At 71.5% G+C, this 113,658-nt stretch carries 108 protein-coding genes, 1 tRNA gene and 1 riboswitch (1 of these 110 only partly in view); of the genes, 54 read left to right on the top strand and 55 right to left on the bottom strand.

Annotated elements, in window-relative coordinates; all coding sequences use genetic code 11:
- Both ACQRWP_RS29050 and ACQRWP_RS29045 read left to right on the top strand, forming a co-directional pair.
- Positions 1-132: the 3' portion of a S1 family peptidase gene (locus ACQRWP_RS29050; protein ID WP_430499290.1), read on the top strand. It extends 549 nt beyond the left edge of the window; the window shows 132 of its 681 coding nt (coding positions 550-681); the start codon falls outside the window, past its left edge; its stop codon occupies positions 130-132.
- Positions 133-156: 24 nt separating this feature from the next.
- Entirely contained in the window at positions 157-720 is a 564-nt protein-coding gene (locus ACQRWP_RS29045) for a YbjQ family protein (protein ID WP_091396061.1), read from the top strand.
- Positions 721-747: 27 nt separating this feature from the next.
- Here the strand turns inward: ACQRWP_RS29045 and purB are convergent, their stop codons facing one another.
- From purB to ACQRWP_RS29025, 4 genes are all read right to left on the bottom strand, one after another.
- Positions 748-2,172: an adenylosuccinate lyase gene (purB, locus tag ACQRWP_RS29040; protein WP_430499288.1), complete on the bottom strand. Its 1,425-nt coding sequence runs from the start codon at positions 2,170-2,172 to the stop codon at positions 748-750.
- A gap of 84 nt (positions 2,173-2,256) precedes the next feature.
- On the bottom strand, positions 2,257-4,665 hold the full coding sequence (locus tag ACQRWP_RS29035) for a hypothetical protein (RefSeq protein WP_430499287.1): 2,409 nt from the start codon (positions 4,663-4,665) through the stop codon (positions 2,257-2,259).
- Positions 4,658-5,689: a glycosyltransferase family 2 protein gene (locus ACQRWP_RS29030; RefSeq protein WP_430499285.1), complete on the bottom strand. Its 1,032-nt coding sequence runs from the start codon at positions 5,687-5,689 to the stop codon at positions 4,658-4,660. Before ACQRWP_RS29030 ends, ACQRWP_RS29035 begins: the two co-directional genes overlap by 8 nt.
- A 192-nt stretch (positions 5,690-5,881) precedes the next feature.
- Complete coding sequence (locus tag ACQRWP_RS29025; protein WP_430499283.1) at positions 5,882-7,174, bottom strand: acetyl-CoA C-acetyltransferase; 1,293 nt, start codon at positions 7,172-7,174, stop codon at positions 5,882-5,884.
- 55 nt (positions 7,175-7,229) lie between these two features.
- Between ACQRWP_RS29025 and ACQRWP_RS29020 the strand changes: the two genes are divergently transcribed.
- From ACQRWP_RS29020 to ACQRWP_RS28990, 7 genes are all read left to right on the top strand, one after another.
- Positions 7,230-8,600: a 3-oxoacyl-ACP reductase gene (locus tag ACQRWP_RS29020; protein WP_430499281.1), complete on the top strand. Its 1,371-nt coding sequence runs from the start codon at positions 7,230-7,232 to the stop codon at positions 8,598-8,600.
- Entirely contained in the window at positions 8,600-9,466 is an 867-nt protein-coding gene (locus ACQRWP_RS29015; RefSeq protein WP_430499280.1) for a MaoC/PaaZ C-terminal domain-containing protein, read from the top strand. Before ACQRWP_RS29020 ends, ACQRWP_RS29015 begins: the two co-directional genes overlap by 1 nt.
- Before the next feature lie 135 nt (positions 9,467-9,601).
- Positions 9,602-10,354: an NUDIX hydrolase gene (locus tag ACQRWP_RS29010; protein WP_430499279.1), complete on the top strand. Its 753-nt coding sequence runs from the start codon at positions 9,602-9,604 to the stop codon at positions 10,352-10,354.
- A complete protein-coding gene (locus tag ACQRWP_RS29005) occupies positions 10,351-11,319 on the top strand; it encodes a serine/threonine protein kinase (protein WP_430499277.1) in 969 nt (322 codons plus the stop codon). Before ACQRWP_RS29010 ends, ACQRWP_RS29005 begins: the two co-directional genes overlap by 4 nt.
- 9 nt (positions 11,320-11,328) lie before the next feature.
- Positions 11,329-12,288: a hypothetical protein gene (locus ACQRWP_RS29000; RefSeq protein ID WP_430499275.1), complete on the top strand. Its 960-nt coding sequence runs from the start codon at positions 11,329-11,331 to the stop codon at positions 12,286-12,288.
- Positions 12,285-13,547 carry an adenylosuccinate synthetase gene (locus ACQRWP_RS28995; protein WP_430499273.1) on the top strand — a complete coding sequence of 421 codons (1,263 nt, stop codon included), beginning with the start codon at positions 12,285-12,287 and terminating at the stop codon, positions 13,545-13,547. The genes ACQRWP_RS29000 and ACQRWP_RS28995 overlap by 4 nt, the downstream gene beginning before the upstream one ends.
- A 163-nt stretch (positions 13,548-13,710) precedes the next feature.
- Positions 13,711-14,346 carry a DedA family protein gene (locus ACQRWP_RS28990; protein WP_430499271.1) on the top strand — a complete coding sequence of 212 codons (636 nt, stop codon included), beginning with the start codon at positions 13,711-13,713 and terminating at the stop codon, positions 14,344-14,346.
- A 6-nt stretch (positions 14,347-14,352) separates the two neighbouring features.
- On the opposite strand, the gene ACQRWP_RS28985 is transcribed toward ACQRWP_RS28990, so the two are convergent.
- Both ACQRWP_RS28985 and ACQRWP_RS28980 read right to left on the bottom strand, forming a co-directional pair.
- The gene (locus ACQRWP_RS28985; RefSeq protein WP_357006249.1) at positions 14,353-14,994 is read right to left on the bottom strand and encodes a response regulator transcription factor; all 642 of its coding nucleotides are present in this window, start codon (positions 14,992-14,994) and stop codon (positions 14,353-14,355) included.
- Positions 14,991-16,142 carry a sensor histidine kinase gene (locus ACQRWP_RS28980; protein ID WP_430499268.1) on the bottom strand — a complete coding sequence of 384 codons (1,152 nt, stop codon included), beginning with the start codon at positions 16,140-16,142 and terminating at the stop codon, positions 14,991-14,993. Before ACQRWP_RS28980 ends, ACQRWP_RS28985 begins: the two co-directional genes overlap by 4 nt.
- Before the next feature lie 134 nt (positions 16,143-16,276).
- Between ACQRWP_RS28980 and ACQRWP_RS28975 the strand changes: the two genes are divergently transcribed.
- Positions 16,277-16,978: a DedA family protein gene (locus ACQRWP_RS28975; RefSeq protein WP_430499267.1), complete on the top strand. Its 702-nt coding sequence runs from the start codon at positions 16,277-16,279 to the stop codon at positions 16,976-16,978.
- Here the strand turns inward: ACQRWP_RS28975 and ACQRWP_RS28970 are convergent.
- Positions 16,953-17,591, bottom strand: a complete 639-nt coding sequence (locus ACQRWP_RS28970) for a TetR/AcrR family transcriptional regulator (RefSeq protein WP_358139426.1) — start codon at positions 17,589-17,591, stop codon at positions 16,953-16,955. The two genes, ACQRWP_RS28975 and ACQRWP_RS28970, sit on opposite strands and share 26 nt — an antisense overlap.
- A 67-nt stretch (positions 17,592-17,658) precedes the next feature.
- Between ACQRWP_RS28970 and ACQRWP_RS28965 the strand changes: the two genes are divergently transcribed.
- The 3 genes from ACQRWP_RS28965 (at position 17,659) to ACQRWP_RS28955 (ending at position 21,085) form a co-directional block, all read left to right on the top strand.
- A complete protein-coding gene (locus tag ACQRWP_RS28965; protein ID WP_030332160.1) occupies positions 17,659-18,111 on the top strand; it encodes an SCP2 sterol-binding domain-containing protein in 453 nt (150 codons plus the stop codon).
- Position 18,112: 1 nt separating this feature from the next.
- Entirely contained in the window at positions 18,113-19,327 is a 1,215-nt protein-coding gene (locus ACQRWP_RS28960; protein ID WP_210787407.1) for an acyl-CoA dehydrogenase family protein, read from the top strand.
- Positions 19,328-19,522: 195 nt separating this feature from the next.
- Positions 19,523-21,085, top strand: coding sequence for an AMP-binding protein (locus ACQRWP_RS28955; RefSeq protein WP_430503322.1), 1,563 nt, complete (start codon positions 19,523-19,525; stop codon positions 21,083-21,085).
- 7 nt (positions 21,086-21,092) lie between these two features.
- Here the strand turns inward: ACQRWP_RS28955 and ACQRWP_RS28950 are convergent, their stop codons facing one another.
- The 5 genes from ACQRWP_RS28950 to ACQRWP_RS28930 all read right to left on the bottom strand — a co-directional run bounded on the left by ACQRWP_RS28950 (position 21,093) and on the right by ACQRWP_RS28930 (position 26,172).
- Complete coding sequence (locus ACQRWP_RS28950) at positions 21,093-21,878, bottom strand: hypothetical protein (protein WP_430499263.1); 786 nt, start codon at positions 21,876-21,878, stop codon at positions 21,093-21,095.
- Positions 21,871-22,392, bottom strand: coding sequence for a SigE family RNA polymerase sigma factor (locus ACQRWP_RS28945; protein ID WP_430499261.1), 522 nt, complete (start codon positions 22,390-22,392; stop codon positions 21,871-21,873). Before ACQRWP_RS28945 ends, ACQRWP_RS28950 begins: the two co-directional genes overlap by 8 nt.
- A gap of 61 nt (positions 22,393-22,453) precedes the next feature.
- Entirely contained in the window at positions 22,454-23,704 is a 1,251-nt protein-coding gene (purD, locus tag ACQRWP_RS28940) for a phosphoribosylamine--glycine ligase (RefSeq protein WP_430499259.1), read from the bottom strand.
- 83 nt (positions 23,705-23,787) lie between these two features.
- Positions 23,788-24,732 (bottom strand): hypothetical protein, encoded by a 945-nt coding sequence (locus tag ACQRWP_RS28935; RefSeq protein ID WP_430499257.1) that lies wholly within the window; start codon positions 24,730-24,732, stop codon positions 23,788-23,790.
- A gap of 150 nt (positions 24,733-24,882) precedes the next feature.
- Positions 24,883-26,172, bottom strand: a complete 1,290-nt coding sequence (locus ACQRWP_RS28930) for an adenylosuccinate synthase (RefSeq protein WP_430499255.1) — start codon at positions 26,170-26,172, stop codon at positions 24,883-24,885.
- Positions 26,173-26,296: 124 nt separating this feature from the next.
- On the opposite strand from ACQRWP_RS28930, the gene ACQRWP_RS28925 reads away from it, so the two are divergent.
- Together ACQRWP_RS28925 and ACQRWP_RS28920 are read left to right on the top strand one after the other, a co-directional pair.
- A complete protein-coding gene (locus ACQRWP_RS28925) occupies positions 26,297-27,355 on the top strand; it encodes a diacylglycerol kinase family protein (RefSeq protein WP_430499254.1) in 1,059 nt (352 codons plus the stop codon).
- A 718-nt stretch (positions 27,356-28,073) separates the two neighbouring features.
- Positions 28,074-29,972, top strand: coding sequence for a chromosome partitioning protein (locus ACQRWP_RS28920; RefSeq protein WP_430503321.1), 1,899 nt, complete (start codon positions 28,074-28,076; stop codon positions 29,970-29,972).
- A 46-nt stretch (positions 29,973-30,018) separates the two neighbouring features.
- On the opposite strand, the gene ACQRWP_RS28915 is transcribed toward ACQRWP_RS28920, so the two are convergent.
- Complete coding sequence (locus ACQRWP_RS28915) at positions 30,019-30,447, bottom strand: DUF3151 domain-containing protein (protein WP_238672738.1); 429 nt, start codon at positions 30,445-30,447, stop codon at positions 30,019-30,021.
- A 248-nt stretch (positions 30,448-30,695) separates the two neighbouring features.
- On the opposite strand from ACQRWP_RS28915, the gene ACQRWP_RS28910 reads away from it, so the two are divergent.
- A complete protein-coding gene (locus ACQRWP_RS28910; protein ID WP_430499252.1) occupies positions 30,696-31,889 on the top strand; it encodes an LOG family protein in 1,194 nt (397 codons plus the stop codon).
- A gap of 51 nt (positions 31,890-31,940) precedes the next feature.
- On the opposite strand, the gene fbaA is transcribed toward ACQRWP_RS28910, so the two are convergent.
- Positions 31,941-32,966 (bottom strand): class II fructose-bisphosphate aldolase, encoded by a 1,026-nt coding sequence (gene fbaA, locus ACQRWP_RS28905; RefSeq protein WP_124853722.1) that lies wholly within the window; start codon positions 32,964-32,966, stop codon positions 31,941-31,943.
- Between the two features lie 136 nt (positions 32,967-33,102).
- Complete coding sequence (locus ACQRWP_RS28900; RefSeq protein ID WP_430499250.1) at positions 33,103-33,486, bottom strand: phage holin family protein; 384 nt, start codon at positions 33,484-33,486, stop codon at positions 33,103-33,105.
- Between the two features lie 124 nt (positions 33,487-33,610).
- On the opposite strand from ACQRWP_RS28900, the gene ACQRWP_RS28895 reads away from it, so the two are divergent.
- On the top strand, positions 33,611-33,823 hold the full coding sequence (locus ACQRWP_RS28895; protein WP_091397476.1) for a hypothetical protein: 213 nt from the start codon (positions 33,611-33,613) through the stop codon (positions 33,821-33,823).
- Between the two features lie 148 nt (positions 33,824-33,971).
- Positions 33,972-35,540, top strand: coding sequence for an LPXTG cell wall anchor domain-containing protein (locus tag ACQRWP_RS28890; RefSeq protein ID WP_430499248.1), 1,569 nt, complete (start codon positions 33,972-33,974; stop codon positions 35,538-35,540).
- Positions 35,541-35,613: 73 nt separating this feature from the next.
- On the opposite strand, the gene ACQRWP_RS28885 is transcribed toward ACQRWP_RS28890, so the two are convergent.
- Together ACQRWP_RS28885 and ACQRWP_RS28880 are read right to left on the bottom strand one after the other, a co-directional pair.
- On the bottom strand, positions 35,614-36,675 hold the full coding sequence (locus ACQRWP_RS28885) for an LCP family protein (RefSeq protein WP_430499246.1): 1,062 nt from the start codon (positions 36,673-36,675) through the stop codon (positions 35,614-35,616).
- 2 nt (positions 36,676-36,677) lie between these two features.
- The gene (locus tag ACQRWP_RS28880) at positions 36,678-37,157 is read right to left on the bottom strand and encodes a SigE family RNA polymerase sigma factor (RefSeq protein ID WP_357260141.1); all 480 of its coding nucleotides are present in this window, start codon (positions 37,155-37,157) and stop codon (positions 36,678-36,680) included.
- A gap of 179 nt (positions 37,158-37,336) precedes the next feature.
- On the opposite strand from ACQRWP_RS28880, the gene ACQRWP_RS28875 reads away from it, so the two are divergent.
- Together ACQRWP_RS28875 and ACQRWP_RS28870 are read left to right on the top strand one after the other, a co-directional pair.
- Positions 37,337-38,917, top strand: coding sequence for an LPXTG cell wall anchor domain-containing protein (locus ACQRWP_RS28875; protein ID WP_430499244.1), 1,581 nt, complete (start codon positions 37,337-37,339; stop codon positions 38,915-38,917).
- Positions 38,918-39,077: 160 nt separating this feature from the next.
- Entirely contained in the window at positions 39,078-39,899 is an 822-nt protein-coding gene (locus tag ACQRWP_RS28870; protein WP_430499242.1) for a DedA family protein, read from the top strand.
- Positions 39,900-40,065: 166 nt separating this feature from the next.
- Here ACQRWP_RS28870 and ACQRWP_RS28865 read toward each other — a convergent pair whose 3' ends face one another.
- The 9 genes from ACQRWP_RS28865 to ACQRWP_RS28825 form a co-directional block, all read right to left on the bottom strand.
- A complete protein-coding gene (locus tag ACQRWP_RS28865; RefSeq protein WP_030332125.1) occupies positions 40,066-40,443 on the bottom strand; it encodes an ArsR/SmtB family transcription factor in 378 nt (125 codons plus the stop codon).
- A gap of 57 nt (positions 40,444-40,500) precedes the next feature.
- Positions 40,501-41,040, bottom strand: a complete 540-nt coding sequence (pyrE, locus tag ACQRWP_RS28860; protein ID WP_430499239.1) for an orotate phosphoribosyltransferase — start codon at positions 41,038-41,040, stop codon at positions 40,501-40,503.
- Positions 41,041-41,209: 169 nt separating this feature from the next.
- Positions 41,210-42,019 carry an SDR family NAD(P)-dependent oxidoreductase gene (locus ACQRWP_RS28855; RefSeq protein WP_430499237.1) on the bottom strand — a complete coding sequence of 270 codons (810 nt, stop codon included), beginning with the start codon at positions 42,017-42,019 and terminating at the stop codon, positions 41,210-41,212.
- A 10-nt stretch (positions 42,020-42,029) separates the two neighbouring features.
- The gene (locus ACQRWP_RS28850) at positions 42,030-42,686 is read right to left on the bottom strand and encodes a hypothetical protein (protein ID WP_430499235.1); all 657 of its coding nucleotides are present in this window, start codon (positions 42,684-42,686) and stop codon (positions 42,030-42,032) included.
- Between the two features lie 72 nt (positions 42,687-42,758).
- The gene (locus ACQRWP_RS28845; RefSeq protein ID WP_430499234.1) at positions 42,759-43,526 is read right to left on the bottom strand and encodes a hypothetical protein; all 768 of its coding nucleotides are present in this window, start codon (positions 43,524-43,526) and stop codon (positions 42,759-42,761) included.
- Between the two features lie 103 nt (positions 43,527-43,629).
- On the bottom strand, positions 43,630-44,208 hold the full coding sequence (locus tag ACQRWP_RS28840) for a DUF4178 domain-containing protein (protein WP_430499232.1): 579 nt from the start codon (positions 44,206-44,208) through the stop codon (positions 43,630-43,632).
- 232 nt (positions 44,209-44,440) lie between these two features.
- Entirely contained in the window at positions 44,441-44,821 is a 381-nt protein-coding gene (locus tag ACQRWP_RS28835; RefSeq protein ID WP_430499230.1) for a hypothetical protein, read from the bottom strand.
- Positions 44,822-44,932: 111 nt separating this feature from the next.
- Positions 44,933-47,524 carry an ATP-dependent chaperone ClpB gene (clpB, locus tag ACQRWP_RS28830; protein ID WP_430499229.1) on the bottom strand — a complete coding sequence of 864 codons (2,592 nt, stop codon included), beginning with the start codon at positions 47,522-47,524 and terminating at the stop codon, positions 44,933-44,935.
- 85 nt (positions 47,525-47,609) lie between these two features.
- Positions 47,610-48,254: a TetR/AcrR family transcriptional regulator gene (locus tag ACQRWP_RS28825; RefSeq protein WP_430499227.1), complete on the bottom strand. Its 645-nt coding sequence runs from the start codon at positions 48,252-48,254 to the stop codon at positions 47,610-47,612.
- 85 nt (positions 48,255-48,339) lie between these two features.
- On the opposite strand from ACQRWP_RS28825, the gene ACQRWP_RS28820 reads away from it, so the two are divergent.
- The 3 genes from ACQRWP_RS28820 to ACQRWP_RS28810 all read left to right on the top strand — a co-directional run bounded on the left by ACQRWP_RS28820 (position 48,340) and on the right by ACQRWP_RS28810 (position 51,442).
- Positions 48,340-49,476 (top strand): epoxide hydrolase family protein, encoded by a 1,137-nt coding sequence (locus ACQRWP_RS28820; RefSeq protein WP_430499226.1) that lies wholly within the window; start codon positions 48,340-48,342, stop codon positions 49,474-49,476.
- A 245-nt stretch (positions 49,477-49,721) separates the two neighbouring features.
- Complete coding sequence (locus ACQRWP_RS28815; protein ID WP_124815967.1) at positions 49,722-50,222, top strand: cation:proton antiporter regulatory subunit; 501 nt, start codon at positions 49,722-49,724, stop codon at positions 50,220-50,222.
- Positions 50,223-50,227: 5 nt separating this feature from the next.
- Entirely contained in the window at positions 50,228-51,442 is a 1,215-nt protein-coding gene (locus ACQRWP_RS28810) for a cation:proton antiporter (protein WP_430499223.1), read from the top strand.
- Here the strand turns inward: ACQRWP_RS28810 and ACQRWP_RS28805 are convergent.
- Complete coding sequence (locus ACQRWP_RS28805) at positions 51,431-51,889, bottom strand: GNAT family N-acetyltransferase (RefSeq protein ID WP_430499221.1); 459 nt, start codon at positions 51,887-51,889, stop codon at positions 51,431-51,433. The genes ACQRWP_RS28810 and ACQRWP_RS28805 overlap by 12 nt on opposite strands.
- 172 nt (positions 51,890-52,061) lie before the next feature.
- Here ACQRWP_RS28805 and ACQRWP_RS28800 point away from each other — a divergent pair, with 172 nt between their 5' ends.
- On the top strand, positions 52,062-52,493 hold the full coding sequence (locus ACQRWP_RS28800) for a hypothetical protein (protein WP_030332093.1): 432 nt from the start codon (positions 52,062-52,064) through the stop codon (positions 52,491-52,493).
- 94 nt (positions 52,494-52,587) lie between these two features.
- On the opposite strand, the gene ACQRWP_RS28795 is transcribed toward ACQRWP_RS28800, so the two are convergent.
- The 5 genes from ACQRWP_RS28795 to dnaK all read right to left on the bottom strand — a co-directional run bounded on the left by ACQRWP_RS28795 (position 52,588) and on the right by dnaK (position 57,342).
- Positions 52,588-52,782: a hypothetical protein gene (locus ACQRWP_RS28795; RefSeq protein WP_430499219.1), complete on the bottom strand. Its 195-nt coding sequence runs from the start codon at positions 52,780-52,782 to the stop codon at positions 52,588-52,590.
- A gap of 137 nt (positions 52,783-52,919) precedes the next feature.
- Entirely contained in the window at positions 52,920-53,360 is a 441-nt protein-coding gene (locus tag ACQRWP_RS28790) for a heat shock protein transcriptional repressor HspR (protein WP_030332087.1), read from the bottom strand.
- Between the two features lie 30 nt (positions 53,361-53,390).
- Complete coding sequence (gene dnaJ, locus ACQRWP_RS28785; protein ID WP_355576063.1) at positions 53,391-54,572, bottom strand: molecular chaperone DnaJ; 1,182 nt, start codon at positions 54,570-54,572, stop codon at positions 53,391-53,393.
- A gap of 85 nt (positions 54,573-54,657) precedes the next feature.
- Positions 54,658-55,416, bottom strand: a complete 759-nt coding sequence (gene grpE, locus ACQRWP_RS28780) for a nucleotide exchange factor GrpE (RefSeq protein WP_430499216.1) — start codon at positions 55,414-55,416, stop codon at positions 54,658-54,660.
- Between the two features lie 48 nt (positions 55,417-55,464).
- Positions 55,465-57,342, bottom strand: coding sequence for a molecular chaperone DnaK (gene dnaK / locus ACQRWP_RS28775; protein ID WP_430499214.1), 1,878 nt, complete (start codon positions 57,340-57,342; stop codon positions 55,465-55,467).
- A gap of 220 nt (positions 57,343-57,562) precedes the next feature.
- On the opposite strand from dnaK, the gene ACQRWP_RS28770 reads away from it, so the two are divergent.
- The 3 genes from ACQRWP_RS28770 to ACQRWP_RS28760 are packed head-to-tail and all read left to right on the top strand — an operon-like array spanning position 57,563 to position 62,346.
- The gene (locus tag ACQRWP_RS28770; RefSeq protein WP_430499212.1) at positions 57,563-59,383 is read left to right on the top strand and encodes an ABC transporter; all 1,821 of its coding nucleotides are present in this window, start codon (positions 57,563-57,565) and stop codon (positions 59,381-59,383) included.
- Positions 59,380-61,065 (top strand): GTPase, encoded by a 1,686-nt coding sequence (locus tag ACQRWP_RS28765; protein WP_430499210.1) that lies wholly within the window; start codon positions 59,380-59,382, stop codon positions 61,063-61,065. Before ACQRWP_RS28770 ends, ACQRWP_RS28765 begins: the two co-directional genes overlap by 4 nt.
- Before the next feature lie 57 nt (positions 61,066-61,122).
- Positions 61,123-62,346: a hypothetical protein gene (locus ACQRWP_RS28760; RefSeq protein WP_430499208.1), complete on the top strand. Its 1,224-nt coding sequence runs from the start codon at positions 61,123-61,125 to the stop codon at positions 62,344-62,346.
- Positions 62,347-62,416: 70 nt separating this feature from the next.
- Here ACQRWP_RS28760 and ACQRWP_RS28755 read toward each other — a convergent pair whose 3' ends face one another.
- Together ACQRWP_RS28755 and ACQRWP_RS28750 are read right to left on the bottom strand one after the other, a co-directional pair.
- A complete protein-coding gene (locus tag ACQRWP_RS28755; RefSeq protein ID WP_430499206.1) occupies positions 62,417-63,040 on the bottom strand; it encodes a phosphatase PAP2 family protein in 624 nt (207 codons plus the stop codon).
- 21 nt (positions 63,041-63,061) lie between these two features.
- The gene (locus tag ACQRWP_RS28750) at positions 63,062-63,955 is read right to left on the bottom strand and encodes a hypothetical protein (RefSeq protein ID WP_430499204.1); all 894 of its coding nucleotides are present in this window, start codon (positions 63,953-63,955) and stop codon (positions 63,062-63,064) included.
- A gap of 526 nt (positions 63,956-64,481) precedes the next feature.
- Between ACQRWP_RS28750 and pdhA the strand changes: the two genes are divergently transcribed.
- From pdhA to ACQRWP_RS28720, 6 genes are all read left to right on the top strand, one after another.
- A complete protein-coding gene (gene pdhA / locus ACQRWP_RS28745; protein ID WP_430499203.1) occupies positions 64,482-65,657 on the top strand; it encodes a pyruvate dehydrogenase (acetyl-transferring) E1 component subunit alpha in 1,176 nt (391 codons plus the stop codon).
- Positions 65,657-66,646 (top strand): alpha-ketoacid dehydrogenase subunit beta, encoded by a 990-nt coding sequence (locus ACQRWP_RS28740; protein WP_410819723.1) that lies wholly within the window; start codon positions 65,657-65,659, stop codon positions 66,644-66,646. The genes pdhA and ACQRWP_RS28740 overlap by 1 nt, the downstream gene beginning before the upstream one ends.
- A 5-nt stretch (positions 66,647-66,651) precedes the next feature.
- Positions 66,652-68,109 (top strand): dihydrolipoamide acetyltransferase family protein, encoded by a 1,458-nt coding sequence (locus ACQRWP_RS28735; RefSeq protein ID WP_430503320.1) that lies wholly within the window; start codon positions 66,652-66,654, stop codon positions 68,107-68,109.
- Positions 68,110-68,327: 218 nt separating this feature from the next.
- A complete protein-coding gene (locus ACQRWP_RS28730; RefSeq protein ID WP_165435866.1) occupies positions 68,328-68,465 on the top strand; it encodes a hypothetical protein in 138 nt (45 codons plus the stop codon).
- A 342-nt stretch (positions 68,466-68,807) separates the two neighbouring features.
- Complete coding sequence (locus ACQRWP_RS28725) at positions 68,808-71,579, top strand: LppU/SCO3897 family protein (protein ID WP_430499201.1); 2,772 nt, start codon at positions 68,808-68,810, stop codon at positions 71,577-71,579.
- A 127-nt stretch (positions 71,580-71,706) separates the two neighbouring features.
- Entirely contained in the window at positions 71,707-73,539 is a 1,833-nt protein-coding gene (locus ACQRWP_RS28720; RefSeq protein WP_430499199.1) for an NHL domain-containing thioredoxin family protein, read from the top strand.
- A gap of 32 nt (positions 73,540-73,571) precedes the next feature.
- Here ACQRWP_RS28720 and ACQRWP_RS28715 read toward each other — a convergent pair whose 3' ends face one another.
- The 3 genes from ACQRWP_RS28715 to ACQRWP_RS28705 are packed head-to-tail and all read right to left on the bottom strand — an operon-like array spanning position 73,572 to position 75,905.
- On the bottom strand, positions 73,572-74,321 hold the full coding sequence (locus ACQRWP_RS28715) for a LamB/YcsF family protein (RefSeq protein WP_238677582.1): 750 nt from the start codon (positions 74,319-74,321) through the stop codon (positions 73,572-73,574).
- On the bottom strand, positions 74,305-75,168 hold the full coding sequence (locus tag ACQRWP_RS28710) for a biotin-dependent carboxyltransferase family protein (RefSeq protein ID WP_430499196.1): 864 nt from the start codon (positions 75,166-75,168) through the stop codon (positions 74,305-74,307). Before ACQRWP_RS28710 ends, ACQRWP_RS28715 begins: the two co-directional genes overlap by 17 nt.
- Positions 75,165-75,905 (bottom strand): 5-oxoprolinase subunit B family protein, encoded by a 741-nt coding sequence (locus ACQRWP_RS28705; protein WP_430499195.1) that lies wholly within the window; start codon positions 75,903-75,905, stop codon positions 75,165-75,167. Before ACQRWP_RS28705 ends, ACQRWP_RS28710 begins: the two co-directional genes overlap by 4 nt.
- A gap of 107 nt (positions 75,906-76,012) precedes the next feature.
- Between ACQRWP_RS28705 and trhA the strand changes: the two genes are divergently transcribed.
- Positions 76,013-76,690, top strand: a complete 678-nt coding sequence (trhA, locus tag ACQRWP_RS28700; protein WP_396723072.1) for a PAQR family membrane homeostasis protein TrhA — start codon at positions 76,013-76,015, stop codon at positions 76,688-76,690.
- Positions 76,691-76,968: 278 nt separating this feature from the next.
- Here the strand turns inward: trhA and ACQRWP_RS28695 are convergent, their stop codons facing one another.
- Positions 76,969-77,256: a DUF6458 family protein gene (locus ACQRWP_RS28695; protein ID WP_430499192.1), complete on the bottom strand. Its 288-nt coding sequence runs from the start codon at positions 77,254-77,256 to the stop codon at positions 76,969-76,971.
- A gap of 112 nt (positions 77,257-77,368) precedes the next feature.
- Here ACQRWP_RS28695 and ACQRWP_RS28690 point away from each other — a divergent pair, with 112 nt between their 5' ends.
- On the top strand, positions 77,369-77,908 hold the full coding sequence (locus tag ACQRWP_RS28690) for a SixA phosphatase family protein (RefSeq protein ID WP_430499190.1): 540 nt from the start codon (positions 77,369-77,371) through the stop codon (positions 77,906-77,908).
- A 49-nt stretch (positions 77,909-77,957) separates the two neighbouring features.
- On the opposite strand, the gene ACQRWP_RS28685 is transcribed toward ACQRWP_RS28690, so the two are convergent.
- The 4 genes from ACQRWP_RS28685 to ACQRWP_RS28670 form a co-directional block, all read right to left on the bottom strand.
- The gene (locus ACQRWP_RS28685; RefSeq protein WP_030487564.1) at positions 77,958-78,227 is read right to left on the bottom strand and encodes a DUF6458 family protein; all 270 of its coding nucleotides are present in this window, start codon (positions 78,225-78,227) and stop codon (positions 77,958-77,960) included.
- Positions 78,228-78,421: 194 nt separating this feature from the next.
- Complete coding sequence (locus ACQRWP_RS28680; protein ID WP_430499188.1) at positions 78,422-80,278, bottom strand: acyl-CoA dehydrogenase; 1,857 nt, start codon at positions 80,276-80,278, stop codon at positions 78,422-78,424.
- A 129-nt stretch (positions 80,279-80,407) separates the two neighbouring features.
- A complete protein-coding gene (locus ACQRWP_RS28675; RefSeq protein WP_430503319.1) occupies positions 80,408-81,532 on the bottom strand; it encodes a PP2C family protein-serine/threonine phosphatase in 1,125 nt (374 codons plus the stop codon).
- 104 nt (positions 81,533-81,636) lie between these two features.
- Positions 81,637-82,275 (bottom strand): septal ring lytic transglycosylase RlpA family protein, encoded by a 639-nt coding sequence (locus tag ACQRWP_RS28670; RefSeq protein ID WP_430499186.1) that lies wholly within the window; start codon positions 82,273-82,275, stop codon positions 81,637-81,639.
- A gap of 187 nt (positions 82,276-82,462) precedes the next feature.
- Between ACQRWP_RS28670 and ACQRWP_RS28665 the strand changes: the two genes are divergently transcribed.
- Genes ACQRWP_RS28665 through ACQRWP_RS28655 form a run of 3 tightly spaced genes read left to right on the top strand, consistent with a single transcriptional unit; the run spans position 82,463 to position 84,583 of the window.
- On the top strand, positions 82,463-83,014 hold the full coding sequence (locus tag ACQRWP_RS28665; protein WP_430499185.1) for a phosphoribosyltransferase family protein: 552 nt from the start codon (positions 82,463-82,465) through the stop codon (positions 83,012-83,014).
- A gap of 33 nt (positions 83,015-83,047) precedes the next feature.
- Positions 83,048-84,094: a questin oxidase family protein gene (locus tag ACQRWP_RS28660; RefSeq protein ID WP_430499184.1), complete on the top strand. Its 1,047-nt coding sequence runs from the start codon at positions 83,048-83,050 to the stop codon at positions 84,092-84,094.
- A gap of 57 nt (positions 84,095-84,151) precedes the next feature.
- Complete coding sequence (locus ACQRWP_RS28655; protein WP_112700111.1) at positions 84,152-84,583, top strand: ASCH domain-containing protein; 432 nt, start codon at positions 84,152-84,154, stop codon at positions 84,581-84,583.
- 32 nt (positions 84,584-84,615) lie between these two features.
- Here the strand turns inward: ACQRWP_RS28655 and ACQRWP_RS28650 are convergent, their stop codons facing one another.
- On the bottom strand, positions 84,616-85,497 hold the full coding sequence (locus ACQRWP_RS28650) for an LLM class flavin-dependent oxidoreductase (RefSeq protein WP_430499182.1): 882 nt from the start codon (positions 85,495-85,497) through the stop codon (positions 84,616-84,618).
- A 48-nt stretch (positions 85,498-85,545) separates the two neighbouring features.
- On the opposite strand from ACQRWP_RS28650, the gene ACQRWP_RS28645 reads away from it, so the two are divergent.
- From ACQRWP_RS28645 to ACQRWP_RS28635, 3 genes are all read left to right on the top strand, one after another.
- Positions 85,546-85,872, top strand: a complete 327-nt coding sequence (locus ACQRWP_RS28645; RefSeq protein ID WP_430499180.1) for a GNAT family N-acetyltransferase — start codon at positions 85,546-85,548, stop codon at positions 85,870-85,872.
- A 368-nt stretch (positions 85,873-86,240) separates the two neighbouring features.
- Positions 86,241-86,945 carry a dihydrofolate reductase family protein gene (locus ACQRWP_RS28640; protein WP_430499178.1) on the top strand — a complete coding sequence of 235 codons (705 nt, stop codon included), beginning with the start codon at positions 86,241-86,243 and terminating at the stop codon, positions 86,943-86,945.
- Positions 86,946-86,977: 32 nt separating this feature from the next.
- Positions 86,978-87,622, top strand: a complete 645-nt coding sequence (locus ACQRWP_RS28635) for a dihydrofolate reductase family protein (RefSeq protein WP_430499177.1) — start codon at positions 86,978-86,980, stop codon at positions 87,620-87,622.
- A 24-nt stretch (positions 87,623-87,646) separates the two neighbouring features.
- Here the strand turns inward: ACQRWP_RS28635 and ACQRWP_RS28630 are convergent, their stop codons facing one another.
- Positions 87,647-87,988, bottom strand: a complete 342-nt coding sequence (locus tag ACQRWP_RS28630) for a VOC family protein (RefSeq protein ID WP_430499175.1) — start codon at positions 87,986-87,988, stop codon at positions 87,647-87,649.
- 177 nt (positions 87,989-88,165) lie between these two features.
- On the opposite strand from ACQRWP_RS28630, the gene ACQRWP_RS28625 reads away from it, so the two are divergent.
- From ACQRWP_RS28625 to ACQRWP_RS28605, 5 genes are all read left to right on the top strand, one after another.
- Entirely contained in the window at positions 88,166-88,921 is a 756-nt protein-coding gene (locus ACQRWP_RS28625; RefSeq protein WP_430499173.1) for a hypothetical protein, read from the top strand.
- Complete coding sequence (locus ACQRWP_RS28620) at positions 88,918-89,271, top strand: transcriptional regulator (protein WP_430499171.1); 354 nt, start codon at positions 88,918-88,920, stop codon at positions 89,269-89,271. Before ACQRWP_RS28625 ends, ACQRWP_RS28620 begins: the two co-directional genes overlap by 4 nt.
- Positions 89,272-89,279: 8 nt before the next feature.
- Positions 89,280-89,912, top strand: coding sequence for a hypothetical protein (locus ACQRWP_RS28615; protein WP_430499169.1), 633 nt, complete (start codon positions 89,280-89,282; stop codon positions 89,910-89,912).
- 142 nt (positions 89,913-90,054) lie between these two features.
- Positions 90,055-90,999 (top strand): ATP-binding cassette domain-containing protein, encoded by a 945-nt coding sequence (locus tag ACQRWP_RS28610; RefSeq protein WP_430499167.1) that lies wholly within the window; start codon positions 90,055-90,057, stop codon positions 90,997-90,999.
- Complete coding sequence (locus ACQRWP_RS28605) at positions 90,996-91,745, top strand: ABC transporter permease (protein WP_430499165.1); 750 nt, start codon at positions 90,996-90,998, stop codon at positions 91,743-91,745. The genes ACQRWP_RS28610 and ACQRWP_RS28605 overlap by 4 nt, the downstream gene beginning before the upstream one ends.
- On the opposite strand, the gene ACQRWP_RS28600 is transcribed toward ACQRWP_RS28605, so the two are convergent.
- On the bottom strand, positions 91,729-94,866 hold the full coding sequence (locus tag ACQRWP_RS28600) for a BTAD domain-containing putative transcriptional regulator (protein ID WP_430499163.1): 3,138 nt from the start codon (positions 94,864-94,866) through the stop codon (positions 91,729-91,731). The two genes, ACQRWP_RS28605 and ACQRWP_RS28600, sit on opposite strands and share 17 nt — an antisense overlap.
- Before the next feature lie 129 nt (positions 94,867-94,995).
- Between ACQRWP_RS28600 and ACQRWP_RS28595 the strand changes: the two genes are divergently transcribed.
- Complete coding sequence (locus ACQRWP_RS28595; RefSeq protein WP_430499161.1) at positions 94,996-96,045, top strand: LD-carboxypeptidase; 1,050 nt, start codon at positions 94,996-94,998, stop codon at positions 96,043-96,045.
- A gap of 13 nt (positions 96,046-96,058) precedes the next feature.
- Positions 96,059-96,589, top strand: a complete 531-nt coding sequence (locus ACQRWP_RS28590; protein WP_430499159.1) for a 2'-5' RNA ligase family protein — start codon at positions 96,059-96,061, stop codon at positions 96,587-96,589.
- An 89-nt stretch (positions 96,590-96,678) separates the two neighbouring features.
- Here the strand turns inward: ACQRWP_RS28590 and ACQRWP_RS28585 are convergent, their stop codons facing one another.
- The 4 genes from ACQRWP_RS28585 to ACQRWP_RS28570 all read right to left on the bottom strand — a co-directional run bounded on the left by ACQRWP_RS28585 (position 96,679) and on the right by ACQRWP_RS28570 (position 99,343).
- The gene (locus tag ACQRWP_RS28585; protein ID WP_430499157.1) at positions 96,679-97,725 is read right to left on the bottom strand and encodes a hypothetical protein; all 1,047 of its coding nucleotides are present in this window, start codon (positions 97,723-97,725) and stop codon (positions 96,679-96,681) included.
- 22 nt (positions 97,726-97,747) lie between these two features.
- Positions 97,748-98,281, bottom strand: a complete 534-nt coding sequence (locus ACQRWP_RS28580; protein WP_430499155.1) for a SigE family RNA polymerase sigma factor — start codon at positions 98,279-98,281, stop codon at positions 97,748-97,750.
- A gap of 166 nt (positions 98,282-98,447) precedes the next feature.
- A tRNA-Gly gene (locus ACQRWP_RS28575) sits at positions 98,448-98,521 on the bottom strand.
- 264 nt (positions 98,522-98,785) lie between these two features.
- On the bottom strand, positions 98,786-99,343 hold the full coding sequence (locus ACQRWP_RS28570) for a pyridoxamine 5'-phosphate oxidase family protein (protein WP_430499154.1): 558 nt from the start codon (positions 99,341-99,343) through the stop codon (positions 98,786-98,788).
- A gap of 99 nt (positions 99,344-99,442) precedes the next feature.
- Between ACQRWP_RS28570 and dcd the strand changes: the two genes are divergently transcribed.
- Positions 99,443-100,021, top strand: coding sequence for a dCTP deaminase (gene dcd / locus ACQRWP_RS28565; protein ID WP_089018323.1), 579 nt, complete (start codon positions 99,443-99,445; stop codon positions 100,019-100,021).
- Between the two features lie 73 nt (positions 100,022-100,094).
- Here the strand turns inward: dcd and ACQRWP_RS28560 are convergent, their stop codons facing one another.
- A complete protein-coding gene (locus ACQRWP_RS28560) occupies positions 100,095-101,135 on the bottom strand; it encodes an NlpC/P60 family protein (RefSeq protein WP_430499152.1) in 1,041 nt (346 codons plus the stop codon).
- A gap of 13 nt (positions 101,136-101,148) precedes the next feature.
- A riboswitch (cyclic di-AMP (ydaO/yuaA leader) is annotated at positions 101,149-101,284 on the bottom strand.
- A gap of 235 nt (positions 101,285-101,519) precedes the next feature.
- Here ACQRWP_RS28560 and ACQRWP_RS28555 point away from each other — a divergent pair.
- A complete protein-coding gene (locus tag ACQRWP_RS28555; RefSeq protein ID WP_430499150.1) occupies positions 101,520-103,502 on the top strand; it encodes an N-acetylmuramoyl-L-alanine amidase in 1,983 nt (660 codons plus the stop codon).
- Between the two features lie 55 nt (positions 103,503-103,557).
- Here ACQRWP_RS28555 and ACQRWP_RS28550 read toward each other — a convergent pair whose 3' ends face one another.
- The 5 genes from ACQRWP_RS28550 to ACQRWP_RS28530 form a co-directional block, all read right to left on the bottom strand.
- Positions 103,558-104,571 (bottom strand): NlpC/P60 family protein, encoded by a 1,014-nt coding sequence (locus ACQRWP_RS28550; RefSeq protein WP_430499148.1) that lies wholly within the window; start codon positions 104,569-104,571, stop codon positions 103,558-103,560.
- A gap of 167 nt (positions 104,572-104,738) precedes the next feature.
- Positions 104,739-105,740 carry a hemolysin family protein gene (locus ACQRWP_RS28545; protein ID WP_410819692.1) on the bottom strand — a complete coding sequence of 334 codons (1,002 nt, stop codon included), beginning with the start codon at positions 105,738-105,740 and terminating at the stop codon, positions 104,739-104,741.
- Entirely contained in the window at positions 105,733-107,058 is a 1,326-nt protein-coding gene (locus tag ACQRWP_RS28540; RefSeq protein ID WP_430499147.1) for a hemolysin family protein, read from the bottom strand. The genes ACQRWP_RS28545 and ACQRWP_RS28540 overlap by 8 nt, the downstream gene beginning before the upstream one ends.
- Before the next feature lie 103 nt (positions 107,059-107,161).
- Entirely contained in the window at positions 107,162-109,360 is a 2,199-nt protein-coding gene (locus ACQRWP_RS28535) for a (Fe-S)-binding protein (RefSeq protein WP_430503318.1), read from the bottom strand.
- Positions 109,361-109,566: 206 nt separating this feature from the next.
- Positions 109,567-109,830 carry a cell division protein CrgA gene (locus tag ACQRWP_RS28530; protein ID WP_350854895.1) on the bottom strand — a complete coding sequence of 88 codons (264 nt, stop codon included), beginning with the start codon at positions 109,828-109,830 and terminating at the stop codon, positions 109,567-109,569.
- A 218-nt stretch (positions 109,831-110,048) separates the two neighbouring features.
- On the opposite strand from ACQRWP_RS28530, the gene ACQRWP_RS28525 reads away from it, so the two are divergent.
- From ACQRWP_RS28525 to ACQRWP_RS28510, 4 genes are read left to right on the top strand one after another with little or no spacing between them, the layout of a single operon-like run.
- Positions 110,049-110,849 carry a DUF881 domain-containing protein gene (locus ACQRWP_RS28525; RefSeq protein WP_430499144.1) on the top strand — a complete coding sequence of 267 codons (801 nt, stop codon included), beginning with the start codon at positions 110,049-110,051 and terminating at the stop codon, positions 110,847-110,849.
- Positions 110,846-112,522 carry a class E sortase gene (locus ACQRWP_RS28520; RefSeq protein ID WP_430499143.1) on the top strand — a complete coding sequence of 559 codons (1,677 nt, stop codon included), beginning with the start codon at positions 110,846-110,848 and terminating at the stop codon, positions 112,520-112,522. The genes ACQRWP_RS28525 and ACQRWP_RS28520 overlap by 4 nt, the downstream gene beginning before the upstream one ends.
- A gap of 4 nt (positions 112,523-112,526) precedes the next feature.
- A complete protein-coding gene (locus ACQRWP_RS28515; RefSeq protein ID WP_430499141.1) occupies positions 112,527-112,805 on the top strand; it encodes a hypothetical protein in 279 nt (92 codons plus the stop codon).
- A gap of 2 nt (positions 112,806-112,807) precedes the next feature.
- Positions 112,808-113,458, top strand: coding sequence for an aminodeoxychorismate/anthranilate synthase component II (locus ACQRWP_RS28510; RefSeq protein ID WP_430499139.1), 651 nt, complete (start codon positions 112,808-112,810; stop codon positions 113,456-113,458).
- Positions 113,459-113,658 lie beyond the last annotated feature (200 nt).

Below are 113,658 nucleotides of genomic sequence, written 5' to 3'. Positions count from 1 at the left end.
GACTCCGGCGGCCCGCAGTTCTACAACGGTCAGCAGGTCGGCGTCGCCTCCACCGCCGACGGGTCGAGCATCCAGAACTACGGCAGCGTTGCGTACAACCGGGCCTGGATCACCTCGGTGGCCGGTGTCTGACGGTTAGCGCCCCGCTCGGCGCGGATGGTCGGCCACGTGCCGGCCGTCCGCGCCGCGTCGTTTTGCAGCATCCGATCAGGTGAACAATGCACACGATCGGGTCGCGCCACTCCTGACAGCATCGGAACCGTGCTGGTCGTGACGACAGAGCAACTGCCCGGCTACGAGATCCGCCAGATTCTCGGTGAGGTGGTGTCATCGATGGCCAGGACGCGCAACCCGTACCGCGAGGGTGTGAAGAACCTGCGCGGTGGCGCGTACGACCCGATGGCCCCGGACAACCTCACCCGGTGGCGCACCGACTCGGTGGCCCGCCTCGGCGAGGAGGCCCTACGGCTCGGCGCGAACGCGGTGATCGGCATGCGGTTCGACAGCCGGGACTGTGGCGAGATGTGGATGGAGATCTGCGCGTACGGGACGGCCGTGGTCGCCGTACCCAAGATGCCCGAGGTCATGCCGGCCGACCAGCCGGCAGTCGCCGCGGAGACCGCGGAGATCGCTGGCTTCACCGAGTCTCCCGGCGGCATCGCCGAACCGGCCAGCGCCCCCAACCTGAGAACCGCCGCCGAAACCCCAACCGGCGAATAGCCCACCCATCCCGGGCCCCGCCCCTACCTAGAGGATGGGGGGTGGGCTGTAGGTGGCGGCGTGGGGGTGGGCTGTTACCACCTTGGTGATGCGACTCGTTACCGCTGCCACCTGGGCCTGGGCGGCGCCTACGAAGGCGTTGCGGTCGGCGACCAGAGTGTCGATGTCGGCGCGGGACAGGCCGAGTCGGCCGTCCGCCGCCAGGCGGTCGAAGAGGTCGTTCTCCGGTGAGCCCTTCTCGCGCATCGCCAGGGCCACCGCCACCGCGTGCTCCTTGATCACCTCGTGGGCGACCTCCCGGCCGACGCCCCGGCGGACCGCCGCTACCAGGATCTTCGTGGTGGCCAGGAACGGCAGGAAGCGCTCCAGCTCCCGGTTGATCACTGCCGGGTACGAGCCGAACTCGTCCAGCACGGTGAGGAACGTCTGGAACAGCCCGTCGGCGGCGAAGAACGCGTCCGGCAGTGCCACCCGGCGGACCACCGAGCAGGACACGTCCCCCTCGTTCCACTGGTCACCGGCCAGCTCGCCGACCATCGACAGGTAACCCCGGATGATCACGGCGAAGCCGTTCACCCGCTCCGAGGAGCGGGTGTTCATCTTGTGCGGCATCGCGCTGGAGCCGACCTGACCCGGCTTGAAGCCCTCGGTGGCCAACTCCTGGCCGACCATCAACCGGATCGTGGTGGCCAGCGACGACGGCGCGGCGGCGGTCTGAGCCAGCCCGGCCAGCACGTCGAAGTCGAGCGAGCGCGGGTAGACCTGCCCGACGCTGTCCAGAACCCGGGAGAAGCCCAGGTGCTCGGCGACCCGTCGCTCCAGCTCGGCCACCTTGTCGGCGTCGCCGTCGAAGAGGTCGAGCTGGTCGGCGGCCGTGCCGACCGGTCCCTTGATTCCCCGCAGCGGGTAGCGGGCGATCAACTCCTCCAGCCGCTCGTACGCGATCAGCAACTCCTCGGCCGCCGACGCGAAGCGCTTGCCCAGCGTGGTGGCCTGCGCCGCCACGTTGTGCGAACGGCCGGTCATGACCAGCTCGGAGTGCTCGTGGGCCAGCCAGGCCAACCGGGCGAGGGTGGCCACCACCCGGTCGCGGATCAGCTCCAGCGAGGCGCGCACCTGGAGCTGCTCGACGTTCTCGGTGAGGTCCCGGGAAGTCATCCCCTTGTGCACGTGCTCGTGCCCGGCGAGCGCGCTGAACTCCTCGATCCGGGCCTTCACGTCGTGCCGGGTGACCCGCTCCCGCTCGGCGATCGAGGCGAGGTCGACCTGGTCGAGCACTCGCTCGTACGCCTCGACCACGCCGTCCGGCACCGGCACGCCCAGGTCGCGCTGAGCGCGGAGAACGGCGAGCCAGAGCCGCCGCTCCATCCGGACCTTCTCCTCGGGAGACCAGAGGGCGACCAGTTCGGGCGAGGCGTACCGGTTGGCCAGCACGTTGGGGATCGTCGTCACGTACCTCATTGTCCCGCACCCGCTGGTCGACACCGGGACCGGGCCGGGGTCGACCAGCGGGACCCGGGCGGGTTGGTCAGGCCGTCAGGGGCGGTTCAGCTCGTAGACGGTGACCGAGCCGGCGACCAGCCGGACCTGGGCCAGCGCGGCCAGCTCCGCCGACACCGCACCCGCCCTGGTGTCGGCGAACAGCCACCTGACCCCGTGCTCGGTGCGGAGCCGGTCCAGGTCGGCCTGGGTCGGTGCGCTGAACACCCCGTCGTTGAGCGCCAACAGCGCCTGGTCGGGGAAGCTCTGTCGGGCGTACCCGAGGTTCTCGACGCCGTGCGCGGCCACGACCGCGTCGGTGTAGCCCCAGCTCTCCACCACCGTGCGGTGCCCACCCAGGCCGGTCACCCAGAACGCACGGGCGTCGCAGTGCGGGGTGGTGCGCACCGGCCGGCAGTGCACGTTGGTGGCGACCACGTCGTCGTCGGCGGCGTTGTCGTCCAGCCACAGCGCCGCGCGCATCTCGTCGGCGGTCAATGCGTACGGCTGCGGCCCGGTCGCCGGCACCGGCTCGGTCAGCACCGAGCGGACGGTCCCGCCCACGACGACGGCGGCACTGGCACCGAGCATCGCCGCGGTGACCCCGGCCAGGGCGATCGTCGCCGCCCGCCGACGACCTCCCGAGCCCGCCGCCGAAGCCGCCGGCACCGGGACCGGCGCCTGGACGCGGCGCCGCCACAGGGCGGCCACCCCGACGGCGAGCGCGGCGGCCACCGCCACGAACAACACGTACCGGGCGGCCGAGAGACCCAGCACCCGCAGCCACCCCTCGATCGTCGAGGTGGTGGGGGTGCCGGGACGGCTGATCCTCGGCACGGCGAAGCCCACCACCGTGCCGGCCGTGGCGAGCCCCGCCAGCGCGCCGGCCACGGCGGGCACCACCAGCGCCGGCCAGGGCGCTCGGGCCTGGGCGAGGGACCAGGTGGTCAGCACGACGCCGACCGGGATGACGCCCATCCAGAAGTAGATCTGACTGATCGACGGGTGCTGGAACACCCAGGTGGTGGCCGCACCGGCCAGGACCGTGCCGGCGAGCAGCCAGACGGCCGGGTCGGCCCGGTGCCCACCGTCGACGAGCAGGCTCATGCCCACCCACCGGGGCGCCTGACCCAGCACCCACCAGGCGACCACGGCGAATGCCAGCAGCCACCCGACAAAGCCACCGTCGTTGATGCCCGGCGGCAGCGGCGCGCTCGGCCAGATTCCGTCACCCGTTCCGAGGGTCTCGGAGTACGGGGCGATGAAGTGCAGCAACGCCAACGCCTGCACGCGCAGCGTGGAGGCCCCACCACCGGCAAACAGCCGGAAGCCGATCGCCATCGCCGCCACGAGGCAGGCCAGCGCCAACAGGGCCGGTCGCGGGGCCTGCCGCTTCCGCCACCAGAACACGACGGCGGTGAGGCCCAGGCCGGCGATCAACGGCGGCAACGCGCTGGACTTCGCCCCCGCACAGATCAGCCCGAGCGCCGGAACCAGCGGCCAGGCCCGACCGAGGGAACGCCCCCGGGCCACGTCGACGATGAGCCCGGCGAGCAGCAGCAACGGCACCAGCACGTACGTCTGGGAGGGGCTGCCGTACGACAGCGGCATCTCGCCGGTCGCGCCCACCGGCGAACCGAGCGTGACCCCCGCTCCGATGAAGGCGGCGAGGGCGGCCACCGGGCCGGCCCAGACGGCCCCACTCAGGTCGCGGGCGAGCCCGGCCGCGAGCAGCACCGCGGTACCGATCACGGGCACCAGCCAGAGCCGCAGCAGCACCACTGCCGGCGGAACTCCGGTGATCATGCTGCCGCTGGCGATGTGCGCGTCGGACAGGTAGTGATAGCGCAGGGCCTCCCCGGCGACGTGCGGCAACTCGAACGGCATCGCCCGGGTCAGCTCCTGCACCAGACCCAGGTGGTAGAGCACGTCCTGGTAGTAGCCGCCGTACACGGGAGGCAGCGGGACCATCCGCCACTGGGTGTATCCCCAGGCGAGCACCACCAGCAGCGCCGCGCCCATCCCCCAGTGCCAGGCCAGTGGCAGCGGACGGCGCTCGCCGACCCGCCAGTGCCGTCGCAGCCCCGGGACGGCGGCGAACGCGACGAGGACGGGCAGCGGCCACCACCGCAGCAGGGACTGCTGACCGGTCGCCGCGGCCAACGCCCAGGCGATGATCTCCAGCAGCAGACCGGTGGCCGCGCCGTAGCCGAGATCCTCCGGGAGGTTGCCCCGGCTGCCGCGCAGCGCGCGGTGCACCAGGGTCCCGGGGAGCACCAGCGCGAGGACCCAGTACGCGGAGAATCGCGCGAGATCCGGGGTGGGCACGCTGCCGCGGGACCAGACCACGAGCAGCGCGGCGATCACGAGCACCCACGGGAGCGTGCTGAGAACCGGCACGAGAGCGTTCCGACGCGACGCCGGGGCCGGGGCGTCGATCCGCTCGGCCAGTAGCAGGTCAGCCACGGACGCCGACCACCGAATCGAAGCTCGGCGTACGAGAGACGTCATCGCTGCGGGCGACCGGCTCCGCGCCCGGGGCCTCGTCGCGGGAGTCGGACCCGATGTGGAACGCCGGCCGGTTCTGCACTGTGGCGTAGATCCGGCCGACGTACTCGCCCAGCAGGCCCAGGCAGACCAACTGCACCCCACTGAGCAGCAGTACCGCGACGAACATCGAGGTCCAGCCGGGGATGGTGGTGCCGGAGACGTGGGCGATCATGCCGAACACGATCAGCGCGAGGCAGAGCAGGAAGCTCGACATCCCCAGCCAGGTGGCCAGGCGCAGTGGCGCGGCGGAGAAGTTCGCCGTGCTCTCCCAGGCCAGTGCCACCATCCGGCGCAGCGGGTACTTCGTCTCGCCGGCGGCGCGGGCCTCGCGGTCGTAGTGCACCTCGGCGCTGGGGAAGCCGAGCGACGGCACCAGCAGCCGGTAGACCGGGGAACGTTCGGGCAACCGGCGCAGGACCTCGATCACGTCCCGGCTGAGCAACCGGAAGTCGCCGGCCTGCGCGGGCAGGTCGACGCCGACGAGCCGGCGCATCGCCCAGTAGTAGCCACGGGCGCTGTTGCGCTTGAAGACCGTGTCGGTGCTGCGGTCGGCGCGGACGCCGTAGACGACATCGACCCCGTCCTCGCGGGCCACGCGGAGCATCTCGGCGATGGTCTCCGGCGGATCCTGGAGATCGGCGTCCAGGCTGACCACCCACTGGCCGACGGCCCGGTGCAGGCCGGCGGTCAACGCCGCCTGGTGGCCGCTGTTGCGCCGCAGCCGGAGCACCCGCAGCTGTGGCCAGTCCCGGCCGTGGTCGAAGAGCACCGACACGGTGTCGTCCCGGCTGCCGTCGTCGACGGCGACGACCTCGTAGTCGACGCCGAGCGCGTCGAGCACCGGCCGCAGCCGGGCGACCAGTGCCGGAATGACCGCTGTCTCATTGAACATCGGGATGACCACCGAGAGGGTGGTCGTCCGTGGAACGACGGACTCCATGGTGATACGGCCCCGTTCCGCACGCAGGAGTGATCGGTTCGCGCCAGCGGCGCGGCAACGATCACCATCGCGTGGTAAACCCTCTACGAGCGGGCGAGCGCCTGAACGGTCCGTTAACGCCCGCTGGCGAGCAGCCCCGGAAGGGATGTTCAGCGCCCCAGGAGGCGGTCACGCCCTCTCGGCCCGGCGCGTTCAGCGCTCCAGGATGGCGGTCACACCCTGGCCGCCCGCCGCGCAGATGGAGATCAGCCCGCGCCCGCTGCCCCGCTCGGCGAGCAGCTTGGCCAGGGTCGCCACGATCCGCCCACCGGTGGCGGCGAACGGATGCCCGGCGGCCAGCGACGAGCCGTTGACGTTGAGTCGGTCGAGGTCGATCGCGCCCAGCGGCGCGTCCAGGCCGAGCCGGTCCTTGGCGAACTCCGGTGACTCCCAGGCGGCGAGGGTGGCCAGCACCTGCGACGCGAACGCCTCGTGGATCTCGTAGTAGTCGAAGTCCTGCAACGTCAGCCCGGCGCGGGCCAGCATCCGGGGCACCGCGTACGCGGGTGCCATCAGCAGCCCCTCGTCGCCGTGCACGAAGTCCACCGCCGCCGTCTCCGACCAGCTGAACCAGGCCAGCACGGGCAGGTGGTGCGCGGCCGCCCACTCCTCGCTGGCCAGCAGCACTGTGGACGCGCCGTCGGTGAGGGGTGACGAGTTGCCGGCCGTCATGGTGGCCTGCTCGGCGTCCGGGCCGCGGGTGCCGAAGACCGGCTTCAGCGAGGCGAGCTTCTCCAGGCTGCTGTCCGGGCGGAGGTTCTGATCCCGGGTGAGCCCCAGGTACGGCGTCATCAGGTCGTCGAAGAAACCCCTGTCGTACGCGGCGGCGAGTCGCTGGTGTGAGCGCAGCGCCAGCTCGTCCTGGGAACGCCGGTCGATCTGCCAGCGCACTGCGGTGCGGGCCGCGTGGTCGCCCATGGACAGGCCGGTGCGCGGCTCGGCGTTGCGCGGGATCTCCGGCTTGAACGGCTGGAGTGGGCGCAGCTTCGCCGCGATCTTGAGCCGTTCGCCCAGTGTGCGGGCCGAGTTGAGCTTGAGCAGCGTGCGGCGCATCTCCTCGTTGACGGCGAGCGGGGCATCGGAAGTGGTGTCGACACCACCGGCGATGCCCACGTCGAGCTGACCGAGGGCGATCTTGTTGGCGACCAGGATGGCCGCCTCCAGGCCGGTGCCGCAGGCCTGCTGGATGTCGTACGCCGGGGTGTGTGGGTCGAGCCGGGAGCCGAGGACCACCTCGCGGGTGAGGTTGAAGTCGCGGGAGTGCTTGAGCACCGCCCCGGTCACCACTTCGCCGATGCGCTGCTCGGCCAGCCCGTAGCGGGCGATCAGGCCGTCGAGCGCCGCGCCGAGCAGGTCGGCGTTCGACGCGTCCGCGTAGCGGGAGTTGGAACGGGCGAAGGGGATGCGGTTGCCCCCGATGACCGCGACCCGCCGGGTGCTCTGCACGATCCGCCTCCTCGACATGTGTTGCTCGAACCCTACTCGCCAGTAGGCTACGCCCATGACCGACAGGTACGCGAGCTTCGTCCAATCGGCCGCCGGCCGCGCGCTGGTCAAGCGCCTCGGGCTGCCCGACCCGCCCCGACTGCGCCGGCACCACCCCGGCGACCCGCTGCTGCCCGGGCCGGCCCTGCTCGGCGCGGCCACCGGCGGCCGGCTCTCCGCGCCGATCGCCAAGATCCTGACCGCCGCCGGGGTCGAGCTGGCCGACCCGGCCGCCGCCACCCCGCAGCGGTACGGGGCACTGCTCTTCGACGCCACCGGGATCGTCGACTCGACCGACCTGCGCCAGCTCTACGACTTCTTCCACCCGCAGGCCCGGGCCGTGCTGCCCAGCGGCCGGGTGATCGTGCTGGGCACAGCGCCGCAGGAGTGCCCGACACCGCGCGAGGCGACCGCCCAGCGCGCCCTCGAAGGGCTGGTCCGCAGCATCGGTAAGGAGTTCGGCCGGGGCAGCACCGCGCAGCTCGTCTACGTGAGCGGTGACGCGGCGGACGACCCGGCCCACTCCGCTGGCACGATCACGAGCCTCGAATCGACACTCCGGTTCCTGCTGTCCGGCCGGTCCGCGTACGTGTCGGGTCAGGTCATCCGGGTCGGCGGCGGCGCGGCGAGCGTCCCGGCCAACTGGGACCGCCCGTTGGACGGGCAGGTCGTGCTGGTCACCGGCGCCGCTCGCGGGATCGGCGCGGCGCTGGCGAAGGTGCTGGCCCGCGACGGCGCGAACGTGGTGGCTCTGGACATCCCGGCCGCCGGTGACGCGCTCGCCGCGGTGGCCAACGACATCGGCGGTACCGCCGTCCAACTCGACCTGACCGCGCCGGACGCGCCGACCCGACTCGCCGAGCACCTGGCCAGCCGGCACGGCCGGGTCGACGCGGTGGTGCACAACGCCGGCATCACCCGGGACAAGACGCTCGGCCGGATGGACGCCGACCGGTGGGATCAGGTGATCGACGTCAACCTCTCCAGCCAGGAGCGGATTAACGACGTACTGCTGGCACGGGAGCTGATCCCAGCCGGCGGGCGGATCATCTCGGTCTCCTCGATCGCCGGGATCGCCGGCAACCGGGGGCAGACCAACTACGCCACCAGCAAGGCCGGCGTGATCGGGCTTGTCGACTCACTCGCACCGGCCCTGCTGAAGCATGGGATCAGCGTCAACGCGGTGGCCCCCGGCTTCATCGAGACCCGGCTGACCGCGCGCATCCCGCTGGTGGTCCGGGAGGCGGGCCGGCGGATGAACAGCCTTGCCCAGGGCGGGCTGCCGGTGGACGTGGCCGAGACGATCGCCTGGCTGGCCTGGCCGGCCAGCGGCGCGGTCAGCGGAAACGTGGTCCGGGTCTGCGGCCAGAGCCTGCTGGGGGCGTGATGGGCGCGCGGCCGGAGTCGGGCAGCCGTACCCGAATCGAACTGGCCCGGATGCCGGCGGCCGGGGCGCTGCACCGACGGGCGTTGCTCGGCGCGCTGCCGGGCCTCGGCGGTGGGCGGCGCGGGCCCGACCTGCCGGCGGTCGAGTTGACGGTGAGCGGGGTGCGCGTCGACCGGGCACAGTTGGCCGACTACGACCGCGTCTGCGGGTTCCGGCTCAGCGATCGGCTGCCCGCGACGTTCCCGCACGTCATGGGCTTTCCGCTGGCCCTGCGTCTGATGACCGCGCCGGACTTCCCCCTCCCGCTGATCGGCCTGGTGCACGTCGGCAACAGGATCACCACGCACCGCCCGATCACCGCCGACGAGACCCTCGACTTCAGCACGTACGCGGAGAACCTGCGCCCCCACGACCGGGGGCGGCAGGTGGACGTGGCGCTCATCGGCTCGGTCGACGGCGAGGAGGTGTGGCGCGGCGTCTCGACGTACCTCGGTCGGGAGCGCAAGCCGAGCGGGCGCGACCCGGGCGAACGTCCCGCCGCGCCGACGGCCACCGCCCGCTGGCGGGTGGAACCGCGCGTCGGTACGGAGTACGCGCGGGTCTCCGGCGACCACAACCCGATCCACACCTCCCGCGTCGGGGCGCGGTTGTTCGGCTTCCGCCGGCCGATCGCGCACGGCATGTGGAGCAAGGCGCGCTGCCTGGCCGCGCTGGAGGCCCGGCTGCCGGACGCGTACACCGTCGAGGTCGCCTTCAAGCTGCCCGTGCCGCTGCCGAGCACTGTGGGCTTCGCGCTCCTGCCCGACGGCGGGTTCGCCCTGCACGACTCGCGCGGCCGACCGCACCTGACGGGTCTCGTGCGCTGAGCGCACCGGCTGGCTTCGTGCGCTGAGCGCACCGGCTGGCTTCTTACTTCTTACGCTGACTCGGCCCTTGGCAGGCGCGCACTTCTGCGCTAAGTTGTTCTCACAGCGAGATGTTCTCAGAATGAGAGAGACGTGATGAACGAGCAGGAGTTCCTGGCCTCGTACGACCCCCGGGCCTACCCGTCGGTCGCCGTGACCGTCGACGTGGTGGCGCTGACCATCCGCGACGACGCACTGCACCTGCTGCTGATCCGACGTGGCGAGGCACCCTTCGCGGGGCACTGGGCGCTGCCCGGGGGGTTCGTCCGCCCCGACGAGGACCTGACCGCTGGCGCCCGACGGGAGCTGGCCGAGGAGACCGGGCTCGGCGGCGAGGCGCTGCGCCGCGTACACCTGGAGCAGTTGGGCAGCTATGGCGCTCCCGACCGTGACCCGCGCATGCGGGTCGTCTCGATCGCCCACCTCGCGTTCGCCCCCGACCTGCCGGACCCGGCCGCCGGCAGCGACGCCGACGAGGCGATCTGGCTGCCGGTGACCGCGTTGACCAGCCGGCAGCTCGCCTTCGACCACGGCCGGATCATCGACGACGCGTTGGAACGGGCCCGGTCCAAGCTGGAGTACACCCCGCTCGCCACCCGTTTCCTCGCCGCCGAGTTCACGATCAGCGAGCTGCGCGCCGTCTACGAGACGGTCTGGGGGCACCCGCTGCACGCCGGCAACTTCCACCGCAAGGTGCTCTCCGTGCCGGGCTTCGTGGAGAGCACCGGCGCCAGCACCGAGCGCGGTGGTGCCCGAGGCGGCCCGCGCGCCCGGCTCTACCGAGCCGGCGACGCCCGCCTGCTGCACCCGGCGCTGCTGCGCCCCGCCCACGAGGAGACGGTGCGGTGAGGGCCGCGGAGGCCATCCGCCTGGTCGCGGCCGCCCGCACCGACGCGGACCTGTTCGGCGCCGACCAGCCGGCCCACCGCTACCGCGAGCTGGTCGCGGCCCTGCACCCCGACCGCCTGCCAACCGACCCGGCGGTACGCGCCGAAGCCCTCGACGCGTTCATCCACGTCACCACCCGGTGGCAGGCACGGCAGATCACTGTCCTCGGCGGCTACCGGCTCGGCGCGCCGGTCCACTCGGGTGACCTGGCCGACCTCTACGACGTCGGCGACGACCGGTTACTCAAGCTCCCTCGACGGCCCACCGACAACGACCTGATGGCCCGCGAGGCGCACGCCCTGCGCACCATCGCCGAGCGCGGCGACCCGCGCTACCTGCCGTACGTGCCCCGGCTGGTCGACGAGCTCCGGCACCGCGACGCCAGCACCGGCGCGGAACGGCGGATCAACGTGCTCGCCACCGCACCCGGCCTGCACGACCTCGACGAGGTGCGTCGCGCGTACCCCGACGGGCTGGACGCCCGGGACGTGGCCTGGATGTGGCGGCGGCTGCTGGTGGTGCTGGGCCTGGCCCACCGGGCGGGCGTGGTGCACGGCGCGGTCCTGCCCCGACACGTGTTGATCGAGCCGGACGCCCACGGCGTGGTGCTGATCGACTGGTGCTTCTCGGCGACCGTCGGAAGCACGATCCCGGCGGTCGTGCCCGGCCATGGCTGGGACCCGGAGGAGGTCCTCAAGAAGCAGCCCTGCGGCCCGGGCACCGACATCGCGATGGCCAGCCACTGCATGAGCTGGCTGATGGGGCCGCGCGCACCCCGCGAGCTGCACAGCTTCGCGCAGGGCTGCCGGCAACGCTCCCTGGACGCCCGGCCCGACGATGCCTGGCGCCTGCTGCGCGAACTCGACCAGGTGCTGGACCGGCTCTACGGGCCACGCACCTTCCGACCCTTCACCCTCACCCCCTAAGGAGCTGTCATGGGCAGCGGAATCTGGTCCACCGACGTGTACGACGCCGCCGACCGCTACCGCCGGTCGACCGGCAAGAGCGCCTTCTCCTACAGCGACAGCGGGGCGCGCACCGTGCACCCCGCGCTCGACCCCAGGGACACGACCCGCGAGAGCCGCGACTCCGACGAGCACCCCCGGTCGACGCCCGTCGCCGTGCTCTTCGACGTGACCGGCTCGATGCGCACGGTGCCGCGGGTCCTCCAGACCAAGCTGCCGCAACTGCTCGGGCTGCTGCAACGGCAGGGCTACGCCAGCGACCCGCAGATCATGTTCGGCGCCATCGGCGACGCCACCTGCGACCGGGTGCCGTTGCAGGTGGGCCAGTTCGAGTCGGACAACCGGATGGACGACGACCTCGGCCGGATCGTGCTGGAGGGCGGCGGCGGTGGGCAGATGAGCGAGTCGTACGAGCTGGCCATGTACTTCATGGCCCGGCACACCATCACCGACAACTGGGAGAAGCGCGGCCGGCGCGGCTACCTGTTCATCATCGGCGACGAGTTGGCGTACCAGCGGGTGAAGGCCCGCGAGGTGGCCGGCCTGATCGGGGACGACCTCTCCGAGGACGTGCCGCTGCGGCAGGTCGTCGACGAGGTGACCCGCCGCTGGGACACCTACTACCTACTCCCCGCCGGCAGCCACTACGCCGGCAACGCCAAGGTGCTCGACTTCTGGCGGGACCTGCTCGGGCAGAACGCCGTAGTGCTCGACGACCTCGACGCGGTCTGCGAGACCATCGCGCTCACCATCGGCCTCGGCGAGCAGGCCATCAACCTGGACGAGGGCCTGCGCGACCTGGACCGCGCAGGCTCCGGCGCCACCGGGAGCGTGTCGAAGGCGCTGGCCCGCCTCGGCCGGGACCGGCGGGCCGAGGTGTCGACCCTGCCGGCGTTCCGCGACACCGCCAGCGGGGTGACCCGGCTGTGAACCACGTGGCGGTGGTCGACCTCGGCTACGGCGACGCCGGCAAGGGCACGGTGGTGGACTGGCTCTGCGCCACCCGTCCCGTGCACACGGTGGTCCGCTTCAACGGGGGCGCGCAGGCGGCACACAACGTCGTGCTGCGCGACGGGCGGCACCACACGTTCGCGCAGTTCGGCGCCGGCACGTTCCATCCCGGTGTGCGTACGCACCTGTCCCGGCACGTGGTGGTGGACCCGTTGGCGTTGGCCGCCGAGGCCGACCACCTCGCCACGGTCGGGGTGCCCGACGCGCTCGACCGGCTGACCGTCGACGGGGACGCGCTGCTCGCCACCCCGTACCACCGGGCCGCCAACCGGGCCCGCGAGATCGCCCGGGGAGCCGACCGGCACGGCTCCTGCGGGCTGGGGGTGGGCGAGGCCGTCGCGTACGGTCTCGCCCACCCCGACGACGCGCCCCGCGTCGCCGACTGCCACCACCCAGCACTGCTGCGCCGCAGGCTGACCACCTTGCGGGACCGGCTGACCGCCGAGCTGGGCCCGCTGGACGCACCACCGATCGAGGACTGCCTGCCCGCGTTCACCGGGTTCGCCGGTCGGGTCGCCATCGTCGACGGCAGTTGGCTCGCCGGGGCGCTGCGCACCGGGACCTGCGTCTTCGAGGGCGCGCAGGGGGTGCTGCTCGACGAGTGGCACGGCTTCCACCCGTACACCACCTGGAGCACCACCACCTTCGCCAACGTGGACAGCCTGCTCGCCGAGGCGGGCCGGCCCGGCGACGTGACCCGGATCGGGGTGCTCCGCGTGGTCACCACCCGGCACGGGCACGGTCCGTTGGTGACCGAGGACCCGAGCCTGCCGTTCACCGACGCGCACAACGCCACGAACCCGTGGCAGGGCCGGTTCCGGTTCGGCCACTTCGACGCGGTCGCCCACCGGTACGCCCTCGCCGCGGCCGGCGGCGTGGACGGCCTGGCGCTGACCCACCTCGACCTGGCCGGCTCCGACCTGCGGATCTGCCGCCGCTACGACACCACCGACCGGCTCACTCCGGGCCCGCCCGGAGACCTGGACCGGCAGGCCGCGCTCACCGCTCGCCTGCTGCGCTCCCGCCCGGTGTACGACGAACCACCGGCCGACTGGGCCGAGGCGGTACGCGCGGAGCTCGGCACCCCGGTGGTGCTCACCTCGCAAGGCCCCACCGCCGACGACAAGACCCCACACGGCCCCCTGCTAGCCCCAAGGGCCCTAGCCCGCACGGCCTGACCCACCCCGCCCCAACCCCGTCGATCTTGCACTTTCGGTCGTTGTCCTGCGGTTTTTGCAGGGGTTGGTTCGGACACAAAGTGCAAGATCGGCGCGGGGAGAGGTGGGGGGTTATCCAGCGGCTTCGGCCACCGGGCGGGTCGCACCCGGCGAGCATGGGGGCATGGACTCCGCGCTCGACCTGCTCCGACAGCTGGTCACCTCACCGTGGGTGTACCTGCTGATCTTCGGGCTCACGGCGGTCGACGCGTTCTTTCCGGCCGTACCCGGCGAGGCGGCCGTCATCACCGCCGCTGTGCTCTCCACCAGCGGAAATCCCAAGCTGGCGGCGGTGATCGTCGCCGCCGCGCTGGGCGCCTGCGCCGGTGACCACGTCTCGTACGCCATCGGGCGCGGTGGCGGCGCGAGACGCCTCGCCGGGTTTCCCGATGGCAGCCGCCGACGAGCCAGCTCGGAGTGGGCCCGGCGCGCGCTCAACCGGCGCGGCGGGCTGATCCTGACCACCTCCCGTTACATTCCGGGCGGCCGGACCGCCGTCACCCTCACCATGGGCGCGGTGCGCTATCCCCGCCGGTCGTTCCTGCTGTACGACGCGATCGCGACGGTCACCTGGGCCCTGTACTGCGGGCTGCTCGGCTACTTCGGTGGGCTGGCCTTCGAACGGCACCCCGTCAAGGGCGTCCTCGCCGGGATCGGCCTGTCGGTGATCGTCACGCTGGGCATCGAGGGCATCCGTTGGCTGCGCCACCGGGCGCGCCGCCGCGCCGCCGCCACCACCGATCGGGCCGGATCGACCTGACACCCGTCACAGCAGGTCGGCGTCGTACACCAGGATGGCCAACTGCACCCGGTTGCCCGCGTGGAGTTTCGCCAGCGCCCGGCTGACGTGAGCCTTGACGGTGGCCTCGCTCATCGTCAGCCGCCGGGCGATCTCCGCGTTGCCGTGCCCGCGCGCCACCTCCCGGACGATCGCCAGCTCCCGCTCGGTCAGCGGCGCCAGCCGCTCACGGGCCGCGTCCCGGCGAGCCGGACCACGCTCGGCGAACGAGCTGATCAGGCGCCGGGTCACCGTCGGGGCGAGCATCGCGTTCCCGGCGGCCACCGTGCGAACGGCGGCGGCCAACTCGCGGGGCGGGGTGTCCTTGAGCAGGAAGCCGACCGCGCCGGCCCGCAGCGCCCGGTGCACGTACTCGTCGAGGTCGAAGGTGGTCAACATGATCACTTTCGGGCCGGCGGCGACCACGTCGGGCGCGACGGTCAGCCCGTCGACGCCCGGCATCCGCACGTCGAGCAGCACCACGTCAGGGCGTAACCGCTGAGCCTGCTCCAACGCGCCGGCGCCGTCCGCTGCCTCACCGACGACGGTGATGTCCTCCGCCGCCTCAAGGATCAGCCGCAGCCCGGCACGGACCAGCTGCTCGTCGTCGACCACCACCACCCGGATCACGCCGCACCCGCCAGCGGGATCAGGGCCCGGACCAGGAAGCCGCCGTCCACCGGAGTCGCCTCCAACCGGCCGCCGAGCAGTTCCACCCGCTCACGCAGCCCGAGCAGCCCCTGCCCGGCGCCGGGCAGCGCCGACCCGCCCTCGGACGGGCCGTTGCGGACCAGCACCTCCAGCCCGTCGGGCAGGTAGCGCAGGCAGACGGTCGTCTCGGCGTCGGCCGCGTGCTTGCGCACGTTGGTCAACGCCTCACGGACCACCCGGTACGCCGTACGCCCCAGCGTCGCCGGAAGTGCCGTCGGCACGCCCTCGTCCTGCCGGGACACCCGCAGCCCGGCGGCACGGGACTCCCCGATCAACTCGTCCAACGTGTCGAGCCCTCGCTCCGGTGTCACGGCCGGGCCGGCCTGGCGCAGCACACCCAGCACCTCGCGCAGGTCGGTGAGCGCCTGCCGGCCGGTCATCCGGATCAGCGCGGCGGCCTCGACGGTCGCCGGGTCCACGGACGTCACCTCCAGCGCCCCGGCATGCACCACCATCAGCGAGACCCGGTGCGCCACCACGTCGTGCATCTCCCGGGCGATCCGGGTCCGCTCCTCGGCACGGACCCGGTCTGCGCGGGCCTCCTGCTCACGTTCCAGCCGCTCGGCCCGGTCCCGCAGAACGGCGAGCGTGTCCTGACGGGCCCGCACCCAGAGGCCGAAGACCAACGGAAGCCCCACCAGACAGGCGGCGAGCAGCAGCACGTTGCCGGTGGTGGCGGTGGTGATCCGGCGTACGCCACCCACCGCCAGCCCGACCAGCACCCCGCCCGTCAGCACCAGGGCCGCCCCGGCGAGGTAGCCGGCGAGTTGGCGACCGCGCAACCGCAGACCCGCCTGGTACGAGGCCAGCACCCCGGCGGCCGCCGCGGCGAGCACCAACCAGCCGACCGCCGCGGCCAGGAACAACGGCCAACGGCGGGCCCGGACCGTGCCGGCGGCCCACGCCGAGCCCAGTGCGATCAGCAGCACGACCGCGCCCGGCAGCGGTGAGCGGACCCCGATGTCACCGGTCGCGCTGGCCCACACGGCCGCGGCGACCAGGACGGCGAGCAGCGGCGGGGCGTACCGATGGACGACCCGTCGGACGGCGACGGCGCTGGAGTCCACGCAGCGAGCCTAGGGCCCTTGGGGCGCAAGGGGCCGCCCCGCGCCCCGGGACCCGGGTGAGCTGGGGGAAGACCCCTACCCGCCGTCCGGGCCGGTCGCTACCAAAGTAGTGGCGCCCACCTGACCACTGGCCGATGTCGGGAGCCGCCGCCCCGACCAGCATCGAGATCATGGATCTGCTCGACCTGCTGCACGACACGATGTCCTCGCCCTGGGTGTACCTGGCGATCTTCGCGATCGCGGTGCTCGACGGCTTCTTCCCGGTGGTGCCGAGCGAGACGGCGGTGATCACCGCAGGGGTGTTCGCGGCCTCCGGAGCGCCGTACCTGCCGGCGGTGATCCTGGTGGCCGCCGCCGGGGCGCTGGTCGGCGACCACATCTCGTACGCCATCGGGCGGGCTGGCGGCACCCGGCTGCTCGACCGGCTGCCGCCCCACGGTCGACGTCGTGCCGCCATCGACCGGGCCCGTCGGGGGATCGCCACCCGGGGCGGTCTGATCCTCACCGTGGCCCGCTACATTCCGGGCGGCCGCACCGCGGTCACCCTCACCATGGGCGCGGTGCGCTATCCCCGGCGACGGTTCCTGGCCTTCGACGCGCTGGCCGCCAGCTCGTGGGGGCTCTACTCGGCGCTGGTCGGCTACGTCGGCGGGCTGGCCTTCGAGCAGGACCCGCTGCGTGGTCTCCTGCTCGGTCTGGGCCTCGCCCTGACGGTGACGGTGGTCGTCGAGGTGGTCCGCTGGCTCCGCAACCGCCGCCGTGCGACGCGGGCCGGCGAGCCTGGCCCGGTCGCTCTCTCCGCCGGGGCCGTCAGTCGGTCGGCGGACGCCAGGTGACACCGTGCAGCAGTTGGGCGGCACCGAGCCAGGCCACGTTCATCATCCGGGTGGCCGTCTTCTCCGGGTCGGCGTCCGGGTGGTCCGCGAGCCAGTCAGCCAACGACTCGGTCGCGCCGACCAGGGCGTACGCGACGACCTCCAGGTCGATGGCGGCGATCTCGCGGCCCTCGGCGCGTAGCGCGTGGTCGAGCATTCCGGCGACCACCTCGACCAGCCGGGCCCGCATGGTGGCCAGCTCGCCGGCGAACGGCTGCTCGCCCCGGGCCTGCCGGTAGAGCACCGCCCAGCCGTCCCGGTGGGCGCCCACGAAGCCGAAGAACGCCCTCAGCCCGCGCCAGAGCCGCTCGTCGGCCGGCAGGTCGGGGGCCGCCGCTCCGGCGATGGCCTGCATCATCCGGGTGCCCTCCCGGTGCAGGCAGGCGACGAAGAGCTCCTCCTTGGTGCCGAGGTACGCGTACACCATGGGTTTGGAGATGCCGGCGTCCTCGGCGATCTCGTCCATGCTGGCGGCGTGGAAGCCACGTCGGGAGAAGACCTTGACGGCCGCGTCGAGCATCTGCTGCTCGCGGACGGCGCGAGGCAGGCGCTTGAAGGCGGGGACGCTGGACACCTTGCGAGCATACCTACTCGTGCGTAGGGTTACGCGCGAGTAGCCAATCTTCCGGAAGGCGCACCTGATGACTGACTTCGACCCGGCCACCTTCGCCAACGTCGGCCCCAAGGAGTTCGCCCAGCTGGTCAAGTCCACCCCGGACGACAAGATCGCCCAGGTGATGTCCGGCGACATGCGCGACAAGGTCCTGGGCGAGGTGTTCGGCCGGATGCCGTCGCTGTTCCGCGCGGACCGGGCCGGTTCCACCAACGCGGTCATCCACTGGATCATCACCGGTCGCCCCGACGGCGGCAGCGACACCTACGAGGTGGTCATCGCCGACGGCACCTGCGTCGTGAACGAGACCCCGCAGCACGACCCGAAGCTCAGCCTCACGATGGGCCCGGTCGAGTTCCTGAAGATCGTCTCCGGTGGCGCCAACCCGGTGATGATGTTCATGACCGGCAAGTTGAAGGCGAAGGGCGACCTCGGCCTCGCCGCCAACATCGCCAACCTGTTCGACATCCCCAAGGCCTGACATGGCTGAGTTCTCGCTCGACCTGAACGAGGAACAGCGGGATCTACGCGACTGGGTGCACGGCTTCGCCGCCGAGGTCGTGCGCCCGGCCGCCGCCGAGTGGGACGAGCGCGAGGACACCCCGTGGCCGGTGATCCAGGAAGCCGCCAAGGTCGGCCTCTACGGCTTCGAGTTCCTCGCCACCTGCTGGGCCGACCCGACCGGCCTCTCCCTGCCGATCGCCAGCGAAGAACTCTTCTGGGGTGACGCCGGCATCGGCATGAGCATCTTCGGCACCTCGCTCGCCGTCGCCGCCATCTACGGCGCCGGCACCCCGGACCAGATGGTCGAGTGGGTGCCGCAGTGCTTCGGCGACGTCGACTCGCCGGCCGTCGCCGCCTTCTGCACCAGCGAGCCGGAAGCCGGCTCCGACGTCGGCGCGATGCGCACCCGAGCCGTCTACGACGAGGCCACCGACGAGTGGGTGCTCACCGGCCAGAAGGCGTACGCCACAAACGGCGGAATCGCCGGGGTGCACGTGGTCACCGCCTCCGTCGACCCCGCGCTCGGCTCCCGGGGCCAGGCGGCGTTCGTCGTACCGCCGGGCACCCCCGGCCTGGCCGCCACCCGCAAGCTGCGCAAACTCGGCCTCCGCGCGTCACACACCGCGGACGTCTTCCTCGACGGGGTACGCGTACCCGGCCGCTGCCTGCTCGGCGGACGGGACGCCCTGCTGGAACGCCTGGACCGGGCCCGCTCCGGTCAGCGGGCCACCGGACAGGCCGCGATGCGCACCTTCGAGCTGTCCCGACCCACTGTCGGCGCCCAGGCGCTCGGCGTGGCCCGGGCCGCCTACGAGTACGCCCTCGACTACGCGAAGGACCGGGTCCAGTTCGGACGCCCGATCATCGAGAACCAGGCGGTCGCGTTCGCGCTGGCCGACATGCGGATGGAGATCGACGCGGCGCGGCTGCTGGTCTGGCGGGCCTCGTGGATGGGCCGCAACAACCGCCCGTTCACCGCCGGCGAAGGGTCGATGTCCAAGCTCAAGGCCGGCGAGGTGGCCGTGTCGGTCACCGAGAAGGCCGTGCAACTGCTCGGCGGGGCCGGCTTCCTGCGTGACCACCCGGTCGAGCGCTGGTACCGGGACGCCAAGATTTATACCATCTTCGAGGGCACCTCGGAAATCCAACGACTGGTCATCTCCCGGGCGATCTCCGGGATGCAGATCCGCTGACCGCCGTCGGCCCAGCCCTCCTCGACCGGGTCGGGCCGACGGTGGCCCGGATTCCACGATCTGTGCAGTCTTTGTCACCCCACGCCGACGCCAACTGGGCCTTCAGCCGCGCCCAGTGCATGATCAAGGAAAGAAGCCCTGATGGACGGGCGGGCGACCGCCCCGTCCGCGCACCACCCCGAGGAGGTCTGCGGCATGGACCTGCCGTTCATCGTTGCCACGCTGACCCGTCGCGGGCTGCTCACCCCCGGCAGCCCGGTCCGGGTCGCCTCGCAGCTCAACGCGTTGCGGACGTGGGGGTGGAGCCTGGCAGGCGAGCTACGTCAAGCAGCTGCCCGGGACCCGGGCCGTCCCGCCGTCATCGATGAGAACGGCGTCGAGCTGACCTACCACGACCTGCTCGACCGGGCCGAACGGATGGCCCGCTCGATGCGGGCCGGGCTCGGCGTACAGGCCGGCGACCGGATCGGCGTGCTCTGCCGCAACCACCACGGGCTGATCGAGACGATCGTCGCCGCCACCCTGCTCGGCGTCGACGCGGTACTGGTCAACACCGGGCTCAGCGCCGCCCAGCTGGGCACCGTCGCCGAGGAGCAGCGGCTGCGGCTCCTCGTCCACGACGACGAGTTCGCCGAGCGGGTCCTCGGCCTCCCCGCCGAGCTGCCCCGGCTCGACGAACGCGCCCGCGAGGAGTTGGTGGCCGGGGCACTGCCGGGTGACCTGCACCCGCCCGAGCGCGACGGCCGGATCATCGTGCTCACCTCCGGCACCACCGGTACGCCCAAGGGCGCTCGCCGACCGACGCCCAGCGGCTTCGGCCCACTGGTGTCCATCATCGACCGCATCCCCCTGCACGCCCGGGACCGGGTGATGATCGCCGCGCCGATCTTCCACACCTGGGGATTCGCCGCCCTCCAGGTCTGCCTGGCACTACGGGCCACCATCGTGCTGCACCGCCGCTTCGACCCGGCCGCCACGCTCGCCGCCCTGACCGCGCACCGGTGCGACGCGCTCTTCGCCGTACCGGTGATGATGCAGCGGCTGCTGGAGGTGCCCCCGCCGGATCCGCGCCCCCCACTCACTGTCGTCGCGGTCAGCGGCTCCGCCCTGCCCGGCGGGCTGGCCCCGAAGTTCATGGACGTCTACGGCGACGTCCTCTACAACCTCTACGGCTCCACCGAGGTCTCCTGGGCCTCCATCGCCGGCCCGCAGGACCTGCGTCAGGCACCCACCGCCGCTGGTCGTCCGCCGCACGGCACCCGGCTGGAGCTGCTCGACGACGACGGCCAGCCCGTACCGGACGGACGGGTCGGGCGGATCTTCGTCGGCAACGAGATGCTCTTCGAGGGCTACACCTCAGGTGCCAGCCGGGAAACCCACGACGGCCTGCTCGACACCGGCGACCTCGGCCGGCTCAACGCCGACGGGCTGCTCTTCGTCGACGGCCGAGCCGACGACATGATCGTCTCCGGCGGCGAAAACGTCTTTCCGTCCGAGGTGGAGGACCTGCTCGCGCAACTGCCGCAGGTCCGCGAGGCGGCCGTGATCGGCGTGCCCGACCCCGAGTACGGCCAGCGCCTCTCCGCGTTCCTCGCCCTGCACCCCGGCGAGACCCTCGACCCCGAGGCGGTCCGCGAGTACGTCCGGCACTTCCTGGCCCGGTTCAGCGTCCCCCGGGACGTGATCTTCGTGAAGTACCTGCCCCGCAACGCCACCGGCAAGGTGCTCACCCGAGAACTGCGCCGCTACTACGGCTGACGGTCGCTCACGGGTACAGGGTGAAACCCGGCCACCGGCCAATGGTGACCAGCTGATCCTCCGTCAGCAACAGCCCGTCCACGGACGCGCCGGGTTGATCCAGCTTGACCACGACGGTGGTTCGGTCGGGACGCAGCACCGTCGCCGCGCGCGAGCTGGTACCCGCCGGGTCGACAACGGTACCCGACGCCGCCTCGCTGCCGTCCGGGAACTGATCGACCGAACAGTCGTTATCGGACGGGCCGGCCCGGCATGCAAGAACCGCCCCGAGGGTCGGATGCATCCCGATGACCAGATCGGCGTGATCACCACCTCGAGACAGCTTGACCGTCGCACTGTAGACGTACCCACTCATCGTGCGCTCGTACGACAGCTGCGGCAGCGGACACCCGGGCACCCCCGAATCGACAGTCAGCTCCCGAGGCAGGTTGACGCTCAGGGCGGTACGCAACGCCACGGTCAGCCGGACCGCCGCGTCGGCCGGCTGCTCCGACGGGAACGGCGGTGCCGTGCCGTACCGCTCGAACGGCGACGCGGACTCACTGGCAGACGCGTTCAGCGGGGCACAGAGCGACGGGCCGGTGTTCGCCGTCGGCTCCCGGGAGTCCCGGTACGGCCCGGTGACCAGTGTCGACGTCAGCGCGATCACCGCCACGGCCACGCCGGAGCCGGTCAACGCCCACGCCCGGTGCTGGCGGCGGCGCCGGTCGGCCAGGATCAGTTCGTCCACGTCGATCCGAGTCGGCGGCGCCTGGGCGACCGCCGCACGCAGCTGGTCGTCGAGCTCATCCATCGTTGCGTACCTCCTCGACTCGATCCGGCATCGGGGCGAGGCGGGCTCTCATCGCCTCGATGCCACGCGCCGACTGGCTCTTGACGGTGCCTGGAGTGCAGCCGAGTTCCCGCGCGGTCTCCTCGACGGAAAGGTCGCAGAAGTAGCGCAGTACGAGGACCGCGCGGCGGCGCGGCGGCAGCTCGGCCAGCAGGGCGAGGAGGGTCAGCCGGTCAGCCGCGCCGTCGGTGCCGGTGGCCGCGACCGGGCGATCCGGCACCTCGGCCCAGGCGGCCTCCCGCCGCCAGGGCCGACGCCGCTCGTCCAGCCAGACCCGCAGCAGGATCCGCCTGGAGTACGCGTCCGGGTTGTCCATGACGGACACCCGCGACCAGTGCCGGAGCAACTTGACCAGCGTCGCCGACACCAGGTCGTCGGCCGTGTGCCAGTCACCGCAGAGCAGGTACGCCGTGCGGCGCAGCGGCTCCAGCCGCGCACCGACGTAGTCGCGGTAACCCTCGACATCGACCGGCATTCCGGCCACCCCCTCGTCTCACCGGTCAAACGGCGGCGGGACGGCCGGGGGTTGCCTGAGTTCAGCCGGGAATCGTGATCCGGTCCTCGATCGCGGCGGCGGCGATGTCGGTGCGGTGCTGCGAGCCGGCCAGTTCCACCCCGTCCACCAGCGCGTACGCGGCGTCCCGCGCGGCGGCCAGGTCGGTGCCGGTGGCCGTACCGCAGAGGACCCGGCCGCCGGCGGAGAGCAGCGCGCCGTCGCTGGCCCGGCGGGCGGTGCCCGCGTGGATGATGCCCGGACGGTCCGCGCCGGTGATCACGTCGCCGGTGCGCGGCGCCGCCGGATAGCCCGCCGAGGCGAGCACCACGGTCACGGCGCTGCCGTCGCGCCACCGCAGCGGCGGGTGCTCGGCCAACGAGCCGGTGGCCGCCGCGTGCAGCAGCCCACCCAGCGGGGTCTCCAGCAACGCGAGCACCACCTGGGTCTCCGGGTCACCGAAGCGCGCGTTGAACTCGATCACCCGAGGGCCGGCGGCGGTGATCGCGAGCCCGACGTAGAGCAGGCCGGCGAACGGGGTGCCCCGGCGGCGCATCTCCGCGAGCGTCGGGTGGACCACATCGCGCATGACGTCGTCGACCAGGCCGGACGGGGTCCAGGCCAGTGGCGCGTACGCCCCCATGCCGCCGGTGTTCGGCCCGGTGTCGCCGTCGCCGAGCCGCTTGAAGTCCTGTGCCGGCACCAACGGCAGCGCCGCCTCGCCGTCGGTGACCACGAAGAGGCTGACCTCCGGGCCGTCGAGGAACTCCTCGACCACGACCCGTCCGCACTCGTTGCCGTGTGCCAGCGCGGCGGCCCGGTCGTCGGTCACCACCACGCCCTTGCCGGCGGCGAGCCCGTCGTCCTTCACCACGTACGGCGCGCCGAACTCGTCCAGCGCCCGAGCGGTGCTCTCCTCGTCCGTGCAGACGTACGCCCGGGCGGTCGGCACGCCGGCGGCGGTCATCACGTCCTTGGCGAACGCCTTGGAGCCCTCCAACTGCGCGGCAGCGCCGGATGGACCGAACACGGCGATGCCCTTGGCGCGTACCGCATCGGCGACCCCGGCGACCAGAGGCGCCTCGGGGCCGACAACCACCAGGTCGGCCGCCACCTCCACGGCCAACGCGGCCACCGCGGCCGGGTCTGAGGCATTGACGGCCCGCAGCTCAGCCACGCTAGCGATCCCCGGATTACCCGGCGCCGCAATCAGCGCGGAAACCCCCGAGTCGCCAACCAACCCAAGCGCAAGCGCATGCTCCCGCCCGCCACCACCCACCAAGAGAACCCGCACGCCCGAGATCCTACTGTCCCCCTCTACCCCGCCGTTGATCATGAGGTTAACGGGCCATCTGGTGATCAACTGGCCAGTCAACCTCATGATCGACGGGCATGAAGGGCTGCGATCGCTTGGCGGACCGTGTGGGGGATGTAGGCGGGGTGGAGGGTGTCCTGCCAGGTGAAACGGAGGACGGTCCAGCCGGCGTTGACCAGGCGGTTCTGGCGACGGCGGTCGGCGTAGGCGGCCTCCGGGGTGCCATGCGCGTCTCGGCCGTCCGCTTCGGCAATCAGCCTTGGGCCGCGCCACCCCAGGTCGCCAATGCCGAGCAGATAGCCGTCATCGTCGCGAACCTCCAACTGCAGCGTGTCCGGCGGAACTCCCCCGTCAACGCACCGCAGTCGAGAGCGGGTCTCCAGTGGCGACTGCGCCCGGCCATCCGCCTCAGCAAGGTAGCCGCGTGCTGCGACCGCACCGCGTCGACCTCGAATCAGCGCTGGAATGGTTGCCAGGCATTCGGGCGTGACTAGCCCCCGATTGAGGGCGGAATCGAGCACCGAGACCGCCGCGTACCGGCACTCCCGCAGGATTATCTCGGAAACGGTCAGCCGTGGTTCCGTAGCCGCGATCCCGTTCACCTTCGCCACCGCACCCAGAGGGTGTTCGAGCTGGTGCAGCACGATCGCGGGGTCCGACACCCGCGCCAGCCTTGCCGCCCTGCCCGGCAGCGCCACATGGATCTCGTCCCGACGTGGCAGCCCGGCAATGCCGTACAACTCAGCCGCGGTGCCGAACACCGCATGAGCCGCCGGGCCCAGCGAGAGCACGGCAGCACGAATGCGGCACCGACGAGCAGGTGGGTCGCCATACGGGCCGCGCGTCAGATAGACCGCTCGAGCAAGTGGCCGCCAACGACCAACAGCCACCAGATGATCGATGTCGTGCCGGCTGAAGCCGCCTCTCAGCGCCTGCGCTCGGGTGATCAGGTCATCCTGCCTGGCAGCAACCGAGCGAACGAACTCTGCGCGATCCACGAAGTCCACGCTGGCTGCTCCACCGACCAACCACCAGCCCTGTGGATAACCCTGTGGACAAGGGCGCCCACCATCCCAGTGATCATGGGGTTAACGGGACTCCTGTAGATCGAACAGCCCGTCAACCCCATGATCACCGGAGTGATCGAGAGGGTGGGGTTAGGGGAGGAGGGGGTGGAGGTGGACGTTTTCTTCTCGGCCTGGGCCTACGCCTACGACGCTCACCCTCGTGTTGCAGAGTTCTTCGACCCTCGCGATGTAGCGGCGGGCGTTCTCCGGGAGGTCGTCGATGGTGCGAGCCTTGGTGATGTCCTCCCACCAGCCGTCGAGTTCCTCGAAGACGGGCTTGGCGTGGTGGAAGTCCGTCTGGCTCATCGGCATGTCGTCGACCCGGACGCCGTTGATCTCGTAGCCGACGCAGATCGGCACCTTGGGTAGGCCGGTGAGCACGTCCAGCTTGGTTATGACCAGGTCGGTGACGCCGTTGAGGCGGCAGGCGTACCGGGCGACGACCGCGTCGAACCACCCGCACCGGCGCTCCCGCCCGGTGGTGGTGCCGTACTCCGCGCCGATCTTGCGAAGGTGGTCACCGTTGGCGTCGAACAGCTCGGTCGGGAACGGCCCGGCACCCACTCGGGTGGCGTACGCCTTGCTCACCGCGATGACCTTGGTGATCGCGGTCGGCGGGATGCCCGCGCCCACGCAGGCGCCACCGGCGGTCGGGTTGGACGAGGTCACGAAGGGGTAGGTGCCGTGGTCCATGTCGAGCATGGTGGCCTGGGCGCCTTCCAGCAGCACCGTCTCGCCCCGGTCCAGGGCGTCCCAGAGCATCGCCCGGGTCTCCGCGATGTACGGCTTGAGCCGCTCCGCGTACGCCAGGTACTCCTCGACGGTCGCCTCAAGGTCGATCGCCTTGCGGTTGTAGACCTTGAACAGGATCTGGTTCTTCTCGCGCAGCGCGAGTTCCAGCTTCTTGCGCAGGATGCCCGGGTCGAGCAGGTCCTGGAGGCGGATGCCGATCCGGGCGACCTTGTCCCCGTACGCCGGGCCGATGCCGCGGCCGGTGGTGCCGATCCGGGACGAGCCGAGGTAGCGCTCGATGACCCGGTCCAGCGCCCGGTGGTGCGGCATGATCAGGTGCGCATCACCGGAGATACGCAGCCGGGACACGTCGACGCCGCGCTCCGCCAGGCCGTCGATCTCGGCGAGCAGCACCTTCGGGTCGACCACCACACCGTTGCCGATGACGATCATCGCGTCCGGTGAGAGCGCGCCGGACGGCATCAGGTGCAGCGCGTACTTCTGGCCGTCCGGGGTGATCACCGTGTGCCCGGCGTTGTTGCCGCCGGAGTAGCGCACGACGTAGTCGACCCGCTCACCCAGCAGGTCGGTAACCTTGCCCTTGCCCTCGTCGCCCCACTGAGCGCCGATGAGCACGATCGCTGGCATCTTTTCCGCCTCCAGAAGGCTCGGGTGCCAGGTGGCGACCGCTCGGCGAGCCCGGGGTGTCAGGTTAACAAGTAGTGACGGCGCGGCCGGCAGGGGTCGCGTCGAGAGGCAGGAGGCTCCTTCCGTGTACGACGTGGTGCTGCTCACCCTCGGTTCGGAGCGGGACGCTCCCGGGGGCTGTGGCAGCGGCGGGGCCTGCTGCGGCGGCGCGGCCGGGGCCGACACCGCCCCGACGAGCCAGACCGACACCGGCCAAGCCAACAGCGGCCAGGCCAGCAGCGGCCAGACCGAAACCGAGCAGTGCGCTACGGAGCGGCCACGGGTGCCGGTGCTGGCCTGCGCCGACGCGCTGAACGCCCGGGGCGCCCGGGTGGAGACGGTCACCGCCCGCTCCGACGCGGAGATCGACGCGGTGTTGGCCCGGCTCGACGGCCCGGCCCGCCCGGACGGCCTCACCTGGCCGGACCCGGACAGCAAGACCCGGCTGGTCGTCGCCACGGCCAGCGACGGGCAGTTGCGCGCCGTGCTGCGCCGGCTGGTCAAGCGGTACGCCCCGGCGCCGAGCAAGCGCCCGGCTGATCTGCCCGGCAACCGGACCCTGCCCGACCTGCCGCCGGTGGCCGTACTCCCGCTCGACCCGGCCCGTGGCGGCACCCACCGGGACCTGGCCGCGCAGCTCGGGCTGCCCCGCGACCCGGCGGCGGTGGCCGCCGCGGTGCTGGACGGCACGCCGCGCCGGCTGGACCTGCTGCGCAACGACGGCGGCTCGGTGACCCTGGACGGCGCGCTCCTCGGCGCGGCCGACGACGCCGGCCGGCCGCTGCACTGGCGCGCCCGGGTGGAGGTCGACGACACCATCCTCACCGACGGTGCGGAACCGCTGCTGGCCTGCGCGGTCGGCAATGCCGGCGGGTACGCGACGCTCAACGACGTGACGCTGCTGACCGCGCCGGACCCGGCCGACGGCCAGGTCGAGGTCGCGGTGGCCGTGCCGGTGGTCGTCCGCTCGGCGTGGGGGCGCAAGCGGGTACGCCTCGAAGTTCGGCGGGCCCGTGGGCGAGCGGTGTCGGTGCTGCCCAGGGAGGGCAAGGTGCCGTACCTCGACGATGGTGTCGAGGGCGACCTGACCCGCAAGCGTTCCTGGTGGGTCGAGCCGGGCGCCTGGGCGGTCTGGTCGATCTGACCTCGACCGCACCGACCGGCCGACCTGCCTACGCGATCGGCCCTGTTGGGCGATTGGGCCTATCCTCGCAGGAGGACTGGGGAGGGCCGTAATGGACGAGAACGCCGACCGGGCGCAGGTGCCCGGCCAGCAGCCGGTGCCGGAGCGGGACGTCGAACCACTCTGGCCACCAGATCCGGGTGACCGGGGCGCGGTGCCGCCGTGGGCTGCGGTCGCCGAGCAGCGGGGTGGGCCGTCGTCGGTCACGGCACCGGTCACGCCACCGGTGGCCGCGCCGCCGACCGGGCGACCGCCGGTTCCCGGCCAGCCCGGCGCTGCGGCCCAGTCGCCGCCGTCGCCGTCGGACTACCCGTCGCTCACCGGCGCCGTCCCGGCGCCCGGAGGGTGGGGGGTCAGCGGCCCGTCCGGCGCCGGGTCGGGTTGGGCGCCGGCGCAGCCGAGTTGGCCGCCGCCGACCGCCCCGGCCGCTGCGTCACCGCCACCCGCTCCGCCGGCGACCGGTGCCCAACCGACGCCGCCGGCGACCGGCCCGGGGAGCAACGGCGGGCAAGTCGGCCCCGGCAATCCCGCTGCCGCCGCCGCACCAAGCACCACCTCCGCGCCGAGGGACGGCCGGCCCGCCGCGAGCGACGCGGGCAGTGCCGCACCCGACGCGGCCAGCCAGGCCGGCGAAGCGACTCAGGTACAACCCGGCGACCGGGGTCCGGCCGCCGCGCCGATCACACCGGGCGGCGTCGACCTGAACCTGCCGTTCACCCTGGACCACCCGACCGCCGCCGCCGACCGCCCCACCGCAGCGGTACCCGCCGACCGCCCCACCACGGCCGCAGGCACCGACCGGCCCGCAGCCACCGACCGGACCGCAGCCACCGACCGGCCCATCCCAGCGGCCACCGCGTCCGCCACCAGCCCGAGCGCCACCGACAGCCCGACGGCCGCCGGCCCCGCGCCGGCGGACTCCTCGGCCGCAGCCCTCGCGGCGGCCGGGCCGGCACCGCAGCCCGGCGGGCCCGTGCAGCAGCCTGGCGGGCCGACACCGCAGGCTGGCGGGCCGGTGCAGCAACCCGGCGGGACCACGCCGCAGGCTGGCGGGCCGGCAGCACAGACTGGTGGTCCGGCAACGCAGCCCGGCGGGACCGCGCCGCAGGCTGGCGGGCAGGCACCTCAGCCCGGCCAGCCGGTGCAGCAGGCTGGCGGGCCCGGTGCAGACGGGTCCGCCGACGGGCCGGCGCGGCCGATTGCCGAATCGCCGTGGGCGTACCCGCCGCAACGCCCGGCTGGAGCGGCCGCGCCCGCTCAGGACGAGGCAGGCGCCACGCCTCCGATCCCGCCTCCGCCGCCGGTCATCCCGCACGCCGGTCCCGCGCAGGCACACCCCGGGCAGCCGTTCATCCCGGGCCAGGCCGGCCCGGCGCAGATTCCGCCGCCGCCGGACGTGACGCAGTTCAGCAACCCGCCGCACGGCCTTGCCGCACCGCAGCACGATCCTGGGCAGGCCGGGCCGGCGACCCCACCGCCCGGGCCGTTTCCGCCCTCGCCGGGTTGGTACCCACCGCCCTGGCAGCAGGGTTCGCCCGGCGGCACGCCCGGGCAGCCGTACCAGGAGGCCGACGGGGTGACCCGGGTGCCGGCTCCCGCGTACCCGGACGCGGCCGCGTACCCGGATGCGAGCTGGACGCCGGACACCACCGCCGCACCGACCGCCGAGGACTTCGCCCGACGCCGCCAGGTTCGACCCGCCGACCCGGTGGCGACCATGGGCGTACGCGCGGTGGTGAACAAGATGGGCCTGCTCCGGCTCTCTCCGGGGCGGCACGAGCAGGAGCTCAAGCGGGACATCGAGATGGTGCGCCGCAACTTCGGCGGTCTGCGGCAGGTCACCGTGGTCAACCCGAAGGGCGGAGCCGGTAAGACGGTGGCCATCCTGCTGCTGGCGATGACGTTCGGACAGAAGCGCGGCGGCTACGTGCTGGCCTGGGACAACAACGAGACCCAGGGCACCCTCGGGATGCGCGCCCAACAGGACTTCCACTCCCGCACGGTGCGGGACATGCTGCGTGACCTCGGGCAGTTCCAGGGCGCACACGGTCGGGTCGGCGACCTGTCGCAGTACGTCCGCTCGCAGGGCGAGGGGATGTTCGACGTCCTGGCCTCGGACGAGTCGGCCACCGGTGGCGAGATGTTGACCGCGGCCGCGTTCGCCGAGATCCGTGAGGTGGTCAGCCGGTTCTACAAGTTGATCTTCGTGGACACCGGGAACAACGTCCGGGCGCAGAACTGGCAGGCGTCTATGGACGCCACCGACCAGTTGGTGGTCACCATGTCGGCCCGTAACGACTCCGCCGAGACCGCCGCCCGGATGCTCGACCACCTGGAGCAGAGCGGCCGGCAACGGCTGGTCCGTCAGGCCGTGACGGTGGTGTCGATGCCGCCGTCCCGCAAGGAGATCGACCTGCCGGCCATCCAGGAGCACTTCGCGGCCCGCACCCGGGCGGTGCTGCTGGCCCCGTACGAGCGGCTCATCGACAGCGGCGAGCCGATCCGGTACGGCGGGCTCTCCTCGGCCACCCGGGACGCCTGGCTGAAGATCGCCGCTGCGGTCGCCGAAGGGCTGTAAACCGGCCGACGGCCGGCCCGATGTCGGGCCGGCCGCCGGGGCGGGGTCAGTTGCTCGCCAGCGCGTCCGCCGCTTCCGGGTCGCAGTCGCGCAGGAACTGGGCACAGCGGGCCGCCTCGTCGGCCTCGCCGATCTCGTCGGCGGCCCGGGACAGCACGTACAGGCAGCGGAGGAAGCCCCGGTTGGGCTCGTGCGACCACGGCACCGGGCCGTGCCCCTTCCAACCACTGCGGCGCAGCTGGTCGAGGCCCCGGTGGTAGCCGGTGCGGGCGTACGCGTACGCCGCCACCACCTGGCCCTGCGCGAACGCCCGCGCCGCGAGCTCCGCCCAGGCCGCGCTGTAGGTCGGGAAGCCGGCCGCCACGTTGGCGTACGCCTCATCGGTGCCGGCCTCGTCGGCGGCGGCCAGGGCGGCGTCGGCCTCGTCGTTCACGGGCAGGCGGGTGGCCGGTGGCTCTGGCAAAAGGTTCTGCATCGCCCCATTCAACCCGCTGGACAGGGCGACACGCGAGCGGGTCGGCCGACGTGTCCCGCTGAACGGCTGAGGAGTTGGTCACGCCTGCGGCCTATGCCGCTGCCTGGTGTTTTCCACTACAACTAATGGTCCGGAGCCTCCCCAGGAACCGGTTACGCAGGAGCCCGGTGGCCACGACCACCGGGCTCCTGTCGGTTCCACCCCGGCCCGAGGTTTGACCAGCCCCGGCGGAGGGGCAGGATGGCCCGGTGCCGACCCCACCTCCCGCAGACGTCATCGAGCCGCACCTGCACGCCGGTGAGATCCAGACCCGGGCCGAGTTCGACCACCAGCTGACCACGGGTCGGCTGACCGGGCTGACCGTGCAGGGCCTGCGGCTCGACCTCGCACCGGTACCCGACCTGACCAGCGTCGACGTCGCCGGCACCCTCTTCGTCGGTTGCCGGTTCGCGTCCCGGGACGTGGGCGCCGACCTGGTCCGGCGCGGCGCGAACGTGGTGCCGCCGTTCTCGGGGTTGCCGTACCCGACCCAGCCGACGCACCTCTACACCCCGGACGACCTGGCCGCCGGGTTCGCCGAGGGCGGGTTCACCGGGATGTACGACACCCGGGTGTACGACCACTACCGAGCGCACGGCGGCGCGCTGCCGGACGTCAGGGAGGCGCTGGGTCAGCGACTGCACGACCACGGCGTGGACAACGCGTTGGCCGACGCCACCCGGGTCTGGCTGACCGCGTACGGGCCGCAGTCGGTGGTGGGCATCATGGGCGGGCACGCGGTGCGGCGCGGCAGTTCCGCGTACCGGATGGCGGCCGTGCTGGGTTGGGAGCTGGCGCGGGCCGACCGGCTGGTGGTGACCGGCGGCGGCCCCGGGGTGATGGAGGCCGCGAACCTCGGCGCCTACCTGGCGGACCGGCCGGCGGCCGACGTGACGGCCGCGATCGACCTGCTGGCCACCGCCCCCGACTTCACCGACCACCACCGGTACACGGCCACCGCGCTGACGGTCCGGCAGCGGTACGCGGGGGTGCCCCGGCAACGTGGCGACGATCTGGGCTGGGCGCGTGCGGGTGGTCTGGCCATTCCGACCTGGCTGTACGGGCACGAGCCGGCGAACCTGTTCGCCGGGCGGATCGCGAAGTACTTCTCGAACGCGATCCGGGAGGACACCATCCTGCGCCTCGCCCGGGGCGGCATCGTCTTCGCGCCGGGGCGGGCGGGCACGGTGCAGGAGGTGTTCCAGGCGGCCACCAAGACCTACTACGGCACCGACGGCGCCAGCGGGGCGTACATCTTCCTGGACCGCGCCTACTGGACCACGGAACTGCCGGTGGAGGCGCTGTTGCGCCCGCTGCTGGCCGCGTCCCCGTTCGGTGACCTGTCGTCGACGATTCACCTCACCGACGACGTCCGCGAGGCCGTACGCCTGCTGACGACCTGACGACGACGGCCGGCTCCCCCTGCGGGGCGCCGGCCGTCGGGTGGGACGTCGTTACTTGGTCATCGTGGTGCCGGTCGAGCGCAGGTGCTCGCAGGCCTCGACGACCCGGGCGGCCAGGCCGGCCTCGGCGGCCTTGCCCCAGGCGCGCGGGTCGTACTGCTTCTTGTTGCCGACCTCGCCGTCGATCTTCAGCACGCCGTCGTAGTTGCGGAGCATGTGGTCCACGACGGGGCGGGTGAAGGCGTACTGGGTGTCGGTGTCGATGTTCATCTTCACCACGCCGTAGTCCAGAGCCTCACGGATCTCGCTCAGCAGGGAGCCCGAGCCCCCGTGGAAGACCAGGCTGAGCGGCTTGTCCTTGCCGTACTTGGCGCCGACGGCGTCCTGGATCTGCTTGAGGATCTCCGGACGCAGCTTGACGTTGCCCGGCTTGTAGACGCCGTGCACGTTGCCGAAGGTCAGCGCCGCCATGTAGCGGCCCTTCTCGCCGAGGCCGAGCGCCTCGACCATGGCCAGGCCGTCATCGGTGGTGGTGTAGAGCTTGTCGTTGATGGCGTTCTCGACGCCGTCCTCCTCGCCACCGACGACGCCGACCTCGATCTCGAGGACGATCTTGGCCTTGGCGGCCTCGTCGAGCAGTTGCGCGGCGATCTGCAGGTTCTCCGCGACCGGCACGGCCGAACCGTCCCACATGTGCGACTGGTACAGCGGCTCCTCGCCGCGCTTCACCCGCTCCTGCGAGATGCCCATCAGCGGACGCACGAACCCGTCCAGCTTGTCCTTCGGGCAGTGGTCGGTGTGCAGGGCGATGTTCACCGAGTACTTCTTGGCCACCTCGTGCGCGTACGCGGCGAACGCCACCGCGCCGGTGACCATGTCCTTGATCGACGGGCCGGAGAGGTATTCGGCGCCACCGGTGGAGACCTGGATGATGCCGTCGCTCTCCGCGTCGGCGAAGCCCTTGAGCGCCGCGTTCAGCGTCTGGGAGGAGGTCACGTTGATCGCGGGGTACGCGTACCGGCCAGCCTTGGCGCGGTCCAGCATCTCCGCGTAAGCCTCGGGGGAAGCGATGGGCATGTGATGTGCTCCTTACTTACCACTCTCGGCCGTGCTGGCCGCTGTTCTTCATTTGTGCGCCGGACCGCGCTGTCCTCCGCCCGGAAGTATCCCGCAGGTGAGGTGTGCCGGAACAACCGACCCGGGTGCTAGCCGTTCACCGCCGGTCCAGGTTGTCCGGCACGATGACGCTGATCAACCAGGTCACCACTGTCATCACGATGGCTCCCCAGAACGCCGGCCAGAATCCGTCCACCTGGAACGGCAGGTCGAGCCCGCGGGCGACCCGGTCGGTGAGCAGGAACAGCAACGCGTTGACCACCAGCGCGAACAGGCCCAGGGTCAGCAGGTAGAACACACAGCCGACGACCCGGATCACCGGCTTGAGCACCGCGTTGATCACGCCGAAGATCAGCGCCACCACGATCAGGGTGAGGACTGTGTTGCCACCCGAGCGACCGTGCACGTCGACCCCGGGCACGATCAGCGTGGTTATCCACAACGCGACCGCGGTGATCGCCAGTCTGATGAGGAAGCCCACGGCACCATCCTGGCACCGGGTCGCGTCGCCGAGGGCTGATTCCGCCTACTCCGCTTCCGGGCGGTGCGCCGGCCCAACCCGTACGGTGGGTGGAAGCCATGCCCCGAGACCCCCGGGAGGGATGATGGGCCAGCCCGACGAGGACTTCACCCCCGGCGACCACCTCGCGCCCGACGAACGCGACCCCGAGGCGGACCCGGCCGACGCGGTCGAGCAGGCCACTGTCGCCGGCCCGGCCGACGTCGACAGTGAGCCGCACCGCGGCCTGGAGGTCGACGACTGGGACGCGATGGAGCAGGCCCGGGTGGTCACCGGGGACGAGGACGACTACCGCTGATTCCGTCGCGGGGTCGGCTGCCCGTTGCGACAGGGGTGTTCAACCGTTCGGGTCATTAGACAAATATCGATCCGAAAGGGGTTACCGGAGGAGTCGGGGCCTCCCTAGGTTGGACGAGCGCCACCTGTACCCCCACGGGAGGACCCCCATGCTCAAGCACTCGCTCCGCTGGCTGACCGGGCTCGGCGCCGCCGGCGCGTTGATCGTCGTCTCCGCCGCCCCCGCCGTCGCCGCACCCACGATCGAGCCCTACTTCCAGGACGCCACGCTGGCCATCGGCTCGGAGGCGACCATCCGCGGCCTGTTGCTGTACGCCGACGAGCCGACGGTCCTCAGCGACGTCTCCGTGCGGTACGACTACCGCTCCCTGGCCGACAAGCTCACTGTGACTCCGGCGGACGGCCAGGAGTGCACCGCGCCGGAGCCGGGCGTTCTGGTCTGCGCGGAGCCCTCCGATGTCACCCTGTACGAGATGCCGCCGCTCGGCAGCGGGATCTACCGCAACGGGGCCAAGCGGGTGCACCTCGGCCTCACCGGAGATGCGCAGCTCGGCGACTCCGGCGACGTCGCTGTCAGCTTCCAGGCGGCCGGCGGGCGGCGCGGCAGCTACACCTCCCGTGTCCGGGTCGGTGAGGGGGTCGACCTGACCGGCGGGCCGTTTACCACCCTCTCCGCCAAGCCCGGTGGGAAGTTCACGGTGCCGCTGGTAGTGGCCAACGCCGGCGACAAGGTCATCAACGGATTCGTGGCGGTCTTCGACCTCAGCTACTCGATCCGCACCAAGGACCGGTTCAGCAACTGCCGCTACGCCGACGACCACCTGGTCTTCTGCCAGTTCGACGTGGACATCCCGGTGGGCACCGGGCTCGCCACCACGCTGAACCTCGAACTCGCCAAGGACACCTACGCGCCGACCAACCAGTCCGGCTACGCCCAGTTCATGACCACTGCCGACTTCGAGGACCTGACCCGGGTACGGGCGGCCGTCGGCGCACGAGCGGGCACTCCCGGCAGCGGCCCGAAGCTGACTCTGGCCGGGGCACCCGCCAGCGTGCGGCAGGCCGACCAGACCGATGTCGGCCCGGGCTACGACTACACCGGGTGGACCATCAAGGCCACCGGCACTAACGGCACCGACCTCGCGGCGATCGGCGCTTCGCTCAAGGGCACGGCCGGCGCCGTCGTCACGGCGACCGTCGGCTTCCGGAACAACGGCCCGGCAACGCTCGACGGGACGAACGGAGACTTCGAGGCCGCCACCCACACCGACGTCGAGCTACCGCCGGGCACCACCGCCGTCGAGGTCCCCGACAGCTGCTGGTTGCGGCAGGACACCACCCGCACGTACCTGTGCGCCTCGGAGATGCTCCTGGTGGCTGGGCAGACCTACACCATGAAGTTCCGGCTGCGTATCGACAAGGTCATCCCCAACGCCCGGGGAGCGGTGCGGGTCAACGCGCCGTGCGAGTGCCCCGCCGGCGGGGGCTTCCAGGACGACATCAAGCCGGCCAACGACAAGGCCACCATCGTGGTCAACGCGGCCCAGGGCGGTGGGGGCCAAAGCGATGGCGATGGCGACGGTGGCGGTGGCGGTGGTTCGCTGCCCATCACCGGCGCCCCCATCAACCTGATCGCCGGCATCGGCGCCCTGCTGCTCGTCACCGGTGCGGGCTGCTACCTGCTCGCCCGACGCCACGGCGGCCGCTTCGCCGCCTGACCCACCCCGACCCGACCGACGCCCCGCGGACCCGTACCGGGCCGGCGGGGCGTCGTCGTGCTGTCCTCGTCCGTCATCGGACGGGATTGACCTGCTCCGGGTGCTGCGCCACCCACTGCGCCACCCGATCCTCGCGCAGCGCGGCGAGGAACTCCGGGCCCTGCTTCGGGTCCAGCGGCAGTCGCGAAGCGTTGCCCGCCGGGGGGCCGACCGGCAGGCTGAGCCCCACCGGGTCGACGCTCTTCAGCTCGGGTAGCACCGCCACCAGCCTGGTCAGCGGCAGGCCGTCGTCGTCGACCGCCAGACCCTTGCCGGCGGCCGACAGCAGCGCGGTGAGCCGTACCGGACTGGTCAGCACGTCCTGGGTGACCGCCCGCCGGACCAACCCGGCGACGTAGCGCTGGGCGTTACGGTCCCGGTCGGACGCGCCGTCGGGCAGGTACCGCCGTTGCCGCAGCAGGTCGACGGAGGCAGCCCCGTCGAGCATCTGACAGCCGGCCGGGAAGGTCCGGCGGGTGTGCCAGGACCGAACCTCCTTCGGTAGGCACACCTCCACCCCGTCGACCGCCTCGGTGATCCGGCGCAGCCCGGCAAAGGTCAGCACCGCGCCGGCGTCGACGCGTACCCCGGTCAGGTCGGCGACCACCTGGCGGGTCAGGTCGTAGCCGGCGTCCAGGTCGGGCCGGGGCTCGCCGGCGCCTGTGTAGAACGCGCTGTTGAGCTTCTCGATCCCCCGGCCGGGGATCGAGACCTCCAGGTCGCGCGGCAACGAGATGAGGTACGGCCGGCTCCGGTCGGCCGGGATGTGCACCAGCAGGACGGAGTCCGCCAACCGGTACGACGGTTGCTCGCCGAAGCCGTCCACCCCGAGCAGCAGGACGTTCAGCGCCCCGGACTGCGCGCCAGCCGGTTGACCGGACAACGACGGGCCCTCTGCCGGCCGATCGGGGCGCAGTTGCGGCACCCCGACTCCGAGCGCGCCGAGCAGGGCGAGCGTGACGCCGGCGGCCTGGAACCGCTGCCGACGGCGGCGGCGGACGGCGGCGAGGCGGTCGATCGCGACCCGCAGCGGACCCGTCGACGGGGTCAACGGTTCGTGCCGGGCGAACGCGGCACGCAGGTCATCCTCGATCATGTTCACGCCTCCACGTACTCGGCCCGGAGCGTGGCCAGGGCCCGGGAGATGGACGAACGGACGGTCCCGACGGCACAGCCGAGAATGTCGGCGATCTCGACGTCGGGCAGGTCTTCGTAGTAGCGCAGCACCAGAGCCGCCCGCTGCCGACGCGGCAGCCGGGACAGCCAGGACCAGACCTGATCCCGGTCCACGGCGGACTGGGCATGGTCGGTGGGCATCGGCACCGACGCGTCGGGCTCCCCGCGCAGCAGCACCCGGCGGACCCACGAGCCGCGCCGCCAGTCGACGTACTGGTTGGTGAGCATCCGGCGTACGTAACGCTCGGGTGAGTCCGCGCGGGCGACCCGACGCCAGTTGAGCTGGACCCGGACCATGGTCTCCTGGACCAGATCCTGAGCCTGGTGTGGTTCGCCGGTCAGCATCACCGCGTACCGCAGTAGCGGGGCCAGCCGCGTGTCCGCGAACTCCTCGTACGTCACTGCACCTCCCGGGGCTCCTGCCACAGATGACGGAAGCGGACCGACCGAACATTGCGGTGACTCTGATCAACCTTTTGGTTCGTCTTATCCAGTGGGCGGCTCTGGGGGATGCAACCAGCCTTAGCGATTCCTTAAGATCCGCAGGCTCCACCTGATCCCCCAACTGGAGGAACCCCCTCATGCTCACCCACTCCACCCGGCGTTGGCTCGCCGGACTGGGCGTAGCAGGCGCGTTCGTCGCTGCCTCCGCCAGCCCGGCCGTCGCCGCTCCTGCGGCCGAGTTCGACCTGTACTTCGAGGACGTCACCGTCGCCGCCGATTCGCCTGGCGTCGTGCGGTCACCGGCCCTGTACAGCAGCGAGTCCACGGTGCTCAACGAGGTCTCAGTTCGTTACGACTACAGCAGCCTCGCCGGCAAGATCACGCTGGCGGGCGAGAGCGGTAACGACTGCACCGCCGACGGCGAGGGCGTCCTGCTCTGCCGCGAGTACGCCCCGGTCACCGTCGACGAGTTGTACGGCGGTTTCTTCGGCGAGGTCGTCATCGCGCCGACCGACAAGGCGGCGAACGGCGACGCAGGCGAGCTGAAGATCAGCCTCAAGGCCGCCGGCAAGGACGTCGCCAGCTACGCCTCCCGGATCCGGGTAGGCGAGGGCGTCGACCTGCAGGGCGGGCCGGACACCACTGTGACGGCGGCACCCGGCGGTAAGTTCCAGGCCCCTGTGACGGTGTTCAATGTCGGCACGACTGAGGTCGACGGTGTCGTGGCCATGTTCGACACCGACTACGGCATCCGGACCAAGGAGCGGTTCGACAACTGCCTCTACGCCGACGACTTCCTCTTCGCCTGCGAGTTCGATGAGAAGATCCCGGCCTCCGGGGGCGCGACGGCGACCTTCAACTACGAACTGGCCACGGACACCTACGCGCCGGGTCGCGAATACAGCTACGCCTGGTTCATGACCCCGGCCGACTTCGAGGACCTCCTCGCGGTCCGCGAGGGTGCCGGTGCCGAGAAGGCCCACCGCGGCACCGGCAAGACGCTGTCGCTGAAGGCGGTCTCCGCCGCTCGCGCGGCCCGTGCCGCGCAGACCGACACCGACCCCAGCAACAACTTCAGCGGGTTGCAGGTAGACGTCACCGGCAAGAACGGCGCCGACCTGGAGGCCGTCGGTGCCACGCTCAACGGCAAGAAGGGTGCCGAGCTGACCGCCGCCCTCGGTTTCCGCAACAACGGTCCGGCGACGCTGGACTACCTCCGCAGCGACTCCAACGTGACGTACGTCGACGTGACGGTCCCGACCGGCACCACCGCCGTCGAGGTGCCGGTGGAGTGCGCCCCGCGGACCGGCGGTGACGTTGAGTGGCCGGAGGCGGGTACCCCCGGCGCCGCCGAATACCGCTGCTACCCGGGCCCGTTCGCGCCGGCCGGCGAGGCTCTGACCGGTGAGTTCAAGTTCCGGATCGACAAGGTGATCGCCAACGCCACTGGCACCGTCAAGGTCAACGTGCCGTGCGAGTGCGAGGGCGGCTTCTACGAGGATCTGAAGCCCGCCAACGACGTCGCCAAGATCCTGGTCAACGCGGCCGGTGGCGAGGGCGGTGGCGCCGGTGACGGTGACGGTGACGGTGACGGCGGCTCGCTGCCGATCACCGGTCAGTCCACCGGGCTGATCGCCGGCCTCGGCGCGCTGCTGCTCGCCGCGGGCGCCGGCGGCTACCTGGTGGCCAAGCGCCGCCGGACCCGCTTCGTCGCCTGACCCACCCCGCACCACCGGTGCCCCGTCGACCACCACGGTCGGCGGGGCACCGTCGTTGGCCCCCACGACGCCGGGACGCTGTCGTTGGACCTCACACGGCGCGGGCGGGTGGTGACGGGCCGGTCCGGCGCGGCCGGGGCCTTGGGCTTCGGTACCCTTTGTGGCCGTGGACACAGCTGAGAAGACCCGCGCTCTCGTGGAGAGCGTCGCCCTGAACCCGCTCGATCCCAAGGATCTGTTGCAGACCTTCGGGCTGATCGGCGTGTGGGTGATCCTCTTCGCCGAGACCGGCCTGCTGGTGGGCTTCTTCTTCCCGGGTGACTCGCTGCTGTTCCTCGCCGGGGTCGCCTCGTCACCGGTGGCGGACGCGATCTTCGGTGACGGCACCCGCCTCTCCCTTGCCGGCCTGCTGATCGGTGGGCCGATCTGCGCGATCGTCGGCGCCCAGCTGGGGCACTGGCTCGGCGCGCGGTACGGCCGGCCGATGTTCGAGCGGCCGAACTCCCGGCTCTTCAAGAAGGAGTACGTGGAGAAGGCCGAGTACTACTTCCAGAAGTTCGGCCCGGCGAAGGCCGTCGTGCTGGCGCGCTTCATTCCGATCGTCCGGACGTTCCTCAACCCGGTCGCGGGCGCGCTCGGCATGCCGGCCAAGAAGTTCCTGCTCTGGAACATCGTCGGCGCAGTGCTCTGGGTGGACGGCATCCTGCTGATCGGCTACCTGCTGGCCGAGCAGATCTACCAGGCCATCGGCGACAAGATCGACCACTACATCCTGCCGGTGGTGGCCCTGATCATTCTGATCTCGGTGCTGCCGATCTTCTTCGAGTTCCTTCGGGACCGGCGGGCTCGTAAGCGCGGCGAGGCGGTCGCGGTGGTCGCGGCGGCCAGTGCCGCCGGCGCCGTGGAGGCGGCCCGCGAGGCGTTCGACCACGACCGGCACCAGCACGGTCGTCAGCGCCCGGAGCACGGTCAGGACCGTTGAGCGGTACGACGACGGCCGGCCCCCTGGTGAGGGGGTCGGCCGTCGGCATGTCGAACCCGGCCTCCGGTGGTGCGACCGGGGACGAGCAGGTGTCAACCACCGGTGGCGCCACCCCTGGCTCGCCACCGGACGCCGCCCCGGCTCGGGACGGCGTGTAGTGCCTACGTCAGCGGGCCTTCTTGGTGGCCCGCTTACGCGGCGGGGTCAGCAGGTCGGCGATCGTCGCGATCGCACTCGGGACCAGGCTGTAGTACGCCCAGACACCGCGCTTCTCCCGCTGCAACAAGCCAGCCTCGGTGAGGATGCGCAGGTGGTGACTGACCGTCGGCTGAGAGAGGCCGAGCGGCGCCGTCAGGTCACAGACGCACGCCTCGCCCTCGGGGGCCGACTGGATCAGGCTGAGCAGCCGCAACCGAGCAGGATCAGCAAGGGCCTTGAGGACCCCGGCGAGACGCTCGGCATCGGCACGTTCGATCGGCTCGCCGTTTAGCGGCGAGATCTGAGGCATAGTCATTTCGGCCAACGCAGTTCCCACGTATTCCATCCTTCCACCAGCAGCATCGATCCGCCTGCATATCAGCAGATCCGAATCGGCAGACTTTTACGCCACAAGGCCGAGGTCAGCCAACGTATAGGCCGCCCGGTACGGCAATCCGGCGGCTCGCACCGCGTCGCCGGCGCCTCGATCAACAATAACCACCACGCCCACGACTTCCGCCCCGGCCTCGCGAAGCGCCTCGACAGCTGTCAAAACACTTCCGCCCGTCGTGGATGTGTCCTCCACCGCCAACACTCGACGGCCAGCCACCTCCGGTCCCTCGATCCGCCGCTGAAGACCGTGAGCCTTGCCCGCCTTGCGCACCACAAAGGCGTCCAGGGCCCGGCCGGTCGGAGCGGCGGCGTGCAGCATCGAGAGCGCGACAGGATCCGCCCCCAGGGTGAGGCCCCCAACGGCGTCGAACTCCCAGTCGGCGGTGAGGTCGAGCATCACCCGGCCGACCAGAGAAGCGGCCCGGTGATGGAGCGTGACGCGCCGCAGATCCACGTACCAGTCTGCCTCGCGCCCCGACGAGAGCACGACCCGGCCGTGGACCACAGCCAGGTCGGTAATGAATTTACGCAGGTCGTCGTGGTCCCCCATGGCGATAGAGGTTACTGCGCAACTCTGAACGCCGTGTGCGGGGTCCACCCTGATCAGCCCCGAGGGGAACCGATGACTGGCGATGTTCGACTACGCTCAGCAACTGGCCCAACAGCGGCGTGCCAACGTCGTCCCACCATTCGCTCGGGGTCGGCGGGCCGGTCGAAGCTCAGCGCTCGTCGCGACCGATCCGGCCGCGGGTGTCCCGCGCGACCGCCTGGAGCAGCCGCCGCGGCGCGTGTCGCATGCCGGCAACGACCACCTTGTACTTCCACGCCGGGATGCTGATCATCTTGCCTTTGCGCAGGTCACGCAGGGCTTCGTCCACCACATCCTCGGCCCGCAGCCACAGCCACTCCGGCGTCTTGGACATGTTGATGCCGGCTCGCTGATGGAATTCGGTGCGGGTGTAGCCGGGGCAGAGGGCCATCACCTGAACGCCGAACGGCCGCGCCGACTGCCCGACGGACTCACTGAAATTGGTGACCCACGCCTTGCTGGCGGAGTACGTCGATCCGGGCATCGCCGTACCGAACCCGGCGACCGAAGAGACATTTATCACTGCCCCATTTCGCCGTTCAGTCATCGGTCGAAGCGCCGCCAGGGTCAGCCGCATGACCGCGTGCACGTTGAGTCGCAACAGTCGCGCCTCGTCCTCCGCCGTCGAGCGCAGGAACGGTTTGTTCAGGCTGATCCCCGCATTGTTGACCAGCAGATGCACCGGGCTGCCATCGGCAAGCCGCTGCTCCACGATGGCGCAGCCGTCGTCGGTGGACAGATCCGCCGGGATCGTCTCCACCTCGCGTCCGTGCGTGGAACGCAGCTCGGTGGCCAGCTCGGTCAGCCGCACCGCGTCGCGGGCAACGAGCACCAGGTGCCAGCCGTCGGCGGCCAGCCGCCGCGTGAACGCCGCGCCGATGCCGGCGGTGGCCCCGGTGATCAGGGCTCGGCGCTCGGCTGTCGTGGGGTCGAGCGTCACGGGGTGGTCCTCACCTGGGCGGGTACGGGGGCGTGTGCGGCGCCGACGGGGGCTGGTGCGGGGCGGGCGTGAACATGGGCGGTGCGGTTGGCGCCGTCGAGCGGTGGCGGCCGAACCAGCTGTTCGCCGCCGGCAGCGCCAGCAGCGTAGCTACTACAAGGTAACCGAGCGCCTGTGCGACGGAAAGCCCGGCGTTGAGCGGGATCCACCAGGACGGGTACGCGTCGCCGATGAGGCCCAGCAGCTCGGCGAGAGCCTGCTCGCCGGAGCCCAGTTGCAGCGGTGCCGCCCGTTCGCCGACGACCACCGCCACGCTGCAACAGCCGGCGAGCAGGCCGAGCCCGCTGACCACCCAGGTCGCCACCCGGACGCCGCGGCGACCGGCCAGCAGCCCGAGGGCCAGGCCGGCGAGCAGCGGCGCGGAGAGCACCGCCACCACCGCCGACAGCACCGCGGACGCGCGGAGCAGAGTCACCACGTCGTCGATCTGCTCCGGGCTCGCCGAGGTGTCGCGGGCGGCGGAGCGGAACGCGTCGACCGTCCCGCCCAGCACCACCAGGTCCACCACGGCGTACGCGAGCGCGGCGACCGCCATCACCAACAGCACGGTCGCGGCCGACAGGACGGCGGCGGGCCGGCGGGCCGGTGCCGATTCCGGGTACGACACGACGAATCCCTCCGGTAGGCGTCGGGTTGCAACCTACTCGGAGGGATCGTCGGCGTCGTGCTTATCGAGCCGTCAGTTGGTCGGCGGCGGGGTTGACCCGGGCCGGTCCGTGGGCGGCGTGTCGTCCGGCCGGTTCGCGGCCGGTGGCGGCGGGTAGCTCGGCTCCCCACTCGACGGATAACCCGGCTCACCCGATGCCTGCGGGTAGCCCGGCTGACCGGGCGCCTGCGGGTTGCCCGGGTAGCTGGCGCCCGGGGTGGGCGGCTCCCAGCCCGCGGTCTGCTTGCGGAAGAACGGGTTCGCCTTCGGCAGCGCCAGCAGGACCAGCGCCGTGATCAGCGCGATCAGGCTGAGCACATTGAGCAGGAGGCTGACCGGGGTGACCCAGGAGGGCAGGGCCTCCTCCAGGCGACGCTGGATCTCCTCCGGGCTCGGCCCGTCGCCGGTAGTCCCGCCACCGGTGTTGAACCCGCCGGCCGCGTTGCTGAGCAGGCTACCGCCGACGCAGCAGACCATGATGCCGCCGACGATCCAGGTGGTGATGCGGGCGCCGTTGCGGCCCTGGTTGTTGAACAGGGCCAGCACGCCCAGCACGACCGCGAGCAGCAACAGGACGATGCTGCCGCCGATCCCGATGACGGCGAAGACGTCGGCCACCTGCTCACCGTCGGTGCTGCTGCCCTCGTACGCCGCACGGAGCGCGTCCCGCGTCTTGCTGAAGGTGCTGAGCGTGATGATCAGACTGATCACCTGAAGTGCCAGGAACAGGAAGAGCAGGTAACTGGAAATCGACACAATGGATGGCCGCTGACGGGCCGGCGTGCTCTGGGAATCGACCACGATTCTCCTTCCCTAAGATCGCGCCCACACCGTATCGACAACCGGCCAGTTCGGCATGCCGTGGCGAGCCCGGGCGCGTCCGCCCGGTCCGGCTCGGCGGGCCTCAGGCCCGGGGCGGTCGGATCGTCAGGTCGGCGGGGTCGAGCAGGTCACCGCGGGCGACCCGCCAACCCTCTTCGCCGTACGCCTCGAAGGAGAGCCGCGCGGCGCCGCCGGACTGGTAGTCGTGGTAGCGCATCGTCCCGGTCGACGGCAGCTCCGTCTCGCCGGTGGCGGTGTAACGCGCCTGCCCGGTCTCGGCCCAGGTGTAGCGCCGCCCACCGAGTTCGATGGTCGGGGCGCCCGGGGTGACGGTGGCGCCCGGTTGGGCCGTCCAGAACACCAGCTCGAGTTCGGGGCCGTCCTCCACCGAGAGCCGGTGGCGGGCGCCGGAGTCGTCGTCGAGGAGGTGCTGCACCCAACTCCAGTCGCCCTCGACCAGGCGGATCGTGGCGCTCACCGCGTACTCCCGCTCGCGGATCCGCACGCGGTCGCCCGGGGTCAGGCGGAGCGGGCCGCCGCGCGGCGGCTCCGCCGGCTGGCCGTTGGACGGGCCCGTCGCCCGCCGCCGGGCCCGCCCGACGACCACTACCACCGCGAGTACGGCAACAGCCGCCACCAGGGACGTCACCAGCGCGTCCACCCGACCACCTCCCCAGGTACGTCGGCGCAGACGGTAACAACCCTCGGCACCAGGAAGACCCGCGCTGTGGCCGACAGCTCAGCTGACGGAGGCCGTCGGGTACGGCCTGCGGAGGCGCCGTCGACGGTCCGGTCGGACGCGGCGCGGTGACGGGCGGGTTCATGGCCCGCGACGTACGGCCCGTCGACGGCGACCGGCAGGACCAATCGGGCAGTACCGACCGGCAAATGGATCATGCTGCGGCGAGCCGCCGGCTGGCGTACGTGCCAAGGGTTTCGCGGTCCATCACGCACCCCACGAAGGTGGTGAACTCGCTCGGATCGTCCCGCAGCGACGTCCAGGCCGCTCGGGCCGCCGCTGGGTCGACGCGCTCCAGCAGCGTGGCCGCGTACGCCCGGCCGGCGGGTGTGCCGTCGGCGAGCACCCGGTCGAGTTGGCGGCGTACCTCCTCGGGGTGGTCGTCGAGAGCGGCCGAGATCTGCTCGTACGCCTCCGTCACCGGCAGCAGGGTGCCGGCGATGCCAACTCCCCCGAAGGCGAGCGTGTCAGCCGCCGCCAAGGTGTCGGCGGCCGCACCAAGTTCCCGCTCCCATTTCTTCCCAATCCCAAACATGCCCCACCTCTTTCCCCACCCGCCCCCGCCCCACCCTGTTGATCAAGAGGTTTGCGTCATGAGAAGACGCCGGGCTGACGCAAACCTCTTGATCAACGTGTTCGCGTGGGGTCAGGCGGGGGTTACCGCGAGGGCGTTGGTTTCAGTAGCGCGGTCCACCTTTACCGTCTGGCCGTCGCGGATTGATCCGCTCAGGAGGGCCTTGGCCAGTTGGTCTCCGATTGCCGTCTGGACCAGGCGACGGAGCGGGCGGGCACCGTAGATCGGGTCGTAGCCGTGCTCGGCCAGCCAGTCCCGGGCAGCATCGGTGATCTCCAGGCCCAGCCGGCGATCGGCCAGCCGCCGCCGCATCCGGTTCAACTGGATGTCGACGATGGAACGCAGGTCGCCCCCGCGAAGCGAGGCGAAGACCACGATGTCGTCCAGCCGGTTGAGGAACTCCGGCTTGAAGTGCGACCGGACCACGGCCAGCACGCCCTCCCGGCGCTGCTCATCGGCGAGCGTCAGGTCGCTGATCACCGACGAGCCGAGGTTGGACGTGAGGATCAGGATCGCGTTGCGGAAGTCAACAGTGCGGCCCTGGCCGTCGGTGAGCCGGCCGTCGTCGAGCACCTGGAGCAGCACGTCGAAGACGTCCGGGTGGGCCTTCTCCACCTCGTCCAGCAGCACCACCGAGTACGGCCGTCGGCGCACCGCCTCGGTGAGCTGACCACCCTCGTTGTAGCCGACGTAGCCGGGCGGCGCACCCACCAGGCGGGCGACCGAGTGCTTCTCGCCGTACTCGCTCATGTCGATGCGGACGATGGCCCGCTCGTCGTCGAAGAGGAACTCGGCGAGGGCCTTGGCCAGCTCGGTCTTGCCGACACCGGTGGGGCCGAGGAAGAGGAAACTGCCGGTCGGGCGATCCGGGTCGGCGATACCGGCCCGGGCACGGCGTACCGCGTCGGAGACCGCGCCGACCGCTTCGGTCTGGCCGACCACCCGGCCGCCCAGCGAATCCTCCATCCGGAGCAGCTTGGCCGTCTCACCCTCCAGCAGGCGGCCGGCGGGGATGCCGGTCCAGGAGGCGACCACCGCGGCGATGTCGTCCGCGCCGACCTCCTCCTTGAGCATCGCACCGTCGGCCTGGAGCTGGGCCAGCTCCTCCTCGGCCTGCTTCAGCTCGACCTTCAGAGCGGGGATCCGGCCGTAGCGCAGCTCGGCGGCGCGTTCCAGCTCGCCGTCCCGCTCGGCCCGCTCGGCCTCACCACCGAGACGTTCCAACTCCTCCTTGGCGGTGGAGAGCTTGGTGATGTGGCTCTTCTCCGTCTGCCAGCGCTCGGAGAGCACTGTGAGCTGCTCGCGCTTGTCGGCCAACTCCTTGCGGAGCCGCTCCAACCGCTCGGCCGAGGCGGCGTCCGGCTCCTTGGCCAGGGCCATCTCCTCGATCTCCAACCGGCGGACCGCCCGCTCGATCTCGTCCACCTCGACCGGACGGGAGTCGATCTCCATCCGGAGCCGGGACGCTGACTCGTCGACCAGGTCGATCGCCTTGTCCGGCAGGAACCGGTCGGTGATGTACCGGTCGGACAGCGTCGCGGCGGCGACCAGCGCGGCGTCGGTGATCCGTACGCCGTGGTGCACCTCGTAGCGCTCCTTGAGCCCTCGCAGGATGCCGATGGTGTCCTCGATGGTCGGCTCACCGACCAGCACCGGCTGGAAACGGCGCTCCAGCGCCGGGTCCTTCTCGATGTGCTCGCGGTACTCGTCCAGCGTGGTGGCACCCACCATCCGCAGCTCACCACGGGCCAGCATCGGCTTGAGCATGTTGCCGGCGTCCATCGAGCCCTCGCCCTTGCCGGCGCCGACGACGGTGTGCAGCTCGTCGAGGAACGTGATGACCTGCCCGTTGGAGTTCTTGATCTCCTCCAGGACGGACTTCAGTCGCTCCTCGAACTGGCCGCGGTACTGCGCGCCGGCGACCATCGCGCCGAGGTCCAGCGAGATCAGCTTCTTGTCGCGCAGCGACTCGGGCACGTCGCCGGTGACGATCCGCTGGGCCAGGCCCTCGACGATCGCGGTCTTGCCGACGCCGGGCTCGCCGATCAGCACCGGGTTGTTCTTGGTACGTCGGGACAGCACCTGAATGACCCGACGGATCTCGGAGTCCCGGCCGATGACCGGGTCGATCTTGCCGTCCCGGGCGCTGGCGGTGAGGTCGACGCCGTACTTGGTCAGGGCCTGGTAGGTCTGCTCCGGGTCGGCGGTGGTGACCCGACGGTCCCCACCGCGAACTGTCGGGAAGGCGGCGACCAGGGCCTCCTCGGTGGCACCGGCGGTCTTCAGCGCGCCGGACACCGCCCCGCCCACCCGGGCCAGGCCGGCGAGCAGGTGCTCGGTGGAGGTGTACTCGTCGCCCAGCGGTCGGGCGATCTGCTCGGCGGCGCCGATGGCGTTGACGAACTCCCGAGCCAACGTCGGCTCGGCGATGCTGGAGCCGCGTGCGGCCGGCAGGTTGTCGACCGCACGCTGGGCGGTCTTGCGCAGCTCGGTCGGGTCGGCCCCGACGGCGCGCAGCAGACCGGTGGCCGTCGAGCCGTCGGTGTCCAGGAGTGACAGGAGCAGGTGCCAGGGTTCCACGGTGGCGTGACCACGCTGGTTGGCCAGCGCGACAGCGCCCGTGATGGTCTCGCGGCTCTTGGTGGTGAGTCTTTCGGTGTTCATGGGCTCCCCCGGATCGGCGTTGTCCATTGGATTGGACACAACCAGAGTTGAGCGTATTCCGCTCAACCTTAGCGCGTGACGGCCATCACTCCCGGCGCCGCCACCGCCAGTCGAACTCGCCGGCCGCCGGGGGCGGGCCGGGCAGCGGGTCCGCGTCCGGCACCGACGACAGGCCGGCCAGCAGGACCGCGAGCTGCCGGCGGCGCAGTTGGCGCGTCCGCTCCTGATCGGGTACGCGGACCGCGGCGCACGCCTCCAACAACAACCCCAGATCGTGTACGACCGCGTCGGGGCGCAGCCGCCCGCTGGCGCGGGCCCGGTCGACCAGTGCGGTGGCCAACTCGCCGGCGCGCATCGCGTCCCGACCCATCTCCTCGGTCGGGGTGAACGTGCCGGCCAGATGGACGGTGAGCGAGTGCACGTCGGCGTCGACCACCCGGGCCAGGAAGCCGGTGAACGCGGCCCAGTCGTCCGGCTCGGCGAGGGCGGTCTCGGCCTCCGCGACGTACCGGCGCAGCCCGTCGTGGCAGAGCTGGCGCAGCAGGTCCTCCTTGCCCGCGTACCGCCGATAGAGGGCGCTGATCCCGACACCCGCGCGTTCGGCGACGGCGGCGATCGGGGCCTTCGGGTCGTCGAGGAAGACGGCGCGGGCGGCTTCGAGGATGACCTCGTCGTTGCGGGCGGCCTGGGCGCGGCGACCGCCCAGCGTTTTGCCGGAAGTCGTTGACATGCCCTCAGCCTAACAGTGGAACGGATCGTTCCGCTCTGCTATGGTGATTGCAGAACGAAACATTCCGTTCCGAAGGAGTTCCGCCATGAGCGACACCGCGATCCGCCCGTTCCGCGTCGAGATCCCGCAGACCGCCCTCGACGACCTGGCCGCCCGGCTGGACCGCACCCTCTGGCCCGCCGACCTGCCCGGCGCGGGCGACTCGTACGGGATGAGCATCGACCGGGTGCGCACCCTCGTCGACCGGTGGCGGGGCGAGTTCGACTGGCGAGCCGTCGAGGCCCGCCTGAACGCTCACCCGCAGTTCGTCACCGAGATCGACGGCGAGCAGATCCACTTCCTGCACGTCCGGTCGTCCCGGCCGGACGCCACCGCGCTGGTGCTCACCCACGGCTGGCCCGGCTCGGTGCTGGAGTACCTCGACGTGATCGCCCCGCTCACCGAGCCGACCGAACCGGACGCGCCGGCCTTCCACGTGGTCATCCCGTCGCTGCCGGGCTTCGGTTTCTCCGGCCCTACCCGCGGCGCCGGCTGGAACCGGTTCCGCACCGCCCGCGCCTGGGCCGAGCTGATGAACCGCCTGGGGTACGACAGTTACGGCGCGATCGGCAACGACGCCGGCTCGATGATCGCGCCGGAACTGGGCCGGGTCGCTCCGGAGCGGGTGCTCGGCGTACACGTCACCCAGCTCTTCTCGTTCCCCTCCGGCGACCCGGCCGAGTTCGCCGGGCTCTCCGAGGCGGACCAGGCGGCGCTCGGGCACCTCCAGTGGTTCTACGAGAACAAGTTCTCCTTCAACCAGGTGCACAGTCAGCAGCCGCAGACCCTGGCGTTCGCGCTGGCCGACTCGCCGGTGGGGCTGCTCGCCTGGAACGCCCAGCTCTTCGACGAGAGCCTGGACGCCGACTTCATCCTGGCCAACGTGGCGCTCTACTGGTTCACCGGCACGGCCGCCTCGGCGATCCGGCTCTACTGGGAGGACGCGCACGCCGGCGAGCCGCCGACCGAGCCGACCACCGCTCCGACCGCGCTGGCCATGTTCCCCGGCGACTTCCAGTCCATCCGCCGCTTCGCCGAGCGGGACCACGCGAACATCGTCCGGTGGACGGCGTACGAGACCGACGTCGACGGTCGGGGTGACGTCGGCGGCCACTACGCGGCCCACCAGGCCACCGAGGTGCTGGTCGCCGACATCCGCGAGTTCTTCGCCAGCCTCCGCTGACCACGTCGTGCCCAGGTGCCCGCGCCCGCGCTGCCGGCGCGGGCGCCCGCGCGTCCGACCCGACCCGGCCCCCCGGCCCGGTTGATCCACTCGACTTTCAGGAAGTCGGGGTGTTCCGCCACGCCGGATAGCCCGACTTCAATGAACTCGAGTGGATCACCTCCGTTGGGCTGCGCCGGGGCCGGCCCGAGGGGCGCTGTCCCTCCAAGATCTGCGCTCTGTTCACAAAGCGGTAGCCTTGGAGGGTGCGAGTACGTGTCGAGCAGACCGCCTTACCCGGGATCGGGGTACGTCACGATCTGGTGACGGAGTCCGGACGCCGCCTGGGCGTCGTTTCCCACCGCAATGGCCGCCGTGATCTCGTCCTCTACGATCCCGACGATCCCGACGCCTGCCAGGCGGACATTCCGCTGACCGACGACGAGGCCGAGGCTCTGGCCGACATCCTCGGCGCGTCGCTGATGCTCGGCCAGCTCTCCGGGCTCCGGGAGCAGGCCGCCGGTCTGCTCACCGAGCAGATCGCCATCACGGCCGGCTCCCCGTACGTCAACCGGAAGCTCGGCGACACCAAGGCGCGTACCCGCACCAGCGCCTCCATCGTGGCTGTACTGCGTGAAGGCGAAGTGATCGTTTCGCCACTCCCCTCCTTCCGCTTCGCGGCCGGCGACGTGGTGGTCGTTGTCGGGACCCGTAGAGGTCTCGACGGCGTTTCCGCCATCCTCGCCGACAGTGACCCGGACGGCTGAGGCGGATGCACGATTTCACCACGCTGCTCATCGAAGTCGGTGCGCTGCTGCTGCTGCTCGGGCTCCTCAGCCGGCTCAGCCGGCGCTTCGGCCTCTCTCCCATCCCTCTCTACCTGCTCGCCGGGCTCGCGTTCGGGCACGGCGGGCTGCTGCCGCTGGACGCCAGCGAGGAGTTCTTCGCAGTCGGCGCCGAGATCGGCGTGATCCTTCTGCTGGTGATGCTCGGCCTGGAGTACTCGGCCAACGAACTCGTCGGCAACCTGCGCTCGGCGGCACCGGCAGGGCTGATCGACGGCGTCCTCAACGCGCTACCCGGCGCGGGGTTTGCCCTGCTGCTCGGCTGGGACTGGGTCGCCGCCCTGGTACTCGGCGGCATCACCTGGGTCTCCTCCTCCGGGGTGATCGCCAAGGTCCTCGCCGACCTGGGCCGGCTCGGTAACCGGGAAACCCCGGTGATCCTCTCGGTGCTGGTCATCGAGGACCTGGCGATGGCTCTCTACCTGCCGCTCGTCACCGCCGTACTGGCCGGCACCGGCCTGCTCGGCGGCGGGATCGCGCTCACCGTCGCGGTGGGCACGGTGCTGATCGTGCTGGTGGTCGCCATCCGGTACGGCCACCTGATCTCGTCCGCCCTGTCGGCGAAGGACCCGGAGGCGCTGCTGCTCGGCGTACTCGGTCTGACGTTGCTGATCGCGGGCATCGCCGCGTCGCTCAAGGTGTCGGCGGCGGTCGGCGCGTTCCTGGTCGGCATCGCCCTCTCCGGCCCGGTGGCGCACCACGCCACCGAGTTGCTCTCGCCCCTGCGCGACCTGTTCGCCGCGGTGTTCTTCGTCTTCTTCGGCCTGACCACCGACCCGCAGGACATTCCGCCGGTGCTGCTTCCGGCGCTCGCCCTGGCCGTGGTCACCATGGCGACGAAGACGCTCACCGGCTACCTCGCGGCCCGCCGGGTCGGCATCGCGGAACCCGGTCGATGGCGGACCGGCCTGGCACTCGTACCCCGAGGTGAGTTCTCCATCGTCATCGCCGGGCTCGCGGTGGCCGCCGGGAGCGTCGAGCCGCGGTTGGCGGCGCTGGCCGCGACGTACGTCCTGATCACCGTGGTGACCGGGCCGATCCTCGCTCGGCTGCCCGACTTCCCGTGGTTCAAGCGGTGGCTGCGCAACCGCGCGGCGGCCCAGCGGCGGGAGCCGACCCCGATCGTCGACTCACTGCACTGAGCTCCACCTGAACGCCGCGGCGGCGTGGGTCGCACCCTCACGGAGGTAGAAGCGGTGCGCCTCGGTTCGGGCGAGGCCGGACTCCAGGAAGACGTAGTCGGCACTTTGCTCGTACGCCCACGCCCTGGCCGCCGCCAGGAGGCTGGAGCCGACACCCCGGGAGCGCCACTCGGGGTGCACAGCGAGATCCTCGATCGAAGCCCGGCGGCCGAAGCGCACCGAGAGGATGTCCACGTAGACGCTGGCCACGCCGACCAACTGATCCTCGTCCGCTCGCGCCTCGAAGAGTGCGACGTCTTCGTGGGCGAGCAATTGCGCGGTCCGCTCGACGGCGCGGTCGCGGTCCCAATCCACGGGACGGCTGCCGGGAGGGGCGAAAAGCCACTCCAGCCCCATGACGAACTCGGCCTCGGCGCCCCGCTGTAACCGTCTAACGTGGATTGTCATAGGAGCATCATCGGCTGCGCTGTCGATGCAATGGACCCGTCCGTGCCAACGGTTGCGGAATTGCTCCTCGCGGGTACTACCGCAGCACCCGACGGCGGGTTACCGTTTCGCCCCAGCAGCCAGGGTCCGCAGGCAGCGTTGCCAAACGCGGGCGAGAGCGGAAGGTTGGCCGGTGAGCGTGCAGGAGTCGACGTTCCACGGCTTCGCCAACCCCGTCGATCCGACTCCGGCGGAGTTGCGAGCTTGGGCGTACAAGCCCGATTCGGTGCCGTTGGCCTCGATGCCACCCGACTGGGACCTGCTGGTCTCCGGCGACCGGCTGGTGTTGACACTCTTCGAGTTAGCAATGGATCCAACCTGCCCGGCCCGGCGGTTCGCGCTGCACTGCCTCTACATCTACGCAGCCGACGGCATCCGGACGAACTTTCGCGCCCACCCCAAGCGCCGCTTCCGCAAGCTCGTCGAACAGGCCGAGCGTGACGGCGACGAGCTGATGAAGATCTGGGCGCACAACGGCCGGGTACTGTTGGCCCGACCGGACCTCTTCGTCTACCGGGACTGGTGCGAGGGCGGCCTGGTCCGCGAAAACCGCCGCCTCGGCTGAGGCCCAACCCGCACTCAGTTACGACGAACGGGCCGGGACCCCGGCGAACGGGCCGGGACCCCCCGTGGGTCCCGGCCCGCACGTCGGTTACCGGTCAGTCCTGCTTGCGTTCCGTCTCGGCTCGGCCCCGTTCGCCGGCGCGGTCGCCATCTTCGGCGAACCGGCCCGCGATGATCCGGTCCCGGTAGGTCCCCTCGGTCACCTTGTCGAACTTCTTGCGGACGGTCTCGGCCAGGTTCTCCAACCGGTCCTCGGTCTGTTGGGCCACCTTCTTCGCCGGTTCCGCCATCGCTCCCCCTCGCCATGCCGGTAGGTCCGGATTAAGCCGATTGGACCCTTATCGACAGGCTAACCGAAGCGGCCCGGACCGCGCCGGGGAATCCAGCGCGGTCCGGGCCGAGAAGACAGATCCGGGTGAGCGGCAGCTCAGCGATCGGGCGTGCGGCGGGGGCGCCACACCACCAGGGCGGTGGACGTGCGGTTGGTCGGCACCAGATCCCGGCCCGGGAAGCGGGCCAGCGACTCCAGCTCCGCCACCCGGCGGTACGCGGCGTCCAGCTCCGCCTCCAGCCGGGCCACCCGCTGCTGCGCCTGCTCCAGCAGCCGCTCCAGCCCGATGATCCGCTTGACGCCGGCCAGGTTGATCCCGTCGTCCTGACTGAGCCGCTGCACCTCACGCAGCAGCACCACGTCGCGGACGCTGTAGCGACGCCCGCCACCAGCGGCCCGGCCGGGCTGCACCAGCCCCAGTCGGTCGTACTGGCGCAGGGTCTGTGGATGCATTCCCGCCATCCGTGCCGCTACCGAGATCATCAGCACCTTGGCCTCGTAGGCAGGGTCGCCCGAACCGAGGAACTCGCCCGACATCCCGCTCACCTCCGCGTCCATTCCACCGGACTAACTGACTCGACGCACCCGTGCGTCGAGATGTTCCCGGGCCGCCGGCGGGGTCTGCTCGGCGAACGACTCCAGCGCCGTGCGCGCCTCGTCCGACAACCGGGCCGGCACCACCACGTCCAGCGTGACCAGCAGGTCACCGGCCTGCCCGTCGCGGCGGACCACACCCTTGCCACGGGCCCGCAGCACCCGCCCGCTCGGCGTCCCCGGCGGCACCCGCAGGGTCATCGCACCGTCGAGCGTGGGCACCCGCAGGTCCGTGCCGAGCACTGCCTCCGCGAAGGTGACCGGCACGGTCAGCGTCAGGTCGTCCCCGGTACGCCCAAACAGCTCGTCCGGCCGAACCTTGACGTGCACGAAGAGGTCGCCAGCCGGGCCGCCGCGCTCGCCCGGCTCGCCACGCCCGGCCAGCCGGATGCGTTGACCGTCGGCCACGCCGGCCGGAAAGCGCACGTTCATGGTGCGGGTCTTGGTGACACCGCCGCTGCCCTGGCACTCCGGGCACTTCTCCTCGACCACAGTGCCGACGCCCTGGCAGTTGCGGCACGGCTCGGAGAAGCTGAACGACCCCTGGTTGCGGGTGGTCACGCCGGCACCATGACAGACCGGGCAGGTACGCGGCTGGGTGCCGGGCTTGGCCCCGTTGCCATGGCAGGTGTCGCAGACCCCCGGCGCGCGCAGCGTCAGGGGAAGCGTCACTCCGCGCACCGCGTCGCCGAAGTCCAGCGCCACCTCGGTCTCCACGTCCCGACCACGGGCCGGACCGCGGGGCGCGGCCTGCCCACCGGCCTGACCGCCACTGAAGATCGAGCTGAACAGGTCCTGGAAGCCGGCGCCGCCGAAGCGACGATCGCCGCCTCCGCCGCCGCCGAACATGTCGGAGACGTCGAACGGCATGCCGCCCGGCTGACCCCCACCCCGGGCGTTGCGCCGAAACGCGCCCGAGCCGAAGAGCGAACGCATTTCGTCGTACTCGCGGCGGCGGCCGCTGTCCGACAGCACGTTGTACGCCTCGGACGCGGCCTTGAACCGCTCCTCGGCCTTCGGGTCGCCCGGGTTGTGGTCCGGGTGCGACTCCCGGGCCACCTTGCGGTACGCCTTCTTGATGTCATCCGCGGAGGCGGCCTTGTCCACGCCGAGCACGGCGTAGAAGTCCTTCTCGATCCAGTCCTTCGAACTCACCGGTCCACCTCCTTCCGACCCCGGTGGCCCGGCCGTCCCGCCCACCGCCGCGCGGTGGACGGGACGGCCCGGTCACTGTCTGGCACTATTCCGGATCCGCGACCGCGACCAGCGCGGGGCGCAGCAGCCGCTCACCAAGCTGGTAGCCGCGTCGCATGACCTGTACGCAGGTCGGCTCGCTGACGTCGGCCGAGGTCTGGTGCGCGACCGCCTCGTGCCGGGTCGGGTCGAACGGGTCGCCCTGCTCGCCGAAGGCGTTCAGGCCGAACTTGCCCAGCGCGGTGGTGAGCTGTTCCGCCACCGTGCCGAACGGCCCGACCAGGTCGCCGTGTTCCCGGGCCCGGTCCAGGTCGTCAAGGATCGGCAGCAACGCGGCCAGCACCGAGCCGGTCGCCTGCTCCTGCACGAGGCTGCGGTCACGGTCAACCCGCTTGCGGTAGTTGGCGTACTCCGCCGACACCCGCTGCAGGTCCCTGGTCCGCTCGTCGAGCTCGGCCCGGAGCGCCTCCAGCTCGGCGCCGAGCGAGGTGCCCGTGCCGCCGCCGTCCACCGGCTGCGCCGGGGCGTCCACCACCGGCGGACCGGATGGTTCCGGCCCGTCGGTGGAGTTGACCTCGACCTCGATCTCGTCGACCACGACCTCGGCGTCCTCGACCAGACCCTCGGCCGGCACACCGGTCTCCGCGTCGGTGGCGGTCCCCTCCGGCTCGGCGGTGTCGACGAGCTTGCGCTTGTTGCGGATGACGACCCGCTCCCCGTCGCCGGTGGTCGGCTCCGTGGTCGCGGAGCCACCCGGCGTCGACCCGGTGTCGCCCGGGTCGGCGGCTCGTGGCTTCTGCGTCATGCGGCTACCTCATCCCCTTCGCGGTGGAAACGTGTCGGAGGCCGACGGTCACTTCTTGCCGTCCTCGTCCACGATTTCCGCGTCGACCACGTCGTCGGGGCCGCCGGCCTGCGCGCCGGTCGCGCCGGTCGCACCGGTCGCGCCGGTCGCACCCGGGCCGGGCTCCCCACCGGGCTGCTGACCCTGCTCGGCCTGCTGCGAGTAGAGCAGCGAACCGGCCTGCTGGGAGACCTGCGCCAGCTTCTCGTGCGCCGACTTGATCTTCTCGATGTCCTGACCGCCGAGGGCGCCACGCAGCTCGCCGAGCGCCTCGTTGAGCTGCTCGCGGTTCTCACCGGGCAGCTTGTCGCCGCTCTCGGCGAGGAACTTCTCGGTCTGCCACTGGAGCGCCTCGGCCACGTTGCGGGTCTCGGCGTCGTCGCGGCGGCGCTTGTCCTCCTCCGCGTGCTCCTCGGCGTCCCGGCGCATCCGCTCGATGTCGTCCTTCGGCAGCGAGGAGCCGCCGGTGATCGTCATCTTCTGTTCCTTGCCGGTGCCCAGGTCCTTGGCGTGCACGTTGACGATGCCGTTGGCGTCGATGTCGAAGGCGACCTCGATCTGCGGCACGCCGCGCGGCGCCGGCGGGAGGCCGGTCAGCTCGAAGGTGCCGAGCTTCTTGTTGTACGCCGCGATCTCCCGCTCACCCTGGAACACCTGGATCAGCACCGACGGCTGGTTGTCGTCCGCCGTGGTGAAGACCTCGGAGCGCTTGGTCGGGATGGTGGTGTTGCGCTCGATCAGCTTGGTGAAGATGCCGCCCTTGGTCTCGATGCCCAGGCTCAGCGGGGTCACGTCGAGCAGCAGGACGTCCTTGACCTCACCCTTGAGCACACCGGCCTGGAGGGCGGCGCCGACGGCGACCACCTCGTCCGGGTTGACACCCTTGTTGGGGTCGCGACCGGTGAGCTGCTTGACCAGGTCGGTCACGGCGGGCATCCGAGTCGAACCGCCGACCAGGATGACGTGCTCGACGTCGGAGATCTTGATCCCGGCGTCCTTCACGGCCTGCTCGAACGGGCCCTTGCAACGGTCCAGCAGGTCCTGCGTCATCCGCTGGAACTCGGCGCGGCTGAGCGTCACGTCGAGGTGCAGCGGGCCGGCCGCGCCGGCGGTGATGTACGGCAGGTTGATGTTGGTGGTGGTGGCGGCGGAAAGCTCGATCTTGGCCTTCTCGGCGGCCTCACGGAGCCGCTGGAGGGCCATCTTGTCCTGAGACAGATCAATGCCGTGCTCACCGCGGAACGTCTTGACCAGGTGGTCGATGATCCGCTGGTCCCAGTCGTCGCCACCGAGCTGGTTGTCACCGCTGGTCGACTTGACCTCGACGACGCCCTCGGCCAGTTCCAGCAGCGACACGTCGAAGGTGCCGCCGCCGAGGTCGAAGACCAGGACGGTCTGCTCCTTGGAGCCCTTGTCCAGCCCGTACGCCAGGGCGGCCGCGGTCGGCTCGTTGACGATCCGCAGCACGTTGAAGCCGGCGATCTCACCGGCCTCCTTGGTGGCCTGGCGCTGGCTGTCGTTGAAGTAGGCCGGAACGGTGATCACCGCGTCGGTGATCTGCTCGCCCAGGTACGCCTCGGCGTCCCGCTTGAGCTTCATCAGCGTCCGGGCCGAGATCTCCTGCGGGGTGTACTTCTTGCCGTCGATGTCAACGGACCAGTTCGTGCCGACCTCGCGCTTGACCGACCGGATCGTCCGATCCGGGTTGGTCACCGCTTGGCGCTTGGCGACCTCACCGACGAGCACCTCGCCGTTGCGGGCGAACGCGACGATCGACGGAGTCGTCCGCGACCCCTCAGCGTTGGCGATGACGGTGGGCTCACCGCCCTCGAGAACGCTGACGCAGGAGTTCGTCGTGCCGAGGTCGATACCGACCGCACGTGCCATCTTCGCTTCCTCGCTTCGTAAGGTTGTGCAGGTGACGGGCGTCGCCCGTGGGCTGCTGGCGAGCACCGCCCGCAGCGGGCCCCACCACAAGTTGAGTGAACTTGACTCAATAGTGCCACGCGTTGGCCAATCGTCAAGTTGACTTGAGTCAACCCGACGCAACCCAGCCGTTATTACCGTCCGGTTGTCTTCCCTTGCATCGGTCGGGCACGCTTTAGCGGTGACGACGCACGGCGATCCCGCCACCCGTTCCGGTGCGCCCGCCGTCGCAGCCCGCACCGACCCGCCGGACGCCGCGGAGGAGCCGCCCGCCACCACCGGGGACGACAGCCTCCCCGGCGCACTGTCGGGCCTTCGGGAGGCGATCGGCGCGACCCGGTATCCCCTCGCGCTGCCCTCTGCCGGCTCCGCCCGGCACACCGCCACCGCCCTCACCGACCAGCTCGACGACTACCTGCTGCCCCGGCTCGCCCGGCTGGACGCCCCACTGCTCGTGGTGGTCGGCGGCTCCACCGGCGCGGGTAAGTCGACCCTGGTCAACAGCCTGGTCAAGGCCCGGGTCAGCGCCGCCGGCGTGCTCCGGCCGACCACCCGCTCCCCGGTGCTGGTCTGCAACCCGTCCGACGCGGCCTGGTTCCGGCAGGGTGACCTCCTGCCCGGGCTGACCCGCACCACCGAGCCGAGCGACGATCCGCGCGCCCTGCACCTCGTCACCGCCCCGGCCCTGCCCGCCGGGCTGGCCTTCCTCGACGCACCCGACATCGACTCGGTCGTCGACGCCAACCGGGCGCTCGCCACCCAACTGCTGGCCGCCGCCGATCTGTGGCTCTTCGTCACCACCGCCGCCCGGTACGCCGACGCGGTGCCCTGGGAGCTGCTGCGCAGTGCCCGGGCGCGGGGCGCGGTGATCGCCATGGTGCTGGACCGGGTGCCCGCCGAGGCCACCGAAGAGATCGCCGCGCACCTGACCGAGATGCTCGCCGAGCAGGACCTCGGCCGGGCGCCGCTGTTCGTGTTGCCCGAGACCTGGGTCGACGGTCAGGGGCTGCTGCCCGAGGGAGTCACCGCCCCACTGGCCGACTGGTTCGCCCGGTTGGCCGCCGACGTGGACGCGCGGGCGGCGGTGGTCCGCCAGACCCTCGACGGGGCGCTGGCCGCCCTCCACCCCGCCGTGGAGGATCTGGCCGACGCCGCCGATGAGCAGCTCGCCGCCGCCGACGGGCTGGACGAACGGGTCCAGGCCGCGTACCGGGGTGCCGAGCGCACCGTCGAGCAGGGGCTTCAGGACGGCCGGCTGCTCCGGGGTGAGGTGCTCGCCCGCTGGCAGGAGTTCGTCGGCACCGGCGAGCTGTTCCGCACGCTGGAGGCACGGATCGGCCGCCTCCGGGACCGGGTGGTGGCCGCCGTCACCGGTCGGCCGGCGCCCGCCGTCGAGCTGCGCAACGCCATCGAGTCCCAACTGGTGACGCTGCTGCGCGGGGTCGCCTCGGAGGCCGCCGAGTCCGCGTACACCGGGTGGAAGGCACACCCGGCCGGCGCCGGGCTGCTCGACCCGGCGCTCGCCCACCCGAGCGACGACCTACCCGAACGCGCCGAGCGCATGGTCCGGGACTGGCAGCGCGGAGTGCTGGAACTGGTCCGGGTCGAGGGCGGTGACAAGCGGTTCGTGGCCCGCACCGCCGCGTACGCGGTGAACGCCACCGGGCTGGCCGTGATGATCGCCGTCTTCGCCTCCACCGCGTTCATCCCGACCGGGCTGGAGCTGGCCACCGGGGCCGGCACCACTGTCGCCGCGCAGGCCGTCCTCCAGGCGATCTTCGGCGACCAGGCGGTGCGTACCCTCGCCGCCAAGGCCCGCGCCGACCTGCTGGACCGGGTGCGGACGCTGCTCGACGCGGAGGCCGACCGCTTCCTGAGCCGCACCGCCGACGCCCGCCCCGCCGAGGACGCCGGCGACGGGCTGCGCCGGGCCGCCGGCCGGGTCGAGCTGGCCCGGCACCGCAGCGGCCTGTCCGCCGCCGACGAGGAGGGTTCCCGGTGAGCAACATCGCCGGCCGGGTCCGCGAGGTGTTCCGCGGGGACCAGCGGGTCGACGCCGACGCGCTGATCGCCCGCCTGGACGCGGTACGCCGGTTCCTGACCGCCGTGGACGGTCTGCTGCCGGACTCCGACCTGGTGCCCGCGCACACCCTGGTCGAGCGGGCCGGCACCCGGCTCGCGCTGTCCCGGGACCACACAGTGGTCGCCCTGGCCGGCGCCACGGGCAGCGGCAAGTCCAGCCTCTTCAACGCGCTGGCCCAACTGGAACTCTCGCCGGTCGGGGTCCGCCGGCCGACCACCGGCGTCACCCACGCGTGCGTGTGGGGGCCGCTGGAGGGCGCCAACCATCTGCTCGACTGGACCGGCGTACTGCCCCGACACCGCTTCGTCCGGGAGAGCGCCCTGGACGCGGACGACGAGACGGCCCTGCACGGGCTGATCCTGCTCGACCTGCCCGACTTCGACTCGGTGCAGCGATCGCACCGGCTCGAGGTGGACCGCCTCCTCGGCCTGGTCGACCAGGTGGTCTGGGTGGTCGACCCGCAGAAGTACGCCGACCGGGTCATCCACGACAGCTACCTGCGCGAGTTCCACCGGCACCGCGAGGTCACCCTGGTCGTGCTCAACCAGGCCGACCGGCTGCCCCCGGCCGAGGTGCCCCGGGTCCTGGACGACCTGCGTCGGCTGCTCGACACGGACGGGCTGACCGGGGTGCCCCTGCTGGCCACCACCGCCATCGATCCGGCCGGGATGGTCGGGCTGCGCAACGCGCTGGAGCGCACGGTCGCCGAGCGGCAGGCCGCGTTGCGCCGGCTCGCGGGTGACGTCGACACTGTCGTCGCCGGCTTGGACGAGCTGGTCGGTTCGGCCCGGCCGGCGGACGGGCCGGACGACACCGCCGTCAAGGGACTGAACAGGGCGTTGGCCGGGACGGCCGGGGTGCCTGCGGTGACCGAGGCCGTGGAGCGGGCGTACCGGCACCGGGCCGGCGCGGCCACCGGCTGGCCCGTGGTCCGGGGCTGGCGGCGGTTGCGGCCCGACCCGCTGCGTCGGCTGCATCTGCCCGGCCCGACCGGCGACCAGACCGACCCGGCGGAGAGCCTGGTCGCGGCCACCTCGGTACCGGACCCGACGGCCGCCCAGCGCTCGGCGCTCGGCCTCGCCATCCGCGCGGTGGCCGACCGGGCCGCCGCCGACCTGCCCGCCGCCTGGCCCGGTGCGGTGACCGCCGCCGCCCGGTCCCGCCTCGGCGACCTGCCGGACGCCCTGGATCGCACGATCGCCGGCACCGACCTCGGCCTCGACCGTCGCCCGCTGTGGTGGCGGGTCGTCGGCGGTGTGCAGTGGCTGGTCACCCTCGCCGCAGTGGTCGGGCTGGGCTGGCTGGTGCTCGGCTACGCGGTGCGAGCCCTCGGCCTGCCCGCGCTGGACAACCCGATGGTCGGCCAGGTGCCGCTGCCGACCGTGCTGCTGCTCGGCGGCCTGCTGGCCGGGCTGCTGGTGGCGGCGCTGACCCGTCCGGTGGTGCGCTGGGCCGCCCGGCGCGCCCGGGCCCGCGCCGACCAGCGGCTGACGGCGCGTGTCGCCCGGGTGGGCGACGAGTACGTGCTGGCACCGGTACGGATCGTGCTCGGCTCGTACGCGCAGGCACGCGACGCGCTGCGGGACGCCGCGCGCCGCTGACGCTCCGCACGGCTCGCTACCGCTCTGCGTACGCCTCGGGCGGCGTAGGGTCGGAGCATGGCCACGCCTCAGACCCCCTACGACGCGGTGCTGCACGCCGCACGCGACGTGACCAAGCTGGAGTCCGCCCTCGACGCCGAGATGCTCGGCAGCGCCCTGCTGGGCAGTGTCTACGCGATCGCGGAGACCGACCGCGACGCCGCCGTACGGGAGTTCGTCACGGGCTTCCTCGCCGCCACCGCCCGCCGCAGGATCGCGGCGGCGACCACCATCCGGCAGGTCTTCGCCACGCTCGTTCCGACCGCCGAGGGCGCCGATCGGGTGCGCCCGGGCAGCCAGGCGCCCACCTGGACGGCCCAGCTCGGCCGGGTGCACCTCACCGGCACCTGGGCGTACGGCGACGTGTACGGCGACCAGACCTCCTACCTCGCGACCTTCGCCTACGACGACGGGTCCGGGGGCTCGGAGCACGCGCTGGTGGCCCTGGTGGACCACAACATCGGGATCACCAAGGACATCTTCGTGGGCGGGCCGGCCGAACGGATCCTGGACCAGGTCCGGCAGATGTGCGCCGACGACGAGCTGACCTGGTTCCGTACCGAAGATCCGGCCCGGTTCCGGGGCGAGGTGGCCCGCCATCTGGCGGTCACCGACGACCTGAGCGAGTTGCCCGGCGAGGGGTCGCTCGCCACCGACCGGGCGTTGGTCGGGGCCCGGCTGGCGATGCTGCCCACCGCGGCCGTCCCGACCGGGCCGGCGGAGGTCGAGCCGCTCTCCGCGGCCGAGCGCACCGACCTGGTCCGGCGGTTCCTCGCCGCGCCGGAGGCCGCCCGCTTCGGGCTGGACGCCGTCGACGGCCCCGAGCTGGCCTCCCTGCACTTCTGCCTGAGCCTGCTGCTGGACCACTCGGCGAGCTTCCCGGACGCCGATCCAATGCGCTGGAGCCCTGCCGTGTCCGGGCTCTTCCTGCTCGACTGGGTGCACCGCCGGGCCGTGCTGGACATGGACGACGCGGCGATGCTGCCCCGGGTGCTGCGGGCCTGGGCGCGGTACGCGTCGCGCCAGCGCGGGCTGCCCGAGGCGGCGGCGGCGCGCACCGACGAGGCGATCGAGGAGATGGTGCCGGAGTTCGCCCGCCTCTACTCGACCGGTGAGCGGCGCAGCGCGGCCACCGCCGCGGTGGCGCAGCTGATGGCCGACGGGGTGGACCCGGACGACCCGGCCGCACTGGACGCGTGGATCGAGGCGAACCGGCACCGCCTCGCCGACGACGGCGCCTGACGGCCTCCGAGGGTGGGCGGCCCCGCGCCGCCCGCCCTGCGCCGGTCTAGCGCAGCGGACATGGGCCGGGCTAGCGCAGCGGGCCGAAGATCACCGCGGCGATCAGGGCGCCTAACGCACCTCCGGTCAGCACCTGCGCCACCGTGTGGTCTTTCAGCCGTACCCGGGACCAGCCGACCACCGCCAGCAGCGGTGCGGCGACGACCAGCCGCGTCCCGAAGGTCAGCATCAGGATGACCAGCGTGCCGGCGGCCACCGCCGAGTGGATCGACATCTTCCACCAGTGGCTGACCGACACGGCGACGACGAGGCCGACGAGGCCGGACACCGCCAGCGCCAGCACCTGGCGGGGCGCGCCGAGCACGGCGAGCAGGGCGAGCCCCGCCGCGACGGAACCGAGGCCGACCAGCAGCGGTGCCCTGCGCTGCTCCCGGCGGCCGACGTGGTGGTCGGTGAGCCGGCCACGGCGTACCCCGCCGACGATGTAGGCGAACGGAATGCCGGTGACGAAGAGAGTGGCGAGCAGACCCCAGACGAGGCCCTGACCGGGGCGGCTGGCGCTGTGCCAGCTCACCGTGATGATCAGCAGCGACACGAGCACCGCCGGGGCGGTCACCTCGGTGACCAGCCGGGCGATCCGCAACCCCGGGCCGGGCCGGGTGGTGACCGGGCGGGGTTCCGCACCGCCGCCCACGCCACCCCCTCCGGTACGCGCCTACCGCCGAACACCGCCGTCGCCGGACGGGCCGCGCCTGATCGTCACCGTACCGCCGGCCACACCGCAGGGTACGTCGGTCCGGCCAGCGGCGCCGGCCTGACGCTGGGCGTCGAGGCGACGGCCGACGGCGACGGGCTGGGTCGGTACCGCGGGCGGCGTGGGTGTGGGGGCCGGCACGGACCGGGTGCTGGTCGGCACGGCGGTCGCGGTCGCGTCGTCGGGCGGCGTGGGTGTCGGCCCCAGCGTCGGGTCCAGTGTGGGCGTCGGGTCCGCCGTCAGGGTCGGGGTCGGATCGGGATCGGCCGAGCCGGTCGGGTCCGGGTCGGTGGGGTCCGGTTCCGGCGAGTCGGTCGGGTCCGGGTCGGTCGGGTCCGGGTCCGGCGGGTCGGTCGGGTCGGGGTCGGTCGGCGGTGGCGGCGCGACGGGCGGGGGCACCGGCGGCAAGGTGCTCCGCGTGGGTCTCGGTGCCACCGGTGGGGCGGTCGTCCACCGGGCGGGCCCGGGATCGGCGGCGGGCCCTTCCCGTGGACGCAGCGGAGCGGCCGGCAGCCAGCCGCTGGTCGGGCCGACGCTGGGTGTGCCGAGCGGGGTAAGCGGTGGCTGGTTGGTCATCGGCAGCGGGATCACCACCGGCCCGACGGACGGGGTCGGCATGAACGGGGTGCTGCTGTCCGGTAGGGCGGTGCTGCCCGGGGTGGCCGAGCCCGCGCTGATCGCGGCGAGGATGGGCATCGACGCCGTGCCGGCCAGCAGCGCGACGGTGAGCAGGTAACCGCGGGAGGGGCCACCGGCGCCGGGGGCCCGGTGGACACCGACCACCCGGCGGTAGCCGTCAGCCGACCGGTGCCGACCAAGCGCTGGTGTGCCGGGACCGTCACCTGGCTCGTACACCGCACACACCCCTTGTCGTCGGCCGTCGGAGGACATGGATCGACGCCGCCGGGGGCAAAACCCCGACAAATAACCCGATAGGCGCGATCCTGCGGGAATCAGCCTCGCGCAGTCACCCTGGGTCAGCCAACCTCCACCGCGTGTCGACACGCGGTGCTGCCCGAACGGTGACGAATCGTGCCGCAACGCATGGGAAACGCGGGCCGGCATGATGGCGACAAACGGCGTCAAAGCATGGGCGGTCGGATTGCGGAGGCAGGCGTACTGTGGGCGCGCTCACCTGCTCTGCGAATATGGAGCACGACGGCAACGCAGCCGTGACCTCCGCGCACCCTCGCGGCAGGCGCGGTTGAGCGCCGGCGCTCCCGATCCGGGTTCGGCCAGAACCCGGATCACGCCGTGCGGCAACCCCCACCGGGGCTAGGCGCGGCCGCCAGGAACCGGTCCGGCAGCAGCCGGGCAGGCGCACGAGTTGCGCGGCCGGGTGACCCCCCGGTGCCGACGCAGACACGACAGGGAGAGACCGATGGCAAAGGGCGACCCCGGGGGCACCACCCGCAGCAGGCGGGCTGCACCCCGCTCCAAAAAGGGCGCGGCCGGCGACCCCGCGCTGGTGCAGCTACTCACCCCCGAAGGCGAGCGGATCGACAGCGCCACCGGGCCGGACGGCACCGAGTACCGCGTCGACTTCACCGACGAGGAATACCGCGGTCTCTACCGCGACCTGGTGCTGGTCCGGAAGCTGGACGCCGAGGCGACCGCTCTCCAGCGCCAGGGCGAGTTGGGCCTCTGGGCCAGCCTGCTCGGCCAGGAAGCCGCCCAGGTCGGCTCCGGGCGGGCGCTGCGTACTCAGGACATGGCCTTCCCGACCTACCGGGAGCACGGCGTCCTCTACTGCCGGGGCATCGACCCGATCATGCCGCTCGGCCTGTTCCGCGGCGTCGACCAGGGCGGCTGGGACCCGAACGAGTTCAAGTTCAACATGTACACGATCGTCATCGGCGCGCAGACCCTGCACGCGACCGGCTACGCGATGGGGATCACCATCGACGGCAAGACCGGCACCGACGACGGCGAGGCGGCGATCGCCTACTTCGGCGACGGCGCCACCAGCCAGGGCGACGTGAACGAGGCCTTCGTCTGGGCCAGCGTGTTCAACGCGCCGCTGGTCTTCTTCTGCCAGAACAACCAGTACGCGATCTCCGAGCCGCTGGAGCGGCAGACCCGCGTCCCGCTCTACCAGCGGGCCGCCGGCTTCGGCTTCCCCGGCGTACGGGTGGACGGCAACGACGTCCTCGCCACGTACGCGGTCACCCGCACCGCGCTGGACAACGCCCGCCTCGGACAGGGCCCGAGCCTGATCGAGGCGTACACCTACCGGATGGGCGCGCACACCACCTCCGACGACCCGACCCGTTACCGCATCGCCAGCGAGGTCGAGGCGTGGCAGGCCAAGGACCCGATCGCCCGGGTCAAGGCCTTCCTGGAGAAGCAGAAGATCGCCGACGCGGGCTTCTTCGCCGAGGTCGACGAGCAGGCCCGCCGCGAGTCGGTGCACCTGCGCGAGCGGGTGCTCGAGATGCCGAACCCGGAGCCGGTGACGATGTTCGACCACGTCTACCCCAACGGGTCTCCGCTGCTCGACGAGCAGCGCGCGAAGTTCAGCCGCTACATGGAGTCGTTCGAGGGGAGCGCCCACTGATGGCCACGGAGACGCTCACCATCGGCAAGGCCCTCAACACCGGTCTGCGCCGCGCCCTGGAGAACGACCCCAAGGTCATCATCATGGGCGAGGACGTCGGCAAGCTCGGCGGCGTCTTCCGGATCACCGACGGTCTTCAGAAGGACTTCGGCGACCAGCGGGTGATCGACACCCCGTTGGCCGAGTCCGGCATCATCGGCACCGCTGTCGGTCTGGCCATCCGCGGCTACCGGCCGGTCTGCGAGATCCAGTTCGACGGCTTCGTCTACCCGGCGTACGACCAGATCGTGTCGCAGGTGGCGAAGATGCACTACCGCTCGGGCGGCCGGCTCAGCATCCCCATGGTGATCCGGATCCCGTTCGGCGGCGGCATCGGCGCGGTCGAGCACCACTCCGAGTCGCCGGAGGCGTACTTCGCGCACACCGCCGGCCTGAAGGTGGTGACCTGCTCCAACCCGCAGGACGCGTACGTCATGATCCAGCAGGCCATCGCCTCGGACGACCCGATCGTCTTCCTGGAGCCCAAGCGGCGCTACTGGGAGAAGGGCCAGGTCGACCTGGACGCGCCGCTGGCCGACGCGTACCCCCTGCACTCGGCCCGGGTCGTACGGCCCGGCACCGACGTCACCGTGCTGGCCTACGGCCCGATGGTGCGGACCTGCCTGGAGGCGGCGACCGCCGCCGCCGAGGACGGCCGGGAGTTGGAGGTCATCGACCTGCGTTCACTCTCGCCGCTGGACCTGACCGCGGCGTACGAGTCGGTGAAGCGCACCGGCCGTGCGATCGTGGTGCACGAGGCGCCGTCCAACATCGGCCTCGGCGCCGAGTTGGCCGCCCGGATCACCGAGGAGTGCTTCTACTCCCTGGAGTCGCCCGTGCTGCGGGTGACCGGCTTCGACATCCCCTACCCGGCCGCCCGGGTGGAGGAGGAGTTCCTGCCCGACCTTGATCGGGTGCTCGACGCCGTCGACCGCTCCTTTGGCTGGTGAGCGACATGTCCCGGATCAAGACGTTCAACCTGCCCGACCTGGGCGAGGGGCTGACCGAGGGCGAGATCCTGGCCTGGCTGGTCAAGGTCGGCGACACCATCGAGCTGAACCAGCCGATCGTCGAGGTGGAGACGGCCAAGGCGGCGGTGGAGATCCCGGCGAAGTGGGCCGGTCAGGTGCAGGCGATCCACCACCCGGAGGGCACCACCGTCGAGGTCGGTACGCCGATCATCGCGATCGACACCGACCCGGGTGCCGGCCCGTTGGAGGCGCCGTCGACCACGGCCACGCCCAGCGGTGACCTGCCCACCCCGTCGGCGGCCTCGCTGGCGGCGGTGGAGGTGGCGCCGGCCGAGGGCATGGTCGAGCCCGGCCTGATCGGTGGCGCGGCCCCGGGTGGGCGGACGGCGGTGCTGGTCGGCTACGGCCCGCGTACCACCGCCGCGAAGCGCCGCCCCCGCAAGGGCGCGGTCCCCGCGCAGGCCGTGACGGCTCCCGCACCGGCTGCGCCGACACCGCCACCGGTGGTCACGCCGGTCGTGGCGCCGGCCCAGAACGGGCGGGCCGCGACGGCGACCGGCGGCGTGCTGGCCAAGCCGCCGGTGCGCAAGCTCGCCAAGGATCTCGGGGTCGACCTCGGCACGTTGACCGGGTCGGGGCCGCTTGGCTCGATCACCCGGGAGGACGTGCAGCAGGCGGCGAGCGGTGCGAGCGTGGTGGTTGCCGAGCCGATCGCGGCGACGACCGCGCCCAGCTTCGGCGCGGACCGGGAGCAGCGCATCCCGGTCAAGGGCGTCCGCAAGCTGACCGCCGAGAACATGTCCCGCTCGGCGTTCACCGCCCCGCACGTGACGGAGTTCCTGACCGTCGACGTGACCCGGGCGATGAAGGCCCTGGACCGGCTGCGCGGCCGGCGGGAGTGGCGCGACGTACGGGTCTCGCCGCTGCTGCTGGTGGCGAAGGCGGTGCTGCTGGCGGTGCAACGGCACCCCATGGTCAACTCGACCTGGGCGGGCGACGAGATCGTGGTCAAGGAGTACGTCAACCTCGGCATCGCGGCGGCCACCGAGCGCGGCCTGATCGTGCCCAACGTCAAGGACGCCGGCCGACTCTCGCTGCGGGAGTTGGCGGACGCGCTGACCGACCTGGTGCAGACGGCGAAGTCCGGCCGCACCTCACCGGCGGCCATGTCCGGCGGCACCCTGACCATCACCAACGTCGGCGTGTTCGGGGTGGACACCGGCACACCGATCCTGCCGCCGGGTGAGTCCGCGATCCTGGCCTTCGGCGCGGTGCGGGAGATGCCCTGGGTGCACAAGGGCAAGGTCAAGGTTCGTCAGGTCACCACGCTGGGGTTGAGCTTCGACCACCGGATCATCGACGGTGAGCTGGGCTCGAAGTTCCTGCGGGACGTCGGGGACTTCCTCACGGATCCGGAGGCGGCGCTGCTCGCCTGGACCTGATCGGTTCGAACGCCAGCCACGGCCGGTGTGTCACGGGTTAACGCCCGGCACACCGGCCGTGTCCGTTGGGCGACGGAACCGTCGGCCAGATGGCCTGTTGACCTTTGATTGTTAGGCAGGTGTCTCAGCTCACCTAATAATCGATGGAAGTTCGCCGGCTTCTGCTGTTGAATAGATGCATCAGGGGCTGACAACCGAATAGCTAGGGGGACCCACCAATGAGCATGATCGAGCGAATCCGCAACCACCGCGACGCCACCCGCCGCGCCCGTGCCATCGAGCACGCGCTGCGCTCGGCGAACTCGCCGGCGGTCCGCGAGGAAATCCTCGTCATCGCCCAGCGTCACATGAGCTGACGCTCCACGACATTCCTCACCTCCTCCAGATCGATGGCCCACCCGGCCCACCGGGTGGGCCATCGGCGTTTCCCAACCACCACCACCGGGATTCCGCCCTGCCGCAGCGCCCGGTACGGTGGGCTTCGGTCGCCGCCCGCCGACCCGGCAGAGGCCGAGCCGACAAAGCTGCTCGACATCAACCGGCCACGGTGAGTGACGACCAGTGCTCCTTGGACGTGTCGTGCCACCACCCGATACCGTGCGGGGAGCCGGCACAGCGGTACGCCGGTGACGCCGGCAGCCACGCCGAGGAGACCGATCGGCACCGGCGAGCCGACATGTGATGGAGGAGGCGCACCCATGACGTCCGAGGGCCCGCACCGACCCGGCCAAGAGCCGGACGAGGTGTCACCGGGCGCCGGCGGACCGGCGCCGTACGGCGACCGCCCGGCGCAGCCGGACAACGGCCAGAACGCCGGCGGCCCCGACCTGGGCTGGGCACCCCCGCCCCCGACGCGGTCCAACCCGTCGGCGCCGGCATGGGCGACCCAGCCCGAGCAGCCGCCGGCCCCCGCCTGGGGTGCCGCCGCCGCTCCGCAGCCCAACGACCCGGCGCAGCCCGCCTGGGCCGCTGGCGGTGGTGCGAGCGAGCCGCCGCAGCAGCAGCCCGGCGCGTGGCCCGGCAACGACGGCGCGCCGGCTCCGGCACAGCCCGACCCCTGGGCCGCGCAGCAGCAGGGCTGGACGCCCGCCGAGCAGAGCGCACCCGCGCAGGCCTGGACGCCGAACGCCCCCGCTGAGCAGCCGGACTGGGTGCAGGTCCAGCCGGCCGCACGGGGCGCCGCGCAGGTTCCCCCGGCCACCGCCGCCTGGCCCGCCCAGGAGGACCCGGCCAGCGCCGGCGGCTGGGGCGACGCGCCGCAGGCCAACCCGCCCGCCGCCGACTGGCGCGGAGCCGAATCTCCGCAACCCGACGCACCGCAGGCCGCCGGCTGGTCCGGCGGCGCCCAGCAGGACCAGGCCACCGGCAACGGTGGCTGGCCCGCCGGCGGCGCCGCCCACGACGACCAGCCGGTGTGGACGCCGGCGGAGCAGTCGCCACCGGCCTGGGGCCAGCCCGCCGAAGCGACCGAGCAGCCCGCCCCCGGCTGGGGTCAGGCCGCCCAGCCGAACCCGGCCCGTGGCGCTGCCCAGGTCCCGGCCCCGACGACGACCTGGCCCGCGCAGGACGACCCGGCCAACTCCGGCGGATGGGCCGCGCAGCAGCAGGCGCAGCCCGCAGGGTGGAACGACGGCAGCGACGCGCGGCAGGACCAGCCCGCGCAGCCAGCCGCCTGGGGCGGCGCTGAGGGCCGTCCGCAGCAGCCCGACTGGGTGCTCTCCCAGCCGGAGCAGCCGACCGAGCGGCCGGAGCAGGCAGGGTGGACCCCGGCGGAGCCGAGCAACCTCCCCGCCCGGGCCAGCGCCAGCGTGCCCACCAGCGGCGGCGCGCCCAACTGGGCCGCCGGCCCGGACAATGCCGCGCAGGGCAACTCCGGCGGCGTGCCGGAGGTCGAGCCGTGGGCCCCCGGTGAGGTGTGGGGTCGCGCGGAGGCCGAGGCTTCCGCCCAGTCCCGTGGGGGCTGGGAAGCGGACCGGGTCGACGAGGCACCGGCCTACCAGCCCGGGCCCGCACCGGGCATCTCGCCGGCGAACGCGGTGCCGCTGCCTCCGCAGGAGCAGCGCGTCCCGGGCGCCAGCCTGGCTGCCGCCCCGCCAGCCGACTACGCCCCCCAGGCCCAGTTCGCCCCGATCCCCGAGCAGCCCGCCTACCCCGAGCGGGAGACCCCGGACGCCGCCGCGCAGTACGGTGGCCGCCCCGAGGACGTCCCGGCGAGTGGCGCGGTGGTGCCCGCCCCGCGTACCTCTCCGGAGTCCGGAGCGGGCCGCGCGGTCGTACCGGTGCCGGACGCCGAGTCGGCAGCCAGCGCAGCGGCGCGGGCAACGGCGAGCGCTTCGGTGCCGCTGGCCAGCCGAGTGATGCCCCCGACCGACCAGGCCATCCGACCGACGGGCACGGCCACCCCGCAACCCCGGGTGTACGGCCGTCCGGCACGACCGGAGCCGGAGGCCGAGCCGGAGCCGGAGGCGTTCCAGGGCGACCCGGGCGCCGACCGCCAGGGTGCTCCGGAGTGGCAGGACGACGCGCCACGGCAGGGCACGCCCGACTGGCAGCACGAGGGGCAGCGGCAGATCGCTCCCGACTGGCAGAACGAGGCACAGCGGCAGCAGGCCGCACCCGACTGGCAGAACGACGCGCAACGGCAGCAGGCCGCACCCGACTGGCAGAACGACGCGCAACGGCAGGCTGGGCCCGGCTGGGGCGGCGAGTCCCCGGCCGATCCGCGCTTCGACGACCGGCAGCCCGCACCGAACGCGTTCAACGAGGCCCCGTCGGCGCCGCCGGCGTTCCCGCCCGGTGTGCCGTCCTTCGTCGACGCCCCGGGCAACAACAGGCCGGTGAACGGCACCCGCCCACACTCCGGTGCCGAGCCGCCGGCGGACCAGTTCGGCGGCCCCGGGTCGCCTGCCGCCGGCACCGTGAACGGGACGGCGACCTTCGGTGCGCCGAACTTCGGTGGCCCGGGCTCCGGCACGCCGGGCTTCGGCGGGCCGGCGACCGAACCGGTACCGGGCGGCGGCTTCCCGCCGTCGTTCCCGCCACCGCTGCAGCCCGCGCCGTCCTGGGGCCAGGAGGCCGGCCAGTCGGACCAGGGCCGGTTCGACGCGTTCAAGCCGGACGCCGACGAGCCGAAGGTGGAGCCCCCGACGCCGAAGGTACGCAACGGCCGGGTGCTGGCCGCGGTGCTGATCGCCGCGATGCTCATCCTCGCGGTGCCGCTCGGCCTGCTGCTGCTGCTCGGCAAGGTCGGCGGGGACGACACGCCGGCCTTCGACCCGGCGGTCGGCACCTGCGTGAAGCAGTCCGGGCAGGGCGGCGCCTCGGCGGCGGACTGCGGCGAGGCGGGCGCGTTCACGATCGTCTCGAAGGTGGACGCCAAGGAAAAGTGCACCGACACGACGCAGCCCCACGTGGTGCTGCCGGGTGAGGGCACCAACCGGGTGCTCTGCCTGAAGCCGGCCACGAAGTAGCTCCACCGACGGCGGGGTCACGGGCAACCGTGGCCCCGCCGTCGTCGTACCCGCAGGTGGTGTCGGCGACGACCAAATCTCGCCCCCTCCGGCCGGACGCGGGCCGATGGTCAGGCACGATGGGTGCATGAGCGCACGAGTACGGGCTCCCGAACTGCGTGGTCGGGGCTGGCTGAACACCGGTGGACGCGACCTCAAGCTCGCCGACCTTCGCGGCAAGATCGTCATCGCGGATTTCTGGACGTTCTGCTGCATCAACTGCCTGCACGTGCTCGACGAGCTGCGCCCGCTGGAGGAGAAGTACGGCGACGTGCTCGTCGTGATCGGCGTGCACTCGCCGAAGTTCGAGCACGAGAAGGACGCCGACGCGCTCGCCGCCGCGGTGGAGCGGTACGGGGTGCACCACCCCGTACTCGACGATCCTGAGCTGGACATGTGGCAGCAGTACGCGGCCCGGGCCTGGCCGACCCTGTCGGTGATCGACCCCGAGGGTTACGTGGTGGCCACCATGGCCGGCGAGGGGCACGCCGAGGGGCTGGCCCGACTGATCGACGAGTTGGTCGCCACCCACGAGGCCAAGGGCACCCTGCACCGGGGGAACGGCCCGTACGTCCCGCCGCCGGCACCGGAGACCGCGCTGCGCTTCCCGGGTAAGGCGGTGCTGCTGCCGAACGGCAACCTGCTGGTCTCGGACTCGGCCCGGCACTCCCTGGTCGAGATCGACCCGGACGGCGAGACGCCGGTGCGTCGGATCGGCTCGGGTGAGCGGGGCCGGGCGGACGGGCCGGCCGCCGCGGCGACGTTCTCCGAGCCACAGGGGGTGTGCCTGCTGCCCACGCACGTCGCCGAGGTGGCCGGCTACGACCTGGTGGTGGCCGACACGGTCAACCACCTGCTGCGCGGCGTACGGCTGGAGTCCGGCGAGGTGGTCACCGTGGCCGGCAGCGGGCGGCAGTGGCGCGCCGAGGTCGACGACCACGCCCACGACGCGTTCGCCGTCGACCTCTCCTCCCCGTGGGACCTGGCCTGGTACGACGACAAGCTGATCATCGCGATGGCCGGCATCCACCAGCTCTGGTGGTTCGACCCGATCAAGCGGACCGCCGGCATGTACGCCGGCACCACGGTCGAGGCGTTGCGCGACGGCCCGCTGGCCGAGGCGTGGATGGCCCAGCCGTCGGGGCTCTCGACCTCCGCCGACGGCACCCGGCTCTGGGTGGCCGACAGCGAGACCAGCTCGATCCGGTACGTCGAGAACGGCGTGCTGGGCACCGCCGTCGGGCAGGGCCTGTTCGACTTCGGGCACGTGGACGGTCCAGCGGAGACTGCGCTTCTCCAGCACCCGCTGGGCGTGTGCGCGCTGCCGGACGGCTCGGTGCTGATCGCGGACACGTACAACGGCGCGGTGCGCCGCTTCGACCCGGCCAGCAACCAGGTCTCCACCGTCGCCGACGGGTTGGCGGAGCCGAGCGACCTGGTGCTCACCCCGTCCGGTGAGGTGCTGGTGGTGGAGTCCGCCGCGCACCGGTTGACCCGGCTCGCGCCGGGTGCCCTGTCGGCGGCGGGTGCCAGCACGGTGGACGGGCCTCGGCACCGCACCGAGCGCAAGCCGACCGATGTCGCGGCCGGCGAGGTCACCCTGGACATCGTCTTCGCCCCGGCGCCGGGGCAGAAGCTGGACGAGACGTACGGGCCGTCGACCCGGCTGGTGGTCTCCGCGTCCCCGCCGGAACTGCTGGTGGACGGTGCCGGCACGGGCACCGAGCTGTCCCGTCGGCTGGTGCTCAACGGCGAGGTCACCGCTGGGGTGCTCCAGGTGACCGCGCAGGCGGCGACCTGTGACGCGGACGTCGAGCACGCGGCGTGCCACCTGACCCGGCAGGACTGGGGCGTACCGGTCCGGGTGGTCGACGGCGCCGTGACCCGGCTGCCGCTGGTGCTTCGCGGCCTGGACGCCTGACGCGATCGGAGGGGCCCGCCGGGCCCCTCCGGTCAGGCGAAGGGGGCCAGGGTGATGTCGGCGTCGATCAGGGTGGCGCGGACGAGTTCGGCGGCGGAGACCGCGCCCGGGGTGTCGCCGTGCACGCAGATCGAGTCGACCGAGCACGGGATGACGGTGCCGTCGACCGCCACCACGCTGCGTTCGGTGGCCATCCGCGCCGCCCGTTCGGCGACCTGCTCGGGGTCGGTGATCACCGCGCCGGGGGTGCCGCGCGGCACCAGTGCCCCGTTGGGCAGGTAGGCGCGGTCGGCGAACGCCTCGGCGACGACCGGCAGGCCCGCGCCCACGGCAAGTTGGGCGAGCGTCGAGCCGGGCAGGCAGAGCACGGGCAGCTCGGCGTCGTAACCGCTGACGGCGGCGACCACCGCCGCCGCCTGGGACTCGTCGGTGCTGGCCGCGTGGTAGAGCGCGCCGTGTGGCTTGAGGTAGCGGACCCGGGTGCGGAACAGCCGGCAGAACGCGTCCAGCGCCCCCAACTGGTAGGTCACCTCGTCGCGTAGCTCGGCGAAGTCGTACGCGATGTGCCGCCGGCCGAAGCCGGCCAGGTCCCGGTAGCCGACCTGCGCGCCCACCGCGACCCCGCGGCGCGCGGCGCCCTCGCAGACCCGCCGCATGGTGGACGGGTCGCCGCCGTGGAAGCCGCAGGCGACGTTGGCGGAGGTGACGAGGCTCAGCAGCGCCTCGTCGTCGCCGAGTCGCCAGATGCCGAATCCCTCGCCCAGGTCAGCGTTGAGGTCCATGGAATCTGACGGTAGTACCTGGCCGGGCCTGCGCGAGCGGGGTCACGTCGGTGACCACCCCGATGACGGGGTATCCACCGGTGGTCGGATGGTCCGCGAGGAAGATCAGGGGTTGTCCGTCCGCCGGCACCTGCACCGCGCCGAGCACGATGCCCTCGCTGGGGAGTTCGCCGGCCACCGCGCGGGGCAGCGCCGCGCCGGCGAGCCGCGCGCCGACCCGGTTGCTCACCGGGCTGATGGTGTACGCGCTGCCGAAGAGCCGGTCGAACGCGGTCGTCGTGAACCAGTCCTCGCGAGGGCCGGGGCCCAGCGTCAGGTGCAGCTCTTCAGGCGGCGTGGGGCACACGGTCAGGTCCACCGGTGCGGGGGTGCCGACCAGCGCGCCGAGCGGCAGTCGGTCGCCGTCCCGCAACGGAGGAGGGCCCAGCCCGGAGAGGGTGTCGCTGGCCCGGCTGCCGAGCACCGGTGACACGTCGATGCCGCCCGCCACCGCCAGCCAACTCCGTACGCCCCGCCGGGCGGGACCGATCCGCAGCACCGTCCCGGCCGGCACGCTGAGCGGGCGTCCGGTGTCACCGGGCCGGACACCCGTCTGGACGGGGACATCGGCGCCGGTGACCGCCACCGTGGCGGCCCGGGTCAGCCGCAGGGTGCAGCCGGTCAGGGTGATCTCCAGGCCGGCCGCGTGTTCCGGATTGCCGACCAGTCGGTTGGCCAACCGCAGGGCACCCGGGTCGAGGGCGCCGGACCGGGGTACGCCCAGGTGCGCCCAGCCGGGCCGGCCCAGATCCTGCACGGTGGTGAGCGCACCGGCGCGGAGCACCTCGATGGTGGCCGGGTGGGTCACGCCGCCGCCATCCGGACCGTGGTGCCCGGACCGAGTCGGGCCGGCGGGTCGGCGGCCACGTCGAACAGCACCAGGTTGGTCCGACCGACCAACTGCCAGCCGCCCGGGGAGGCGCCCGGATAGATGCCGGCGTACGGGCCGGCCAGCGCGACCGAGCCGGCCGGCACCCGGGGACGGGGTGTGGCCAGCCGGGGCAGCGCCAACTCGGCGGGCAGCCCGGTCAGGTAGGGGAATCCGGGAGCGAAGCCGCAGAAGGCGACCCGGAACCGGGTGCTGGTCAACCGGTGCCGCACTGCCGGCACGTCCACGCCCCAGTGCTCCGCCACCGCCGGCAGGTCCGGCCCGTCGAAGGTGACCGGTACGACCACGTAGGCCGCGTCGTCGGATCCGTCTTCGGTTGTGGCGTCGTGGTCTTCGGTTGTGGCGTTGTGGGCTTGGGCTTGGGCGTCGTCGTCGGCTTGGTTGGGGCTGGTGGTCGCGGCGGTGACGGCGGACGCCCATCGGGTCAGCTGCTCGGCCGTGGTGGTCGGGTCGGGCAGGCCGTCGAGCAGCACGGTCCGGGCCGCCGGCACGATCTCCACGGCGATCAGGTCGCCCCGCTCCCGACGCCGCCACAGCTCGGCCCGCCACGCTTCGACAAACGCGGCCTCCCGGATGTCGGCCACGGCTTCGGGGGTATCGGCGGGGGCAGTGCAGTCGAGTAGCAGGGCGTGCGCCCCGACCTGTCGGATCCGCATCCGCTCATCCTCGCCGATGTCGTGCCGCTGGGGTGTTCACGTGGACGGTGCCGGGTGTCACCAACGCCACTACTTGCAAGTAACCTACGGTGCCGTAACCTGACTGGGTGACCACCTCCGCCCCGCTTCGCCTGAAGCCGGTCGACATCGGTAAGCCCCGGATGCGCGGCTGGCTACACACGTACGCCTTCTTCGTCGCCCTGGTCTGCGGCATCGTGCTCTGCTCGATAGCCGCCACCCGGCCGGGGTGGGCACCCCTGGTGAGCTGCCTCATCTACAGCCTGACGGTCTGCGGGCTCTTCGGCACGAGCGCGCTGTACCACCGTCGTGTGTGGTCAGAGCGCGGCTACCAGGTGATGCGCCGGATGGACCACTCGATGATCTTCGTGTTCATCGCCGGCACGTACACACCGCTCTGCGCGATGCTGCTCGCGCCCCGACCGGCCACCGTGATGCTGGCCCTGGTCTGGGGCGGCGCGCTGGCCGGCGTGGCGGTCAAGGTGGTCTGGCCGCACGCGCCGCGCTGGGTGTCCGCGCCGCTCTACCTGGCGCTGGGCTGGGTGGCGGTGGCCATGCTGCCGGAGATCCTGCACGGGGGCGGCGTCGCCGCACTGGTGCTGCTGATCGTCGGTGGTGCGATCTACAGCATCGGCGCGGTCTTCTACGCGTTGCGCCGGCCCAATCCGTGGCCGACCGTCTTCGGCCACCACGAGTTCTTCCACGCCTGCACGCTGCTGGCGGCGCTCTGTCACCACATCGCGATCTACTTCGCGCTGTTCGCCTGACCCAAACGGCCAGGACGCAGGCGCGGCCCGAAACGCCACGACGGCAGCCGCCATGATCGTGCTCGATCAAGGACTTAGTGGCCTCACTCGCACCCGAGAGCCCTGTTTCCTGGATCGGCACGATCATGGGCCGATCCCCGCTGCCCGGCAGCAGTTTCACCGAAAGTGTGCAGATCTTGGCAGGGGTGGCGGCGGTACCTCCGGGCACGCACGAGTTGGGCCGAGACGCGAGCCGGGGCCCCGCGACGCTGCGGGACCCCGGAGTGTGTGGGCGAGGATCAGACCGGTCGGCCCGGCCGACGCACCTCGCGGTACTCCCGCATGACCTGGTCGTCCTGTACCGGCACGACCCGGTCGGCCACCACGCGCTCCTCGCGTACCGGCGCGGCCACCACCGGGCGGCGGCGGCTATTCCAGAAGTAGAGGGTGGCGAGCAGGCCGGCGACGCCGGCGAGCATCAGCACCCATCCGACCACGGCCAGGTTCAGCCAGCCCAGGTCGGCCTCCACTGCGAACGCGAAGATCGCACCTAATGCGATCAAGAAGATGCTGCCACCAATGCCCATGTCTCGCTCCTCGGCTCTAACCTGGCGTACGTCGCGCCGCGGCCGTCGGTAGGGGTGCGGCATCCATCGACTTACCCAGGCACGGAGATCGCCAATCGGGCAAGCTGGGGGCATGACGGACGCCGACCCCGACACACGGACACTGGTGTTGCTGCGGCACGCGAAGGCCGAGCCGGGCAGCGACGCGGCGGACGACGCCGAGCGGCCGCTCAGCGCACGCGGGAACGCCGACGCGGCTGCGGCTGGGGCCTGGTTGGCGCACCATGGGCTGCTGCCCGACGTGGTGATCTGCTCGACGGCCCGACGCACCCGGCAGACCTGGCACGGGGTGGCGATGGGGATGACCGGTTCACCGCCGGAGGGTGGTCCGACCGGTCCTCGCCCGACCGTCCGTTATGAGCCGGGTGCGTACGACGCGCACCCCGAGGAGTTGCTGTCGCTGGTCCGCACAGTGGACCCGGCGGCCCGGACAGCGTTGCTCATTGCCCACAATCCGGGCATCTCGCTGCTCTCCGCGCTCCTCGATCCCGAGGGAGTGGACGATGAGGGTTTGCGCACCGCCGAACTGGCAGTGCACCGCTGCCCGTCCGGTTGGGTGGAGTTGAGCAGGGCGGGAGCGCCGCTCACGGCTCGGCACACCGCACGCGACTGAGCCACCCGTCGATCCGACGGGTGGCTCAGGGGTACGCGTTGTGCGGGGATCAGGACGGCGGCGCGGTTGGTGGCGGCGGGTCCGGCGGTGGCGGCATCATCGCCGTCGGATGAGACAGCCGGTTCTCCTCCACGATGAGAGTTCGAGCCCGCTTGCGCCGGTCCTGCCAGAACCAGACAGTGGTCAGCAGTACGGCCAGCCCGGCCAGGATGAACACCCAGCCGACCGCGCGTACGTCGATCCACCAGACGTTGGCTCTCAGCGCGAAGGTCAGAATCGCGCCGATCGCGATGAGAAAAATGCCGCTTCCTACACCCATGTGCGCTGCACTCCCCCGTGCGGTGGCTCTGGGCGTTCCCTTTCGAGGTCACGCGACGGTTACCCGCCACGCCTGCGGCATACCCGACCGGGCTCGGCCAATCCGTGCCGCCCCAGGCTGAGACGGCGACGGCCGGCGGGGCAGGAGCCCCACCGGCCGTGGCAAGTGCCGGGTGGTGCGACCCAGCACAGGACCTAGAAGGCCTCCTCCGGGAGGTCCATGATGTCGAGGTCGGCACCTTCGATGATCCGCCGGTCGGCGCCGATGCGGGGAAGCACCTCACGGGCGAAGAAGCGGGCGGCGGCCACCTTGCCGGTGTAGAACGCCTTGTCGCTGGCGGAGACCTCGCCGGCCAGCGCCTTCAGCGCCACGTCGGCCTGCCGCTGAAGCAGCCAGCCGACCACCAGGTCGCCGATCGCCAGCAGGAACCGCCGGCTGCTCAGCCCGACCTTGTAGAGCGCGCGGGTGTCGCCGCCCTGCGCCTCGCCCAGCCAACCGGTCAGCACGCCGAGGATGTTCTGGATCTCGGCCAGCGCCTTGCCGAGCGCCTGCCGCTCCTCCTTGAGCTGGCCGTTGCCCGCCTCGGAGGAGATGAACTCCTGGATCTCGCCGGAGACCGCGAGCAGCGCCTTGCCGTTGTCCCGAACAATCTTGCGGAAGATCAGGTCGAGGCTCTGGATGGCGGTGGTGCCCTCGTACAGGGTGTCGATCTTGGCGTCGCGGACGTACTGCTCCAGCGGGTAGTCCTGGAGGAACCCGGAGCCGCCGAAGGTCTGCAGGGCCTCGTGCCCGAGCATCTCGTACGCCCGCTCCGAACCGACGCCCTTGACCAGCGGCAGCAGCAGGTCGTTGACCCGCTTGGCCAGCTTGGTGGCCTTCTCGTCGCCGGCAGCCTCGGCCAGCGCGACCTTGTCCTGCCAGGTGGCGGTGTACAGGACCAGAGCGCGAAGACCCTCGGCGTACGACTTCTGCAGCAGCAGCGAGCGGCGCACGTCCGGGTGATGGGTGATGGTGACCCGGGGGGCGGTCTTGTCCGCCTGCTGGATCAGGTCGGCGCCCTGCACCCGGTTCTTCGCGTACTCGAGGGCGTTGAGGTAGCCGGTGGAGAGGGTGGCGATGGCCTTGGTGCCGACCATCATCCGGGCGTACTCGATGATCATGAACATCTGCCGGATGCCGTCGTGCTTGTCGCCCAGCAGCCAACCCTTGGCCGGTACGCCGTGCTCGCCGAAGGTCACCTCGCAGGTGTTGGAGACCTTCAGGCCCATCTTGTGCTCGACGTTGGTGGCGTAGACGCCGTTGCGCTCGCCCAGCTCGCCGGTGGTCTCGTCGAAGTGGAACTTCGGCACCACGAAGAGGGACAGGCCCTTGGTGCCGGGGCCACCGACGCCCTCCACGCCGACCGGACGGGCCAGCACGTAGTGCACGATGTTGTCGCTCAGGTCGTGCTCGCCCGAGGTGATGAAGCGCTTCACACCCTCGATGTGCCAGGTGCCGTCGGGCTGCTGGACCGCCCGGGTGCGTCCCGCGCCCACGTCCGAGCCAGCATCCGGCTCGGTGAGCACCATCGTGGAGCCCCACTGCTTGTCGATGAAGAGCTTGGCCCACTTCTTCTGCCGCTCGTTGCCCTCGACGTGCAGCACGTGCGCGAAGGACGGGCCGGAGGCGTACATCCAGACCGGCGCGTTCGAGCCGAGCACCAGCTCGGCGAGCGCCCACCAGAGGGCGCGCGGCGCGTTGGTGCCGCCCAGCGCCGGCGGCAGGTCCAGGCGCCAGAACTCGGAGTCCATGAATGCCTGGTAGGACTTCTTGAACGACTCCGGCAGCGGCGCGGTGTGCGTCGCCGGGTCGAAGACCGGCGGATTGCGGTCACTGTCCGTGTAGCTGGCGGCCAGATCCTCGCGGGCGAGGCGGTCGACCTCAGCGAGGAAGCTGCGGGCGGTGTCGGTGTCGAGATCCGAGTACGGCTCCTGGCCGAACGCCCGGTCCGCCCCGAAGACCTCGAACAGGTTGAACTCGAGATCCCGGAGGTTGCTCTTGTAGTGGGTCATGCTCGCTGGCCCCGCTTCCGGACAGGTGTTACCGATCAGTAACCCCGACTGTATTACTCGCGGGTAGGCAGCGACAAGCGGATCACCCAAGTGACGGCGATTACACACCTGCGGGCGCGGTCGGCCGGCTCAGCTCTCGGCGGCGCCGACCTCCCAGCTCGGGACGGCCACGGCCGCGCCGGTACGGGCACCGACGTACTCCATCAGGACCAGCGCGATGTCGTCGTCGAGCCGACCGTGCACCCACTCGACCAGGGCGGTCTCCAGCGACGCCAGCCCGTCGGCGACCGTGCCATGGCCGAGCAGTCGCCAGGCCCGGTCGGCGGTCGGGAAGAACTCGCCGTCCCGCCGCGCCTCGCCGAGGCCGTCGGTGAACAGCAGCAGCCGGTCTCCAGGCTCCAGGCGTTCGACCCGGGGGCGGACCACCGGCATGAACCCGAGCGGAGGCGCCGGGGCCGGCGGTTCCAGCGGGATCACCGCACCTCGGCGTAGCAGCAGCGGTGGCGGATGCCCGCAGTTGACGATCGTGAGGGTGCCGCCACGCTCCTCGACCAGTGCCGCCGTGACGAAGTCCTCGTCGCCGACGTTGCGGGCCACCGCGCGGTCCAGGTCGGCGACGACGGCCCGCAGGTCGGCCCGCTCGTACGCCACGTGTCGGTAGGAACCGAGGACGATGCTGGCCAGCCGGACCGCGTCCAGACCCTTGCCCCGCACGTCACCGATGATCATGCGGACGCCGTAGGGCGTGTCGATCGCCTCGTACAGGTCGCCGCCGATCTCGGCCGTCGCGGTGGAGGAGATGTAGCGTCCGGCGACGGAGAGCGTGCCGACCTGCGGCCCGAGCGGGCGCAATACCGCCTGCTGGGCCACCGCGGCGAGCTTGGTCAGCTCCACGATCCGCTCGGCCTGCCGCTGTCGGACCCACGCCACCGCCACGGCCAATCCGGTGGTGAGCGCGACCGCGACAACGTTGACCGAGGTGACCAACGAGACCTTCGGCGCGACCAGCGCGAAGCCAGCGCCGATCACTGTCGCCGCGACGCCCACACCCAGGACCACCACCCAGGACGCCAGGGCGGCGGCGAGAATCGGCGCGGCCGCCAGGAGCGCGACGTAGTGCACCTTACGGCCGTCCGCCGCCTCCACCGCCGACACGATCGCGAGCAGAACGAGGGCCGCGCCGAGGCCGGCGCGGGATCCGGGGCTCAGCGGGCGACGGCCCGACTGGAGGAGTCGCGTGGGTACGAGGGACAGTTTGCCTGATCCACGTGAACCGGTGAATGAACCTGACCCGTCGTCCGAGGAGGTTCTGTCCGGCCGGCCCACTCGGCCGACCGAATCGGCGGCGCCGGTCCCGCTCAGCCGAGGACCTCGTAGCGGACGGTGAGCGCGCCCACGTCGACCGAGGCGATGCTGGCGAAGGCGGCCCGGGAGAGGTCCAGGCAGCGGCCGTCGATGAACGGGCCGCGGTCGTTGATCCGCACCGTCACCGACTTGCCGTTGGCCGGGTTGGTCACCCGGACCTTGGTGTTGAACGGCAGTGTCTTGTGCGCGGCGGTCAGCGCGTCGGGGTTGAACGACTCGCCGTTGGCGGTGAGCTGGCCGTCGGAGTAGAACGAGGCGCCGCACGAACCGCTCTCCAGCACCTTCGCCGCGGCCGTGGTCTTCTTGACGGTCGGCTTCGGCTTCGGCTTCGGTGACGCGGTGCGCTCCTTGCCCCGGGAGGCGGCCTGCTGCGACCGGGTCGCCGACGGGCTGGCGGTCACGCTGGGCGAGGCGCTGACGCTCGGGGTGACGGCCGGGGAGCTGGGGGTGAGGCTGCTCGCGGCGGTGGTCGGGGTGAGGTCGAGAGCTACCTGCCCGGACTGGTCGGAGCCGGAGGCCAGCTGCACGGCACCGACAGTGCCCCCGACGGCGAGGGCGACGCCGACCGCCGCGGTGGCGACGATGCCCGCCGGGGAGGAGAAGATGCGGGTACGGGAGTGCTTGCCTGCCACCGGCCCGGTCCTTTCGTCGTCTGAACAAACCGGGTCGGACCGTAACGAGAGAAGTACTTCCGAAGTCAACGTGATCATGGTGGTATGCCCGTATTTGCACAGGTACGTGTAGCCGATCATCCGACCCGGGGTGGGCCGGGTGGCCCGGGTGCCGGCACGCCCACCACCCGTGCCGCAGGATGAGCGGATGCCCGCCGATCTGACCGAACGCCTGGCCTCCCTTTTCCAGTGGATCGACCCCGGCCCGGACACCAGTCACCTGGTCAGCGACATCTCCGGCTGGTGGCGGGACCCGACTGTGCTGGCCGAGCTGGGGCCGGCCCTGGTGGCGCCGTACCGGGCCGCCCGGCCCACTGTGGTGCTCGCGCCGGCCGTCACCGGGCTGCTGCTCGGGCCGTTGGCCGCCACCGCCCTCGGGGTCGGCTTCGTGGCGGCCCACAAACCCGGTGACGGGCGACTGCCGGCCGGGCCGCTCACCTGGGCGCAGAGCCCACCGGACTACCGGGGCCGACGGGTCGACCTCGCCGTACGGGACCGACACCTCGGCCCCCACGACCGGGTGTTGGTGGTGGATGACTGGGTGCGCACGGGCGCGCAGCTACACGCCCTCTACGACATCTGCGCCGCCCGGGGCGCCGAGGTGCTGGGCACCGCCGTGGTGGCCGTGGACTGCCCGCCCGACGTCGCGGCCGACCTACGGATCACCGGCCTGATCGACGCCGCGGATCTGCCCGCTTGACCTCAAGCGAGGTTCAGCACCGACGATCGGCGGATGAGTGACGGAGTTCTCGACGAGGCGTACGAGCGGCTGCACCGCACCGGCCCCGAATATCAGGGCTGGCTGTCCAACCACGGTCCGATGGCCGTCGAGGCGTTGGTCCGACACGGGCACCCACACCGGGTGCACCGCTGGCTCGACGACTACCTCGGCCGCCTCGACGAGCTGCCCCGAGGGCTGCACCCGATCGACGACTGGCGGTCGGCGCTGGGCGATCCGAAGCGCGCCGGCGACTGGCTGGCCTACTTCGACCGGCAACTGCGCGAACACCCGTGGCGCGCGGTGCTCGGCACCTGGTGGCCCCGGTTGCTGCCGGGCATCGCCGCCGGCGCCACGCACGGTGTGATCCGGGTCGGGCACGCCGTGCGTGCGCTCGACCCGGACGACGAGAACCGGCAGCGCCTCACGGAGTTGGGCCAGGCCCTCGGCTACTGGGCGGCCCGCTGGCAGCCGATCCCCGGCACCGACCGACTGCTCACCGGCGAGACGGAACGGCCGGGCACCGACGACATCGACGTGGCGGCCGCACTGGACGGGCTGCCCCGGATCGACGATCAGACCGGCGGCGTCCGGGATCGGCTGGACCAACTGCCGGGCGTACCCCGATGGGAGCCGGCACTGGCGACGCTGCGCCCCGTGCGGAGCCCGGCCGGGGCGGAGCGCGGGCTCACCACGCTGGTGCACCGGGCCGGCCTGGACTATCTGCGCTTCGGGCACGCCGCGCCGGTCATGCTGGTGCACGCGGTCACCGCGCCGACCGCCGTGCTGCGTACCCTGCCGGCACTGGACCGGGGTCTGTGGGCGCCGAGCTTCGCCGCGGCCTGGGCCGCGACGGCGGCCATGACCTCCGTGTACGCCCCAGCCGACGGCATCGCGCCACCGACCGTGACCCCCGCGACGCCGGCGGAGGTCTTCGCCCGCGCGGCCCGCCACGGCGACGAGCACGTGGTCAAGCTCGCCGACGCGATCCTCGACGCGTACGCGACCAGTGCCGACGAGCGGCTCCTCACCGCACCCGGCTACGCCGGTCAGCTGATCTGAGCGCGGCGACGGGTATTGCGGCGGCGGCTCGGGCAGTGCTGGCCTAGCCTCGGCAGGATGTGGCCTCGGATCGGTGAACTGCGCGCCCTCGCCCTCGGCACCCCCGGCGAGTTGCGGTCAACCCTCAACACCCTGGTGCTGGCCGGTGTGAAGACCGCGACGGCCGGCCGGCTCGCCGAGTACGCGGAAGAAGGCGAGGAGTTGGAGCACGTCGGCGAACGCCTGGCCCTGGTCGACGACGACAACGCACTGGCCGGCGTCGTGGAGATCACCGGAGTCGAGGTGGTCCGCTTCGCCGACGTGCCCTGGGACTTCGCCCACGCCGAGGGCGAGGGCGACCGCTCGATCGAGGAGTGGCGGGCCGGGCACTCGACCTACTGGGCGCGGCTCGGCACACCGGTCGACGGCGACACCCCGATCGTCTGCCTGCGCTTCCGCCTGGTTTCCGGCGGCGAGGGCGGTGTGGCCAGCGGCGACCTCGGCACCTGACCCGGCCGCCCAGCCGGGTCGGTGCGTCGGCCTCAGCCGCGTAGTTGTGGCAGCAACCGCGTCGCCACGTCCACCAGGATGGCCTCGTCACCGGCGTACCAACTGCTGGCGCGCGGCCAGTGCGTCACCACGTCGCTGAAGCCCAGCTCGGCGGCCCGGCCGACCTGATCGGCGAAGAACTGTGCGCTGCTGAGCGAGAAGACGGGCGCCGCGTCCAGCGAGAGGTAGCGGTCCAGGCTGGCCGGGTCGCGGCCAGCCTCGTCCAGGGTTCGGTCCATCCGCGCGGACAGCGCTGACACACTGGCCCACCAACCCGCCAGGTCGTTGTCGTCACCGGTGCCGGTGGTCACCCACCCCTGCCCGAAGCGGGCCACCAACCGCATCGACCGTGGCCCGTTGGCGGCCACCACGAACGGCACCCGGGGCTGCTGCACGCAGCCGGGGTTGTTGCGGGCATCCACAGCGGCGAACCAGTCACCACGCCAGGTGGTGCCGTCCTCCCGCAGGATCAAATCCAACAACTCGGTGAACTCGGCGAACCGGTCGACCCGCTGACGCGGCGGCAGCGTCTCCCCGCCCAGCACCGCCGAGTCGAAGCCGATGCCGCCCGCGCCCAGGCCGAGCAGCAGCCGGCCGGCGGAGACGTCGTCCACAGTGGTGATCTGCCGGGCGAACGCGGCCGGGTGCCGGAAGTTCGGCGACGCCACGAGGGTGCCCAGCCGAATCCGCGAGGTCACCGTGGCGGCGGCGGTCAGCGTGGCCATCGAGTCGAACCACGGGCCGTCGACCAGGTCACGCCAGCCCAGGTGGTCGTACGTCCAGGCGTGGTCGAAGCCCCACTCGTCGACCTGCCGCCAGCGACGCTGCGACTCCGCCCACCGCTGGTCCGGCAGGATCACGATGCCAATCCGCATGATCGCCACCCTAGTCGGGCCGGACACCCGCGCCCTAGCATCACGCTCATGCGGGAGATCGGGTCAGCCGTGCGACCGGCGGGCCTTTCTGACGTGCCGGCGCTGGTCGAGGTGCTGCGCCTGCCCGAACCGTCCGCACATCAGATCCTTCGCCCCGAGCCTTCGGCACAGATCCACACGGTGGTGCTCGGCGAGGCCCGCGGCCGTGGGGTCGGCTCTGCACTGCTCGACGCGGCGAACCGGTGGGCGGTCGAGCACGGGCTCTCCTACCTGTCGGCGGATATCCACCACCGGAACGCGAGCGCGGTGCGCTTCTACCGCCGCCACGGCTACGCACCGTCCGGCACCTCGTGGGTCAGGCGACCCGCCGGTTAGGGCCGGTGTCCGGAACACCTTCGCCACCCGACCTTCGCCGACCGGAAGTCCGACCGCGTGGCTCGCGCCGTACGCCTCCTATCGGCGACGCGACGCCCTGCTCTGGCTGGTCGGCCCGGGCCTCTACGTCTTCGCGGTGATCGCCTGGCGGGTGGCCCTCGCGCCCTACCGGGACTGGAGCCCTCGCCCGGAGGAGAAGCCCCGGATGCGCTGGTCGCGCGTCCCGGAACACGCCGGGACGTGGCTCCTGATCGAGCCGACAGGTGACACGGGTCACACTTCTACCCGGTAGGGGCATCGTGTTCGGCTCCGACCACTCGGTGAGCGGCACCCAGTCGGGGTGCCGCCCGAGGAGAGGACCAGGCGCGATGACGAAGGTGACCGCACAGCTGTCGGTGTCGGTGGACGGCTTCTACGCCGGCCCACAGTTCGACGGGAACGGCAACTGGATGGACTCGGAGGAGAGCGCCAAGTTCTTCCGGGTCACCCGGTGGGCGACCGAAGCCGCGGCCTGGCGCGAACGGCAGGGCTTCGCCGGCGGAGAGCAGGACACCGACTCCGAGGTGATCGCCGAGTCGTTCGGCGCGGCCGGCGCGTACGTGATGGGGCGCCGGATGGCCGACGGGGGTGAGATCCCCTGGGGTGAGGAGCCGCCGTTTCGTGCACCGGTCTTCGTCGTCACTCACCGCCCCCGCCAGCGGCTGCTGAGGGCAGGGGGCACCAGCTTCACCTACGTCACCGATGGCGTGGCCAGTGCCGTGGAGCAGGCGCGCGCCGTGGCCGGTGGCAAGAATGTCGCGGTGGCCGGGGGCGGCAGCCTGGTGCGGCAGGTGCTCAAGGCCGGCCTGCTCGACGAGTTGGAGCTGCACGTCGTACCGGTCGTACTCGGCACCGGCCTGCGGCTCTTCGACGCGGACCTCGACCTGGGCGACCGGGAGGGGGTCGAGCTGACGCCGACCCGCGTCCTTGCCACCCCGCAGGTGACCCACATCCGGTACGCGGTGCGCGGGCGCGCCCCACTCGTGCTCGACGACCGGGGCAGCGGAGGCGGCCCGACGGTCACCGCGAACTGAACCCCGGCCCATCGAAGGAAGGAGGAGACACCATGGCGCAACTGTTGCGGGTGCAGTGCTTCAACGTTTCGCGCGACGGGTTCGGGACCGGCGAGGGGCAGAGCCTGGAACGGCCCTTCGGTCACGCGGACCCCACCCCGCTGTTCTCGTGGCGTGCCGCCACCGCCAGCTTCGTGTATCGCACCGAGCCGGGCGGCACCCGTGGCCTGGACGACTACCTGACCCGCGACGCCGAGTGCAACATCGGCGCGGAGATCATGGGTCGCAACAAGTTCGGCCCCCAGCGTGGCCCCTGGGAGAACCATGACTGGCAGGGCTGGTGGGGGGACAACCCCCCGTTCCATACGCCGGTCTTCGTGCTCACCCACCACGTGCGTCCGTCGTTCAGCCTGTCCGACACCACGTTCCACTTCCGCGATGTCAGCCCGGCCGAGGCACTGGCCGAGGCGAAGCAGGCAGCCGACGGTCGGGACGTACGCCTCGGTGGCGGGGTCGCCATCATCCGCGAGTTCATCGAGGCCGACCTGGTCGACACGATGCACATCGCCGTCGCGCCCGTCGACCTTGAACGGGGTGAGCGGTTGTGGGACAGCCCCGACGAACTGCTCGACCGCTTCCACCTCGAGTCGGTGCCCAGCCCCAGCGGGGTCACCCATCTCCTGTTCTGGCGACGCTGACGGCACTCTCCCCGGCAGGGTCGTCTACAGCCGGGCCAGCACCAGCAACCGGTTGCCGTCGGGGTCGGTGACCCGCGCGGACCGTTCACCCCAGGGCTGGTCGACCGGCTCCTCGGTGACTGTCGCTCCACCCGTGCGCAGCGCGCCCACGGCGGCGTCGCAGTCGTCGGCGTAGACGCACAACTCCCAGCGGTGCGAGTCGGCCGGCTCGCCGGCCTCCGGGTTGGCGGCCAGGCCGAGCTCGCTGCTGCCCAGCCGGAGAGCGACGAACTCCGGGGTGCCCTCGTCCGGGAACCGGTAGGTCAGCTCGAAGCCGACCACGTCCCGGTAGAACGCGATCAGTCGTGGCAGGTCAGGTGTCGTCACGATCGGAAACGCTTCGGTGAACACGGACCACCTCCAAGCGGACCCTAGCCGGTGCCGGGGTCCGGCAGGAACTACCACGGTCGATCCCCGCGGATGTCATCACTTCGCTGAGACTCTTGCGCAGAATGATTTGCGCTGCAAACCTATTGGTAGTGCAGCCGCAGCCTGGAGGTCACCGTGTCCGACCGATCGAGCACCGCGCCGAACAGCGACAACACACCGGGAGAGCTGCTGGCCTCGGTGACCGCCCTCCAGCAACGCACTCGGGCCGTCCGCAACGCCTACTGGTTGCCGCTGTTGCTGTTCGGTCTCCTGATGGCGGCGGCCGCACCCCTGTACGTCGAGTCGGTCGACCCGCTCGCCCTGCGCGGCGGGCAGGACAACCCCGCGCTGACCGGCCTCGGTGGGGACTTCCTCGAACGCTCCGCGACCCTCGGCTGGTACTGGCTGGCGGCGCTCATCGGCGGGTACCTGCTCAGCCTCCGGTGGTATCGGTGGCATGGTGTGCGGGTGGGCGTCCAGACACCGGCTCGGCCGTACGTCATCGCCGGCATCGTGGGCACCGTCGTCGGGCTCGTGCTGCCGATCGTGCTGCGGTACCTGTTGCTCAACACAGCGACGGTGATCTCGAACGGGACCAGCTGGGTGACCACACCGCTGCTGGGCATCTCCGATCGCGGCATGTTCCCGCACCTCGTCATCGCGGTGGGGCTACTGGTCCTGGCTCGACTGGAACGCAGCCGTGGCCTGACGGTCGTGGCCTCGGTCTACGCCGCGGCGGTCGTCCTCGTGAATGTCTACTTCCAGACCGCGAACTTCGAGCCGGGGGACCTGAACCGCTACAGCTTCCTGCTGGCCGCCCTGCTGCCCGTACCGATCCTGCTCGTCGGCGGCGGCATCGCTTTCCTCAACACGATCAAGAGGTCGGCGTGAGCAGTAACGATAAGGCCGTCGGCACCGGCGACGGCGGGCACCCGACGAACGGGCTCAGCGACACCGTCCATCAGCGCAACCGGCTCGGCATCCTCACCATCGCCGCCGAGGCCGAACGGGTGGAGGTCGCCTACCTCCGCGACGCCCTCGAACTCACCGCCGGCAACCTATCCCGACACCTCGCCGTGCTGGAGGAGGCCGACCTGATCCAGATCGAACGGGGCTACCACGGCCGCAGACCCAAGACCTGGATCAGGATCACCGAGCAGGGGCAGGCCGCACTGGCTGCCGAGATCAACGCACTGCGGGAACTCCTCCGACGCCACCAGGAGTTCCGGGCCGCCACCTGACGGCAAGCGTGTCCGGCGCGGCATCGACCGACCCGAGCCGGTGGGCGGCCTCAACCATTCCCTGGACGGTCGAGCTGCCGGCCGAGAGCTGGCTGGCCGGCAAGGGGGCCTGGACGACGGACGGAGCGTTGACGCTGATCAGCCGGAAGGCCGGCACCACCGACTGGAGCCTGCGGCGGGTCGACAGCGCCACCGGCCGGGACACCGCACCGCTGCCCCTGCCAGAGGTCACCGGCGTGACCGCGATCCGACTACTCGGCTGGGGCCCGGACGGGTCGGCGCTGGTGGTCGCCTACCAGCCCGAACCTCTCAGCCCGGACCGGTTCGACCAGCCGCTGGAGCTGGACCAACGCACCGCCTACCCCAATGTGCGCAGCGTACGGGTGCTGGCGCTGGCGCCCGACGCCACCGCGCCACGAACCCTGATGACCGCCCCGGAGCAGGTCCTCGCCGTCGACGTCGCCGACAGCGTGATCAGCGCCGGCCGCACCCGCGAGGCGAACCCGCCCGGCGGGGTGGGTGGTCGATTCTGGGGCTGGGGGATTCTGATCACCCTTGTGATCGCCGGCATCGCCGTCTACCGCAGTCGCAACGGGCTGGCGCTCTGGCTCGACGACCGACGCGTCAAGCGGGCGCGCTGACACTGCCACCCATCCCGACGACGGGCCGCAGTCGGTAACGCCGCCACTGCCGAACGGGGGCCTGACGGGGGGAAACCCGGTGTCAGTGGCCGTGTCAGGGCCATGACAGGGGGGTGACAGCCCGGCCGCCGATGGTAGGTGCATGACGAGTTCAGCGATTGCAGTCTCCGGGCTGCGGAAGGCCTACAAGGACAAGGTCGTGCTCGATGGCATCGATCTGGATGTCCGCGCGGGCACGATCTTCTCCCTGCTCGGTCCGAACGGGGCGGGTAAGACGACGACGGTGAACGTGCTGACCACGTTGGTGAAGGCCGACGGTGGGACCGTACGCATCGCAGGGCACGACGCCGCCACCGAGGCCAAGGCGGTGCGCGCGGCGATCGGTGTCACAGGTCAGTTCGCGGCGGTGGACGAGCTGCTGACCGGCCGGGAGAACCTGCAGCTGATGGTGGATCTCAGCCAGGTTCCCGGCAAGGACGGCAGACGGGTCGTCACGGAACTGCTGGAGCGGTTCGATCTGGTGGAGTCGGCACAGAAGCCGGTGTCGACCTATTCCGGTGGAATGCGCCGCAAGCTGGATCTGGCGATGACGCTCGTCGGCGACCCGCGGATCATCTTCCTCGACGAGCCGACGACGGGCCTGGATCCACGTAGCCGCCGCACGATGTGGTCGATCATCCGTGACCTGGTGGCCGACGGCGTGACGATCTTCCTCACCACTCAGTACCTGGAGGAAGCCGATCAGCTCGCCGACCGGATCGCCGTACTCGACCAGGGGCGTCTGGTCGCCCAGGGCACGCCCGACGAGCTCAAGCGCCAGATCCCCGGCACTCACGTCCGGCTCCAGTTCACCACCGTCGCCGAACTCGACGCGGCCGCCCGGGTCCTCAACGACGCCACACGCGACGACGAGGCACTGGCTCTGCGGGTTCCCAGCGATGGCGGTACGGCCTCGCTGCGGGCCCTGCTGGACCGGCTCGACGAGTACGCGATCAGCGCCGAAGGGTTCTCCGTGCAGACGCCGGACCTCGACGACGTCTTCCTCGCCCTGACGGGCAGCCGCACCCAGGAGGTTTCCGCGAAATGAGCACCAAGTCCCACTCGATCGTCATGCTGCGTCGCAACTTCAAGCACATCGCCCGAAACCCGACCTCGGTGTTCAACGCGGTCCTGATGCCGATCGTGATCATGTTGATGTTCGTGTACATGTTCGGCGACGCCTTCAACGTTGGTGTCGACTACATCGACTACGCGACTCCCGGACTGATGCTGTTGGCCGTCTGTTACGGGCTGGGGGCCACCGCGACCGCTGTGAACTCCGACATGACGAAGGGCATCATCAACCGGTTCAAAGTCATGCACGTCTCCCGCGGTGCGGTGCTGACCGGTCACGTCGTCGCCAGCGTGCTGACCAACCTGGTCGCCATCGCGGCCCTTGTCGGAGTGGCCTTCCTGCTCGGATTCAGCCCGTCGGCGAGCCTCCTCGGCTGGCTCGGCGCGATCGGCATCATCGTGCTGCTCGGCTTCGCCGCCGGCTGGCTCACGGTCGCCCTGGGGCTCTCGGCGAAGTCTCCGGAAACGGCGGGGCTGGCCTCCGTACCGCTGGTCATGCTGCCGTTCTTCAGCAGCGCGATCGTGCCGGCGGACAAGATGGGCCCCGGGCTGCGGGAGTTCGCGGAATACCAGCCCTTCACGCCGATCATCGAAACTCTGCGCGGGTTCCTCAACGGGACACCGTCCAGCGGTGACGTGATCCCCGCCCTCGCCTGGTGCGTCGGCATCGCTCTCGTCGGCTACCTGTGGGCACGTTCCACGTTCACGAAGCGAGCGTGACAGCGACCAACCGGTTCCAGTCCGTCCGACTGCCGTCTCGCGCCGCCTCAGCGAAGCCCACTTCGCCGAGGCGGCGCCGTACTTCCTGCTCGATCCGGGCCACATCCGGCTGGGAATGATCCTGCCGTCCACGCAGACCGCTGCTCGCGGCGAGCAGCCGGGCGGCGTGCTCGTACTGGTCATGGCGCAGCGCCAGGTCCGCGACGCCGACGAGTACCCGCGCGATCGAGGGTGCGTGCCCCGTAGCGGCTGCCGCCTCGCAGGCCAAGGAATGGTGTCTGCGCGCCTCACCGAGATCGTCCGCGACATAACCAAGCAGGTCGTGTGTCAGCACGCGGATGTGTGCCTGCTCCGCCTCGTCGCGCAACAGGGTCGTCGCGACACCGACCTGCCGCGCCACCTCTTCGGCATGGCCACGCCAGCGGGCGAGCTCCGCCTGTGACAGGGCCAGCACGGCCAACGCACCCGGCCACGTGACCCGCGCCGCGCATCGCCGTGCCTCGGCCATGGCAGCCGCGCTGGACTCCTCATCGCCAAGCAACCAGTACAGCTGAGCCTGCCGGGACCGTATCCGGATGATGTCCTCGACGGTGCCGACCTCGGTGACGACCACGGCCGCCTCTTCGTAGTGCTCGCACGCTCCGGCGAACTCACCGCGTACGGCGATCAGCTCCGCCAGCTCGGTCAGGGCGAATGAGATCCCGAACCGTTCGCCGAGTGCCCGGAACTCGGCGAGCGCCGCCACGAGATACGCGTCCACCTCCGGACCGTCCTGGCCGAAAATGATCCGCATCTTGCCGAGTTGCAACCGGGCCAGTGCGCGTACCCAGGGATCCTCGTCGTGCAGCAGCGGTTCCCATGCGGGCAGGATCGCGTCCGGGGCTCGCAACATGCGTTCCAGCGGGACGACGAGCGCCGTCCCCGGGTGGCTGCCGTTACTGCGCTGGCTGAACTCGTACGCCTTGTGAATCCACTCCGCCGCCTGGTGCTCGTCGCCCGGCCCCGAGTTGATGAAGAGCACGACGAGCGCGTACACAGTGGCCCGGATCTCGTCGCTGACCTCACCAGGCGTCTCGGTGGCCGCCGTGATCAACTCCATGCCTTCGGTCCGGTGTCCACCGAGCCACCAGTACCAGCCGGCACCCGCGGCCAGCCGCATGGCCGCGTGCGCTTCCCCGGCAGCGAGGGCACCGCGCATCGCGGAACCGATGTTGTCGTGCTCGACTTCGAGAGTGGCGAGCCATTTCACCTGGTCCGCGCGGCGAAGCTGCGGCTCTGCGGTCTCGGTGAGTTCGGTGAAGTACGCCAGGTGCGCATGCCGCGCCAGGTCCGTCTCCCCCGCCTCGGCGAGGCGGTGCGCGGCGTACTCCTTGATCGTGCCGAGCATCCGGTAGCGCGGGGCTTCGCCGCCCTCGGCGACCAACAGCGACTTCTCGGCCAGCGCGGTGACCAGCTCGAGTACGTCCTCCTGCTCGACCTCGTCGCCGGCGCAGACCCGTTCGGCCGCTTCCAGGCTCACCCCGCCCGAGAACACCGACAGCCGGCGCAGGACCGTCCGTTCGGCGTCGGTCAGCAGCTCCCAACTCCAGTCGACCACCGCGCGCAGCGTCCGGTGCCGGGGCAACGCGGTACGGCTGCCGCCGGTCAGCAGGCGGAACCGATCGTCGAGCCGCCTGGCGAGCTGGTCGATGGACATGGTGCGCAACCTGGCGGCGGCCAGTTCGATCGCCAGCGGCATCCCGTCCAGCGCCCGACAGATCCGCGCCATCGTCGACAATGTGAGATCGTCGACCGCCAGATCCCTCCGCACCGCGCCCGCTCGATTCCGTAGCAATCGGACAGCGGGAGAGGTCTCGATCTCGCTGGGGTCGGCGTCGACGTCCGGCAGGGCCAGTGGCGCGACCGGCCAGAGCGCCTCACCAGTGATGCCGAGCGGTTCCCTGCTCGTCGCGAGGATCCGCAGTCGCCGACACTCCCCGAGCAGCCGGTCAGCGAGCACCGCCGCCGACTCGATCACGTGCTCGCAGTTGTCCAGGATCAGCAACGCCTCCCGCTCGCGGATCGCGGCGATGAGCCGGTCGACCAACTCCATGCTCGGTGGCTCGCCGAGCAGAGCGTCCCGCAGTCCGAGCCCGGCGAGCGTCGCCTGCACCACGTCACCGTCCGCGCCGATGGCGGCGAACTCGACCAGCCAGGCGCCGTCCGGCAGGTCGTCGAGCATTCTGCGCGCGGTTTCCGTGGCCAGCCGGGTCTTCCCGGAGCCACCCGGCCCGATCAGGGTCGTGAGCCGATGTTCGGCGACGAGCGCGCCGACCTCGGCAACGGCCTCGTCCTTGCCGATGAAGCTGCTCAACTCGGCACGAAGATTGGTCTTCGGGCTCTCCTCGGGCCGTCGCACCTCGCCCCGCAGGAGCGCGACGTGCAACGCCGAGAGTTCCGGCGAGGGGTCGACGCCCAGCGCTTCGGCCAGGGCCGCACTCGTGCGCTGATACACCAGCAGCGCCTCGTTGTCGCGGCCGCTCGCGGCGAGGGCCCGCATCAACGCGAGAACCAGCCGCTCCCGCACCGGGTGCTCGGCCACCAGGTCGGTCAGCTCCGCGACCAGCTCCGGGCCGTGGCCGAGGCTGACCTCCACGTCGAAGCGATCCTCCAGGGCGGTCAGACGCCGCCTGTCTAATCGGGTGACCGCCGCGTCGAGCGCCGTGCTGTCGACCAGACCGACGTCCTGCATCGCCGCACCGCGCCACAGGTCGAGGGCCTCGCGCAACCGCCGTACCCGCTGCGGGCCCTCGTCATCGCGAGCCAGGCCGACGAGGCGTTCGAACCGTACGGCGTCGACGACGTCGGGTTCGACCATCAACCGGTAGCCGTCCGTCTGTCCCTCGATCGACCCCTCCGGCAGCGCCTTCCTGAGCCGGGAAACCAGGCGGTGCAGGGCGTTCGCCGCGTCAGTGGGCGGATGCTCGCCCCAGATCCAGTCGACGAGGGTCCCCTTCGGGACCACGTGACCCGGGTTCAGCGCGAGAGCGGTCAACAGCCCGCGCAACCGCGCGCCCGGCACGTCAATGACGGTGCCGACGCCCGAGCGAACCTCGAATGGACCAAGCATCCCGACCTGCACCTGGCAGATCCTGCCACGAACATGAGAAGCATCCGTATCGCCGTTGCCCGCTCCGCCGACGGCTGTCGGGCGGAGGAACCCGGCTCGAAATGAGATGCGCACTCGCCGGCACACCTGTTGGATCTCGACATGGTGCATGAGCTTGTTAGTCCTCGGAAAGCCCGCCCGGGGGACCACATCGCGGTCCTGTCGCCGTCCTTCGCCGCGGCCGGTGCCTATCCCGAGATCCACGAGCAGGCCATGCGACGGCTCGCTGACCTGACCGGCCTCGTGCCGGTCGAATACCCCACCACCCGCCAGGTGGGCGCGAGCGCGGCAGCGCGGGCGGCGGACATCAACGCCGCCTTCGCGGATCCCCAGGTACGCGGCATTCTCGCCGTCATCGGAGGCGACGACCAGATCACGGTCATCCCCCACCTGGACGCCGACCTGGCACGAGCCGACCCGAAGCCGTTCCTCGGCACCAGCGACAACACCAACCTGCACCACTGGCTCTGGGGCCTCGGCATCGCCAGCTTCTACGGCGGATCCTCCCAGGTGCACCTTGGCCCCGGGCCTGCCGTCGATGACATCCACGTCCGGTCGCTGCGATCGGCGTTACTCACCGGGGAGCGGCTGGAGATCACCGATCCGGGTGAGTCCGAGGACATCGGCATCGACTGGGCAGATCCGCAGGCGTTGAAGTCCTTTGGAGAGCGCGAACCGACGGAGCCGTGGAGCTGGTACGGGCCGCGCCGCGCAGTCACCGGCCCCACCTGGGGTGGCTGCCTGGAGCTCATCCAGTGGATCCTGACGGCGGGGCGCTTCCCGTTTCCCCCGGAGGTCCTGAACGGCGGGGTGCTGATGATCGAGACGTCGGAGGAGCTTCTCCCCGCCCGCGAGGTCGGCTGGATCATTCGATCACTGGGTGAACGCGGTCTCCTCAGCGCCGTGGACGCGGTCCTGGTCGCCCGTCCGCCGGTCTCCGACCACAGCCGTCGACCCGCAGCCGCGGATCGGGTACGGCTACGCGAGCAGCAGCGGGACACGGTGGTCGACGTGGTGACCCGCTACAACCCCGAGGCGGTCGTCTGCGTCGGCGTCCCATTCGGTCACACCAGGCCGCAGTGGATCCTTCCCCACGGCGGCCCGGTCACCGTCGATGGCGTGGAACGTCGAATCTTCGCCGACTACCGATAGGAGGCCGCAGGGTATGGAGCCGGCACAGACGGCGCTCATCGTGCCGGTACCCGAGGCCGAGGAGGCGGTGGGCGGGTTCCGGGCATCGCTCGACCGGGCCGCCTCGTGGGGCGTGCCGGCGCACGTGACCGTCCTCTACCCGTTCCTGCCTCCGCAGCAGATCAACGAGCAGGTCTTGGCGGTGCTGCGTGACACCATTGCCGGGATACCACGGTTCGATGTCGCGCTGACGCACGTCGACTGGTTCGGTGACGCGGTCGTCTGGCTTGCTCCGCAGCCAGACCGGCCCTTCCGCGACCTCACCAAGGCAGTGTGGCGACGGTTTCCCGAGGCACCCCCGTACGCCGGGGCGCACAGCGATGTGGTGCCGCACCTGACCATCGGTCACGACGCCGCCAGGCCCGTGCTGAGCCACGCCGCGGAAACCATCTCCGCGCACCTGCCGATCAACGCGGCCATCGACAGCGTCCGGCTCATCGCCGGAACACCTGACGTGAGCCCGTGGCGCACCGTCTGTGAGTTCCCGTTGGGCATCCACCCTTAGCGGCGGCTGGTACGGGGCTACAAGCGACCTCGTCATGACCTCCAGGCACGGCCGGTGGCCGGATCTCCCGGGAAGCCCCGCCCGACAGGTCACGGCTTGTCGATCAGCGCGATCAGTGCGGCGTCGCCCTGCGCGTTGATCACAGGATCAGGAGCGGCTCCCATGGTGACTCGACGGCAACCGTCGAGTTCGACGTAGGTGTGCGGGCCGCTGCCGGTCAACGGACTCAGCACCGCGAAGCGGCTGGCGCGGGTATGGCACGGGTTCGCCGGCCCGGACGAGCGCAGCGCACCCTCGATCGCTGTCCGTCGGTCCTCCGGCAGCACCGTCCCGTGCGCGAAGTCGCCGTCTAGCATGCGGCTTCCCTGCTGACTCTTCGGCACGTCGTAGACGCAGAGGCGGACCTGCTGCCCGGCGGGGAACGGCTCCGGCAGGGCCCCGGGACGGGCGTCAGGGTCGCTCGTCCTCGCCAGCGCTGTCATGTCACAACCCGCCGTGGGCGACTCGGCGAGCCGATGGGTTGCCACGGTGGTCAGCGGCAGGGCAAAGAGGGCTTCACTGACTGCGTCGGGGAGATGGTTGTGGCAGGTAGCGAGCGGTATGCCGGGCCGTATCCACCGGCCCTCCGCGTCGACGAGCGCAAGCCAGGGTGCCATCTGCAGGTCCGCCCGGCACAGGCCGCCGGGATTCTGTGGCTCGTCAGGCAGGCGGAGCACGGCGGCGAGGGCGGCGAGAGCGGCGACGTCGTCGCTGCGCTGTTCCGTCACCAGCACGTCCTCGCCCCCGCGAGCGCGTTGCTCCAGCCGGCAGATGACGGCCTCGGCGGGGACGAAGTCATCGCCGAGGCGGGGAAGGGCGGCTGCCTCCTCGGTCCGGACCGTGAAGCCGCGCCTGACCATCTCCGGTGCAGCCTCGACGCACGAAGTCCACTGCCCCTGTCCGCCGGAATCGCCCGCCATCGAGGGGGCACGGTTGCCATCGGTGAGGATCTGCACCCCACCCACGCCCAGCCCAACGACCACGGCCACGGCGAGCGCGGTGCTCCCGATCAGGCGCTGCCGGTGCCGGCGGACCCGCCTGGCCACCTCGACAACCCGATCTGGTGGCGGCGTCAGTGGGGGAACGGCGTTGGTCAACAGGAGCCTGATGTCCTCATCTTCACGCGTCACTTCTCGACCTCCAGGCGGCGAACAGCTCAAGATTCGGATCGGTACGCAGAATCCGTAGGGCACGGAAGGCCTGCACCTTGACCGTGTTGTGTGAGCAGCCGAGCACTTCCGCTGTCCGCTGCACCGTCAGGTCCTCGACGTAGCGGAGCACCACGATCGCCCGCTGCTGCCGGCTGAGCCGGGCCAACGCGCGGCGTACCGCGTCCCGGTCGGCGGACTCATCTGCCGTGTCGCCACGGGACGGCTCGTCCGGTGGCTGGCTCGGAATCTCGCTACGCCAGCGCCGCCGCCACCACGAGACGTAGGTGGTGAACAACGCTCGACGCAGGTACGCCTCGGGATGCCCGGCACTCTTGATCGTGGCCCAGCGCCGCCAGACGTCCGCCAGGACCGTCTGCAACAGATCCTCGGCCCGCCCGGCATCACCGGTAAGCAACCAGGCCGAACGCAGCAGTGCATCGGAGCGCGCCGCGACGAACTCGGCGAAGCCTTCCGGTGGCGCCAGTTCCCGAGGTCGTTGCATGGTGTGTGTACCTCCCACCACTTGAACGCTCTGGGAGGCCAGCGAGGTTAACGCAGGAACGGCCGGGGTTCGGGGCCTTCAGGGTCTTGTCGGCTGCGAGCGCTGCTGGCCGCAACAGCATCGAAGGCCCTGACCGGGACTCACGTCCTGGCCAGGGCCTTCGCGTTGGAGCGGGTGACGGGAATCGAACCCGCACTGTCAGCTTGGGAAGCTGATGTTCTGCCATTGAACTACACCCGCAAGCGGCACCACTGTACCCGAGTCGTCGAGCCCGTGCACCCAGGTACCCCCGCCGGCCGCGGCTGTCCGCGTACCGTGCCGCCCGGGGTCGGGCCGGGTTGATCCACTCGGTTTCCTGGAAGTCGGGGCATCCGGATCGCCGGGACACCGCGATATCGCCGAAGCCGAGTTGATCTTTCCGGGCGGTGGGGCGCGGGGCCGGCGCGTACGCCCGGTGCCGGCTCCGTTACGACGGAGCCGGCACCGATGATCTTCCGGCTGTGGTCAGGCGGCCGTGTACTGGACGTCACGGCTGAGGCGGGTCGGGCGCGCCTGCGGGACGGCGAGGGGCGCGGCCACCGCCGACGGGGCGTTTGGGTCGAGCCAGACCCGAACGGCCGGCCGGCCCGGGGGGAGGCCCGGAATGCCCGCGATGTGCTGCTCGCGGCGGGTGAGCATGGCCACGTCGACGGTGAACTCGAAGAGCCGCCAGTCGACCTGCGGCTCGGCCCGGGCGCTCTGCGCCAGCTGCGCCACTCGGACCGGATCGGTCACCGGACGGGCACACCCCGCCACGTACGCCTCGTCGTCGCTCTCCTCCGCGGGGAACGAGTGCAGCGCGTAACGGCCGTCACGTTCGAGGTCGCGGCGCTTGGGCGAGTCGATGATGAAGCAGAACAGCCCCTCGGCGGTGATGACCGGGGAGACCGGATGGACGCGGGGCCCGCCGTCGGCGCGGACCGTGGCCAGATAGCCGAAGCCCGGCCCGTATTGCTGGAGGAGAACGCGGATCCCGTCGGCGAGTCGGGGCTCGTCGGCGGCGAATTCGGACCAGGAAGCCATGTGGGCATTCTATCGAACAAATGTACGAGCAGCGACCTCGACGCGCTGGTCACCGGCACCGAATCCGGCCAGTTTTGGCAGCGCGGCTATGGTGGTCCGATGCTGCTCTCCGACCGCGACCTGGTCTCCGAGATCAAGGCCGGCACGCTGGGCCTGGAGCCGTTCGAGCCCACCCTGGTCCAACCGTCCAGCATCGACGTCCGACTCGACCGGCTGTTCCGGGTCTTCAACAACCACCTCTACACCCACATCGATCCGGCCATGCAGCAGGACGACCTGACATCGGTGGTCGAGGTCCCCGACGGTGAGCCGTTCGTGCTGCACCCGGGGGAGTTCGTGCTCGCCTCGACGCTGGAGGTCATCTCGCTGGGTGACCAGCTCGCCGGCCGACTGGAGGGCAAGAGCTCCCTGGGGCGGCTCGGGCTGCTCACGCACTCCACCGCCGGCTTCATCGACCCGGGCTTCTCCGGCCACGTGACGCTGGAACTCTCGAACGTGGCGAACCTGCCGATCACCCTGTGGCCGGGCATGAAGATCGGGCAGCTCTGCATCTTCCGGCTCTCCTCGCCGGCCGAGCACCCGTACGGCTCGGTGGTCTACGGCTCGCGCTACCAGGGCCAGCGGGGACCGACACCCAGCCGCGCCTGGCAGCACTGGCGCACCTGGCCCACCCGCTGAGGTTCATCCGCTAGAAGACAGACGACGAGGGCCCGCCGCGACGGATCGCGACGGGCCCTTCGGTCACCCGGGGTCAGCCTGGGCGGCCGTAGCTGTGGATCGGGCCGTCGTCGACCTTCTTCATCTTGACCGGTTGACCGGCCTGCGAGGCGTGCACCACCCAGCCGCCGCCGACGTACATGCCGACGTGGTGGATGTCGCTGTAGTAGAAGACCAGGTCGCCGGGGCGCAGGTCGCCCTTGCTGACGTTCTTCGTGACCCGGCTCTGCGCGGCGGCGTTGTGCGGCAGCGACACGCCGGCCTTCGCCCAGGCGGCCAGCATCAGCCCGGAGCAGTCGTACGAGTTCGGGCCCTCGGCACCCCAGACGTAGGGCTTGCCGATCTGCGCGCAGGCGAACTTGACAGCGGTGCCCGCGGCGCCGCCGGGGTAGCTACCCGGGCAGGGCGCCGGGCGCAGCGGACCGCCGCCGCCGCTGCCGTACACCTTGAGGCGCAGCTTCTGCAGGCGGTCGATCTCGTCGTTGATCTGCTTCTTCTTCGCCGCCAGCTGAGCTTCGGTGCGGGTCAGCTGGGCCACCATCTCGTCCAGCGGCGCCTTCTGCGCGGCCAACTGGTCGCGCAGGTCGGCCACCTGGCGTACGTCCTTCTGCTGGTTGTGCGCGAAGCGGTCGAGCATTTCCAGCTGGCCGACGACCTCGCTGGGCGACCGGCTGCCCAGCACCGCGTTGACTGTCGAGACGTTCTCACCCTTGTAGGCGCGTACGGCCAGAGCACTGACCTTGTCCATCGCGGCGTCGACCTGGCGCTCAAGCGGAGTGATCCCGGCGGCCAGCGCGTCGGCCTGCTTGCGCTTCGCGGCGAGGTCGGTGCGGGTGGCGTTGTGTCGTTCGATGATCGGTTCGAGCTTGTTCCAGTCGGCGTCGATCTGGCGCTCGATCTCGGCGACGGACGGGTCGGCGTGGGCCGCCGTGGCACTGCCGGTCAGGACGACGGCGATGCCCGCCAGCGCGGCGAGAGCGGTGGTGAAGCGGGACCAGCGTGGGCGCGGCACGATCGACGTCGGGCCGGCTGATGCCGACCGCTCGGACGACGGCCGCGGGGCATGGAGTGCCACCGGGGTCTCGTACTCCTTCTTCCTGACCGCCTACCGGGTTAGCTGACGGGTTCGGGCGGGAAGTCGGCGCCCTACCGCAGTGGCTGCGGATTCACCCCGAGGGACCTGGGTCCCCGGTTCGTTCGGAAACGACTCGGCGGTGTCGGTCCGTTACCGCCCGGGCTGGGCGGAGCTGCTGTCGGGCCGACGAATGACCAGAGTAGAGACGCTTGTTACCGATCCGCAACCCGTGCGGCCGTGACACTCCGTACGGATTGGACGAGGTCACCGACCGTGTGTGAAGGATTCTTTCCTCATGCTTCGATAGATAGAAAGGTATTGACGTAACCTCCCGGGTGGCGCGAAGGTGACCTGACCTCACTCCGCGAGAATCTAGGGGGTTCGATGCACCATCCAACCCTGTCGACCGGCTGGCGCGCACTGCTCGCCGCCACCGTGGTCGCCGCCGCCACCACGGTGCCACTCTCCGTCGGCCCGGCCGCCGCCGCGCCCACGACCGACCGCCAGCAGCAGTACACCGCCGCGGCCACCGAGTACGGCGTGCCGGCCGTCGTGCTGCTCGGCGTCTCCTACCTGGAGTCGCGCTGGGACACCAACGCCGGCACACCGAGCACCAGTGGCGGCTACGGCCCGATGCACCTGACCGACGCGCGGCACGTGGCCGCTCTACCCGGGCGCGGCCACCACGACGCCGGTGCCGAGGACCCACGTGGCGACGACTCCCGATCCGCCCGGGTGCCCGCGCCCCGCCCGGTCGAGGCCCCCGCGCCGTCCACCGCCGCGTTGCAGACCGTGGACGCCGCCGCCACGCTGACCGGCGCCACCCCCGAGGCACTGCGCACCGACGCGGGCCTCAACATCCGGGGTGGAGCCGCGCTGCTGAGCGCGTACCAACGGGATCTGGGCGCGCCGGTCGGCGCGGACACCGACCCGGCGGCCTGGTACGGCGCGGTGGCCCGCTACTCGGGCGCGGACAGCGCCGACGCCGCGGCGGCCTTCGCCGACGAGGTCTTCACCACCATCGGCGCTGGCGAAGCCCGGGTGACCGACGACGGCCAGCGGATCACCCTGCCGGCCCGTGCGGTGCGGCCCGAGCGTTCCTGGTTGGACCGGCTGGGCCTGCGCCGGTTGGCCCGCCCGGACGGGGTGGAGTGCCCCCGCACCATCTCCTGCGAGTGGATCCCGGCGCCCTACGAGGCGTTCGGCGACGGGGACTACGGCAACCACGACCTCTCCGACCGACCCGCGCGGCAGAAGATCGAGTACATCGTCATCCACGACACCGAGGCGAGTTGGGCAACGACCCTGAAACTCGTCCAGGATCCGACCTACGTGAGCTGGCACTACTCGCTGCGCTCGGTCGACGGGCACATCGCCCAGCACGTGAAGACCAAGGACGTCGGCTGGCACGCCGGCAACTGGTACGTCAACGCGAAGTCGATCGGGTTGGAACACGAGGGCTTCGCGGCGCAGGGCACCTGGTACACCGAGGCGATGTACCGGACCTCGGCGAAGCTGGTCCGGCATCTGGCGCTGCGGCTGGGCATCCCACTGGACCGCCAGCACATCATCGGCCACGACAACGTGCCCGGCACCATCGCCTCGAACGTGCGGGGGATGCACTGGGATCCGGGCCCGTACTGGGACTGGACGCACTACTTCGACCTGCTGCACGCACCTCGACTGGACACCGGCACCCCGGCCACCGGGTTGGTCCGGATCGACCCGGACTACGCCACCAACCAGCCAGCATTCACCGGCTGCGTCACCGCGGGCGTGCCCTGCGCGCCGCGCGGCTCCTCGGCGGTGGTGCTGCGCAGCGCACCGTCTGCGGACGCGCCGCTGGTCAACGACATCGCGCTCCGTCCGGACGGCAGCCCGAACACGATGGTCGTGTCGGACCACGGGGCCCGGGCGTCCGCCGGGCAGACGTACGCGCTGGCCGGACGGCAGGGCGACTGGACGGCGATCTGGTACCTCGGGCAGCGGGCCTGGTTCCACAACCCGGCGTCCGCGCCGACCGCCAGCTGGACCGTCGGCGTGGTGGCCACGCCGAAGCCCGGACGGACCACAATTCCGGTCTACGGACGGGCGTACCCGGAGCAGTCCGCCTACCCGGAAGGAGTGCCCTACCAGACGATCTCGCCGCTCCAGTACACCCTGGCGGCCGGGCAGCGGTACGCCGTCGGCGCGGTGCTGGCCGGCGAGTACTACCGGGCCAGCACGTTCGACGGCTCCTCGCCCGGCGACTGGACGGTGATTCGCGGCAAGAACCGGTACGCGCAGATCCAGTTCGGCCACCGGATCATGTACGTCGACCTCGCCGACGTGCAGCTGTTGCCCTCCCCGGTGGGCGCACCCCGCTGAGAACCACGACGGCCCCCGGTCGGTGACCGGGGGCCGTCGTGTTGCGCGAGGTGGATCAGCCAGGTCTGCGGAACCCGGCGACGGGCATGGTGTTGATGCTGGACACCTGCACCGGCTTACCGGCACGTGGCGCGTGCACCATGGTGTTGTTCCCCAGATACAGCCCGACGTGACTCAGGCCGGAGAAGAAGAAGACCAGATCACCGGGGCGGGCATCCGCTCGCGAGACGGCCTTGCCCTCGTTCCACTGGTCACCGGTGTGGTGGGTGAGGTAGATCCCGGCCGCCTTGTAGGCGTACTGGGTCAGCCCCGAGCAGTCGAACGAGTTCGGCCCGGTGGCACCCCAGACGTACGGCTTGCCGACCTTGCCGCAGGCGGTCTTGATCGCGGTGCGGGCCGCCGCGCTGACCACTCCGTTGATGGTCGGGCAGGCCGCGGTCACCACAGTGGTCTTCGGCATCGACGCCTCGAGCTTCTTGATCTCGCCGTCGATCTGCTTCTTCTTCGCCGCCAGATCGTTCTGCTGCTTGGTCTGGGTGACGATCAGCGCGTCCAGCTTCTGCTTCTCGCCGTCGTACTTGTCCCGCACGGCCAGCACACCCTCGACCTCCTTGCGCTCCTGCGAAGCGAGCCGGTCGAGGATGGTGAGCTGCTCGGTGAGCGTGTCCGGCTTGGCGCTGACCAGCAGCGCGCCGATGTCATGCGACGGGCCGGAGATGTAGTAGCGGGAGGCGAGGTCGCCGACCCGGTTGAGCGCCAACTCGCTCTGCAGCGCAAGCGGCTCGATCTTCTTCTGCAGGTCCGCCGACTTCTGCCGGTTGACCTTCAGCTGCGCCCGGACCTTGTTGTACTGCTCGATGGTGGGCTCCAACTGCTCCCACTTCTTGTCGATCTGCGCCTCGATCTCGTCGACCGTGGGCGCGGCATGTGCCGGCGCGGTCAACAGACCGGCGCCGACCGCCGCCGCAGCGACCAGGATCAGCACCCGGTGCGCGGCGCGGCGCAGGCCACCAGAGCGAGCAGACGCGTTCAGGTCGTGACGATGAGGGGGCATGGTTGCCACCGGCACCGACTCCTTTGCAACCGACCGCCGGGCGCCTCGCGTGAGGGAAGGGCCGAGGCAGACGACCCACAGCGGTCGGTGCCCCACATTAGGGAAGCTCGGGGCGGTAATCAAGGCGAGCGCGGTAACCATCACTGTCGTGCAACCGCTTGCACACCATGGGTATTGGTCCATCAACCAACGATTGCGGTCAATACATCGTCAAGAGTGACCACACCGAGCGGCCGTCGCCCGTCGCTGACCAGCACCATGTGCCGCCGCTCGCGGCGCATGGCCAGCAGCAGATCGGCCAACGTACGCTCCGGCGGCACCACCGCCAGCGGCCGGTAGACGTCGGCCGGCACCGGGGACCGGCGACCCTGCCCGGAGTACCCGAGCACGTCCTTGACGTGCACAAAGCCGAGCACCCGACGGGTCGACCGCTGCACCACCGGGAACCGGGACCGGCCGGTCCGGGTCGCCAGCACCTCCAGTGACGCCGGCGACACGTCCTCGGCCACCGTCACCACCGTCGACCACGGTTGTAGCGCGTCCGCCGCCGTCCGCGCGTGCAGGGCCAGCGCGCCGGTGATCCGCGCGTGCTGCTCCGCGTCGAGCAGCCCCTCGGTCCGCGCCTGGGAGACCAACCCGGCCAACTCCTCTGCGGTGAACACCGTCTTCACCGCCTCGGACGCCTCGATCCGCCAGAACGCGAGCACCCGCCGGGCCGCCCATTTCATCGCGAGCAACAACGGTTTGGTGGCCACACAGAACGCCAGCATCGCCGGGCCGAGCCAGAGCGCGGAAACCTCCGGACCGGCCAGCGTGATGTTCTTCGGCACCATCTCGCCGACGACCGTGTGCAGAAAGACCACCACGCCCAGGGCCAGCACGAACGCCACCGGGTGCACCGCCCGCTCCGGCAGGCCGGCCGCGTGGAACGGCGGCTCCAGCAGGTGAGCCAACGCCGGCTCGGCGATCGCGCCCAGACCCAACGAACAGACCGTGATGCCGAGCTGCGCGCCAGCGATCATCAGCGGGATCTGGTTCATCGCCGACAACGCCCAGCGGGCGCGTTTCGACCCGGCGGCCAGCGGCTCGATCACCGTCCGGCGGGACGCGATGAGCGCGAACTCGCTGCCCACGAAGAACCCGTTGCCGAGCAGCAGCAGCACGGTCACCAGCAGCTCAGTCATCGTCGTCCGGATCCGCCGGTCGCAACACCCGGACCTGCTCGATCCGGTGCCGCTCCACCTCGACCACTGTGAACTCCCAGCCGCCCGTCTCGACCGTCTCGCCGGCGAGCGGGATGTGCCCGAGCTGGGCCATCAGGAACCCGGCCAACGTCTCGTACGGCCCCTCGGGCAGCCGGAAGCCGGTCTGCTCGGCCAACTCGTCGGAGCGGAGCACACCGTCGACCAGCACGGTGCGCTCACCACCCGGCACGGTCAGCTCGGCCGACCCGTGGTCGTCCACGCTCGCCGGGTCGAACTCGTCGGCGATCTCACCGACCAGTTCCTCGACGAGGTCCTCGACGGTCACCACGCCGTCAGTGCCGCCGTACTCGTCGACCACGATGGCCAGGTCGGCCCCGGCCGCCTTCAGCGCGGCCAGGACACCGTCCAGGTTCAGGCTCTCCGGCACGTACACCGGCTCGCGGGCCACCGAGCCGACCCGGGTCGACGCGCGGTCGGCCAGCGGCACGCCCAGCGCGTCGGGCACGCCGGCCACACCGGTCACCAGGTCCAGGGTCTCCTCGTACACGGGGAACCGGGTCCGCCCGGTCCGCCGCGACTCCTCCAGCAGCTCGGCCACGGTGGCCGTGGCGCGCAGCGCGACCACGTCCACCCTGGGCGTCATCGCCTCAGCGGCACGTTTGTCACCGAAGCGGATGGTGCGACGCAGCAGCATCGCGGTGTCCGTGGGCAGTGCGCCGGCCCGCGCCGAGATGCCCGCCAGCAGGCCCAGCTCCTCCGGTGAGCGGGCGCTGGCCAACTCCTCCTGCGGCTCCACGCCGAGCGCCCGGACCAGTCGGTTCGCCGAGCCGTTCAACCCTCGGATCACCCAGCCGAACGTCCGGGAGAAGGTGTGCATCGGGCCGGCCGTGGCCAGCGCCGCCGGCATGGGCCGGGCCAGCGCCGCGTTCTTCGGCACCAACTCGCCGAAGAGCATGGAGATCAGCGTGGCCAGGGCCAACGCGATGAACGGGGTGAGCCGCTCGGTGCTGCCCCCGGCCAGCGGGCGCAGCAGCGGGGTGAAGAGCCGAGCCAGGGCCGGCTCGGCCAGGTAGCCGGTGAGCAGCGCGGTGATGGTGATGCCGAGCTGCGCCCCGGAGAGCTGGAAGGAGAGTTCGCGCAGCGCCGTGCGTACCGTCAGGGCGGCCTGGTCGCCCGCGGCGGCCCGCCGGTCGATCTCCGCTCGGTCGACCGTGACCAGGGCGAACTCGGCCGCGACGAAGAACGCGTTGCCCGCGGTCAGGGCTACGAAGCCGACCAGGGGCAACAACGTCGTCAAGAGTAGGCCGTCGATGTCGCCTCACCTCGGCGAGATTCTTGCACGACGGCGGCGGCCCTCAGGGGCCGCCGCCGTCGATGAACAGATCCCAGGGGTACGCGTCTCAGCCGCCGATCGGCGCGGTCTCCTTGCCGCCCTGCGGCTGCTCGGGCTTGACCGAACGGAGCAGCACGCTCGCCACGTCGATCACCTCGACCTGTTCGCCGGCACCCTTGCCGTTGACCCCGTCGTTGAGCATGGTCGAGCAGAACGGGCAGCCGACCGCGACCGTCTTCGCCCCGGTGGCCATGGCCTCCTCGACCCGGTCCACGTTGATCCGCTTGCCGATCTTCTCTTCCATCCACATCCGGGCGCCGCCAGCGCCGCAGCAGAAGGAGCGTTCGCTGTTACGCGGCATCTCGGTCAGTTCGCCCTCGATGGCGTCGCCGAGCACCTCCCGGGGGGCCGCGAAGACGCGGTTGTGTCGACCCAGGTAGCAGGGGTCGTGGTAGGTGACGCCGCCGTCGACCGGCTGCACCGGCGTGAGCTTGCCGGTGGCGACCAGGTGCGCGAGCAGCTGGGTGTGGTGGACCACCTCGAACTCCCCGCCGAGCTGCCCGTACTCGTTGCCCAGGGTGTTGAAGCAGTGCGGGCAGGTCGCGACGATCTTGCGCTTGGCCTTGTCCCGGCCCTCGAACGCCTCGTTCAGCGTCTCCACGTTCTGCTGGGCGAGCATCTGGAAGACGAACTCGTTGCCGATCCGTCGTGCCGGGTCGCCGGAGCAGGTCTCGCCCTCGCCCAGGATCGCGAACTTCACGCCCGCCTCGTTGAGCAGCGTGGCCACCGCGCGGGTGGTCTTCTTGGCCCGGTCCTCGAACGCGCCGGCGCAGCCGACCCAGAACAGGTACTCGAAGTCGTCCACCTCGCCGACCCGGGGCACCTCGAAGTCCAGGCCCTTGGTCCAGTCCTCGCGGGTGTTCGGCGGGGCGCCCCACGGGTTGCCCTTGTTCTCCAGGTTGCGCAGCATCACGCCGGCCTCGGAGGGGAAGCTCGACTCGATCAGCACCTGGTAGCGGCGCATGTCGACGATGTGGTCGACGTGTTCGATGTCCACCGGGCACTGCTCGACACAGGCGCCGCAGGTGGTGCAGGACCAGAGCACGTCCGGGTCGATGACACCGCCCTCCTCGGCGGTGCCGATCAACGGCTTGTCGGCCTCGGCGAGGGCCAGCACGTCCAGGTGGGCGAGCTGCGCCTGGGTGGCCTTCTCCTCGCCGGTCAGGTCCTTGCCGCCGCCGGCCAGCAGGTAGGGCGCCTTCGCGTACGCGTGGTCGCGCAGGCTCAGCACCAGCAGCTTCGGCGACAGGGGCTTGCCGGTGTTCCAGGCCGGGCACTGCGACTGGCAGCGACCGCACTCGGTGCAGGTGCTGAAGTCCAGGAGGCCCTTCCAGCTGAACTGCTCGACGTGGGCGACGCCGAACTGGTCCTTCTCCGGGTCGGCCTCCTCGAAGTCGAGGGGCTTGCCCTGGCTCGTCATCGGGCGCAACGCGCCGAGACCGGAGCCGGCCGGCTTGGCCGGCTCTCGCTTGAAGAAGATGTTGGGGAACGCCAGGAAGCGGTGCCAGGCGACGCCCATCGTGACGTTCAGGGAGATGACGATCAGCCACGTCATCGAAATTATGATCTTGATGGCCGCGGCGACGCTGACGCCGTCCGCCCAGTCGGGCAGCACCGCACCGACCGCGTGGCTGACCGGGGTGGCCCAGAACGGGAACTCGAAGTGGTCGGTGGCGACCTTGAAACCCCGGATCACGAAGCCGAAGATCAGGACCAGCAGCACGATCCACTCGACGAAGTAGCCCTGCCACATGGTCGAGCCGGTGAACCGGGACCGCCCGCCCGGGCGGTTCGGTCGGTTGCGCAGCCGGATCGCCATCAGCACCAGGATGCCGACCAGACTCAGCACCCCGATGATCTCGGTGACCAGACCGAAGATCGTCCAGTGCCCGATGATCGGCAGACCGCCGTCGGTGGTGCCGACCTCGAAGTACGCCTCGAGCACCAGCAGCGACAGCACGACGAAGCCGACCATCACCAACCAGTGCGCGGCGCCCACCACGCCCCACTTGAGCATCCGGGTGTGGCCGGCCGTCTCCACCAGCATCGTCCTGGCGCGGGCGACCTTGTCGGAAAACCGCTCCGGCGCGGGTTGCCCGAGCCGGATGACTGCCACCATCTTCAGGACCGCACGCACCGCAAGCCACACCGCCACGGCGGTGATGGCGGCCGCGAGGATCGTGGTGACGATCTGGACGCTGCCCATCGAGTTGGCCTCCCCGGTCTGCTGCCTGATGACCTCGCTCTGCTCGGTCATGCAGTGCAGCCTACGCGAAGGTTACCCAGCGGTAACGTGAGTCATCTCGCAGTAGGCCGCGCTGCCTGCGCACACCTTAGGGGGCCCCACCCGATCCTGCTGGGCAGGGGCTCGACGGGGTGACGTGGGACCGCCGACGCGACGGTCTGCTCGGATCAGCGCCAGCGGGAGAGCAACGCCAGCGAGGCGACCATCGCACCGAAGCCGACGGCGAGGTTCCAGTAACCCCATGCCATGACCGGGTACTCCTGCTCGGACAGGTAGTAGAGCACCAGCCAGCCGATCCCGACAACGATCAAGGCGACCGCGGTGACCGGCAACCACACCGGGCTAGGCTTGCGCGACGAAGACGTCGTCGTCGGACGGACATCCGTCGGCGGGGTGTACACCTTCTTCTTACGGACCTGAGACTTGGGCACGGCGCTCTCCAGAGGGGTGACGACCTCGTCCGGCCTGACAACCGGGCGCGGGGGCGACGGTCCATGGCCAATAATGTTCGAGAGCTAGCGTAGTCCCGATTGGCCGCCCGGACCACGAATGGGGTCAGGCCGGTGCACGGAGTGACCGAAAGAGGCGGGACTGTTCGCACCGGCCCAGCCGGCACGGACCGATCCCCGACACGCGGAAGGAACGCTCGGTGGAGTACACATCCGGCGCGACCTCCTGGCAGAAGGTCCTCCGACGGGCCGCCGCCGGGCTGCTGCCCCGGCGACCGCGCCAACGCCGTCCGGGCTGGTCGATCGGGGTGCCCCTGATCGCCGCGGCGGCCGGGTTGCTCTTCACCACCACCGCGACCACAGCGGGCGGCACCGCTCTCCGGGAGGACCGGCGTCCCCAGCTCAACCAACTCATCGAGGACCGCCGCGAACAGGTCGCCGCCAGCGAGCGCCGCGCCGCCACGCTGCGCGGCGAGGTCGAGCAACGGACCAACACCCTGGCCGGCTCGGACGCCCCGATCAAGGATCAGCAGAATCGCGCCCAGGGCAGCCTCCAGAACGCCGGGTTCACCGCCCTCGGCGGGCCCGGGGTCACCGTCGAGCTGAACGACGCGCCACAGCTCGACCAGACGCAGTCGGACGCCAGCAACGACGACCTGGTGGTGCATCAGGGGGACGTACAGGCGGTGGTCAACGCGCTCTGGGCCGGCGGAGCCGAGGCCATGTCAATCATGAATGTCCGCGTGCTCACCACCAGCGCGGTACGCTGCGTCGGTAACACCCTGCTACTTCACGGCCGGGTGTACTCCCCACCGTTCAAGATCGTAGCGATCGGCGATCCCGCTGCCCTCCAGCAGGCCCTCGCCAGCTCTCAGGGAGTCCGGTTGTTCAAGGACGCGGTCGACGACTACCAGCTTGGCTACAAGGAGACGGCCTCCACGGTGCGAGTTCCCGCATTCGAGGATTCCACAGCCCTGCGCTCGGCTACGGTGCCCAAGTGAGCGGGCCGGACGAGCGACGCGACGGGCGACACCGGGACCAGACCGACGAGCCGACCGCCTTCCTGCCCAAGTTCGACCGGCCCGAGTCTGCACCGGGCCGACCGACTCCGGCCAGCAACTGGCCCGAGCCGGTGCTGCACCCCCCGCGAACCGAGCAGCCGCCGCGGCCGAGCGCCACTCGACCCGAGCCGACCGAAACCCCGGGCCGCCCGGGTGCCGAAGCGCCGCCGCCCTGGCCGGGCAGCGCAGCTGCCGGGCCGGGCTCACACGGCGGTGCCGGGCTTCCCCCCGCGACCGCCCCCGGCCGCCCGACCGCCAGCAACCAGGGCCCGGTTAGGCCCGCTGCCCCCGGCAACGCCCCGACCCGGCCCCCCGCGCCCAGCGCCGCGTCCACCCGACCGACCGCGCCCAGCGCCGCACCGACCCGCCCACCGGCAACCGGCAACCCACCCGGTGCCGCACCGACCCGTCCGGCCACGCCCGGCGGGATGCCGAGGCCGACCCGGCCGGCGGCCTCCGGCACACCGAGCCGGCCCGTCTCCTCCGGCCCCTCGACGCCGCCGCTGGCCGACTCGCCGACCGCGTACATTCCGCAGGTCACCGCCCGGCCCGCCCGACCCACCGGCTCCCCGGCCACGCCGGTCTCCCCGGCCGCCCCCGACCGCGTCGCAGCGGCCGGGCCGGATGGCTTCGCGTCGACCGGGCCGAGCCGGGTCCCGCCGACCGGGCCGGGACGCGTCCCGCCGAGCGGCGCGGACCCAGCCGCCACCGCGTTGATTCCGGCGGTGCCCGCCACACCTGCCAGCAGGCCGCCGACCATGGACTCGACCGCGTTGATGGGTGCCGTCCCCCGCACCGCGGTCCCGGATGAGCCGGCCGGCGCCAACCCCGCCGACCCTCCCCAACCCCGACGCGGCGAGCGGGTGGTGCAACTCCGGCCGCACCAGACCGGCGAGGGCTACAAGAGCGTCTACTCCGAGTTGACCCGCCCGTCGTTCGGCTCGCGACTGCGCACCGGCGTCCGCGTCACCGGCGAAATCCTGATCACCTTCGGCCTGGTGGTCCTGCTCTTCGCCGGCTACGAGGTCTGGGGCAAGTCGGCCATCGTCGACGCCCACCAGAACGACCTCAACAACCAGTTGGCCCAGGCGTGGGGCCCGACCGACGACCCAACGGTGGCCCCGTCGGTCGGCCCGAGCGTCAAACCGTCCCCACCGGTACGCGGAAAGCCGCTCGCGGGCCTCTACATCCCCAAGCTCGACAAGAACTGGGTCGTCGTCGAGGGCGTCACTCAGCAGGACATCCGCTTCGCCCCGGGCCACTACCCGACCAGCGCGCTCCCCGGCCAGGTGGGCAACTTCTCCGTCGCCGGCCACCGCAACCGGGCCACCTTCTGGCGGCTGGACGAGCTGGATGAGGGCGACTCGATCGTGGTCGAGAGCAAGACCGACTGGTACGTCTACCGGGTGTCGCAGTCCCGGATCGTCCGACCGACCCAGGTCGAGGTGGTGGCGCCGGTGCCCGGCGAGCCGGACAAGAAGGCGACCAAACGGATGCTCACCCTCACCACGTGCAACCCGAAGTTCGACAACTACCAGCGCCTGATCATCCACGCCGAACTGGACCGCACCCAACCCAAGTCCGCGGGCCGCCCGGCGGAGCTGGGAGGCTGACCCGATGTACGCGTTCATCTGGCGCAAGCTGCCGTTCGGCGTGGTCGGGAAGTTGACCGGCTCGGTGCTGCTCCTGGCCGCCACAGTGGCCCTGCTGTGGTATGTCGCCTTCCCCTGGGCGGAGCCCCTGCTGCCCTTCGACGATGTGCAGGTCGAATCCGGCGTACCCGCTGAGACGGGTGGCGGCGACCCGGTGACCGGGGAGACCCCGGCCGGCGACGAGCATGAGCTGCCGTACGACACCGACCAGAACAACCCCGCGCCTCCCTCCCCGAGCAGGTGACCATGCGCGTCCTGGTGATCGACAACTACGACTCCTTCGTCTTCAACCTCGTGCAATATCTGGGCCAGCTCGGCGTGGAGTGCGAGGTTCGTCGCAACGACGAGATCGACGTCGCCGAGGTGGGCACGGTTGGCGCCGACGGCATCCTGCTGTCGCCCGGGCCGGGCAGCCCGGACCGGGCGGGCATCTGCCTGGACGTCATCCGGGAGTACGCGGGCAAACTGCCGATCTTCGGCGTCTGCCTCGGCCACCAGGCGATCGGCGAAGCGTTCGGGGCGACCGTGACGCGCGCCCCGGAGCTGCTGCACGGCAAGACCTCCGAGGTACGACACCACTCGGTCGGCGTACTCGCCGGTCTGCCCGACCCGTTCACCGCGACCCGGTACCACTCGCTCGCCGTGCTGCCCGAGACGCTCCCCGACGAGCTGGAGGTCACCGGCTGGACCGGCTCCGGCGTGGTGATGGCGATGCGGCACCGGACGCTGCCCATCGAGGGCGTCCAGTTCCACCCGGAGTCGGTGCTCACCGAGGGCGGTCACCTGATGCTGGCCAACTGGCTGGCCAGTTGCGGTCACCCCGAGGCGCTGGAGCGGGCACCCGCGCTGGCCGCCGAGGTCAACGCGCGTCGCCTCGCAGCCTTCGCCACCACCTGAGGCCCCCACCCCGCGCCACCCCGCGCACCCCACCCCCACCTCCACCCCGCCGATCTTGCAGTTTCGGTCGTCGATATCGGTGGGATTCGCCATATGTCGCGACAGTAAGTGCAAGATCGCGGAGTAAGGGCTGGTGGGTCAGTCGAGGTGATCATGCTGGCCGCGTTCGGGCCGGCCGGACGTCGGGCCCGGTCACCAGA

The organism is Micromonospora trifolii (assembly GCF_050516465.1).
GTDB lineage: Bacteria > Actinomycetota > Actinomycetes > Mycobacteriales > Micromonosporaceae > Micromonospora > Micromonospora trifolii.
The sequence above is the reverse complement of the archived record's forward strand: the minus strand, read 5'-3'. Positions and strand labels throughout refer to the sequence as shown.

Excerpts from the sequence above, each read along its gene's own strand:
- ACQRWP_RS29045 (WP_091396061.1), top strand. The coding sequence starts at position 157 with ATGGTCGGCCACGTGCCGGCCGTCCGCGCCGCGTCGTTTTGCAGCATC.
- ACQRWP_RS29030 (WP_430499285.1), bottom strand. The coding sequence starts at position 5,689 with ATGGAGTCCGTCGTTCCACGGACGACCACCCTCTCGGTGGTCATCCCG.
- ACQRWP_RS29020 (WP_430499281.1), top strand. The coding sequence starts at position 7,230 with ATGACCGACAGGTACGCGAGCTTCGTCCAATCGGCCGCCGGCCGCGCG.
- ACQRWP_RS29015 (WP_430499280.1), top strand. The coding sequence starts at position 8,600 with ATGGGCGCGCGGCCGGAGTCGGGCAGCCGTACCCGAATCGAACTGGCC.
- ACQRWP_RS29010 (WP_430499279.1), top strand. The coding sequence starts at position 9,602 with ATGAACGAGCAGGAGTTCCTGGCCTCGTACGACCCCCGGGCCTACCCG.
- ACQRWP_RS29000 (WP_430499275.1), top strand. The coding sequence starts at position 11,329 with ATGGGCAGCGGAATCTGGTCCACCGACGTGTACGACGCCGCCGACCGC.
- ACQRWP_RS28990 (WP_430499271.1), top strand. The coding sequence starts at position 13,711 with ATGGACTCCGCGCTCGACCTGCTCCGACAGCTGGTCACCTCACCGTGG.
- ACQRWP_RS28975 (WP_430499267.1), top strand. The coding sequence starts at position 16,277 with ATGTCGGGAGCCGCCGCCCCGACCAGCATCGAGATCATGGATCTGCTC.
- ACQRWP_RS28965 (WP_030332160.1), top strand. The coding sequence starts at position 17,659 with ATGACTGACTTCGACCCGGCCACCTTCGCCAACGTCGGCCCCAAGGAG.
- ACQRWP_RS28960 (WP_210787407.1), top strand. The coding sequence starts at position 18,113 with ATGGCTGAGTTCTCGCTCGACCTGAACGAGGAACAGCGGGATCTACGC.
- ACQRWP_RS28955 (WP_430503322.1), top strand. The coding sequence starts at position 19,523 with ATGGACCTGCCGTTCATCGTTGCCACGCTGACCCGTCGCGGGCTGCTC.
- ACQRWP_RS28950 (WP_430499263.1), bottom strand. The coding sequence starts at position 21,878 with ATGGATGAGCTCGACGACCAGCTGCGTGCGGCGGTCGCCCAGGCGCCG.
- ACQRWP_RS28945 (WP_430499261.1), bottom strand. The coding sequence starts at position 22,392 with ATGCCGGTCGATGTCGAGGGTTACCGCGACTACGTCGGTGCGCGGCTG.
- ACQRWP_RS28930 (WP_430499255.1), bottom strand. The coding sequence starts at position 26,172 with ATGCCAGCGATCGTGCTCATCGGCGCTCAGTGGGGCGACGAGGGCAAG.
- ACQRWP_RS28915 (WP_238672738.1), bottom strand. The coding sequence starts at position 30,447 with ATGCAGAACCTTTTGCCAGAGCCACCGGCCACCCGCCTGCCCGTGAAC.
- fbaA (WP_124853722.1), bottom strand. The coding sequence starts at position 32,966 with ATGCCCATCGCTTCCCCCGAGGCTTACGCGGAGATGCTGGACCGCGCC.
- ACQRWP_RS28895 (WP_091397476.1), top strand. The coding sequence starts at position 33,611 with ATGGGCCAGCCCGACGAGGACTTCACCCCCGGCGACCACCTCGCGCCC.
- ACQRWP_RS28890 (WP_430499248.1), top strand. The coding sequence starts at position 33,972 with ATGCTCAAGCACTCGCTCCGCTGGCTGACCGGGCTCGGCGCCGCCGGC.
- ACQRWP_RS28885 (WP_430499246.1), bottom strand. The coding sequence starts at position 36,675 with ATGATCGAGGATGACCTGCGTGCCGCGTTCGCCCGGCACGAACCGTTG.
- ACQRWP_RS28875 (WP_430499244.1), top strand. The coding sequence starts at position 37,337 with ATGCTCACCCACTCCACCCGGCGTTGGCTCGCCGGACTGGGCGTAGCA.
- ACQRWP_RS28865 (WP_030332125.1), bottom strand. The coding sequence starts at position 40,443 with ATGGAATACGTGGGAACTGCGTTGGCCGAAATGACTATGCCTCAGATC.
- pyrE (WP_430499239.1), bottom strand. The coding sequence starts at position 41,040 with ATGGGGGACCACGACGACCTGCGTAAATTCATTACCGACCTGGCTGTG.
- ACQRWP_RS28835 (WP_430499230.1), bottom strand. The coding sequence starts at position 44,821 with ATGTTTGGGATTGGGAAGAAATGGGAGCGGGAACTTGGTGCGGCCGCC.
- clpB (WP_430499229.1), bottom strand. The coding sequence starts at position 47,524 with ATGAACACCGAAAGACTCACCACCAAGAGCCGCGAGACCATCACGGGC.
- ACQRWP_RS28825 (WP_430499227.1), bottom strand. The coding sequence starts at position 48,254 with ATGTCAACGACTTCCGGCAAAACGCTGGGCGGTCGCCGCGCCCAGGCC.
- ACQRWP_RS28820 (WP_430499226.1), top strand. The coding sequence starts at position 48,340 with ATGAGCGACACCGCGATCCGCCCGTTCCGCGTCGAGATCCCGCAGACC.
- ACQRWP_RS28810 (WP_430499223.1), top strand. The coding sequence starts at position 50,228 with ATGCACGATTTCACCACGCTGCTCATCGAAGTCGGTGCGCTGCTGCTG.
- ACQRWP_RS28805 (WP_430499221.1), bottom strand. The coding sequence starts at position 51,889 with ATGACAATCCACGTTAGACGGTTACAGCGGGGCGCCGAGGCCGAGTTC.
- ACQRWP_RS28795 (WP_430499219.1), bottom strand. The coding sequence starts at position 52,782 with ATGGCGGAACCGGCGAAGAAGGTGGCCCAACAGACCGAGGACCGGTTG.
- ACQRWP_RS28790 (WP_030332087.1), bottom strand. The coding sequence starts at position 53,360 with ATGTCGGGCGAGTTCCTCGGTTCGGGCGACCCTGCCTACGAGGCCAAG.
- grpE (WP_430499216.1), bottom strand. The coding sequence starts at position 55,416 with ATGACGCAGAAGCCACGAGCCGCCGACCCGGGCGACACCGGGTCGACG.
- dnaK (WP_430499214.1), bottom strand. The coding sequence starts at position 57,342 with ATGGCACGTGCGGTCGGTATCGACCTCGGCACGACGAACTCCTGCGTC.
- ACQRWP_RS28760 (WP_430499208.1), top strand. The coding sequence starts at position 61,123 with ATGGCCACGCCTCAGACCCCCTACGACGCGGTGCTGCACGCCGCACGC.
- pdhA (WP_430499203.1), top strand. The coding sequence starts at position 64,482 with ATGGCAAAGGGCGACCCCGGGGGCACCACCCGCAGCAGGCGGGCTGCA.
- ACQRWP_RS28740 (WP_410819723.1), top strand. The coding sequence starts at position 65,657 with ATGGCCACGGAGACGCTCACCATCGGCAAGGCCCTCAACACCGGTCTG.
- ACQRWP_RS28735 (WP_430503320.1), top strand. The coding sequence starts at position 66,652 with ATGTCCCGGATCAAGACGTTCAACCTGCCCGACCTGGGCGAGGGGCTG.
- ACQRWP_RS28730 (WP_165435866.1), top strand. The coding sequence starts at position 68,328 with ATGAGCATGATCGAGCGAATCCGCAACCACCGCGACGCCACCCGCCGC.
- ACQRWP_RS28725 (WP_430499201.1), top strand. The coding sequence starts at position 68,808 with ATGACGTCCGAGGGCCCGCACCGACCCGGCCAAGAGCCGGACGAGGTG.
- ACQRWP_RS28720 (WP_430499199.1), top strand. The coding sequence starts at position 71,707 with ATGAGCGCACGAGTACGGGCTCCCGAACTGCGTGGTCGGGGCTGGCTG.
- ACQRWP_RS28715 (WP_238677582.1), bottom strand. The coding sequence starts at position 74,321 with ATGGACCTCAACGCTGACCTGGGCGAGGGATTCGGCATCTGGCGACTC.
- ACQRWP_RS28705 (WP_430499195.1), bottom strand. The coding sequence starts at position 75,905 with ATGCGGATCCGACAGGTCGGGGCGCACGCCCTGCTACTCGACTGCACT.
- ACQRWP_RS28695 (WP_430499192.1), bottom strand. The coding sequence starts at position 77,256 with ATGGGCATTGGTGGCAGCATCTTCTTGATCGCATTAGGTGCGATCTTC.
- ACQRWP_RS28690 (WP_430499190.1), top strand. The coding sequence starts at position 77,369 with ATGACGGACGCCGACCCCGACACACGGACACTGGTGTTGCTGCGGCAC.
- ACQRWP_RS28685 (WP_030487564.1), bottom strand. The coding sequence starts at position 78,227 with ATGGGTGTAGGAAGCGGCATTTTTCTCATCGCGATCGGCGCGATTCTG.
- ACQRWP_RS28680 (WP_430499188.1), bottom strand. The coding sequence starts at position 80,278 with ATGACCCACTACAAGAGCAACCTCCGGGATCTCGAGTTCAACCTGTTC.
- ACQRWP_RS28665 (WP_430499185.1), top strand. The coding sequence starts at position 82,463 with ATGCCCGCCGATCTGACCGAACGCCTGGCCTCCCTTTTCCAGTGGATC.
- ACQRWP_RS28660 (WP_430499184.1), top strand. The coding sequence starts at position 83,048 with ATGAGTGACGGAGTTCTCGACGAGGCGTACGAGCGGCTGCACCGCACC.
- ACQRWP_RS28655 (WP_112700111.1), top strand. The coding sequence starts at position 84,152 with ATGTGGCCTCGGATCGGTGAACTGCGCGCCCTCGCCCTCGGCACCCCC.
- ACQRWP_RS28650 (WP_430499182.1), bottom strand. The coding sequence starts at position 85,497 with ATGCGGATTGGCATCGTGATCCTGCCGGACCAGCGGTGGGCGGAGTCG.
- ACQRWP_RS28645 (WP_430499180.1), top strand. The coding sequence starts at position 85,546 with ATGCGGGAGATCGGGTCAGCCGTGCGACCGGCGGGCCTTTCTGACGTG.
- ACQRWP_RS28640 (WP_430499178.1), top strand. The coding sequence starts at position 86,241 with ATGACGAAGGTGACCGCACAGCTGTCGGTGTCGGTGGACGGCTTCTAC.
- ACQRWP_RS28635 (WP_430499177.1), top strand. The coding sequence starts at position 86,978 with ATGGCGCAACTGTTGCGGGTGCAGTGCTTCAACGTTTCGCGCGACGGG.
- ACQRWP_RS28610 (WP_430499167.1), top strand. The coding sequence starts at position 90,055 with ATGACGAGTTCAGCGATTGCAGTCTCCGGGCTGCGGAAGGCCTACAAG.
- ACQRWP_RS28605 (WP_430499165.1), top strand. The coding sequence starts at position 90,996 with ATGAGCACCAAGTCCCACTCGATCGTCATGCTGCGTCGCAACTTCAAG.
- ACQRWP_RS28595 (WP_430499161.1), top strand. The coding sequence starts at position 94,996 with ATGGTGCATGAGCTTGTTAGTCCTCGGAAAGCCCGCCCGGGGGACCAC.
- ACQRWP_RS28590 (WP_430499159.1), top strand. The coding sequence starts at position 96,059 with ATGGAGCCGGCACAGACGGCGCTCATCGTGCCGGTACCCGAGGCCGAG.
- ACQRWP_RS28580 (WP_430499155.1), bottom strand. The coding sequence starts at position 98,281 with ATGCAACGACCTCGGGAACTGGCGCCACCGGAAGGCTTCGCCGAGTTC.
- ACQRWP_RS28570 (WP_430499154.1), bottom strand. The coding sequence starts at position 99,343 with ATGGCTTCCTGGTCCGAATTCGCCGCCGACGAGCCCCGACTCGCCGAC.
- dcd (WP_089018323.1), top strand. The coding sequence starts at position 99,443 with ATGCTGCTCTCCGACCGCGACCTGGTCTCCGAGATCAAGGCCGGCACG.
- ACQRWP_RS28555 (WP_430499150.1), top strand. The coding sequence starts at position 101,520 with ATGCACCATCCAACCCTGTCGACCGGCTGGCGCGCACTGCTCGCCGCC.
- ACQRWP_RS28545 (WP_410819692.1), bottom strand. The coding sequence starts at position 105,740 with ATGACTGAGCTGCTGGTGACCGTGCTGCTGCTGCTCGGCAACGGGTTC.
- ACQRWP_RS28535 (WP_430503318.1), bottom strand. The coding sequence starts at position 109,360 with ATGGGCAGCGTCCAGATCGTCACCACGATCCTCGCGGCCGCCATCACC.
- ACQRWP_RS28515 (WP_430499141.1), top strand. The coding sequence starts at position 112,527 with ATGTACGCGTTCATCTGGCGCAAGCTGCCGTTCGGCGTGGTCGGGAAG.
- ACQRWP_RS28510 (WP_430499139.1), top strand. The coding sequence starts at position 112,808 with ATGCGCGTCCTGGTGATCGACAACTACGACTCCTTCGTCTTCAACCTC.